This window comes from Mycobacterium sp. NPDC050441 (assembly GCF_040655355.1).
GTDB lineage: Bacteria > Actinomycetota > Actinomycetes > Mycobacteriales > Mycobacteriaceae > Mycobacterium.
The window spans coordinates 1-111890 of sequence record NZ_JBFAJS010000010.1 but is presented as its reverse complement, the minus strand read 5'-3'; the positions used below and the strand labels follow the sequence as shown (position 1 = coordinate 111890).

The window sequence follows — 111890 nt, the reverse complement described above, 5'->3', positions numbered from 1 at the left end:
CGGTGGCCGCCATGGGCACACTGTTGGGCTTGCCGCCCAGACGTCGTACCCGGATCACGGTGGTAGGCCCGCCGGCCGCCAGTGCGCCCGACGGGGTGCGGCCGCTCGCGCAGGCGACCAGCGCCCGGGCCAGGGGAGTGGGGCCTGCGGTGCGTACCGCGGCGTCGTCGGCCAGCAGCTCGATCAGTAGCCGGACCGCGTCGAGGGCGTTGGCGCTGCGGACGAACCGCGGGAAGGCGGCGTGCACCGCGGTGAACATCTCCAGGACCAGGTCATGGCGGGCGCGCAGGTGGGCCCGTTCATGGGTGAGGATTGCGGCGATCTCGTTGTCGGACAACGTGGTCAACGTTCCCTCGCTCACCACGACGCGACTGCGGACACCGGGCAGGCAATAGGCGAGCGGCTGCGCGACCTCGAGGATGCGCAGCCCGTCACCGGCGAGCGGGCGGTGCGCCGTACAGAGATGGGCCGGCACCGCGTCGCGGGACTTGCTGAGCAGGTCGACCATCATGCGGTGATGGGCGCGCCGCCGCCGGGTGGCTACCGCCACCTGGATCACGGCCAGACAGAGCCGCCCCCCGATGAACAGGGTGAGAGTGAACACCACGACCAGCAGCACCCACAGCGGCCAACCGAGGGCCTCGATCTCGCTGGTGATGGTCGCGGTCGGTCGGCCGTCCGGCCCCGGTACGAACAGCCGGCTCGCGATCGCGATACCGGCCGAGAAAGCCGAGAGCACAGCGGCCAGTGCGACCGACTGCCACAGCACGATTGCCGCGCGCGGGGCGCGCAGGGGCCACGCCGCACGCGCCAGCACTGCCGGTACTGGCCCAACCAGGGCCAGCGCGACGAGGGTGAAGGCCAGCGCGGACACGCCGTAAGTCTCTCTCAGGCAGGGCCCGAATTGCCAGCCGGTGGGGGCAGCTGGTGTTTGTTCTCCAGTTCAGCGAGTGCCCGGCGTAACGCCCGGGCCTCATCGACGCCGACTCTCTCGACGAAATGGACCAGCGCGGCCTCGCGGCTGCCGGAGTCCGCGGCCTGGTCGAGGGCGTCGACCATCAAGCCGGCGACGAGCTCGTCGCGACCATTTGTGGGCGCATAGCGGTGCGCGCGGTCATCGCGGTGCTGTACGACCAGGTTCTTCTTCGCCAGTCGTTGCAGCACGGTCATGATCGTGGTGTAGGCCAAGTCGCGGCGGGCGGCCAGCGCCTCATGGACTTGGCGCACTGTTTGGGGTTCGGGTGCGGACCACAAGTGGTCCATCACCTCGCGCTCAAGCTCCCCGAGACGCGTCATTTTGGCCATGTTCCGTTCACTCTCCTGAGCAGTAAAGCCAGCGTACTACGGGTTTACTACCGCGCGTCGTATGCCGTTGTGACCAGCCTCCGGACAGCTGTCTACATCGGGTTAGGGCAAGGTCAGCGCCCTTTGTCGGGCGTCTTGTGAATCCAGTCACAGGGGATGGCTCTCGTGCTTCACGTGACTATAGTAAGGCTAACCTAAGTCAAACTGGAGCTTTCGGAGGTGACATGACGGTCTTGATCGAAGATCCGCTGATCGCGGGTATGGCTATCGAGCGGACGCTGCCGTTGCATGAGTCGAGTCGGCGTTTACGCGAGCTGTATCCGGAGTGTCCGCGGGTCTACGGCGTGGCCGTTGTGCGCGACCTGTCGCGCCGGCGATGGTGGCCGCTCGCGGAGGCGTTGTCCGCGGATCGGCTGAGGGGGATGTTCGACGCCGCGATGGCCGAGACCGGGAACCGGGCCGCCGTCGCGCAGCAGTTGGCCGCCACGTTCACCCACGTGGTGATCGGTCGGGTGGTGCCGCTGCTGGTGCTGGAAGGGCGGGCCTGGGACACCGGCCTGGAAAACCTGTGGGTCCATGTCGACTCCGAGGGAGCGATCGACTGGGTCGGCGTCGTCGACCCGACCCTGCGCGGACTGCCCGGGGATCCCTACTTCTCTGGCCGCAGCGCCCACTTCGCCAGCGCCTCCCACAACGGGATGGTCCCGCTGCCCAGTGAGGCCGCGCTGACCACCTGGGTGGCCCATCGCAGCCATCGGGCGCTTGAGCCGTTGTTCGCCCGGTTGGTGGAGATCAGTGATCGCGCGATTTCGGCCGCAGCGATGTGGCACATGGTGGGCGCGGCCGTGGTCGGCGCAGCCACCCAGGTGCCTCTGTTGGCCGGGTCGAGTGAGGTTGTGAGCATGCGGCGCGGCCAGGCGGTGCTCGATGCCCTGGTCGGCTTCGGTTTGCCGGTCCGCGGCTGCGGCCGGGCAGGGAAGGTCTTGCTTAATTAGGATAGCCTTGCCTAGTATGTAGATACGAGACCAACGGACCGTGCCGGAGTCCTGAGGGCTGCAGAGACCCCCGGTCCGCTCGAGGGCGGGTCCCGCGTTTGATACGCGGGACCCGCCCGAATCTTTGTGGCAATGCGGCGTGTAGACACGAGGACTGTGACCATTGATTCCCCTGAAGGCCTGGGCAAAGGCTTCGACACGGAACTGGGCCTGACCTATCTCGAGCTCACGCCCGACGGCGGCCGCGCACAGCTCACGATTCACGACAAGCTTCTGCAGCCGTGGGGCATCGTGCACGGCGGCGTCTACTGCTCGATCGTCGAGAGCCTGGCCAGTGTGTCGGGCCACGTGTGGCTGTCGGAGAACGGTGGCGGCACGGTGGTCGGGGTCAACAACAACACCGATTTCCTGCGTGCCATCGGATCCGGCACTGTCACAGCGGTTTCCACACCGATCCACCGGGGACGCCGCCAGCAGCTGTGGCTGATCACCATCACCGATGAGAATGACAAGCTCGTGGCGCGCGGTCAGGTGCGACTGCAGAACATCTCCGAATAAGGTGAGCCCGCCAGTCGGGCAGGGACGGTGAGCGCTGCCGAAACCTGCTCGCCGTGGCAATATCGCGCACTATGCGTTTGACCCCGCATGAGCAGGACCGTCTGCTCATCTCGTATGCCGCAGACCTGGCGCGGCGCAGACAGGCTCGCGGCTTGCTGCTCAACCATCCCGAGGCTGTCGCGGTGATCACCGATCACCTGCTGGAAGGCGCGCGTGACGGTCGGACGGTTGCCGAGTTGATGGCGAGCGGACGCGATGTGCTGACCCGCGGGGAGGTCATGGAGGGGGTGCCCGAGATGCTGCACGACGTGCAGGTCGAAGCGACTTTTCCCGATGGCACCAAGCTGGTCACTGTCCATCACCCGATTGCCTGAGCGATGATCCCCGGCGAAATCGTGTTCGGCGACGGCAGCATCGTGCTCAATGCCGGTGCGCCGCGCTTGATCCTGGATGTCATCAACACCGGTGACCGGCCGGTCCAGGTCGGCAGCCATGTGCACCTGCCGCAGGCCAACGCCGCTCTGGACTTCGACCGGGCGGCCGCCCGCGGGCACCGTCTGGACGTCCCGGCGGGTACCGCGGTTCGCTTCGAACCCGGTGTGGCCCAGCGGGTTTCCCTGGTGCCGCTGGGCGGTGCCCGCGAGGTATACGGAATCAGTCTCGACGCGCCCGGCCGATTGGATGCCCAATGACCGAACTGACCCGTGCGCGCTACGCGGCGCTGTTCGGCCCCACCGCCGGTGACCGGATCCGGTTGGCCGACACCGACCTGTTCATCGAGATCACCGAGGACCGCAGCGGCGGACCCCGGCACGCCGGTGACGAGGCGGTCTTCGGCGGTGGCAAGGTACTGCGCGAGTCGATGGGCCAGTCGAGGGCGACCAGGGCCGACGGCGCACCGGACACCGTCATCACCGGTGCGGTGATCATCGACCACTGGGGAATCATCAAGGCCGACATCGGGATCCGCGATGGACGCATCGTGGGGATCGGTAAGGCCGGCAACCCCGACATCATGACCGGGGTACACCCTGCCCTGGTCGTCGGTCCGTCGACCGAGATCATCGCCGGCAACGGTCGCATCCTGACCGCAGGCGCGATCGACTGTCACGTGCACCTGATCTGTCCGCAGATCATGGAAGAGGCCCTCGGCGGCGGGATCACCACGATCGTGGCCGGCGGTACCGGTCCGGCAGAGGGCAGCAAGGCCACCACGGTCACCCCCGGCTCCTGGCACCTGGCCAGGATGCTGGAAGCGCTGGATTCCTGGCCGCTGAACGTCGCGCTGCTGGGCAAGGGCAATACTGTCAGCGCCGAAGCGATGTGGGAGCAGTTGCGCGGTGGCGCAGCGGGATTCAAGCTGCACGAGGACTGGGGCACCACGCCGGCGGCCATCGATGCCTGTCTGACGGTCGCCGAAGCCGCCGGGGTGCAGGTCAATGTCCATACCGACACCCTCAACGAGGCCGGTTTCGTCGAGGACACGCTGGCCGCGATCAAGGGCCGCGGCATCCACGCGTATCACACCGAAGGTGCCGGTGGCGGGCACGCGCCCGACATCATCACCGTCGCCTCGCACCCGAATGTGCTGCCCAGTTCCACGAATCCGACGCGTCCGCACACGGTCAACACCCTCGACGAGCACCTCGACATGTTGATGGTGTGCCACCACCTCAACCCGGCCGTTCCCGAGGATCTGGCGTTCGCCGAGAGCCGGATCCGGCCGTCGACGATCGCCGCCGAGGATCTGTTGCACGACATCGGGGCCATCTCGATGATCGGCAGTGACTCGCAGGCGATGGGCCGGATCGGCGAGGTGGTGTTGCGGACCTGGCAGACCGCACACGTGATGAAGCGCAGGCGCGGCGCGCTGGAAGGCGACGGTGCGGCGGACAACAACCGCGTCCGCCGCTACGTCGCGAAATACACCATCTGCCCGGCCATCGCGCACGGTCTCGACGATGAGATCGGTTCGGTCGAGGTCGGCAAGCTCGCCGATCTGGTGCTGTGGGAACCGGCGTTCTTCGGGGTGCGACCGCATGCGGTGCTCAAGGGCGGCATGATCACCTGGGCGGCGATGGGTGATGCCAACGCCTCGATCCCCACCCCGCAGCCGGTGTTGCCGCGGCCGATGTTCGGGGCGGCTCCCGCCGCGGCGGCCGCCACGTCGGTGCATTTCGTGACTCCGCAGGCGATCGAGGACGGTCTGGCAGGTCGTCTCGACATTCGTCGAAAGCTGGCTGCGGTCAAGAACGTTCGGCAGGTCGGGAAGGCCCAGATGCCACTCAATGACGCGATGCCGCGCATTGAGGTCGATCCGGACACGTTCACCGTCCGGGTCGACGGGCAGGTGTGGCAGGAACAGCCCGCGGTGGAACTGCCCATGGCGCAGCGGTATTTCCTGTTCTGATGAGCAGCTTCTAGATGACCAGCCTGGCAACACTTCTGACCCTGGCCGATTCGCGGTTGCCGACGGGCGGGCACGTGCATTCTGGGGGCGTCGAGGAGGCGGTGACCAGCGGTCTGCTCACGGACGTCGACACGTTGCGCGCCTATCTGGTCCGGCGCATCCGTACCAGCGGGTTGGTCGCTGCCTCGGTGGCGGTGGCGGTACACACCGGGGCCCTGGATCCCGGGGCCGCCGATGCCGAGACCGATGCCCGCACACCGGCTCCGGCGTCGCGTGACGCCTCGCGTGCCCAGGGCCGCGGATTGGTCCGGTTGGCCAGGCGGGTCTGGCCGCTGCAATCGTGGGATGTGCTCGGTTCGCGGCCGCACCTGCCGGTCGCGGCCGGTGCGGTCGGGGCGGCGGCCGGGCTGGATCCGGATGAGACGGCACTGTCGGTGGTCTACACCACCATGACGGGTTCGGCCACTGCCGCGCAGCGGTTGCTTGCGTTGGACCCCGCCGATGTCGCAGCCCTGACCTTCGAGCTGTCCGGGTTGTGTGACGAGGTGGCGGCCGAGGCGGTCACCGGGTTGGCCGACCTGTCCGACCCGTTGCTCGATGTCCTGGCACAGCGTCACACCGAACGTGACCGGCCGCTGTTCGTCTCCTGACCCCTGTATGTCACAGCACTCGAAAGGCCCACCATGCCACCGCATTTCCTCGACGGCGAACCGCACACCCACGTGGACCGGCCCAAGCGGGTACGTCGCCCGGGTGAGCCGCTGCGCATCGGGGTCGGCGGTCCGGTCGGATCGGGCAAGACCGCCCTGGTGGCGGCACTGTGCCGGCAGCTGCGCGATGAGTTGTCCCTGGCGGTGTTGACAAACGACATCTACACCACCGAGGACGCCGACTTCCTGCGCCGGCATGCGGTACTGCCCGACGAGCGGATCGCCGCGGTGCAGACCGGGGGATGTCCGCACACTGCGATCCGCGATGACATCACCGCGAACCTGGATGCGATCGACGATCTGATCGAGGCCAACCCGGCACTGGATCTGATCCTCGTCGAATCCGGCGGCGACAACCTCACGGCGACGTTCTCGTCGGGGCTGGTCGATGTGCAGATCTTCGTCGTCGACGTGGCTGGGGGAGACAAGGTGCCGCGCAAGGGCGGCCCCGGTGTCACGTACTCGGACCTGTTGGTGGTCAACAAGACTGATCTGGCACCGCTGGTGGGGGCCGATCTGGAGGTGATGCGCCGCGATGCGGCGAAGGTCCGCGCACACCGGCCGACGGCTCTGGTTTCGCTGACCGAGGATCCGACAGCGGGCCCGGTACTGACCTGGGTGCGTGAACAGTTGAAGGTCGCACAGGCACCGTCGTCGTGATGCATTCCGACGTCGTGATCGTGGCCTCGCCGGGACGGTTGCCCCGGATCGAGGCGCGCGGCGGTCTGGCCGGACGGTGCACCGAGCCCGACACGGTGCACCTGGTCTCCACGGCTGCCACCCCGCTCGGCGGCGACACCATGAGCGTCCGGATAGTGGTGGAAGCCGATGCCCAGCTGCGGATTCGCACCGCCGCGGCGACAGTGGTGCTGCCCGGCGCGGCCACGCTACAGTCTGCGGCGCACTGGGACCTCGAGATCGCCGGGCAGTTGGATCTCGATCCGCAGCCGACCGTCGTGGCCGGGGGTTCGTCGCATCGCACCACCACGCGACTGCGGCTGGCCGAGTCCGCCCGAGCGCGGATCCGGGAGCGGGTGCAGATCGGCAGATCCGGCGAGCGAGAAGGTTTCTGGTCGTCAGCGATGCATGCCGACGCCGGTTCGGCGCCGTTGTTGCGTCACCGGATCGAACTCGGCTGCGGGGCAGTGGCCGATGACGTACTGGCCGCCCCTCGGGCCTGCATCAGCGAATTGCGCTATCCGGCACCCGTATTCGAGGCGCCCGGAACCGTGCTGGCGCTGGCCGCCGGCGGCAGCCTGGCCACTTGGCAAGGTGACCGGCTGCCCCCTGACGTACCAGGGCTCTAGGACGCCGCTTTCTCGGTTTCCTGCACCGAGGCAGCGATCTCTTCGAGCTCCTCGATCCTGGTGCGGGCGTAGGCCTGCTGTTCGGTGATGGTGAGCTGACCGCGCTTGGTGCTCAGGAAGGTCACACCCCACGACAGCACCGTCACCAGACGGCTCTTGAACCCGACGATGTACACGAGGTGCAGCACCAGCCAGCACACCCAGGCGAAGAACCCGGAGAACTCGACCGGGCCGACCTTGGCCACCGCCGAGAACCGCGACACCGTCGCCATCGAGCCCTTGTCGAAGTACTCGAAGGGGGCCCGGATCTTCGGGCTGGTTCCGGCGACCTCGCGCTTGATCAGCTTGGCGGCGTAACGGCCGCCCTGGATCGCCCCCTGGGCGACACCCGGCACGCCCTCCATCGCGGCCATGTCGCCGACCACGAACACGTTGGGATGGCCCGGAAGCGTCAGGTCCGCCCCTACCTTGACCCGGCCGGCCCGGTCGAGTTCCACGCCCGACTGCTCGGACAGATCCTTGCCGAGCGGGCTGGCCGAGACACCGGCCGACCACACCTTGCAAGCCGATTCGATACGCCGCAGCGTGCCGTCGGAGTCTTTGACCGTCAACCCGTTGCGGTCGACGTCGGTCACCATGGCGCCGAGCTGAACTTCGACCCCCATCTTCTCCAGCCGCTCCTGGGCCCGCTTGCCCAGCTTCGGCCCCATGGGAGGCAGTACTGCCGGTGCCGCGTCGAGCAGGATCACCCGGGCCTCGGTGGGATCGATGTGACGGAAGCTGCCGCGCAGGGTCTGATCGGCCAATTCGGCGATCTGCCCGGCCATTTCAACACCCGTCGGACCGGCGCCCACCACGGTGAAGGTGAGGAGCTTGGCCCGGCGCACGGGGTCGCTGGAACGCTCGGCCTGCTCGAACGCACCGAGGATGCGGCCACGGAGTTCGAGCGCATCGTCGATCGACTTCATGCCGGGAGCGAACTCGGCGAAATGGTCGTTGCCGAAGTAGGACTGTCCGGCGCCTGCGGCGATGATGAGGCTGTCGTACGGAGTGGAATAGGTGTGTCCGAGCAGCACCGAATCCACGGTCTGGTTCTCCAGATCGATGTGCGTGACATCGCCCAGCAGCACCTGAGCGTTCTTCTGCTTACGCAGGATCACGCGGGTGGCGGGCGCGATCTCACCTTCGGAGATGATTCCGGTGGCCACCTGATACAGCAGCGGCTGGAACAGGTGGTGTGTGGTGCGGGCGATCAGCTTGACGTCGACGTCGGCACGTTTGAGGGTCTTGGCTGCGGTCAGACCGCCGAAGCCCGATCCGATGATGACTACCTTATGCCGATCCGATGCCGTAGCTCCGGGATGGCTCATTGCTGCTCCTCGCGAACGTGTTTGCCACTCGTATAACCACTAGGTTAGACGGCGCCATTCCGATCAGTGCGGTGAGATGGCTAACCAAACCGAATGTTTACCCGGATATCAGTGGTTTCAACTCCTCGGCCACCGCGGTGATGCCGCCGGGCACGTAACCGCCCATGGTCACCGGACTGAGGATGACCCCGTCGACCCCGGTGTCGAAGAGCTTGGTCTTGAGCTGTTCGGCGATCTGCTCGGCGCTACCGAACACCGCACGTTGCCGGAAGTCGGGCGGGATGGCATCGGCGGTGAACTGCTCGCCGATCAGGGCGATCACGAGCATGCTGGTCTCCAGCGTCGCCGGGTCCCGGTCGATCTGCTCGCACTGCTGCCGGACCACGTCGAGCTTGCGGGGCAACTCGTCGAAGTTCGCGATGATGTTGAGGTGGTCGAAGTGCCGGGCCGCCAGCGGGATGGTCTTCTTCTCACCGCTGCCGCCGATCATCAGCGGAATGTGGTCGCGGAAGCGCGGTTCGGCGAAGGCATCCTGGGTGCGGTAGTAGTTGCCGTCGAGGCTGACGCGTTCGCCCGCGAGCATCGGCACGATGATCTGCAGTGCCTCGTCGAGCTTCTTGAATCGGTCGGTGAAGGTGCCGAATTCGAAGCCAAGGCTGTCGTGTTCCAGCTCGAACCAGCCGGTGCCGATGCCGAGGATCGCGCGGCCCTGGCTGATCACGTCGAGCGTGGTGATGGCCTTGCTCAACAGCGTCGGGTTCCGGTAGGTGTTGCCGGTGACCAGGGTGCCGAGCTGCACCTTCTGCGTGGCGGCGGCCAGCGCACCCAGTGCGGTGTAGGCCTCCAGCATCGGCTGGTCGGGGGTGCCCAGGCCGGGCAATTGGTAGAAGTGGTCCATCACGAAGACGGAGTCGAAGCCGGCGGCCTCGCCTTCCTGCGCCTGGGCAATGACGGTCGGGAAGAGTTCGGAAACGCCGGTGCCGTAGGAGAAATTGGGGATCTGGAGTCCGAGTCGGATTGTCACCACTCCGACCCTAGCGCGCTAACCCAGAGTTGCCATTGAACCGCGGCTGACGTGCATCGTCTGCCCGGTGATGTGGCGTGCTGCCGGCGTACTCAAAAACACTGCGAGACGGGCGAACTCGTCGGCGACCGACGGCGGCGTGCTGCCGAGGCCGTCGTAGCCGGGTTCGGCGGACAGGCCGGGGGCGATGGCGTTGACGGTGATTCCGCGGGTGCCGAAGTACGCGGCCTGGCCGGCAGTCCAGTCGCCGAGGGCGGCTTTGACAGCGGCTTCGATGCTGCCTTCACGCGGGCTCGCGGGCACCACGTTGACGATCGAACCGCCCGAGCGCAGCTGGTCGCCGACGATCTGCACGGTCAGCGCGGCCGAGACCACGGTGGCGTCCAGCGCGTTGCGCCAGGCGCTGGCCTGATCGGCCAGCGTGAAGGTGCGGGGGTCCTTGGCCTCGAACAGCGGGGCCGGGACGTTGACCAGGGTGTCCAGGTAGTGGGGGAACTGCGCGCGGGCGTTCTCGACACTGGCGGGATCGGTGTTGTCGAACACGATCGAGGAGATGTCGAGCTGCTTGGCCGCCAACTCTAGATCTTCGCGGCGGGCGCCGGCGATGATCACGTTGTGGCCGGCTTCGAGGAAACCTGCCGCAATCGCGCGGCCGAGTTCGGTGTCGCCGCCGGTGACCAGCACCTCCGCCATGATGTACCTCCATGTACCTGGGGTCGCCGCGCCGGGCGGGGGCGACCAACGGCCAATGTTACTGGACAGTAGCTAGGTCAGGAAACTCGGCGCGCCCATTGTCGGCTCGCATAAGGTGGCCGAGATGATCCGACCCAGCGCTGCGACCTGCGTCGACGTGGTCGGCACGGGTGTGTCGTGACGAATTCGCCACGGCTTCCACGCTGGATATATGTCCCTGCCGCGGTGGGTGCGATATTCGTCGTGCTGCCCCTGGTGGCGATGGTGGCAAAGGTGGACTGGCCGCAGTTCGGGTCCCTGATCTCCAGCCCTTCGTCGACGGCTGCGCTGAAGCTCAGCCTGGAGACATCGCTGGCCAGCACGGTGTTGTGTGTGCTGTTCGGGGTGCCGTTGGCGTTGGTGCTGGCCCGCACCGGCGGTTCGGTCACCCGAATCGTGCGGCCGTTGATCCTGTTGCCGCTGGTGCTGCCGCCGGTGGTGGGCGGTATCGCGTTGCTGTACGCATTCGGTCGGCTGGGGTTGGTCGGCCGGTACCTGGAGGCCGCCGGGGTGCACATCGCGTTCACCACGGTCGCGGTGGTGCTGGCGCAGACCTTCGTCTCCCTGCCATTCCTGGTCATTGCGCTGGAAGGCGCCGCGCGCACCGCCGGTGCCGATTTCGAGGTCGTGGCGGCGACGCTGGGTGCGTCGCCGGGAACCGTGTGGTGGCGGGTGACCCTGCCACTGTTGGGGCCGGGCCTGATCTCGGGAGCGGTCCTGGCCTTCGCGCGTTCCCTGGGCGAGTTCGGTGCCACGTTGACGTTCGCGGGGTCGCGCCAGGGAGTGACCCGCACCTTGCCGCTGGAGATCTATCTGCAGCGCGAGAGCGACGCCGACGCCGCCGTGGCGTTGTCGGTGTTGCTGGTGGCGGTAGCGGCCGTGGTGGTCATCGGGCTCGGCAGTCGCCGGCTGCGGGCGGGTGGTTGGACATGACGCTGCACGCGCGAATTGTCGTCGAAAACCGTGGCCTGGACCTGGAATTCGGTGTGGCGGCAGGGGAGGTGCTCACGGTACTGGGCCCCAACGGCGCGGGTAAGTCGACCACATTGCACGCGATCGCCGGACTGGTCGGCCTGGATGTCGGGAGGGTGCAGGTGGGGGACCGGGTGCTGACCGACACGGCCGCAGGTGTGCACGTGCCAACGCATGACCGTCGGGTCGGCTTGTTGCTGCAGGATTCACTGCTGTTTCCGCACCTGAGCGTGCTGGCCAATGTGGCATTCGGTGCACGCAGTGGGCACCGGACCGGACGCCGCACTGCCTATGAGAGCGCTCGCCGGTGGTTGGCCGAGGTCGACGCCACGGATCTGGCCGATCGGCGGCCCCGCCGACTGTCGGGCGGTCAGGCGCAACGGGTGGCTCTGGCCCGGGCGCTGGCCGCCGATCCCGAGGTTCTGCTGCTCGACGAACCGTTGGCGGGGTTGGACGTCGCGGTGGCGGCCTCGATGCGCAAGGTGTTGCGCCGCGTGCTCGCCGTTGGTGGCAGGTGTGCGGTGCTGATCACCCACGACCTGCTCGATGTCCTGACGCTGGCCGACCGGGTGATCGTGGTCGAGGGTGGGCGCATGGTCGAAAGTGGTTCTGTCGCAGAAGTATTGGCTTCGCCCAAGAGTCATTTCGCCGCGAGGTTCGCCGGCGTCAATCTGATCGGAGGCACGGCCGCCACCGATGGCGTGCTGACGACCGCGTGGCAGACGAACTGGTACGGCACGCCGGCGACCGACGTGCAGCCCGGCGTGCAGGCCGTCGCCCTGTTCTCGCCGGCGTCGGTCTCGGTATACCGCGACGAGCCGCACGGCAGTCCGCGCAACACCGTCGCGGTGACGGTCGCCGAGCTCGACAGCCGGGGGCCCGGCATCCGGGTGCGGGCCGATGAGCAGCCCGACGGTGCGCCCGGCCTGGCCGCTGACATCACTGCGGAGTCGGCCGCCGAGCTGCGGCTGGCCCCGGGTGACACGGTCTATTTCTCGGTGAAGGCGCAGGAGGTTGCCGTCCACCCGGCGGGACACCGGAAGTGACTCCCGGTCCGCCACGTAACGCGCGCGTGCGCAGGTCCGAATCACCTGTTGAGGGTCCGGCGCGACGAGTGTCGGGGGGCGGGTTGCCAGCTCCGGCGTGGCGCCCGACACACCCGTGTGTCAGCAATCGACCTCTATTGCATCTACCTGGCTATTTGCTGTGAATAGCAATCTCACTTTTGAGCACTCTAAGAGCAACTCACACTTGCGTCACGGCCGTAACACGGTAGTTTCATCCCCATGGACGAGTCGGATGCGATGTCACATCGGCGCAGAGGTCTGTCGAAGAAGCTGGCACTGGTTGCGATGACCGGCGCGACCGCCGCGGCCGTCGCGCTGCCGGCGGTGGCGTATGCGGATCCCGTGCCGGCGCCCCCGGCGCCGGCGCCCGCTCCAGCTGTGCCAGGTGCGCCCGCCCCGGCCCCCGCGGCTCCGGCTCCCGGTGCACCTGCGCCCGCTCCGGCTCCCGGAGCTCCCGCGCCGGCTCCCGGTGCACCTGCCGATCCCAACGCTCCGGCTCCGGCTCCGGCCGCACCTGCTCCCGCGGATCCGAACGCTGCGCCTCCCGCGCCTGCGGATCCGAACGCTCCCGCTCCCGCTCCCGCCGCCCCGGAACCCGGCCGCGTGGACAACGCCGCGGGCGGCTTCAGCTACGTCATACCCGGCGGTTGGAAAGTGTCCGACGCGACCCAGTTGTCCTACGGCCAGGCGTTGTTGACCAAGATCCCGCCGGAGGGCACGCCCGAGCCTCCGAATGACACCAGCGTGCTGCTCGGGCGCCTGGACCTGAAGCTGTTCGCGGGCGCCGAGGCCGACAATGCCAAGGCAGCTGTCCGGCTGGCCTCCGACATGGGCGAGTTCTTCATGCCCTTCCCCGGAACCCGGGTGAATCAGGAGACCGTTCCGCTCGACGCCAACGGGCTCAGCGGCGTCGCCTCGTACTACGAGGTGAAGTTCACCGATACCAACAAGCCCAACGGCCAGATCTGGGCCGGTGTGGTCGGTGCACCGCCGGCCCCTGGAACCCCGCGGGGGCAGCGTGCTCCGGAACGCTGGTTCGTGGTCTGGCTGGGTTCGGCGAGCCATCCGGTCGACAAGGCCGCCGCTGCGACATTGGCCAACTCGATCCGGCCGTGGACGCCGCCGGCGTCGGCCGCTCCCGACCCCAATGCACCGCCACCGCCGGCCGACCCGGCGCATCCGGGTGTCGGGGTGCCGGTGCCGGTCACCAACGCTCCGCCGGAGATGCAGCCCCCGGCCTGATGCCGGGCGCGCACTATTCACGAAAATCCCGCAGGCGAACGCTGATCGTTCCCAATTAGCCAACCGAATTGTTACGTTCGGGAGGTACATCTGGGGTGGTGGCTCAGCGAGCCCGCTGGGCATAGCCAGTGACAGGCAGGAGATCTGCAATGGATGTAATGGCGGCAACCGAAATCCTGGCTCGTTCCTCCACGCTGACCAGCGTCGGCTGGATCGGCTACATCATCATCGGTGCGATCGCCGGTTGGATCGCCGGCAAGATCGTCAAGGGCGGTGGTTCCGGCATTCTGATGAACATCGTCATCGGCGTGGTCGGTGCGCTCATCGGCGGATTCCTGCTCAGCTTCTTCCTCAACACAGGAGGCGGCGGCTGGTGGTTCACCCTCTTCACCGCCATCCTCGGATCGGTGATCCTGCTCTGGCTTGTCGGATTGGTGCGCAAGGGCAGCTGATTCGGCGCCGGTGATGGACACGGGGGCCATGACGGCCTGGCAGGTCGTCACCCCCGGTCCGGTGAGTTCGCGTCCGCTGCAACGGGTGACCGTGTCCACGCCGCAGCCCGGCCCTGACGAACTGCTCGTCAAGGTCTTGGCCTGCGGGGTGTGTCGTACCGATCTGCATGTGGCCGAAGGGGATCTGGCCGTGCACCGGCCGCGGGTGATCCCGGGGCACGAGGTCGTCGGTGAGGTCGTCGCGGTCGGTGCCGAGACCGGTGGCGGGTTCGCCCCCGGCGATCGGGTGGGTGTGGCGTGGCTGCGGCACACCTGCGGGCAGTGTGTCTATTGCCTACGGGGGCGGGAGAATCTCTGTCCGTCCTCGCTCTATACCGGCTGGGATGCCGACGGCGGCTATGCGGAATTCACCACCGTCCCCGCGGCATTCGCGTTGCGATTGCCGACCGGGTACTCCGATGTCGAGCTGGCGCCGCTGTTGTGCGCGGGCATCATCGGCTATCGCTCCCTGCTGCGCACCGACTTACCGCCGGGTGGACGGCTGGGACTCTACGGCTTCGGCGGCAGCGCGCATCTGACGGCGCAGGTGGCGTTGGCGCGGGGGGCTCGCGTGCATGTGATGACCCGTGGCGAGCGTGCCCGCGAACTCGCGTTGGCGCTGGGTGCGTCCTCGGTGCAGGGCAGTGCCGACATGCCGCCCGAACCTTTGGATGCCGCAATCCTGTTCGCCCCCGTGGGGGATCTGGTGCTGTCCGCGCTGGCGGCCCTGGACCGCGGCGGTGTCCTGGCGATCGCGGGCATCCACCTCAGCGACATCCCGACCTTGAACTATCAACGGCACCTGTTCCAGGAACGGGAGATCCGCTCGGTGACCGCCAACACCCGCGCCGATGCCCGTGATTTCCTGGCGTTCGCCGGCGCGCACCGGATGGCGGTCAGCACCCCCGAGTACGCCCTGGATCGTGCCGATGAGGCACTGGCGGATCTGAGTGCCGGCCGCATCGCGGGTGCGGCGGTGCTGCGGGTGTAGCGGCGGCCTCAGAGCGCGGCGAGTGCGGCGCCCAGCCGGCCGTCGAGGTCGCCGTGACCGAAGGCGTACAGAGGGCCGAGTCCGTCGTTGATCACCCGGGTGAGGCGGGCCATCCCGCGTGCGTTGACCGGCAGCGGTGAATGCAGCCGCAGGGTGATGGCGTCGATCGTCGCCTCAGCTTCGGCAATGTTGTTGCGGTGCAACGGTATTCGTGATGACCACACGATGGTGTCATGGGCGCTCTCGTGTACGCAGCGGCGTAGCACGCGGGCGATGGCAACGCGCTCGGAGATCGATGTGAGCCGTGCGGCGCGGGCCGCGATGGCGCTGCCAGGGGGTGTCGGCGTGCCGACGGCCAGCATGCCGTCGAGGCGGCCGGATCGAATCCGTGCGGTCAGGCGGGCTCGGATGGACGGGCGGCGGGGGACGGGTGCACGACGGGTTGTGAGCGCTGGTGTCGCAGAAATTCGGTTGTCGTTCATGGCGATACCTCGTAGTTTCCGTGGTGCCCGAGTCCGGAGATCGTGACTATTCATGACCGTACGCCGGTCATGAATGACTAGTCAAACCAATTTAACGGTCACGGCGGTACGCTTGGTGTCATGACGACGAGGTGGGCCGGCGACACCGAGACCAAACCCGCGCCCGGGCCGCTGGCCCGGATTCAGGCCTTGGTCAACACGATCGAACTGCCTGCCGGAACGGATCGCCTTGCGCATCCCGACGACGCGGCACCGTGGCTGACCGCCAACGGGTTGCTCGCTGACGGTGCCAGCCCGACGGAGGGCGAGCTCGACCTGGTGCGCAAGGTGCGCGAGGCGTTGCGTGCACTGCTGATCCACCACACCGGCGGCCCGGCACCACAGGCCGATCACCTGGCGGCACTGAAGGCACTCACCGATACCTCGACCGTGAAGGTCGACCTGGCGCCCGACGGGCAGGTGCAGTTGTCAGCCGCAGGCGAGGACGTGGGCGAGCGCCTGCTCGAGCTGTTGCTGGTGATGCGAGACGCGCAGCGGGACGGTACCTGGGGCCGTCTGAAGGCATGTGCGAACGACGAATGCACGTGGGCGTTCTACGACCGGTCCCGCAACCACGGTGGTACCTGGTGCGATATGGCCAGCTGCGGGAACATGCTGAAGAACCGTGAATTCAGGGCGCGGAGACGCGCCGGCAGTTAGGTCGACAGGTGCCACACGAGGGCGGCCGCCAGTGCGCCGATCCCGTTGAGTGACCAGTGCAGGGCGATCGGCGCGATCAGGCTGCCGCTGCGCCGACGCAGCCAGGTGAACACGAAGCCGGCGGCACCGGTGGCCAGCACCGCCATCACCACACCGGCGATCGTGCCGAAGATCCCACTGCCGAACAGCCGGGTGAACCCGACGTTCCCGCTTGTCAGCCCGAATGAACTCGCGATGTGCCACAGGCCGAACAACAGCGAACCGCCCGCGGCGACACCGCGGAAACCCCAGGCCCGGTCGAGGGCCCCGTGCAGGACGCCGCGGAACGCCAATTCCTCGGGAATCACGGTCTGCAGCGGGATGATGACCATCGACGCGATCAGCGCGCCGGAGATCGTCGCGTAGTGATCGTTCATGAACATCGGGCGCGTCCATGGCAGCATCGCGCCGATCGCGATCACCGAGACCACCAGGGCGACGGCGCCCAGGGCGTACCCGGCACCCGAGCGCCAGTGCTCGCGGCCAAGTCCGAGTTCCGTCCACCCCAGCCCGCGGGCCCGGACCAGGATCAACAAGCCGATCGCAGCCGCCGGGACGGTGGCGATACTCGCCCAGGGCGTCGTGAAATGGGCGATCAGGTTGGTCAGCGCCAAGATGACGACGACGATCCCGATGTCGGCATAGATACGGAAATGGTGCAATGCAGAGAGCTGGGCCATCAGCGGATGCGGGTGCGCGGCCACGGCGCTCTGATCAGACATAACTTGGCAATCGTACCGGCGTGGCGCAATTACCCAGGTCACACTGCGTTGATCACACCGCTTCCCAGGTCCAGTCGGAGATCGCCGGGTCATCCTCGCCGTGCTCGCGGGTGTAGCTGCGGGCGGCCAGTCGGGCGTCGACCATCTCCTGCCGCAGCCCGGCAGCCCTGACCGCGAGGCCGTCGACCCGGTCGATCACGTCCATGACGAGGTGGAACCGGTCGAGGTCGTTGAGCATCACCATGTCGAACGGCGTCGTCGTCGTGCCCCGCTCCTTGAACCCGCGTACGTGGAGCTGGTCGTGGTTGGTGTGCCGGTAGGCCAGCCGGTGAATCAGCCACGGGTAGCCGTGATAGGCGAAGATGATCGGCTTGTCCGTGGTGAAGATCGAATCGAACTCGCGATCGGACAATCCGTGGGGATGTTCGGACTCGGGCTGCAGACGCATGATGTCGACGACGTTGACCACCCGGACCTTCACCTCGGGGAGTCGGCGGCGCAGGATGTCGGCGGCGGCCAGGGTCTCCAGCGTCGGGATGTCGCCGGCGCAGGCAAGTACGACATCGGGCTCACCGGTCGTATTGCTCGCCCATTCCCAGATCCCCAGCCCGCGGGTGCAGTGCGCGACGGCCTCGTCCATCGTCAGGTACGTCAACGCCGGTTGCTTGCCCGCCACGATGACGTTCACGTACTGGCGGCTGCGCAGGCAGTGGTCGGCCACCGAGAGCAGGGTGTTGGCATCCGGCGGCAGGTAGACGCGCACGACCTCGGGACGCTTGTTGGCGACGTGGTCGATGAAACCCGGGTCCTGGTGCGACGCGCCGTTGTGGTCCTGTCGCCACACATGGGAGGTCAGCAGATAGTTCAGCGACGCGATCGGCCGGCGCCACGGCAGCTGCGAACTGCTGAACAGCCACTTGGCGTGCTGATTGAGCATGGAATCGACGATGTGGACGAAGGCCTCGTAGCAGTTGAACAGCCCGTGCCTCCCGGTGAGGAGGTAGCCTTCCAGCCAGCCCTGGCACAGGTGTTCGGACAGCACTTCCATCACCCGTCCGTCGGGGGCCAGGTTCTCGTCGACGGGCAGTATCTCGGCCTGCCATGCCTTGTCGGTCCTCTCGAACACCGTGGCCAGGCGGTTGGAGGCGGTCTCGTCGGGACCCATCAGCCGGAAGCGGTCCGGGTTACCGGCGATGACATCACGCAGGAATGTGCCGAGCACCCGGGTGGCTTCCGCGGTGTCCGTGGCGGGGCTCTCCACGGTGACGGCGTAGTCGGCGAAGTCCGGCAGGTCGAGGTCACGCAGCAGCAGGCCGCCGTTGGCGTGCGGGTTGGCGCTCATCCGCCGGGTGCCCGAGGGCGCGAGGGCCCGAAGATCGGGCCGCAGCGCGCCGGTGGCGTCGAACAAGTCCTCGGGCCGGTAGCTGTGCAGCCACGTCTCGAGCTGGGCCAGGTGCGACGGGTTGGCCCGGGTCTCCGACAGCGGCACCTGGTGGGAGCGCCAGGTGCCCTCGACCAGTTTGCCGTCCACTTCGTGCGGGCCGGTCCAGCCCTTGGGGGTGCGGAGGATGATCATCGGCCACAGCGGACGGCCCGGCTCACCGTCGAGGCGGGCTGCGCGCTGGATCGCCGCGATCTGGTCGAACGCCTCGTCCATGGCTGCGGCCAACTGCTGGTGCACGTTGGCCGGGTCGTCCCCGGCCACGGTGATGGGCCGATAGCCGTAGCCGTACATGAGCGATTCGAGTTCTTCGGCCGGAATGCGGGACAGCACTGTGGGATTGGCGATCTTGTAGCCGTTGAGATGCAGGATCGGCAGCACCGCGCCGTCGACGACCGGGTTGAGGAACTTGTTCGAATGCCAGCTGGCGGCCAGCGGGCCGGTTTCGGCCTCGCCGTCGCCGACCACGCAGGCCACCACCAGGTCCGGATTGTCGAATGCGGCGCCATAGGCGTGCACCAGGGCGTATCCGAGTTCACCACCCTCATGGATGGAGCCGGGTGTCTCGGCGGCCACGTGACTGGGTATCCCGCCGGGAAACGAGAACTGGCGGAACAGTTTCCGCAGACCGTCGGTGTCCTGCCCGATAGCGGAGTAGACCTCGCTGTAGGTGCCTTCCAGATAGGCGTTGGCCACCAGACCCGGACCGCCGTGGCCGGGCCCGGTGACGTAGACGATGTTCGCGTCGCGCTCGCGGATGATCCGGTTGAGATGGGCGTACAGCAGGTTCAAGCCCGGGGTGGTACCCCAGTGGCCCAGAAGTCGTGGCTTGACGTGTTCCGCGGCCAGGGGCTCATCCAGTAGCGGATTGTCCAGTAGATAGATCTGGCCGACGGACAGGTAGTTGGCCGCCCGCCAGTACGCGTTGAGCTGTTCGAGTTCTGTGTCGGTCAGTGCCGGTGATCCAGTCGCGTCGCTCATATCCCCATAGTGGCGGGTGTCGGTGAATGGTGCCCGCGATCCGGGTACCCGCTTTCGTACCGGTCGACCAACGCCACGCGAAATATGCCGCCTCAGGCCGTCCTACCAGATTCTCAAGTCCATCTACCGCGTCGGCTAGGTTCGTGGGCATGACCGTCCCCAGGGCACTCGACCCACGCACCCCGGTACTGATCGGCTACGGCCAGGTCAACCAGCGGGAGGAGAATCCGGACGTCGAGCCGGTCGATCTCATGGTTGCGGCCGCCCGGGAGGCCGCCGATCCGCGGGTGCTGGAGGTTGTCGACTCGGTACGGATCGTGAATCTGCTGTCCTGGCACTACCGGGATCCGGGGTTGCTGTTGGCGCAGCGCCTCCGGGCCGACAAGGCGGCGACGCGTTATACCGGGGTGGGCGGCAACGTCCCGCAGTCGTTGGTGAACGAGGCCTGCCTGGATCTGCAGGGCGGACGGGCCGAGGTGGTGCTGATCGCGGGCGCCGAGACGTGGCGAACCCGCAGCCGGCTGCGCGCGGCGGGCGTCAAGCCGGACTGGACGCGCCAGGACGAGTCGGTGCCGGAGGCGCCGGGCGCGCATGACGGTGTGCCGATGGCCGGTGAGGCCGAGATCCGGATCAATCTGGACCGCCCGGCCTACGTGTACCCGATGTTCGAGCAGGCGCTGCGCATCGCGGCCGGCGAGACCAGCGATGAACACCGCAGGCGGATCGGCGAGCTGTGGTCACAGTTCAGTGCGGTGGCGGCAGACAACCCGCACGCCTGGAGCCAGGAGGCGGTGCCCGCCGAGCAGATCTGGCAGCCGGGCCCGGACAACCGGATGATCAGCTGGCCCTACACCAAGTTGATGAACTCGAACAACATGGTCAACCAGGGTGCAGTGCTGATCCTGACCACCGTCGAGAAGGCGACATATCTCCAGATCCCCACCGACCGTTGGGTTTTCCCGTACGCGGGGACGGATTCGCACGACACCTACGCGATCGGCGAGCGCGCCGAGTTCTACCGGTCACCGGCGATCCGGATCGCTGGACGCCGGGTTCTCGAGCTGGCGGGAGTGGGCGTCGACGAGGTCGATTTCGTCGACGTGTACTCCTGCTTCCCGTCAGCGGTGCAGGTGGCGGCGGCCGAAATCGGTCTGCCACTGGCCGACCCGGCCCGGCCGCTGACAGTCACCGGCGGGCTGACCTTCGCCGGTGGGCCGTGGAACAACTACGTGTCTCATTCGATCGCCACCATGGCCGAGCGGTTGGTGGCCAATCCCGGGACCCGGGGGCTGATCACCGCCAACGGTGGCTACCTCACCAAGCACAGTTTCGGGGTGTACGGCACCGAGCCGCCGGCCCACGAATTCCGTTGGCAGGACGTGCAATCCGAGGTCGACGCCGAGCCCACCCGTCAACTGCAGGTGGACTTCACCGGCACCGGGACGGTGGAAACCTGGACCACTCCCGTCGGTCGCGACGGCGCCGCGGAGCGGGCCTTCCTGGCGGTGCGCACCCCGGACGACGGACGCACACTGGCCCGGATCGTCGACGAGTCACAGGCGGCGGCGACCATGTCCTCCGACATTGCCGGGGCGAAGGTGCAGGTTCACGCCGACGGCAGTGCGACCCTGCTCTGAGCGGCCAGCGCCAGCACCTCGTCAGTCGTCGGTGGGCTGGGCGGATGGTGTGACAGGCACCAGGGCGTCTGGATCTTGTGAAAGGCATTGCCTTCCAACGCCAGATAGAACTGGCCTGAACGCAGCTTGCTGATGTCCGGCACGTGGCCGCCCTTCACACGGGCCATCTCCCGGGCCACCGCGATCTGGGCGGGGGAGTTCAGCAGACCGTAGAACTGCGTGGTGGCATTGCCCGGGATGTGGTTGTGCAGACCGCGCGGGGATTGCGTGGCGAACACCAACCCGAGCCCGTACTTTCGGGCCTGCGAGGACAGCGCCAGGGTGCTGTGTGTACTCGCGGTCGTGTGACTGGACGGTGCGAAGTTCTGCGCCTCGTCCATCACCAGCAGCCCGCCCAACGGCCGGTCACCGGCCGGGTTCCGCTTGATCCAGGCGAACAGCGCCATCTGCAACTGATTGACGAACCCTTCGCGCTGCTGGTCACTGGTCAGGCCGACCATGCTGATCACCGACACCCGCGCCCGGTAGCCCGGCGACGGCGTCAACAGCACCCCGGGGTCGGCGGCGGTCCCGGTGCCACCGAACAACGGATCGTTGACGGTCGCCGCGCGCAGGTTCTGGGCCAGCTCCGCAGCCAGCTTGTTCGCCCCGCCCAATGCGCTGACCTCGGTGGGCAGATCGGCGAGCAGGTCGATGAAGCCGTCCAGGCTGATCGAGGGCCTCGCCCCGTAGAACCGCAGCGCCTCCCGCAGCACCGCGCGGGACCGCTCGGCCTTGGCCGTGTTCCCGGCGATCAGGGCGCGCGGTTCGAGTGCGGCGACGGCAGATTCGACGGCGTCGGAGAACTCGTCGTCGTCATCGATGACACTGGCGAAATCCGGTAGCGGCTGGAACGACAACGGGCGCCCCGTCGATCGGCGCGGAGTCCACACCACCACCTCGGCGTTGTCGAAATACGCGTCGGCGCGCTCGTCGTCCGCGGGGTTCCATCCCGGCGGATTCTCGGGCCAGCGGGCACCGAGGCGGGACAGGTCGTTGTTGGGGTCGAGCACGATCGACGAGACGCCGCGCAGCGCGCACTCTTCGATCAGCCGCCTGATCAGCACGGTCTTACCCGAGCCTGAGCCGGCGAAGATCGCGGTGTGTTTGCGCAGTGCGGCCAGGTCGACCGAGACCGACCGTCCGCCGGGGCTGTCCAGGCCCAGGGTGATCGCGGTGGGCGAGTGTTCGATGACGGGCGCGGGCGGCTGCACACGGATGGGTCCGGTCGCGAGCTCGGCGTCCACATCAATCTGGGCCGGCGGCGGAGGATCGCCCGCGATGTCCCCGAGGGCGCCACGCAGCCAGCCGATCCCGTGGGCGGGACGGCGCCGGCGAAGCCACTCGGGCAGGTCGGGGTGGTTGTCGTCGATGAGGTCGCGCAGCGCCGTCATCGTGCGCACGTCGTCTTCGCTCATCGGCAGCACGCGGCCACCGGCCGCCTCGAACTCGGCGATCATCACGGTGGTTTTGGCGCCCTTGGGCCACGCGGTGTTGCGCAGCAGGAACAGCTGGCGCCGGTCCGGGTTGAAACCCGTCGCCTCCCAAGCTTTTCGGATCCTGTTCTGCACCGCGACGGCGTTACCGGATGAGATGGCGCGGAACGCCCAGTGCCGCTCGTCGTCGGTGGCGGCGTCGAGGGTCTGGCGGAGCCGACCGTGCAGCACCACCCGCTGACCCGGGGGCGGATCGGGGCGGAATGCCTGTCCGGCCTCGCCGAGTTCGGTGATCCACGCATCCAGCGCCGCCGAAAGCAGGCCGGGCATGGTGGTGTCCTCGCCGTCGGGGTCGAGCGCGGCAACCGTCACCGCGCGGCGCCGGTAATCGGCGAAGCGCCGGTCCAGTTCGCCGGTGTCCCCGATCGCGGTGGCGCCCGTGGCGGCGTCGTGCGAGTCGGTCACCTCTGCGGTGAGTTGGGAGAGTTCTTCGATGGTGTCGCGTTCGAGGCAGCGGCGGACATGGGTGTCGGCGCGCTTGAGCAGCTGACGCGGCGTGTACTGGGTGGCTTCGTCGAACGCCGAGGGCAGGATCGGCCAACTCGCGTATGGCGCCGTGAATCCGATCGCGGCGTAGCTTGCGGTGAACCGGCGTTCCAGGATGGCTCGGCCGACGTCGGGCGTCGGCAGGCCCTGCAGCAACGCGGTGGTGCGGAACCTGTCCTGCACGGTGGCGGTGGCGCGGTCCTGGATCGCCTCCCAAGCCGCGGGAAGGCAGGCCACCACACCGACGGTCCGGCGCATGGTCTGGCGGATCGACATCAGGCCGTGTGCGATGTGCTCGAGGTCGCGGTTGCCAGGGCCGGCCCCAGCGGTATCGGTGCGATCCGCCGACTGGGCCAGCAGCGTGTCGATCTGGTCGAGCGCGAGGACCGAGGGCCCGGCCAGGGCGATCAGCCGGGAGATGTCGCGGACCGATTCCTGCGCGGTGAGCGTCGGCGCGGGCAGGCCCCACGATTCTCGTTCGCCGCTGCCGGTCAGGAATGCCTCGCCGATGTCCTGCAGCTCGAGATCACCGGAGCCCAGCAGGACGAGCGCGCGCAGGGTGTGGTGTGCGCGTTTGACGGTGTGGCGGTGGACCTTGTGCAGCGCGTTGACGAAGTCGCTGAGGATCTCGGGCGTCAGGTCGTCGTCGCCGATCACGGCCCGGCGGCTGGCACGGGAGATGTGGGCGACCGAGGACAGCTCCCACAGCAGGTCTTTGAGTTGGGTTTCGCGCTCGCTGCCGGGCCGGCCCAGGCTTTCCAGGATGCCCGCGCGGGCGGACTGCCAGAAGCTCGCCGCGTCGAGCAGTTCGACAAGGAAGAAGTAACCGCCGCCGGTTTGCACCTGTTCGCGGACCTGACCGAGGAGGTGGGTCTTGCCCGATCCGGCCGGGCCGCGCACCACTACGCCCAGCGGGCTGGAGTCGGTTTCCCGTTCGGCATCGCCGAAGGCGGCCATCACATCGGCCATCGGCCGGTCATGCATCCCGCGTACGTGCAGCGCGCCTTGTGAATGCCACAGATCGTCGGCGGTCGGCGCCCAGGTCAGGCGAAGCGCGCTGAGCGCTTCGCGGTGCTGTAACTCCATCAGGACTCGATCGCGATCAGGTGTTTGTTCTGGTTGCCGATCTCCACCGCGGCGTCGCGGTCGGCGGGGGTGAGCACCTTTTGGTTCTCCTCGGGGATCAGGCTGACGCCGGGTTGCTGGTAGAGGCTGATCAGTGCGGCGTCGACGGTGGGGCGGGGCAGGCCGGGGACCGCCTGGCGCAGCCGCAGCAGACTGACCCAGCCGCCGGGCCGGGTGGTCAGCCCGGCGTAGGCGGTGCGCAACTGGGCTTCGGGGGCTTGGTCGGGGGCTTGGTCGGACGGCACATCGGCAGGCAGGAACACGTCGGCGGGAACGAGGTCGGCGTGTTCGAAGTACCGGTGCAGCGCACCCAGCAGTGTGTACAGGGCCTTGCCCTGCCCGGTGGACCGGGGCGGTGCGTCCGCACCGATCAGGGACCGGCACAGCGCCCATCCTGCGTCGGTGAGTTCGTGAACGAGTGGCCGGGTGCCGGTGGTCTCGATCAGGCCCAACCGGTTGAGTCGGTCGCGCTTCGGTTTGTCGAGTTTGGGTCCGAGCCGCTCCAGCTCAGCGTTGGGCACCGGGCGGGACTCGGCCATCAGTACCAGCAGGACTGCCTGCTCGGTGCCGGTCAGCTCGTCGGGCGCGACATTCACCGGATGCTCACCTTCCTGCCGTCGTGGATAGCGCACGCGGGCGGGGTGATACCTGCACGTGTCTCATGCACGTTAGCGTGTACCCCGGACCGCAGGAGAATGTTGTTGTGCTGCACGGTATTCGCCCGCCCGGCAGGTGCGGCGCCCGCAGCTACCCGGTGGACAGCGGCTGTGACGGGTCGGCGATGCGGTCCGGGTCGACCGGGGTGCCCGATCGGATCAGGTCCTTGACGTCGTCGAGAACGTCCCACACGTTGACGTTCATCCCCGCCAGAACACGGTTGTCGGCGTCGAGCCAGAAGGCCACGAACTCGCGCCCAGCAACGTCACCGCGGAACACCACCCGCTGATATTGGGGGGCGTGGCCCACATATTCCATGCCGAGGTCGTATTGATCGGTGAAGAAATAGGGCAGTTCGGCGTATTCGGCGCTGTGTCCCAACATGCCCGCGACCGCCACCGCGGGCTGCTTGAGCGCGTTGGCCCAGTGCTCGGTGCGGATCCGGACCCCGAACAGCGGATGCTGCGCGGCGGCGATGTCGCCCACCACATAGATGTCGGGATCGCTGCTGCGCAACGAAGCGTCGACGAGCACTCCGCCGTTTTCGGTGGCCAGCCCGGCGTTTTCGGCGAGTTCGAGGTTCGGTGCGGCGCCCACGGCGATCAGCACCGCATCGGCGGCGACGGTGGAGCCATCCCCGAGTCGCAGCCCGGTGGCGGTGCCGTTGTCGGTGGTGATCTCCTGTACCGACTGGTCCAGTCGCAGGTCGACCCCGTGCTCACGGTGCAGTTGCGCGAACACCTCACCGACCTCGGCGCCCAGGGCGGCCAGCAGGGGCAGGCGGGCGGACTCGACGACCGTCACGTTCACGTCGCGGCCACGCGCACCGGCGGCGACCTCCAGCCCGATCCATCCGGCGCCGACGATGGCCAGGGTCGAACCCGGTGTCAGCACCGCGCTGAGGGCCGCGGCGTCGTCGATGGTGCGCAGATAGTGCACGCCCGCGGCGTCGGCTCCCGGGATCGGTGGCCGGCGCGAGGCGGAGCCGGTGGCCAGCAGCAGCTTGTCGTAGCCGACGGTGGTGCCGTCGGGCAGGGTGAGCTCGTGGTCGGCGGCGTTGACGGCGGACACCTCGGTTCCCAGCCGCAGGTCGATGTTGTGGTCGCGGTACCAGGCCGCCGGATCGACGGTGAAATCGTCGAGTTTCTTCTTGCCGGCCAGATACTCCTTGGACAGCGGCGGACGCTCGTAGGGCAAATGGTCCTCGGCGGCGAACAGTACGACGTGGCCGTCAAAGTCGTTGTCCCGCAGTGCTTCAGCGGCCTTGGCGCCGGCCAGGCCACCGCCGACTATCGCAATTGTGGACGACGTTGTCATGTCGATCAAGCCTACTCGCCCGCGACCATCAGCCTCAGCTTTCGGGCGTTGCGTACCGCGTGACCACCGAGATCATTGTTGAAGTACACGACGACGCGGTGGTTGTCGCGGTCCCACCCGCGGACGCGCTGTGCCCACCGGTGCAGCTCGTCGTCGGAGTAGGAACCGGCATACATGCGGTCGTGGTCGTCGCCCGGGCCGTGCATGCGAACGTAGACCAGGTCGCTGGTGGTCACCGGACGGCAGGTCAACCCGGGACCGCTCATCACGACATAGGCGGCGTCGAAGCGCTCCAACAGCCGGTACACCGAGGGCTTGTGCCACGACGGGTGCCGCAGTTCCATCGCCACCCGGACCTGGTGGGGGAGCTGCCCCAGGAAATCGGCAAGTAGGGCATCGTCGCGCTCGAGGGCGGGGTGCAGCTGGACCAGCAGAGCCTCGTTGTGGGGGTCCATCAGTTGCCAGTACTGCTCGAACCGTGGGGTCCAGGTCTGCGGTGACCGCAGCCGGCGAAAGTGGGTCAGCCCGCGGTGCGCCTTGATCGACATGGTGAAACCGGGCGGCAGCTGTCGGCGCCAACTCGTGAACGTGGCGGCAGTGGGCCACCGGTAGAAGCTGCCGTTGAGTTCCACGGTGTCGAACTCATCGACATAGTGGCCCAGCCTCGCGTTCGCCGGGGTGCCCCGCGGATAGAGCACCCCGGTCCAGTGGTCGTACGACCAGCCCGAGGTGCCGATCCTGATCATCTGCCATCGCTAGGGGACGTCGGTGTAGTGCAGGGTGTAGCCCTCGGCCGAGAAGGTGAAACCTCGGCCCGTCACCTCCCGCACACATGACACCCCGGACTGCTCCTGGACGTTGCAGCGGAACCCCGCCACCGCGAGCACCTTGCCGAACGGCAGAACGACCGCGGCCGATTGCGCGAAATCCGGCTGTGCCAGGTTGGCGAAATGCGCGTCGGTATCCCGGTCGAGAACCAGCGCATTCGGTGCCGCGGTTCCGCCGGTCGCATCGGGCACGGTCTCGGGGGCACCCGTCACGCTCATCGCCGACGTGCCGCCCGCCGGTTGGCACCCGGCACGGTCGCGGGGCAGGATCGCGCACTGCCAGCGCCCGCTCGGGGTGCTGAAGTAATAGGCCTTGCGACCGTTGACCTCGATGGCGTACTCGGCCGCGTTGACCAGGTTTGCGGTACCGAACTGCGGCGGCGGCGCGGTGCTGCTCGTGGGTGGGGGCCCGGCGGCATCGTCGGTGTTGACGACGGTTCCCGGCGCGCATCCGGTGAGCGCAGCGGCAGCGGCGGCGGCGATGACGAGGCAAGCCTTCACGTGGCAAGACCCTAGTCAAACGTCACGGCGGCCGGAACGGTAGCGTCGACTTTCCGTGACCGCCGACGCGCGCCCGGCCGATGTCCGGGTCACCTCAGCCCTGCTGACCGCCGGCGTGGTGGCCGGCCTGTTGCTCACCGCAGTTTCGTACACCCTGGCGTTCACCCGTCCCGGCTTCGACCTGACCCGGCACGCCAATTCGATGCTGGTCCTTGGGGATTGGGGCTGGATCCAATCGGTCGACTTCGTCGTCTGCGGCTTGCTGCTGATCGCGTTCGGTGCCGGGGTCTGGCGGGTGGCCGCCGGTGTCCGATCGGGCCGCATCGCGGCGGTGTGTGTGGCGCTGTACGGCCTGCTGGCCGGTGTCGTGGTGGGGCTGAATCCGACCGATCCGGGGTTCGGGTTTCCGCCCGGCGCGTCGCAGGGCTATCCCGGTGTCGAGGAGGTGAGCACCTCGGCGAAGATTCACGGGGTGGCCGGCGGGCTGGGCTTCCTGGCCATGACGTGCGGATGTTTCGTGCTGGCAAGGTATTTCGTGCGCATAGGGGATCGGACCTGGGCGGTCCTGTCGGTGGGGGTCGGCGTCGCGGTGCTGGCGGTGTGTGTCTACCTGGGTGCCAATGCCGGCGCGCAGACCGAGACCTTCAATTATGTGCCGGCCTGGGTGGTCGGAACGTTGTTGTGGCTGTACATCGCGGGCCTGGCTGCGCGGCTGCTGCGCTCACATCGCGACGCACACGTCGGCGCCCAGTAGCAGCACCGGCCACAGCAGTGTCACCTGGCCGAAGGCCACCAGATCGGCGCCGGCCGGAAATTTGGTCAGCAGGCTCGACTCGATCAGCTGCACCTGTTCGGGATGGAAGAACGTCCAGACCAGTCCGATCACCAGATAGGGCAGGGTCAGCCACATCAAGGTCTCGAGCATCTGCTCGACGCTGACCTTGTGGCCCAGGATCCGGTGGATCCGGTTCATCAGATCAGCGCCTTGTCGGCCGCCATCCGCCGGCGCACGTCGGCGAGCAGCAGGTAACTGCCGCCCTGGCGGATGAACACCGGCAGGAACCGGTTGCCGAATGCCACGGCCAGAAACAGCCATTCGAACAATCGCTGCCGGCCCCGGCCCCAACCGAACCCGACGGCGTCCCGGAACACCGGCGCCAGGAATCCGGCGGTCAGGAATTTCAACAGCGGCCGGAACGGTATCCGCAGCAGGGGGTTGATCATCCGCAGGTCCACCAGGTCGTGCAGATACCGCCGGACGACGTCGTCCATCTGTACCCGCCCGCACGCGGTGTCCCAGTACGTGTCGAAATCGGGCCGCGTCGGCGGCCACTGCTGCTCGCTGACCTGCAGGGTGGTGCCCAGCGTGGCGGCGGATTGGTAGAACTGCTCGGCCTGGGCGTCGGTCATCGGGCCGCGCAGCAGTTGATAGACATCCTCGAGCCCGACGAACAGGCAGGCGGCCACCCACATCTGCAGATCGCGGTCGAAGGCGTTGTACTGCACGGGACTTGCCGGCCCGGATCGGACCTGCCGGTGCGCCACATCGACGGCATCGCGGAACGCCGCCCGGTCCTCGGGGTTGCCGAGGATCGCCACCGCCAGATAGCTCAAGGTGGTGCGGGCGCGTTTCCACGGATGCTTGAGCAGATTGCCGGAGTCCACCGTGCTCTCCACGACGCCGTAGCCGACGCCGGGCGCGGACAGCTGCATGATCACGTTGGCCGCGCCCGCGGCGAAACCCCAGAGGTCCATCGCATCGGCGATGGTGACGTCGTCGTCGGACCAGCGCGAGGTGCGCCGGGTCATCGAAATCCGGTTGGCTGGGGTGGAATTCATGTGCGGCCTCCCCGTCAGCTCATGCACACGTTGGTGAACAGCAGGACCGGCCAGGACACGATGGAGCCCAGGAAGGACACCGCGGCGTCGGCACCGTGCATTCCGGCCAGGTGGCTGGTGTGGGTGAGCGACCAGATCAGGCCGATGAGCAGATAGGGGACCGCGAGGATGATGGCGGTTCCGATCCACTCGGCGATGGTCATCTGGAAGCCGAGAATCTTGCGTACTGCAGTCAACATGTGAAGTGCGCCCCCGTCGTTGTCAGGCGGGTTCTATGTTAATGCTGATTCTGATCGGCGTCCCGGAAACTATTTGGGCGGCAGGCTCTTGGCATAGTCGATACCGCGGGCGACCCACGATTGGAGCTGGCGTTTGGTCTTGATGCCCGGGCCGCCGATCCGCAGCCATCCCCGCATCTCCCGGCCACCCATCACCATCGGCTCGACATGGTCACGCTGCAGCAGCTTCTCGCCGTCGTCCCGCGCGACCCGCACCATCAGGCCGCCCTCGCGGCTGGCCGCGACGGCCATGTTGCCGTTGATCAGGAACGCCAATCCGCCGAACATGCGCTTCTCGTCGAGACCGCTTTCGGTTGCGGTCAATTCGCGGATGCGGTCGGCCAGGTCCGGATCGAAGGCCATCAGTCGAGATCGATGCGGAGGGTGAGCAGGTCGCTGCCCATGGCCCGGACCACCGCGCTGTTGAGCGTCGGCAGCTCTTTCAGCCGGGCGACCGGGTCATCGTCGGGCAGCAGGTGCGCCGTCCCGGTCCGCCACTGCCCGTTGATCCGGAGCCGCACAGCGGGGTTGGCCTTGATGTTGAGCACATAGTGGGATCGGTCGCCGTGCTCGGAGACCATCCAGAATTGATCGCCGATCACCCGGCCGCCGACGGCGGTGTGCCGTGGCTGGCCGGATTTGCGGCCGACGGTCTCCAGCATGGTGACGGGCAGCTGGCGCCCGACCGGGTTGACGATGCGGCGTTGGGCGCCATGCACGATGCGTCGCTTGAGATCACGAAGATCTACCATGACGCCACCTTACCGACCGTCAGTCGGAATCCTTCGACTCGAGCTCGGCGTGGAAGGAGGCTTCGCGAGCCAGGTGTTCCGGACGACGCCGCAGTACCAGCCAGGCGATTCCCAGTACCAGGAACCACACCGGCGTCACCAGTTCAGCCTGCAGGGTGTCCTCCTTCAACGCGAACGCCACGATCAGGAAGGCGAAGAAGGCCAGGACGACGTAACACATCACCACGCCGCCGGGCATCTTGAACTTCGATGCCTCGTGGAGTTCCGGCCGGCGCTTGCGGTACACGAGATAGCTGACCAGGATCATCGTCCAGACGAAGATGAAGCACAGTGACGAGATGGTCGTGACCAGGGTGAAGGCCGCGACGATCGAGTCGCCCGCGACAACCATGACCACACCCGACAGCAGGAACACCCCGGACAGGAACAACGCGTTGGCGGGCACGCGCCGGGAGGTGAGCTTGCCGAACAGGCTCGGCGCGTCACCCTCGGTGGCCAGGCCGTAGACCATCCGGGACGTCGAATAGATACCGGAGTTGGCTGACGACGTCGCCGAGGTCAGCACCACGAAGTTGACCACCGATGCCGCGATTCCAAGGCCCGCGAGGCTGAACATGGCCACGAACGGGCTGAGTTTCGGATCGATCTCGCGCCACGGCGTGACCGCGATGATGATGGTCAGGGCGGCGACGTAGAAGAGCATGACGCGGACCGGGATCGAGTTGATCGCCTTGGGCAGGTTGCGCTCGGGGTCCTTGGCCTCGGCTGCGGTGGTGCCCACCAGTTCGATCCCGACGAACGCGAACGTCGCGATCTGGAATCCGGCCACGAATCCCATTGGGCCGGTGGGGAAGAACCCGCCGTCGTTCCACAGGTTGGCGAAGGAAGCCTGGGCGCCGGTGGGCGCTTCGAAACTGGTGAAGATCATGACGAGGCCGATGACGATCAATGTCACGATCGCGACGATCTTGATCAGGGCGAACCAGAACTCGGTCTCACCGAAGGCCCGGACGGTGGGCAGGTTCAGCCCGATGAGCACCACGACCGTCGCGAGCGCCGGTATCCACAGCGGCAGGTTCGGCCACCAGAAGGCTACGTACCCGGCGATCACCACCACGTCGGCGACGCCCGTGACGATCCAGCAGAACCAGTACGTCCAGCCGGTGAAGAACCCCGCCCACGGGCCGAGGAGGTCGGCCGCGAAATCGGCGAAGGACTTGTAATGCAGGTTGGACAGCAGCAATTCGCCCATCGCTCGCATGACGAAGAACAGCATGAAGCCGATGATCATGTAGACGAACAGCACTGATGGGCCGGCCAGCGAGATGGTCTTGCCGGAGCCCATGAACAGGCCCGTTCCGATCGCTCCGCCGATTGCGATCAGCTGGATGTGCCGATTGGAGAGTTGGCGGGAGAGGTGCTGTGGTTCGCCGGACGAGGGCGATTCCGCTGAATCAGCGGACAGGTCACTGGATTGGGACATGACAACCTCGAGGATCTCAGGCGCTATGGAGAGCGCGGGCTGCGGGCGCCTCCCCGCTCTGTCCTTTTGAACCTGAGAGTTTTCACGAACCGCCGCTATCGGCGCTTCACCTGCCCCTTCGGTGAGCCGGTCCTGGTGTGGCCGACTGCTTTCCAGAGGTGCCTAGTCGCGGCGATACGGGGGCCTGAGAGATTCCTGGGGAGGATTTGCTCCTGCGGCGCCCGCCGGCTGGATACGGCGGGACTCTCCCGCCGCGACTCAATGGCGTCTTAAGTTGTGAGCCACCCCGAACCCCCGGAATGTGCCGCGCGTCACGTTAGCAGCCGGGTGCGGATTGCGCACCCCCATGGTCAGCACTCCCCGCCGAGCGACCGTGTCGGTACGGACACATGCTGTCCTCGGCGTACAAACACGGCCGCTCACGACGGTTAGGCGGCTGCCGTTGCGACCCCCGCGACCCCCGCGACCGGTTCCAGCGCCGCCACGATGATGTCGGCGACGTCGGTCATCGGCTTGACCTCCAGCGCGTCGAGCACCTCGGCGGGCACGTCGTCCAGGTCGGGCTCGTTGCGCGCCGGGATGAAGACCGTCTTCAGTCCGGCGCGTTGTGCCGCCAGCAGCTTCTGCTTGACCCCGCCGATCGGCAGCACCCGGCCGTTCAGCGTGACCTCACCGGTCATGCCGACATCGCCGCGCACCTGCCGCCCGGTGGCCATCGACACCAGTGCGGTCACCATGGTGACGCCGGCCGAGGGACCGTCCTTGGGCACCGCGCCCGCGGGCACGTGGACGTGGATCTGGCGGTCCAGCGTCTTCGGGTCGACGCCCAATTGCTCGGCGTGGGCCCGCACGTAGGACAGCGCGATCTGTGCCGACTCCTTCATCACGTCACCAAGTTGGCCGGTCAGCTTCAGGCCCGGTTCGCCGTCGTTCCCGTTGGCCTCGATGAAGAGCACATCACCGCCCAGGCCGGTGACGGCCAGGCCGGTCGCCACGCCCGGCACCGCGGTGCGCTCGTCGGATTCCGGGGTGAACCGTGGACGGCCCAGGTACTCAACGAGATCCGGCTCATCGACCACGATCGGGGCCTCGGTCGAGTCCAGTTTCGTCGTGACCTTGCGCAGTGCCTTGGCCAGCAACCGCTCGAACTGCCGAACGCCGGGCTCGCGGGTGTAGTCCGCAGCGATCTTGCGCAACGCCGCGTCCGTCACCGCCACCTCGGAATCGGTGAGCGCCGCACGCTCGGCCTGCCGGGGCAGCAGGTAGTCCCGCGCGATGGCGACCTTGTCGTCCTCGGTGTAACCGTCGATCTGCACCAGTTCCATCCGGTCCAGCAGTGCGGACGGGATGTTCTCGATGACGTTGGCCGTCGCCAGGAACACCACGTCGGACAGGTCCAGATCCAGGTCCAGGTAGTGGTCGCGGAACGTGTGGTTCTGCGCCGGGTCCAGCACCTCCAGTAGTGCGGCCGACGGGTCGCCGCGGTAGTCCGAGCCCACCTTGTCGATCTCGTCCAGCAGCACAACGGGATTCATCGAACCCGCCTCGCCGATGGCTCGCACCACGCGACCCGGCAGCGCGCCGACGTAGGTACGGCGGTGACCACGGATCTCCGCCTCGTCACGCACACCGCCCAGGGCGACGCGCACGAACTTGCGGCCCAGCGCGCGGGCCACGGACTCACCCAGCGAGGTCTTGCCGACCCCGGGCGGACCGGCCAGCACCATCACGGCACCGGAACCACGCCCGCCGACGACGGCCATGCCGCGCTGGGCGCGACGGGCCCGCACGGCCAGGTATTCGACGATGCGGTCCTTGACGTCGTCCAGTCCGTGGTGGTCGGCGTCGAGAATCTCGCGGGCCCCTTTGAGATCGGTCGAATCCTCGGTGCGCTCGTTCCACGGCAGGTCCAGCACGGTGTCCAGCCAGGTGCGGATCCAGCCACCCTCGGGGCTCTGCTCGCTGGACCGCTCCAGCTTGCCGACCTCGCGCAGCGCGGCCTCGCGCACCTTCTCCGGCAGATCGGCGGCCTCGACCCGGGCCCGGTAGTCATCGGACCCCTCAGGCTCGCCTTCGCCCAGTTCCTTGCGGATGGCTGCCAACTGCTGGCGCAGCAGGAATTCCTTCTGCTGTTTGTCCATTCCCGACCGGACGTCCTCGGCGATCTTGTCGTTGACCTCGACCTCGGCCAGTTGCTCGCCGGTCCATTGGATGAGGTTGCTCAGGCGCGCCGCGGTGTCCTCGGTTTCCAGGAGTTCGCGCTTCTGCACGTCGGTCAGGTACGAGGCGTAGCCGGCCGTGTCGGCCAGGGCGGACGGGTCCGTGATCTTGTTGACCACGTCGACGATCTGCCAGGCCTCGCGCCGCTGGAGCATGGCCAGCAGCAGCTTCTTGTATTCGGCGGCCAGCGCCTTGGTTTCGTCGGTCGTGGAATCGACTGCCTCGGCCGCTTCTTCCACCTCGACCCACAGGGCCGCGCCCGGTCCGGTGGTTCCGGAGCCGATGTGAGCGCGGCGCTCACCGCGGACGACGGCCGCTTCCGCGCCGCCGGGCATGCGTCCGACCTGCACGATCGAGGCGATCACGCCGTGGGTGGGGTAGCGGTCGTCCAGGCGAGGGGCGATCAGCAGCTTGCCGGATTCGCTGGCCTGGGCGGCATCGACCGCCGCGCGGGCAGCGTCGTCGAGTTCGACGGGCACCACCATTCCGGGCAGCACGATCGGCTCGCTCAAGAACAGGACGGGCACTGCGTTTGATTCGGACATCAAACCTCCAAAGTTCAGTCTGATGCGCTCAACCTTGGTGGCGTCAGGTTTGTTCCCGCCACGTCCGGTGTCAGGGTTCGCCGTGAGTGAACGGAAGCTAGGCGGCGCGCTTGTTGACCACGACGTGGACCTCGCGGGTGAGAACCCGCAGGCCTCCGGCTAGCGGGGGTGCGGTGGAGCGGTAGGTCGCGCCAGTGGGGGTGATGTGTTCCGTGGTGTGGCGGCCTGATTCGTCGGTGCGGGTGCGGACTTGCCAGCCGGGGTGTTCCTTGACGTAGTTGCAGTGTTCGCACAATCCCTGGCCGTTGGCCGCGGAGGTCGGTCCGTTCCGGTGATGTGGCTGCACATGGTCGATGTGTCGGATGGGGGCGTTGCAGTAGGGGGTGCGACAGGTTCGGTCGCGGGTGGCGATGAACCGGGCGAGGCCTTTCGGGAATCGTCGGGATCGGGATTCCATGGCGACCAGGGTGCCGGTGCCAGGGGTGGCGTAGAGGCGTCGCAGGGTGGCCCAGGAGTTGTCGTCGACCAGTGCATCGCGGATCATGCGCCGTGCTGCCGCTGCCGGAATGGGTCCGTGGCCCTGCAGGTGGGCGGGTTGGGTACTGCCGGCGAGCAAGGTGTCGTCGGAGAGCACGAGGTTGACCGCGACGGGGACCGGTGTGGTGGTATCGCGGCCGGTGACGCGGGTGACCAGGGTGTCGGCCATGGTCTGGCCGCGGTTGCGTCCGTCGGCGCAGCGGTCGGCCGCTTCGGTGAGCGTGTAGCGCACTGACGCTGCGTCGGTCGCGGGCAGCAGGGCGGTGACGATGGCCATGTTGTCAGCGGCCGGCCGGAACGTGACGGTGCGATCCTCGGGCGCCCTGGTTGCCCGGTCGATGACGGATATCGGATCAACTTGGTAGGCAATGGGTTTGGCGTCGCTGCGGATGTGGGTGTCGCCGAGGCCGATCAGGCTGGCGGGGTCGGCGCAGAGTTCGTGGTCGAGGCGGCGCCGGTCGGCGGGGGACAGGCAGGCGGCCTCCCGGACGATCAGTCGAGCCCGGGCTTCGGTGAGGACGCCGGTTTCGAGGGCGGCCAGAGTGTGGGGCAGGTCGAGCACGAGGATGCGGGCGTCGGAGAGGTGTTGACGGCCGTTGGCGGGAGAGTCCATGCGAGCCAGTCCGATTTCGGTGCCGAGCCCGCGGCCACGCCGTGCGACGGGGACCCTGGTAGCGGCTTCGGCGGAGTGTCGGGCCGACTCCATGGCGACGGTCGCGCGAGCTTGTCCGGCTGCCGCGGCGGCTTTGAGTCGTTCGAGTTCGGCGATGCGGTCCCGCAGTGCCGCTTCGTCTGCATCGGAATCAACCTTCGCGAGTGATTCGAACATGTGTGCGATATTACTCTGCTGCACCGACACTGTTTCCCAGGTCACGCCCCTGGAATGTTTTCAGAGCTGCCGCCGTCGTAGGAGATGTAAATGAAGGAGAAGAGATCATGAGTAAGGCAGTGCAGTTCGACCAGTACGGAGGAATCGACGTGCTGCAGGTGCGTGACGTGCCGCGGCCGGTCCCGGCTGCGGGCGAGGTGCTCGTGAAGGTCCGTGCCGCCGGTATCAACCCCGGCGAGGCCATGATTCGTCGTGGCGAGCTGGAGGACCGGTTCCCTGCGACATTTCCATCGGGCGAGGGCAGCGACCTTGCCGGTGTGGTCGCCGAGATCGGACCGGGAGTGACCGAGTTCGAGGTCGGTGACGAGGTGCTCGGATTCACGAACCAGCGTGCAAGCCACGCCGAGTACGTAGCCGTGCCGGCTGCTCAGTTGGTTCCCAAACCGTCCGGCCTTCGGTGGGAGGTCGCCGGATCGCTGTATGTAGTAGGTGCCACTGCCTACGCGGCGGTGCGTGCGGTGCGGCTACAACCCGGGGACACCGTGGCGATCGCCGGCGCCGCCGGTGGTGTCGGCACCATTGCGGTGCAGCTCGCCAGGCGCGCCGGCGCCACCGTGCTCGGCATCGCCGGGTCCGCGAACGATGAGTGGCTGACAACGCACGGCGCCGTTCCGGTCAATTACGGCGACGATCTGGCCGCGCGGCTCCGCGCCGCATCCCCGTCGGGTCGCGTCGATGCCTTCCTGGATTTCTTCGGCGGCGGATATGTGAAGCTGGCGGTCGAGGAGTTGGGCGTCGCGCCCGAGCGAGTGGACACCATCATCGATTTCGGTGCCATCGAGGAGTTCGGTGTCCAGAGTGCCGGCAATGCGGAGGGGGCCGATATCGCGGTCATCGCCGAACTGGCGGACCTCGCCGCCAACGGGGAACTCGACGTGCCGATCGCCGGGGTGTTCGCCCTCGACGATGTCAGGGCCGCGTACGCCGAGCTGGAAAAGCGCCATACCAGAGGGAAATTGGTGCTGCAGCCGTGACGGATCCCATCACCGGCACTGTCGTCGCCGTTACCGGGGCCAGCAGCGGCATCGGTGAGGCGACTGCGCGCCTGCTGGCATCGAGGGGTGCCAAGTTGGTACTGGGCGCACGACGAACCGACCGTCTGGATCGGATCGCCGCCGAACTCGGGTCCGCAGGGTCAAGCGTGGTCGCCCTGACTGTCGACGTAACCCGTCCCGCCGATCTCGAAATGCTCGTCGACGCGGCGACGCGTGAGTTCGGTGGGCTGGATGTTCTGGTGAGCAACGCGGGGATCAGCAAGATCGGGCCGTTGTCCGACGGTGACGTCGACGGCTGGTCGACGATGATCGACGTCAACCTGCGCGGTGTGTTGCACGGAATCGCCGCGGCAGCACCGGTGTTCCGGCGTCAGGGTCATGGTCATTTCGTCACCACGGTGTCGACCGCCGGATTGAAGATCGTGCCGGGCATGGGTGTCTACGCGGGCACCAAGAATGCGGTGCGCACCGTCATGGAGGCACTGCGGCAGGAATCCACCGACGGCGTCATCCGGACCACGTCCATCTCACCCGGATTCGTCCGCACCGAGCTCGACGGTTCGATCGACGATCCGGTGTTGCGCGCCCGGATACGGTCAGACATGGACGAATTCGGTCTGCCAGCGGAGGCGGTGGCGCGCGCCGTTGCCTTCGCGATCGAGCAGCCGCGCGATGTCGAGATCGGCGAGATCGTCCTCCGGCCGACCGTGCAGGGCTGAGGTGACGGACCCGGCATCCCGTAGCGCGTAGCATCCAACCATGAACAGGGGATACGTTGTGACGTTCGCGGTCGGTGTGATCGTGGCGCTGTTCGGCCTCATCTGGGCGCTGCAGGGATTCGGTGTGTTGCAGGGCAGTCCGATGAGCAACACCGTCACCTGGTCGGTCATCGGCCCGATCACCGCGGTTATCGGCGTCGTGATTGCGGCTTTCAGCTGGCGCAAACTCAAGTCACGGTGAAGCTCACCGAATGCCAACCGGTGGCGCCGTCGGGCACGGTAGGGGCCTCGTCTGACGTCTGCACCGCTCCGGTGTTGTCGGTGGCCCGCACCGTGACGGTGTGGCTGCCCGGGCCGCTCGCCTGCCAGGGCAGGCTCCACAGCCGCCACGTCTGGTCGGAGTAAGCGGCGCCCAGCTGGGCGGGTTGCCATGGGCCGTCGTCGATTCGGACCTCGACACCCTTTACACCGCGGTTCTGCGCCCAGGCCACACCACCGAATGTCGTCGGCCCCGCCGCCACCTGTTGTCCCCGCTTGGGTACGTCGATGCGCGACTCGGTCTTGATCGGGCCGCGCGGCGCCCAGCCCTGTCTGGTCCAGTACGCCTCGGCCCGGTCGAATCGGGTCAATTCCAGGTCGGTCACCCATTTGGTGGCCGACACGTAGCCGTAGAGTCCGGCCACCACCAACCTGGCCGGGTAGCCGTGCTCAACGGGAAGCGGCTGGCCGTTGAGGCCGATGGCCAATATCGCGTCGCGGCCGTCGGTGACGGCGTCGACCGGGGTGCCGACGGTGAATCCGTCCACCGACGTCGACAGCAACATGTCCGCGCCGGGGTCCACCCCCGCTGCCCGCAGCAGATCGGTGAGTCGATACCCGGTCCACATCCCGTTCGAGATCAAGTCGCCACCAACCGGATTCGATACACAGGTCAGTGTCACGGCTGTCTCGACGGCTTCGAACTGGGCCAGATCGTCGAAACTGTAGGTGATCTCGCGGTCGACCATGCCGTGAATGCGCAGCCGCCAGGCGTCGCGGCTCAGCTGCGGAACGCTGAGCGCGGTGTCCACCCGGTAGAAGTCGGCGCCATCGGTGATGAAACTCGGCAGCGCAACGTTTTTCGGCTGGACGTCGGGCGGCGGCGGGGGAGCCGGCACGCGCGGTCGAGGCAGCACGGAGGTGTCGCGTTCGGCCGCGACCGAACTCGTCACCCGGCTGACGACGACACCCAGAAGTCCGGTTGCCGCTCCGAAACCGAGCAGGCCGGCGGTGACCAACCACGTCCTTCTGGAGGTGTCGAGCTGCTCGGCATCGTCGTCCGCAGTGGTCCAGAGACGCTGCACGAGCAGGCGCAGCACCGCCACGCCACATGCGGTGCCCACGACCGTGGGAACGATGTCGACCGCCGTCGCACCGGGCCGCGAGAGCACGGCCGCGCAGGCGATCAGTCCGGCGACGACGAAGATCGCGCTGCCGATCGGACGGTGCCGAGTTTCATACGTCGCGGCGATGGCGGCGGTGGTCGCGATCACCGCCAGCACGACGACGGCGAGGAACAGCTTGTCCAGGCTGCCCAGGGCCTGAATCACCCATTCCTTGACCGGACCCGGTGTCAGGTCCACGACCGCCGATCCGACGGCGTTGCGTGGATCGGCCGGTGCCCCAAACGGAATGCTGACGAGCTGAGCGATGCCGAGCGAGACCGCGGCGGCAGCAACTCCGCCGAGCATCCGTGCGTTCGGCGAGGAACTCGACGGGGACGACGAGGACTGAGCCATCATCACCAACCTACTACCGCAGACAAGACAGGGAGCCTGCCGTTGGGGTGACGACAGGCTCCCCGGGTGGGTGGATCTCTAGGTGGCGGCCTGTGCGCCGAGCACCCGCTGGATGTCGGGCTTCATCTGCTGCAGCTGCTGTCCCCAGTAGCCCCAGGCGTGGGTGCCGTTGGCCGGGAAGTTGAACACCCCGTTGGTGCCGCCGGCGGCGATGTAGTTGTCCCGGAAGGTGACGTTCGTGCGCAGCGTCAGCCCTTCGAGGAACTGGGCCGCCATCAGGTTGCCGCCATTGGTGCCGGTGTCGAGGTCCGACGGGGTACCGGTGCCGCAGTAGATCCAGATGCGGGTGTTGTTGGCGACCAACTGGTTGATGTTGACCATCGGGTCATTGCGCTTCCAGGCCGGGTCGGTCGACGGGCCCCACATGCTCTCGGCGTTGTATCCGCCGGCGTCGTTCATCGCCAGGCCGATCAGCATCGGCCACCAGCCCTCGGACGGGTTCAGGAAGCCCGAAAGCGTTCCGGCATAGATGAACTGCTGTGGGTGATGGATCGCGTAGGTCAGCGCCGCGCTGCCCGCCATCGAGATGCCGACGACGGCGTTGCCGGTCTGCGAGACGCCGCGGTTGGCGGCCAGCCAGGTCGGCAGCTCGCTCGTCAGGAACGTCTCCCACTTGTAGGTGTAGTCCTGGCCGTTGCCCTTCGACGGCTGGTACCAGTCGGTGTAGAAGCTGGACTGTCCGCCGACCGGCATGACCACCGACAGGCCGGAATCGTTGTACCACTCGAACGCCGGGGTGTTGATGTCCCAGCCGTTGAAGTCGTCCTGGGCGCGCAGGCCGTCGAGCAGGTAGACCGCGTGCGGACCGCCGCCCTGGAACTGGACGCGGATGTTGCGGTTCATCGACGGCGAGAACACGTCGAGGTATTCGACCGGCAGGCCCGGCCGGGAGAAAGCGCCAGCTGTCGCCGAACCTCCTGCGAGACCGATCAGCGCGGGCAGGGTGGCGGCTGCCATTGCCCCAGCCGCCAGTCGGCGCGTCCACGCTCCGCGAATCTTGTTGAGGAACTTCATAACGGCAACCAACCGTCCTTTCTGCACGTGTTCCAAGCAGTTTGCCGCTTGCCTCGGTAGTGAAACACGTGCCACATCAGTCACACGCGCAACAACACCGCGCGCACAGATCGCGGTTTACTAACGGTTGGAACTCGGCGCCGAGACCCTTGTGTCAGCGTCCCGCCGCGCCGAGCGCCTGCTTGACGTTGGCCCGGCGCTCCTCGATCGCCCGACCGATGTCCTGCAGCAGTACCGGCTTTCGCGATACCAGGTCCTCGATGCAGTCGCGGTCGAACTGCGCGACGGTGACCTCGCTCAGTGCGTATGCCGTGGTGGTGACCGGTTCTCGGGTCAGAGCGGTTTGACCGAGAAAATCGCCCTGCTCCAAGGTGAGCACCGGTACGAACAGATCGTCGGCACCGGCGACGGCCAGCTGCACGGTGCCGGCGACGACGAACGTCATCCTCTTGGGTACCTGTCCGACGACCTGGATGACCTCGTCGGTGCCGTAACGGGTGAGCCGGGTGTGCGCCAGCAGCTCGCGCTGGTCCTCCGGGCTCAGGCGCAGTGTCGGCGCGATGAGACGAAGTGTCTCTTCGACGCGTTCGGTGGTTGCGAACTCGTCCTCGGCCTCATCCAGATGCAGACCTGCGCGTCGCGAGGAGTACCACGTCCAGCGCAGGAACGTGGATCTGGCGGCGAAATCGTCGGCGGGCGAGTGCAGTGGGATGAGGGTCTTGTACCGCATCGAGCCGGCCGCAACCGTGGACACCGTGCCGTCGCGACGTAGCTGGGGCAGTCGACGGGCCACCTCGTTGAGTACGCGGCAGACCTCGTCGGGGGCATCGTCGACGGCGAACACGGTGATCACCGTGATGGTGTGTGCGCCGAGGGGACGGCTCAGGTTGGCGAACGATCCGCCGGCCAGCACGGAGTTCGGGATCACCTGCAGGCCGCTTCCGGTGTCGATATGGGTCGCGCGCCAGTTCACCTCCACGACCCGCCCCCGCGCCGACGGCGCATCGACCCAGTCACCGAGTTGGAACGGCTGCTCGAACAGCACCAGAAGACCGGAGATGATCTGGCCGACCGAGTTCTGCAGGGCAAGTCCGAGCACGATCGAGGACACGCCGAGTGCGGTGAACAGGCCACCGACGTTGGCGCCCCAGATGTAGGCGAAGATCAGACCGATGCCGACGGCGATCAGTGCGAACCGGGCGACGTCCAGGAAGATCGACGGAATTCGTTTGCGCCAGCTGCCTTCCGGGGCGCTCTGGAACAGTGTCGCGTTGAGCCCGGACAGCAACAGGACCAGGACGACGAAGCCGAACACCGTCGCCACGATCCGCACCGGCGTGGTTTCTCCGGAGATCTGCATCGCCTGGATCAGCAGGATCAGCAGTGCGCCCAGCGGCAGGATGTAGGTGCGGACCAGGTGCACCGGGCCGGCCAGAAAACTGCCGCGTCGGCGTAGCGTGCTGTGCAGTTCGGTGAGCAGCACCAGGCAGACCGGAAAACCGACCGCGACACCGACGGCCCAGTAGAACCAGGGAGCGTCGAGCACGCTGCTCATCGTCGATCCCGCAGTTGCCAGATCGGCTCGTCGGCCCCGTCGACGTGCACCGTGCCGGCCGACTGGAGGTCGCGGGTATCGCCCATGGCCTCGAACACCCGCTCGGTGACGTACACGCCCGGTTCTGGTGAGCCCCGTTGCACCCGGTAGGCGAGGTTGACCGCTGAACCCCACATGTCGTAGGCCAGGTTGGAGCGTCCGACCAAGCCGCTGCTCACCGCACCGGTGTCGATTCCGGCTCGCAGTTCCAGTGCCGTTCCGGCCTCGGCGTTGAACCGTTCGATGATGCGTTCCATTTCGAGCGCGAAGTCGACGGTCCGCCGCACGTTGTCGAGCCTCGGCACGCTCAAACCCGAGCTGGCCCAGTAGCCGTTGCGCAGGGTGCGAACCCGTTCGACGCCCAGATCATCTGCGGCGGCATCGAATTGGTGCACCAAGCGGTTGACGATGGCCAGCGCTTCCTCCGACGGCATTTCCGATGTCAGTTCGTCCAACCCGACCGTGTCGGCGAAGAGGACCGTCACGTTGTGATGGTCCTGCGCGATCGTCTCTTCGCCGTCCCGGTAGCGCTGCACCACCGACTCCGGCATGAGCGTGCGCAGCAGCCGGTCGTTCTCCCGGCGCTGCTCGGCGAGCAGATCCTCCTTGATCGCCAAGTTGCGGCTCATGTCGTTGAATGCTGTTGTCAGATCACCGAACTCGTCCCTCGATTGCACGGGAAGCGAGATGTCGTAATCACCGGCGCCGATCTGCCGGGCACCGGCTTCCAGCCGTCGCAGCGGTCGGACGAACAGCCGCGCCAGCATCATGGCGGCCAGGCACACGATGAAGGTGATGACGACGGTCGACAACACCAGAGTGCGGGTGAACGTCGCGACCGGGGCGAACGCCTCAGCGGTGTCGATCTTGGCGATGACCGACCAGTTCAGCCCGTGCAGATTGACCGGGGCGTAGGCCTGCAGCGTCTCGTTGCCCAGGTAGTCGTCCTCGATCACGGTGCCGCTCTGGCCGCGCAGGGCCAACCGGGTGGCCTCTGTCTCCACTGGCTGCACCAGTGTGGTTCCGTGTTGACTGAGCGATTTCGCCGCCACCGCCGGAGGCGTTCCGGCGTCGATCACGTCCCGCTCGAACTTCTCGGGATTCTGGAGAAACAGGCGTGAGTCCGACCGCATCAAACCGTCGGGACCGGCCACGAATGTCTCGCCCGTCGCACCCATTCCGGCGGTTTCCCACTGTTTGTCCGCCGTCATGATCCGGTTGATCTTGGAGATCGGGAACTGGAGTGCGAGCACCCCCTCAACCCGGCCGGGAGGGCCGACCGGAGCCATCATCCAGGCCGTGGGCTCGTCGGCCGGTTGGTAGTCACCGAAGTCGGTGACCCCGACGTAGTCGACGGCGTTCGACGCCAGGGTCTTTTCGTATGCGTCTCGCAGCAGGCTCTGCCGGTACGGGCCGGTGACGACGTTGGTGCCCAGGTCTACACCTTTGTAGGCGGTGTAGACGACATTGCCCGCAGTATCGAGCAGGAGCGCATCCTCGAACTGGAAGCGTTCGACGATCTCTCGGAAGTAGTCGTTGAACCTCGCGTTCGCGGCCGACCATGCGCTGCCGTCACGGGCATCGTCGACCTTGATCGCCTTTTCCGAGTCGTCAAACGGTGCCGTGTAGTACGCCTGCAGATACTTCTGCGCGTTGGAAGTGGGCAACAGCCGGGAGACGTCCACCGTGTCGCCGGTCTGCTGCTGTTCATCCGGCTTGAACTGGGTGTTGTAGTAGTCGACGATCGATTGCCACTGCTGGGGGTTGGTCGCCGAGGTGTTGAGCTGACCGAATCCACCGGAGAAGGCCTCCACGGCCTCGATGGTCGTCGTCCCTCGGGTGTAGACGATGAGTGAATCCTCGAGGTCGGCGAACTTCGATTCCAACTGCCGGGTCTGCGATTCCCGCACCTCGGTGAGCCGGTCGAATACCGACTGACGAAGCGATGACCTCCCGGACTGGTATCCGATGGCGCCGACGACGGCAGCCGACAGAATGCTGGTCACCAGCAGCATGACCAGCAACTTTGACTGAATGCTGATCCGGGACAACACGCGCCGATGCGCATTCCTGCTGGGAGCGACGCGCTCGACGTCGGCTGTTGTAGTCATTGAATCCCGAAGATTAGCTTGTCACGATGTATTGCGTGAGGCTGCGCGACAAAGTTCGGTCATGAGCGACCCGTTCGACTTGCAGAGATTCGTCGACGCCCAGGCCGGCGCGTACGCCGACGTTCGCACAGAGTTGCGGGCCGGCCGCAAGCGCAGCCACTGGATCTGGTTCATCTTCCCGCAGCTGCGGGGGCTCGGTCGTAGCTCGACCGCCGACCACTACGGCATCGCGTCTCGCCAGGAGGCCGCCGCCTACCTGGCCCACGACGTTCTCGGTCCGCGGTTGCGAGAGTGCGCTCGGCTGGTTGAGCAGGTCGACGGGCGGTCGGCAGAGCAGATCTTCGGCCGGCCGGACTGCCTCAAGGTCCGCTCGTCCATGACGCTGTTCGCCGCGGTCGCCGCCGATCCGGCCCAGCGGGCGGATTTCCGGGCCGTGTTGGACAAGTACTATGGCGGCCTCGGTGATCCGCTGACTCTCGATATGCTCAGTGCGGCTGGATGATCAGCCATCCGTGCGGGGGAACCTCGGTGCGGGTGACGTCGTCTTGCGGTGGGGCGCCCGAACCCGCGATCACCCGGCCCGACGTCACCCCGAGGTCCGGTAGCGACACGGGCAACGGTGCATCGTCGATGTTGAGTGCGACGATCAGGGCCTCGGAGCCGGAGCCGGTCCGATAGACGTAGCCGGTGTTGGTCAGCAGCAAGGGTGCGGTCCGCGCCGTGTGCAGCCACGGATGGCGCCGCCGTAATCCGATCAGATACCGGTGCAACCGCAGTGAATCGGAATCATCTGGGGGAGTGGAAAATTCGGGTCGCACGACGTCGTCGCCACCGCGGCGTTCCTCTTTGATTCCGCGGTAGGCCGACTCGTCGCCGGCATAGATGCTCGGGGTTCCACCGCTGGTCAGCAACAACACCAGTGCGTGCTCGAGGTGCGCGGAATTCTGCAACTGGCTGGCGATCCGGGTCACGTCATGATTGCCCACAAAGGTCAGCGGTACGAAGGTGCCGAGAAAGTCGTTGTGCCGCTTCAGTGCCCAGTCCAGTTCGTGGAAGTTGCCGTCGTTCAGGCTGCTCCAGATCGCCTTCCACAGCTCGTACTGGGTCACCGAGTCGAAGGTGGAGGCGCGGACGGTCGTGGCGTAGTCGCCGTGGATCACCTCGCCGACGAACCAGGCTTCGGGGAACTCGCTGCGCACCGACGGCAACACCTGTGCCCAGAACCGGTCGGGTACCGCGTACGCGGCGTCGAGGCGCCAGCCGTCGGCGCCGCGGCTCAACCAGTGCCGCATCACCGCGGCGGTGTGGTCCACCACTGCGGGTTCGTCGTGGTTGAGCGCGATCAGCTCGTCGTGGCCTTCGAACGTGTCGAATCGAGATGTCTTGCCGCGGCGGCGAAACCAACGGGACGCGGGGTGATCCGGCCCACCGTCGAGCGCCTGCCGGTACTGGCCGAATTCGGTGCCCACGTGGTTGAACACACCGTCGAGCAGGATGCGCAGCCCGCGTTGTCGGGCCTCGGCCACCAGATGGTCGAAGTCGTTTTCGTCGCCGAGGCGCGGATCGATCCGGAAATGGTCGGTGGTGTCGTAGCCGTGGGTGCGCGACGAGAAGATCGGCCCGAGCGCGATGCCGGAGGCGCCGAGTTGCACTGCGTGATCCAGCCAGCCGATGATCCGGCGCAACCGGTGCTCGTCGGCCGACGGCGCCTGGTCCGCGGGAAACGCACCGACGAAACCCAGTGGATAGACCTGCCACCAGATGGCATGTGCGATCCACGCAGGCTCAGGCACGAAACTTCGCCGCGTACAGGTCTTTCATGGTCTCGGCCAGTTCGGTGGCCGGGCCGTCGACGTCGATGCCCGGGGCGACTGTCGTGATGGGCAGTGGCGCCACCGGGCCGGCCGGGACGCCCCATTCGGCGAGCCATCCGCTCAGCTGCGCCGAGGACGTGGCGTAGACGATCCGGCCCAGTCCGACCCAGGCGTGCGCGGCAGAGCACATCGGGCAGTGTTCACCGGACGTGTACACCGTGGCGCGGGCCCGCGCTTCGGGGCGCAGATGCTCGACGGCCCAACGGGCGATGGCGAATTCGGGATGCTGGGTGGCGTCCCCGTCCTTGACCCTGTTGCGGTCGGTGAACACCGTCGTCCCCGCCTCGTCGACCAGGATCGAACCGAAGGGCTCGTCACCGTTGTCAAATGCCTCGCGGGCCAACCCGACACATTTGCGCAGTTGACCGAGGTCGTTCTCGCTGATGGCCACGGAGCCGAGCCTACGCCCGTGCCGATATCGGGAGCCTCAGTCGCCGCCGCAACACGGATTTGCCACGTCGAGGCGGCAGGCGCAGGAGGCCTGCACCGGGACGTCGGCACGCGCCTGGGCCAATTCCAGCTGCCGGCCGATGATGGCGGCCTCGGCGTCGCGGCCCAATCGACGAAGACACTCGTGGTAGCCGTGCAGACTCCACACGTTGTTCGGATGGTGGCTGGACCGGTTGAGCGTCGGATCCAGACCCAGGTCGGCCGCGTAGACAAGGGCGGCCTCTTCGACGTGGCCCTGTTCGAGCAGCAGTGCGCCGTAGGCGTGCCGGGTCGGCTGCATCCAGCCCCACGGTTCGTCGTAGGGCAGGGCGTCGTCGAGTGCGATGGCCCGGCGCAGATAAGCGAAGGCGGAAGCGTAATCGCCCTCCCGGTAGGCGATCTCACCGCACAGCATCTGTTCGGCGATGGCCAGGATGTCCAGGCTGGTGTTGTTGAACAGGTAGCGCGTGTCGGGGATGTTCCGGTACGCCGCACGGAAGTTCTCCAGCTCACCGCGGGCCAGTTGCACCTGTCCTTTGGCCGCGTACGCGACGCCCCGGCCGTAGTGGATGGTCGCCGTCGTGGTGCAGTACAGGTCCGGATCGGCGGGCAGTGGCTCGGCGATCAGGTCGTCCCACCGGCCGAACCGCACCAGCACATGCGCCCGTAGTGGGACAAAGGCCTCCAACCAGTCCGCCATCGGTGGTGACGCGACCGAGAGCACCTCGGGGGTCAGTTGCGCGGCGAGTTCGGCTGCCGCGTCCAGCGCGATCTGTGAACTGCCTTCGAACATCGCCGAATACACCACGAAATGCAGGTCGTGCGCACGGTAGAGCGAATAGAAGTTCAGCGCGCCCTCACGTGCGACGAACTCTCGGTCGGCCTGTACCGCGGCGAGGTTGGCGATCACCGAACTGCGGTAGTCGCCGCACAGCACGTCGATGTGGCTGGCCATGTGTTGCAGATGCCCGGCGTCGGGCACCAATCCGCGCAACAGATCGGCGGCGGGCAGCGCGGCCTGTGGTGTCGTCGACATCTCCATCGCGTGGATGTACAGGTGCAGCACCCCTGGGTGTTGCCGTCCGGCGGCGGTGGCCAGCGCTGCGTCGAGGATCCGTTTCGCTTCCACCACACGAGATCCCGGTGCCGGCTCGCCGGTGCGGCCGTCCCACAATGCCCACGCGGTCACATTGAGGAGTGCATCGGCGGCCAGCGCCTGCACGTCGATGTCCTCGGGATGGGCCACGGCCAGCGCCGCCATCGCATCGGCGTAGTCGGCGTGCCCGGCCGTCAGGGCCTCCGCGTCATCGGGGTCGGCGGTCGGAAATCGCTTCTGCAGGGCGGAGATCAGGTCGCGCTCGAGCGCGGATACCCGGCTGGTCGCAGCGCGCTCGAGTTCGGTCCGGGCCCGGTCCAGCGAGGTGCTCAGGTCGGTCGGGTCGAACGCGTCCCAGGCCTTGTTGTAATTCGGGCCGACCGCGTAGGCGATACCCCAGCGCGCGAGGGCGAAGTCCGGGTCGAGCTGCAGTGCACGCTCGAAGCACCGGATGGCCTCCTCATGGTTGAAGGCATATGACCAGACCATGCCGCGGTCGAACCAGACCTGCGCTGGAGGTGAGGGCGTGTCCGTCGGCCGGTGATAGGTCCCGAGCCGGTAATACGGTTCGGTCTCGGCGGGATCTGTCACGGTGCCGACGCTACCCGGGTGGCTCGACACCGGCGCGTCGAACATGTTCTAGTGCTGGGATGCCGGGTTACACCCATGTCGAGGGTCTCAGTTCTGCGGACGTGCAGCGTCTGCGGTCGGTGTGGGCACCGCTGGCCGGTTCGGTGCGCGCGCTCATCGATGCCGCCATCCGCTCGGAGGTGGACGCCGAGGAGGTCGCGGCGATACAGGCCCAGATCGACGACGCGACCGCGCGGTTGCGTGCCAAACAGATCGACGGTCCGTTCGGTGTGCGCTTCACCTCCGAAGGCGACCGGATGCCGTGGGGCAACCCGGCGATCGGCATCCGCAATCCGATCGCACCGCCCCTGGTGATCGTGAAAGACCCCGACGGCGGAGTGCGAACCGACTTCCACCTCGGCGCGCCGTATGAGGGGCCACCGGGTCACGTGCACGGCGGCATGGTGGCGATGGTGCTCGATCATGTGCTGGGGGAGGTGGCTGCCAGCGACTCCGATCGCCCGCGGTTCACCGGGACCCTGACCATCCGTTATCTGCGGGCCACCCCGCTGGGCGATCTGCACGCCGAGGGGCGGATCACCCGCACCGACGGGATCAAAGCCTTTGCCTCCGGCCATGTTTCCGATGCCCAAGGAATCACCGCCGAAGCCGAAGGGGTGTTCATCCTGCCGAAATGGGCACGCGGCTAGCGCGAGTCATCTGCCGGTTCCACGCGGTCGATCGCGATGTCCTGCAGGCTGCGGGTGATCGTGGTCAGTTCGCCGATCAGAATGCGCGCCGCGCCGTTGTCGGCGGACAGCGTCGACGCCACGTTGTGCACCCGCCGCAGCGCCGTCGACAGTTCGGCGGTGTCCAGGCTCCACGGCACCGCAGGGCTCGGTGGCGCTCCGCGCAGGGCCTCCACGTAGTCGTCCACCGCAGCGATGAACTCGCCGTGCAGGGCCGACGAGGGGTGCGTCGGCAGGCTGTTCTCCAGCGTGGTGCAGGCGCTGGTCACCGAATTCAGTGCGGTGCGGTAGGACCGCAGCCAGCGCCGCAGGATCGGCGGTTCCAGGCTGGTGGCGCCCCACGCGGCCTCGAATGCCGCGCGGGCCCGGAAGGCCCGTTGCCACGCCGCCGACAGGATCTCGGCCGGATGGTCGATCTCGTGCACGAATGCCTTGATCACCAGTGCGGCGTAGTCGATCTCGGTCATCAGCAGTTCCCCGGCGCGTTGGCGCAGCCGGATGAGGGCGTGGTCGGGCAGCGCCACGTGGGCCATCACGGCCATGGCGCCGCCGATCATCACGGCGAACAGTCGATCGGCGTTGCCCGACCACGGCGCGGACGCGCTCACCCCGACCGCGAACATGACGATGGCGCCCACCGTCGCGCCGACCGCGAGATAGCCGAACTGTGAGACGCCGTAGGCCAGTCCGACGAACACCAGCGCGCAGATCGCCGAACCGATCGGTCCGGGTTGCCACACCAACGTGAGGATCGAGGCGACGATGATGCCGACGCCGAGGCCGGCCATGCGTCCGGCGCACCGCGTATAGGTGTGCGCCGTTTCCGGGCGCATCACCACCACCGCGGTCAAGGGCATCCAGTAGCCGTGCTCCAGCCCGCCGTAGCGGGCCGCTGCCACCGCCAGCGCGGTGGTCACCGACAGCCGGATGGCGTGGCGCAGGATCGGCGAGGTCCAGGTCAGGTGTGACCGGACCACGGCGGGCGCCGAGGCCAGCGAACCGATCAGGTCGGGCCGGTGCAACTGGCCGAACCTCAGCACCGCGGCCTCGCGCAGCTGTTCGCAGAAGCGTTGTGCCAGCGCCGCTTCGGGGCCTGTCACGGCGGAAGCGGCGGTGTGAACACGCACCAGGGCGTGCTCGGCGTCGCGGCGTGCGGTGTGACCGTGGTCGGCGATCGCATCGAGCAGCACCGCCGCGGCGGTCATCAGTTGGGGTAGTCCGGTGTCACCCTGGTTCTTGTCGTCGGTCGAGCTGTCGAGGTCAGCGGTGGAGCGCAAGGAGGCCATGGTGCCGGCGAGGCGCTCCGGGAGGCGAAATCCGCCGTGGTAGGCACGTGGCCGCTGACTGACCTGGCTGTCGGCGAACACCTCACGCAGCCACGTGAGCGGGGCATCGTCGACAGTCGCGGTGCAATCGGCGGCGACATTGCGGGCGTCACCGGCCAACGACTGGTAGGCCCGGGTGAGTCCGTCGCGCTGGGCGCGCCAACGCCGCGGCGGCCACACGACGATGAGTGCGGCCTGGACCACTCCCGCGACGATGACCAGGGTTGGTGCCAGCAGTGACTGGCCCAGCGTCGGTGCCACCGGTGGTGCCAGGACCAGCAGTCCGCTGGCCGCCGAGGCCACCAGACCGGAGTTGGCACCCAGCGACCACTGCATTCCCGCGGCGAAGCACCACAGGGCAACCACCGCGATGAAGACGGGACTGTGTCCTCCGGCGAGGGTGCCCAGCAGCACCGCGATGGCCAATTCCACGGAGCCGGTGACCACGAGCGGCACCCGGCCGCCGGGGCTGCGCTGAAGCGCGATCGCGCCGGCGATCACGCCGCCGCCCAGCGTCCACATCGCCGTCGCGCCGGAGCCCCACGCCATGGCGACCGCAGTCACCGCCAGGACGCCGATGAGGCTTCGGGCCACCGCACCGGCGTCAGGGGTGTTGAGCCGGAGCGCGTCGGCTGCCTGCCCACCTGTGTGCACCACACCATTCTCACTCGCAACGGGCCGCCGGTGGCACAACTGCCCACGCGTGGCGCGGATCGGTGCGCCGGTAGGTTCTCCCTTCGTGGAGAAAGTCATCGTTCTGCTACGCGCCCCGCAGTCGGATCAGCAGTGGTGCCAGGGACTGCGCACGCGTGTCGCCGACCAACTGCTGGCGCTGGGGCTGCCGGGCCTGACGATCAATGTCCGTGACGACGCGGTGCGGGAGTCGTTGATGACGCTGACGACGTTGGACCCTCCGGTGGTTGCGGTGGTCAGTCTGTGGGTTCAGCAGTATTACGGCGAGCAGGTTTCGCTGGCGCTGGAAGTGCTTGCCGCCGAATGTGATTCGCTCGCCGCCTATCTGGTGACCGAATCCGTACCGATGCCCGTGCCGGCGACCGGGGTGGGCGAGCGGACCGATGGTCTGGCCAACATCGCGCTGCTGCGCCGTCCCGTCGACCTCGATGAGGCCACCTGGCTGCACCGCTGGCACGTCAACCACACCTCGGTGGCCATCGAAACCCAGGACACCTTCGGCTACACCCAGAACACCGTGGTGCGTGCGCTCACCGAGGACGCCCCGGCGATCGACGGCATCGTGGAGGAATTGTTCCGCCAGCAGGCGGTATCGGATGTGCATGCGTTCTTCGGCGCTGCCGACGACGAAGATCTGGCCGATCGCATGCGCCGGATGGTCGCCAGCACCGATGCGTTCGGCGCCAGCAGCAACATCGACACGGTGCCGACCAGCCGGTACGTCTACTCCAGCCCGCTGGTGGACCCGGGCGACAAGAGTGGAACGTGTTCTAGTTAGGCTGCAGCGGTCACGGCGCGAACGCGAGGAGCGAGAGATGACCCTGCTGATCGAGGACAACAATCGGGTTCGCACGCTGACCCTCAACCGCCCCGACGCGCTCAACGCGTTCAACGAGGCGCTGTACGACGAGACGACGGTCGCCCTGCGTGCGGCCGCTGAGGATCCCGACGTCGCAGTGGTGCTGCTGACGGGCGCCGGCCGGGCGTTCAGCGCGGGCAACGACCTCGTCGAGATGCAGGCCCGCATCACCAACCCCGTTTTCACCCCGGGCGAGCACGGCTTTTACGGGATGCTCGACGTGATCGCGGATTTTCCGAAGCCGTTGATCTGTGCCGTCAACGGTGTCGGCGTGGGTATCGGCGCCACCATCCTCGGATATGCCGACCTCGCCTTCATGTCGTCGGAGGCCCGGTTGAAGTGTCCGTTCACCAGCCTCGGAGTGGCGCCTGAGGCGGCCTCCTCGTATCTGATGCCACGACTGCTCGGCAGGCAGAACGCCGCCTGGCTGCTGATGTCCTCGGAGTGGGTGAGCGCGGCCGAGGCCCTCGAGATGGGTCTGGTGTGGAAGGTCTGCGAGCCTGACGAGCTGCTGACCGAGGCCAGGCGATACGCCGAAATCCTTGCGGCCAAGCCGATTTCCAGCTTGATCGCTGTCAAGCAGGCCATGATGGCACCGATCCGCGACCAGATCACGGCGGCCGTGGAGCGGGAGAAGGCATTGTTCGTCGAACTGGTGGGCGCGGCGGCCAACGTCGACGCGCTGGCTCAGTTCGCCGACCGCAAGCGCTAGCGGGTGGCCCGCGACGGGCACCCGTTGAACTGGGTGGGGCACCCCTCGGCCGCCTGATGGGCGGCGATGATGGCACGGATGGTGCGGCGGCACCGTCCGCAGTCGGCGCCGGCGCCACAGGCCTCGGCCACCGCCTTGGAGGTGGTGGCGCCGGACTCCACGATCTCGTTGACGACCTGACTGGTCGCCCCGGTGCACAGGCAGACGAACATCAGTCGTCCCGCTCGTCGACGTTCATGATGTACGCCAACTTGCCCACGAACAGGCTCGGATAGGCACCGAAACCGGCCGTGGCCATCCACTCGGCCGCCGCATCCGGATGATCGATCCACTGCCGGGCGCTGATCTCGTCGGAGACCTCCTGCAGGATCATCACTTCCTGGCCGTCGTCGAGCGCCTGATAGACCCAGATCTTGCGGATGCCGCCCTGCTCGAAGCGCTCGAGACCGTCGTGCACCTTGCGCATCAAGGTGGGTACGTCGTCGACGGTGGCCACCGCACCCACGATCACCCCGGCCACATGCCCCTGCGGGGACGGCTCGGTCAGGTCGATTTTCTCCACCACTTCGCCGCCGAATATCGGCGGAATATCTTCGACGCCGGAAATATCGAACCACTCGAAAATTGCCGGTGAACGCAGTACGTCGCGAATAGACCGGGCATGCCGAATGCCGATTGTCACCAATACCCGGCCGGGCTCCCAAATTGATTTGTAAAGCACCACATGATGTGCGCCGATCGACAACAGTCCTGAGCGGTGTTTCCTCATCCATTTCCACATTTCTTCGACATCGTCGACGCGGAAATCGCAGGAGAGAATGAGCGAGTGTAAATCGTACTCACTCATTTGTTGCCGACCTTTCTTTCGGGGTGGGATCGCAGATTAGCGCAGTCTAACCTTAGTTAGGACAGCCAGTCCACTCCTCGTGGCCACGCCTCGGGTCCGGTGGCCCGGGGGTTCGGCGGCGTCGCACGAACACGCCGAATTGGGGGTCAATCATTGCGTCACGCCATGCTTTCTGGACTAGATTGGATGTGCACAGCAAACGGCAACACTTGACCAGCCCTCAAGGTGCTTAGGAGCGACGATGCAAGGCGATCCCGATGTTCTGAAATTGCTCAACGAGCAATTGACGAGCGAACTCACTGCGATTAACCAATATTTCCTGCACTCGAAAATGCAGGATAATTGGGGATTTACCGAACTGGCCGAACACACCCGTTCCGAGTCTTTCGAAGAGATGCGGCACGCGGAGACCATCACCGACCGAATCCTGATCCTGGACGGTCTGCCCAACTATCAGCGGCTGTTTTCGCTGCGCGTAGGCCAGACGCTTCGGGAACAGTTCGAGGCCGATCTGGCGATCGAGTACGAGGTGGTCGCCCGCCTGAAGCCGGGCATCATCATGTGCCGCGAGAAGCAGGATGCCACCTCGGCGAACATCCTGGAAGGCATTCTGGCCGACGAGGAAGGTCACATCGACTACCTGGAAACCCAGTTGGAGTTGATGGAGAAGTTGGGCGACGCGCTCTACGCCGCGCAGTGCGTCTCCCGCCCGCCGCACTAGGTTCGGCGTTTCGGTTCAAGCCGCCCTGGGTAGCCGGTGAGCCGCCGGCTGTTCGGGGCGGCTTTGTTCGTGCTGTAACTTTCATAGCCTGTCTAACGATATCGCTGGTGAACCGGCAGACCGGCGAAAGGAAGTTATGACCAGCCCGACAACAACCGCCGAGCAGCCGACCGGCGGCCCGATCCTGAGCGTGCGCAGGCGCAACCTGGTGTTCGTCGCAGTCCTGCTCGGAATGCTGCTGGCCTCGCTCAACCAGACCATCGTCGCCACCGCGCTTCCCACGGTCGTGGCAGACCTCGGCGGTGCCGGTCATCAGGCGTGGGTGGTGACCAGCTACCTCCTGGCCTCCACCGTCGTCACCGCCGTCGTCGGGAAGGTCGGCGACATCTTCGGCCGGAAAGTGGTGTACCAGGCCGCGGTCCTGTGCTTTCTGGTCGGATCGGTTCTCAGCGGCCTGTCGGGATCGATGGCCATGTTGGTGGCAGCGCGGGCGCTGCAGGGGATCGGTGGCGGCGCCATCATGGTGACGTCCTCGGCGCTGATCGCCGAGGTCATCCCGCTACGAGACCGGGGGCGGTATCAGGGTGCGCTCGGCGCCGTATTCGGCGTGACCACCGTCGCCGGCCCGCTGTTGGGCGGTTTCGTCACCGATCACCTCGGCTGGAGGTGGGCCTTCTGGCTGAGCATCCCGGTCGGCGTCGTGGTCCTGGTCGTCTCGGCTGCCACGATCCCGGCAATGGTCTCCCGTGGCGCGCGCCCGGTGATCGACTACGCCGGAATCGTGTGGGTCGGACTCGGGGCGTCCGGTCTGACCCTGGCCACCAGCCTGGGCGGCGAACTGGCCTGGACCTCGCCGACCATCATCGGATTGGTCATCGGGTCCATCCTGGCGCTGGCGATGTTCGTCCGGGCGGAAACCAGGGCGGCCGAACCGATTCTGCCGATGCGCCTGTTCCGAAATCCCGTGTTCACGATGTGCTGCGTGCTGTCGCTGGTCGTCGGCTTCGCAATGCTGGGCGCCTTGACGTTCATGCCTACCTTCATGCAGTTCGTCGACGGCGTATCGCCGTCCGAATCCGGACTGCGCACCATGCCGATGGTCATCGGGCTGCTGATCACCTCAACCGTCAGCGGCAGCCTGGTGGGCCGCACCGGCCGGTACAAGATCTACCCGATCGCGGGCACGGCGATCATGCTCGTCGGCTTCGTGCTGCTGTCGCGCATGAACGCCGCGACACCGATCCCGCTGCAGTCGCTGTACCTCTTGATCCTTGGCGCCGGTATCGGCATGTGCATGCAGGTGCTCGTCCTCATCGTGCAGAACACCTCCGACTTCAGCGATCTGGGCGTGGCGACCTCTGGGGTGACGTTCTTCCGGACCATCGGCAGTTCCTTCGGTGCCGCGATCTTCGGGTCGTTGTTCGTCGGCTTCCTGTCGGATCGACTGCCCGGTGCGCTGGCGGACAGCGGTGCTCCGCCCGTGGCCGGTGCCTCACCCAAGGCGCTGCACGAACTACCGCCCGAGGTCGCCGCCCCGATTGTCAACGCCTATGCAGATGCGCTGGACCTGGTGTTCCTGTGTGCCGCGCCGGTGGCGCTGCTCGGCCTGATCGTGGCGCTGTTCCTCAAGGAGGTGCCGCTACTCGAGGCGGAGGCGACGATGGCGGCGGATCTCGGCGAAGGCTTCGGCATGCCGAGCTCGGAATCTGCCGACCAGGTGCTCGAGACCGTGGTCAGCCGGCTGATGCGCAGTTCACCCGAGATCCGGCTGCGAAACGTGGCCGGAGGGCCGGGGTGCGAGCTCGACGTCGCTGGGTTGTGGGCGCTGCTCAAGATCTACCGGCACGGCCAGATCTTCGGCTCGGCTCGCCTGACCGAGATCGCCGACCGCCTGGTCGTGCCTTTCGAAGTGCTGGAGCCGACCTTCAACCGGTTGGTGCAGGACGGCTACGTGTTGCGCACCGGGGACAACCTGTGGCTGACCCAGAGCGGGGCGCGGCAGGTCGACGGCGTCTCGGCCGCCCTGGTGGGGCGGATCGTCGACAAACTGGGTGATTCGTCGTCGTTCGAGGGCCGCCCGGACCGGGCCCAGGTGGAGGCCGCGCTCGAGCGCATCGCGCACCGGGTTGTGGTGCAACGCGACTGGGGAGACGACGACCGTGCCACGGAGCTGACCGGCTCGGGAACCAAAAACTAGAACTTGTTCCAGAACCGCCGGATCTTGCGTACGATTCGGCACATGAGCCGTATCGGAGAATTTCCCGACGACGACGTTGCCGGCTGGATCTTGAAGTCCCCCGAGATCGGTACCGCGATGGCCAACTTCACCAACGCGGTGTACACCAAGGGGCGGCTGCCACTGCGAGTGCGGGAGCTCGCCCGGATGGTGATCGCGCTCAACAACGAGTGCGTGGTGTGCCAGAACACCCGCGACTCCGACGGGGCTGCGGCGGGGGTGGACGAGGATCTCTACGATCACGCCGCCGAGTGGCGCACCTGGCCGGGTTACAGCGCACAGGAGCGGATCGCCGCCGAGTTCGCCGAGCGATTCGCCGCCGACCACACCGGACTGCGTGACGACGAGGACTTCTGGGACCGTGCCGGTGAGCAGTTCGATGCCGAACTGCTCACCGACCTGGCGCTGTCGTGTGCGATGTGGCTCGGAATGGGCCGGATGCTGCGGACCCTCGACATCGGCCAAACCTGCAAGATCACGCTGTAGCAGTCGCCGAACTGTCGGCACCGCCGACGCGGAGTCCCGCGCGCAGGGGCCCGGTTTGCGTAGGAATCGCGACGGCAATACCGGAGCCATGATCGGAAGCCTTCGTTCCATCGTGCTCGACTGCCGGGATCCTCGTGCGCTGGCCGCGTTCTACGCCGAGTTGCTCGGCGGTGACGTGGCCGCCCAGGACGACACGTGGGTGGTCGTCACCGACCCGTCCGGCCGGCGGCTCGCCTGCCAGTACTCACCGCAGCACGAGCCACCGGCATTTCCCGATCCGCGGGGGTCACAGCAGATGCACCTGGACATCCAGGTCGACGACCCGGATGCGGCCCAGCGTCAGGTGCTGGCGCTGGGTGCGACCCGCGTCGAGGATGCCGTCGGTGAGACCTTGTTCCGGGTGTTCCGTGATCCGGCCGGCCACCCGTTCTGCCTGGTGTGGGGTATCGCCTGAGCGGCTACGCCGTCAGACCAGCCCGGTGGCGTCGAACACCCACGACATGTCGGCGGTGGCGAAGTTCTCCAGCCAGTCCGGCGGGGCGTGGTTGGCCAGGGCGCCCATGTCCCAGTAGTCCTTCCACAGCGTCACCTTGCAGTTCTCGACCCGGTGCACGGTGACGAACTTCAGCACGGCGGATTCGCCGCTGACCCAATGCCATTCTTCGTGGTGTTCGTACATGGCATCGCGACCGTTCTCCACCAACAGTCCCGGGAAGTTCTCGTAGGAGGCCAGCGGTTCGAGACCGATCTTGAGTCGCTTGACGATGTCCTCGGGGCCCCTGGCGGCAGCGGCCGGTCCCACCGGCATGTCCAGGTAGATGCAGTCGTCCGACAGGTACGTCTTGAGGAGTTCCCAGTCGCGTTCCGACAGCGCTTTCCACATGCCGTGGACGGTTTCTTCAACGGATATGTCTTCAACGGGCACTGGTCAGCTCACTTTCCTCGGCGGAGATCGACGGGACGTGGCGTGCGGCGCGCAGGAACCGGCCGGTGCGCTGACGGCCCACCAGGTCGGTCAGCTCACCGTCGGCGAACACCGTGCGTCCGCCGACGAGCACCGCGGCGACCGTGTCGTCGTTGCGGTTCACCATGCGCGACAACCCGCCGTAGTGGTCGACGGTCTCCTCGGCGTAGGCGTCGAGGGAGTCGTCGAGGTGCGCCGGGTCGATGACCACGACATCGGCGCGGTCCCCGATGCGCAGATGGCCGGCGTCGATCCGGTACCAGTCGGCGAGTTCGCCGGTGAGCCGGTGCACGGCCTGCTCGATCGACATGAACGGCGTACCGGCCCGCTCGGCGTCGCGGACGTGCCGCAGCAGACGCAGTCCCATGTTGTAGAAGGCCATGTTCCGCAGGTGGGCGCCGGCATCGGAGAAGCCGAGCTGGATACCCGGATCGCGGGCCAGCTTCTTGAGTACTTCGGGACGGTGGTTGGAGATGGTGGTCCGCCAGCGGATCGCGGTGCCGTGCTCGAGCACCAGGTCCAGGAAGACATCGACCGGATGCAGCTCACCGCGCTCCTGCCCGACCTCGCCGAACGTCTTGCCGACCACGGATTCGTCGGGGCAGGCGACGATTTCGGCGTCGAAGAAGTCCCGGTGCCAGACCCGCACGCCGAACTTGCTGTCGTAGTCCTTGCGGAACTTGCGCCGGTAGGACTCGTCGCGCAGCAGTTCATTGCGCTCGACCTCGTCACGCAGATGCAGAGCCGCTGCGCCGGAACCGAATTCCTCGAACACCACCAGATCGATACCGTCGGCGTACACCTCGAAGGGCACCGGCAGATGCTGCCACCGGAAGTTCCCGCCGAGCGCGTTCGCCGCCTTGGCCAGCGGTCCCATCATCCAGATCGCATACGGGTTGGCCTTGATATCCGCGGCCGAGAGCAGGCTGGTCTTCAGCTGCTTGCGGAACAGCCCGAGGGACTGGGCCACCTGGGAGGCCAGGTTGAGCGGATTCTGGATGTCGGGGCCGGACTGCAGCACCCGGCCCGCACGCCGCAGCATCGACTTGAGCCGACGCAGCTCCCGGGCCTTGGCATAGGTGGACGGCAGGGTGCGGGACCGGCAGGTGTCGCCGTCGATCTTGTCGAAAAGCAGTTGCTGCGAGGACATTCCGACGAAGCCGGCGTCGAGGGCCCCTTTGAGCATCTGCTCCATGCGGGCCTGCTCTACGGCGGTCGGCCGTTCGTCCTTACGGGTGGCGCGGTCGAGTCCCATCACCGCGGTCCGCATATCGGAGTGGCCGATGAACGCGGCCAGATTGGGGCCCAGCGGCCGAGACTCCAGTGCGGACACGTATTCGTCGCAGTTCGTCCAGCTCTTGTTGTCGTCGACCGCGGCGATGACCTTGTCCCGGGGGATCGCCTCGACCCGGCCGAACAGGTCGCCCGCGTCGACACCGCCGACGTGGACGGTCGACAGTGAGCAGGAACCGAGCATCGCGGTGGTGACGCCATGGCGCAGTGATTCCGACAGTGACGGGCCGTTGAGCACTTCGACGTCGTAATGCGTGTGGATGTCCAACATTCCAGGCATGACCCACTTGTCGGTGGCGTCGATGACCTGCGGGCAGTCCGTCTCGTCGAGCCGGTCGGGGGAGATGGCAACCACGTGCCCGTCACGAATTCCGATGTTGCGCACCGCTGACGGGGCGCCGGTGCCGTCGAACCACCGGCCGTTGCGAATGATTGTGTGGAAGCTCACCCAGACATAGAACCGTCCCGGTAGCGGCAGTGTCAATGAAAATAGTGAACAGATTTGAAAAAATGTCTACTGTTTTCAGTGGAGGCGCAGTGACCTGGGGTTATAGCGGCGCCCAGGCATCGGGCCGGCGCCCGTCGAGGTCGGTGAACCCGTACTCGCGGGCCAGTGCGGCCGAGCTGACGGACCGCTGGTTCCAGCGGGCCCGGTCCGGGTCGTCGGCCACCGCGGCGACACCGCGCCCGACGAAGCGGGGGGACTCGGATTCGGCGAATCCCGGCGGCGCGGCCGGGTAGCCGTCGGTGCGGGCCAGGTCGAGTGCGCATCGCCAGTTGCCCTCGGTGACGCCGTAGTTGTCGAGCATCATCTCCGAGCGCAGCCATCCCGGGGTGACCGCGACGGCGGTGGCGCCGAACGCGGCGAGTTCGTGCCCGTGGCTGAACGCCAGTCGGTTCACCGCATTCTTGACCAGGTCGTAGAACACCGAGAGCCGCGGATTCTCCGCATTGAATTCGGTTGTTCCGTCGGTGATCTCGACCAACAGCCCGCCGGGGCGGTCGGCGAGCAGCGGCAGCAGGCAGTGCGAAGTGATGAGATGCGTGTCCAGTCCGAGACGCAGCATCCGTAACCCGTCGTCGAGGTCGTGCTGCCACATCGGTCGTCCCCAGGTGTCCGGCGGTCCCTTGAGTACCTCGGCTCCCCAGATGTCGTTGACGAGGATGTCGATGTGCCCGTAGTCGGCCTTGAGCCGCCCGGCCAGTTTGCGCACCTGCGTCACGTCGAGGTGGTCGACCTGGACGGCGACGCCGGATCCGCCCAGTTCCGTTACCAATTCGGCGGTTTCCTCGATGGTTTCGGGCCGGTCGTAGTCGGAGAGGCGGCTCCCGCATCTACTGCTGCGGCCGGTGCACACGACGGTCGCGCCGACCTCACCCAGCGCCGCGGCGATGCCCCGACCCGCGCCGCGGGTGGCCCCGGCAACCACGGCGATGTGTCCCCGCAGCGCCTCCGGGTCGGGTGTCCAGGCCATCCGATGAGTATCCCGCCGCGTGCAGTTCTATAGCTGCGGTTCGGAATTTCAGCGCATACTGGCGGAGGTGACTCCACTGCAGCGTTACATCGCCGAGGAGATCGCGACCGACCACCTCGACGGGCTGTTGTCGCGTCGTGAGGCACTGCGCCGGCTGGGACTGTTGGGAATAGGTGCCGCCGCGGCGGCCGCGCTGATCGCCGCGTGCGGTGAGGCGAAGGAGTCGGCCCCCACCGCAACACCCACCGCGCTACCGGAAACGGCACCGAAAGCGGCCTCGCCGCCGGGGACCGAAGGTGCGCTGCCCACCGGTGCGGTCAGTTGGGCGGGCCCGGGCGGGGAATTGTTGCAGGGTGCCTGGGCTGCCGCGCCGGGACCCAGGGGCGCGGTGTTGGTGATCCACGAGAACAAGGGGCTCACCGACCACATCCGTTCGGTGGCCGGGAGGTTCGCCGGTAGCGGGTATTCGGCGCTGGCGATCGACCTGCTCTCGGCGCAGGGCGGCACCGCGGCATTCGCCGACCCTGCGGACGCCACCGCCGCCTTGAGCCGGATCGAACCGCAGGAGTTCATCGCCGATCTGAAGTCCGGCATCGAAGAGGTGCAACGGCGCGTCCCGGGTCGCAAGGTCGCTGCTGTCGGTTTCTGCATGGGTGGCGGGCTGGTCTGGCGACTCCTGGTGGCGGGTACTCCCGCCCTGGCCGCCGCAGTACCGTTCTATGGCCCGGCTCCCGACAATCCGGATTTCAGTGGGTCCCGCAACGCCGCGGTGCTCGCGTTCTTCGGTGCGTTGGATCAGCGCGTGAACGCGGGAGAACCGTTGGTACGCGCGGCACTGGAGAAGGCCGGCATGGTGCACGAGCTGATCACCGAACCCGAGGCCAACCACGCCTTCTTCAACGACACCGGCGATCGTTACAACCCGGCGGCCGCGGCCGATGCCTGGCGCCGCATCCAGGATTGGTTCGCGACGCATCTCGCCTGATCACGGGCTTGTTCAGCGATTGTTCAGGTCTTGGTTGAAGCCCCGTTGTTGACCGCACACGCGGCCCGGTTCTCATCGTGACATGCGGGTAGTCCAGGTTGCCAACTTCTACGGCCCGCGATCAGGTGGTCTGCGCACCGCGGTCGACCGCCTCGGCGCGGAGTACTGCGCCCTGGGCCATGAGGTGTATCTCATCGTTCCGGGTGCCCACCCGCAACGGCATGTCCTTGCGAGCGGCGTCGTGCGAATTTCCTTGCCCGCCAGGCTCATCCCATTCACCGGCGGCTACCGCGCGGTGCTGCCGGGCCCGGTGACCGAGTTGTTGCAGCAACTCGGTCCCGACGCGATCGAGGTATCGGACCGGTTGACCCTGCGTTCGCTGGGGCCGTGGGGCCGCAGGCATGGCGTGGCCACCGTGATGATCTCCCACGAACGCCTGGACCGGTTGGTCGGTCAGGTGCTGCCTCGATCGGCGGCAGTCATGGTGGCGGACTTCGCCAACCGCCGCACCGCGGCGAATTACGACGCGGTGGTGTGCACGACGGGTTTCGCACGTGAGGAATTCGACCGGATCGGTGCGGACAACGTCGCGACGGTGCCGCTCGGCGTGGACCTCGAGCAGTTCCACCCGCGGCGCCGGTGTGCCGAGATGCGCAGCCGCTGGGCTGCGCCGCAACAGACCCTCCTGGTGCACTGCGGCCGGTTGTCAGTGGAGAAGCACGCCCACCGGAGTATCGATACCGTTGCCGCACTGCGTGATTCGGGTGTAGATGCCCAACTGGTGGTGGTCGGGGAGGGACCGTTGCGGGCTCGCCTCCAGAGACAGGCCAACGGGCTGCCGGTGGCCTTCACCGGGTACATCGGTTGCCGTGACACCGTGGCGACCATCCTGGCCTCGGCGGATGTCGCGCTGGCACCCGGCCCGCACGAGACCTTCGGCCTGGCCGCGCTGGAAGCGCTGGCGTGCGGAACACCGGCGGTGGTGTCACGGACCTCTGCCCTGGCCGAGATCCTCACCTGCGACAGCGGGGCCACTGCCGACAACGACGCCCACGCCATCGCACGGGCCGTCACCTCGGTGATCGGCCGGCCCGAACCGCTGCGGCGCAGCAGCGCCCGCCGGCGTGCCGAACAGTTCACCTGGCCGCGGTCGGCGGCCGGAATGCTCGACGCACTGGGAGCCGGGTAACAAGCCGGGTTTTGCGCACGCTGACGCCAGACCTGGTGTGCGGGCCCGCCCCGGCCCTATGTTCCGCGGGTCATATTTACGCGCACGCTGCCTGAAGGACGGTCGACCATGTCCGAAACCACCACCGCCCCAGAATCGTTGGACTACCCGCCGCCTACGGCCGGCCGAGCGCTTCGCGGCAACCTCGGAGTGGCCTCGATCGTCTTCATGGTGGTGGCCGCGGCCGCACCACTGGGTGTCATCGGCGGAGTGGTGCCGCTGGGCATCGCCTCGGGCAACGGAGCCGGATTCCCTGCCACGTTCATTGCCGCCACACTGGTGCTGTTGTTGTTCGCGGTCGGCTTCACCGCGATGACCCCGTACGTCGACGAGGCGGGTGCCTTCTTCTCCTATGTTCGTCAGTCCCTCGGACTGCCCGCCGGCATCGGTATCGCATTCGTGGCGCTGGTGAGTTATGTGGCGCTGGAGGCGGGCGTGTACGGACTGCTCGGTCCGGCGGGGGCGAGTGTCGTCGAGCTGGCGGGCGGGCCGACTCTGCCCTGGTGGGTGTTCGCCGCGGCGGCCTTTGCGGTCACGACCTACCTCGGGTATCGCAACATCGAGGTGTCCAGCCGCGTGCTCGGCGTGCTGCTGACCGCCGAGATCGCGATCGTCCTGGTGCTCGACCTGGTGATCGTGGCCAACGGCGGCGAGCACGGCCTGTCCTCGGGCATCGTGAATCCGAGTGCGATCTTCTCCGGTTCACTGGGCATCGGGTTGCTGTTCGCGATCATCAGCTACGTCGGATTCGAGGCGACCGCGATCTTCCGCGACGAGGCCCGCACCCCGGAGCGCACGATTCCGCGGGCCACCTACCTGGCGCTGATCCTCATCGGCGTGTTCTACGCGGTCACCAGCTGGGCCTTGATCTCGGGCTGGGGCGATGAGCAGGCCGTCGCGCGCGCCACCGACTCGGGCTCGACTTTCCTCGGTGACACTGCGCACCGCTACATCGGCGCGGCGGGCGCCGACATCATCACGGTGTTGTACTTCACCAGCTTGTTCGCCTGCATCCTGGCCTTCCACAACGTGGCCTCGCGCTACGTGTTCGCGCTGTCGCAGCGCGACGTGTTGCCCGCGCGGCTGAGCCGGCCGCACAACCGGCACGGCTCGCCGCACCGGGCCTCGCTGTGGATCTCCGGCGTGGTGGCGCTCAGTGTGCTGCTGGCGGTGGTGTTCGGGCTGGACCCGGCCGCCCAGTTCTACACCTGGTTCGCCGGGGCGACGACGGTCGGCGTGGTGCTCCTGATGATCGCCACCAGTGTCGCGGTTCTGGTCTATTTCGCCCGCGACCGGCATGGACATTCGCTGTGGCGGGTGCGGGTCGCACCAGCGCTGGGCCTGGCCGGTCTGCTCGGTGCACTGGTCCTGATCCTGACCAACCTCAACGACCTGGTGGGCGGTTCCAGCGTGTTGGCGTGGGCGATCCTCGGTGTTCTCGTCGCCGCGTTCGCGGCCGGTGTGGTTGTGGGTCGCCGGGTCGGCTGAATCGGGCACATCACACCCCGGCGGCGCCGATAATTGTCTGCGGTCTCAGGACGATTCCAAGGGGGTCCCGGATGTATCGACTTGCAGTGTTGGTCGTGTCGCTGTTCCTGCTCGCGGGCACGACTGTTGCCTGCGGGCAGGCCAATTCGCCGGCCGGCCACGGCCAGCATTCCGAGACGGTGACCACCAGCCCGGGCAAAGAAGCCCCGACCGGTCCCGTCATCGCGATCGAAGGTATGGGATTCAGCGCCCTGGGGCCCGTGGCCCCGGGGACCCAGATCACCATCGTGAATAACGACGAGGTCGAGCATTCGGTGACGTCGCGAACCAAGGGTGTGTTCGACGTCCATGTCGATGGCAAGGGACGGGCAACGCTGACCGCCCCGCAGGAACCGGGGGAGTACGCGTTCTACTGCCTCTATCACCCGGCGATGCTGGGCACCCTGACCGTCAAGTAGACGCTGCGCGGGTGGACCAGGCCACCGGCATGCGCTTGATGCCGTGGATGAACGGCGACAGGAGTCGGTCGGGTTCCTCGGTCACCACGATGTCGGGCAACTGGCGGTGCAGTTCCTCGAACGCCACGGTGATCTCACGGCGCGCCAGGTTGGCTCCGAGGCAGAAATGCGCCCCGCCGCCACCGAATCCGAGGTGGGGGTTGGGGTGACGGGTGACATCGAACATCCACGGATCGGCAAACTTTGACTCGTCCCGATTCGCGGATCCGTACCACAGTGTCACCTTTGCCCCGGCGGACAGCGATGTCCCGCCCAGCACCGTGTCCTGGGTGACCGTGCGGCGCATGTAGCTCACCGGCGACGCCCACCGCACGATCTCCTCCACCGCGGTGGGTGCCAGTTCGTCGTACCGCGACCACCACTTCTGACGCTGCTCGGGGTAGCGGGTCAGCGCGAGCACACCGTGGCTGATGGCATTGCGGGTGGTTTCGTTGCCCGCGACCACCAGCAGGATGAAGAACGAGGCCACCTCGGCCGAGGTCAGCCGTTCCCCGTCGACCTCGGCCTGAACCAGGCTGGTCGTCAGATCGTCGGTCGGCGTGGCACGCCGTTCGTCGGCGAGCGCGGTCGCATAGGCGCCGATGTCCATCGCGACTGTGACGAACTCGTCGAAATCGGTGGTCAGGTCGGGGTCGCCGAATCCCAGGATCACGTTGGTCCAGTGGAAGATCCGTTGGTGGTCGTGCTCGGGGATGCCCATCATGTCGCAGATGATCTGCAGCGGTAACGGTCCGGCGAGTTCGGTGACCAGCTCGGCGGTGCCGTCTGGATTCCTGGCCACCATGTCACTGACCAGACGCCGCGCCCGGTCACGCACGGAGTCCTCGATCAGCGCCACCACCCGCGGCGTGAACGCACTGCGCACGATGTTGCGAAGCCGCGTGTGCCGGGGATCGTCCAACGCGATCATCGAGCCGAAATACTCTGCCAATTCCGGGGTTTGATCGCCGACGGTGATTCCGGACGCGGAGCTGAAGATCTCCGGATGGCGGCTGGCGTGGAACACGTCGTCGTACCTGGTCACCGCCCAGTGCCCGGCGCTCTCCGGAGAGCCGTCGAGGACGCAGGCCCGGTGGAAGGAGATCGGGTCGTCCCGGCGCAGCGCGGCAAACGCCCCGTCCCGGACATCGTCGTTCTCACGCCAGAACTGCCACGACCCGAGATTGATCTCCGACCGTGGCACGCCGGGAGGAGCTGCTCCGTTGACCCGCGCTGTGATGCCCACCCCGCCAGGGTAGGGCCGGAACGGCCCGAAGTACGGGTAACGCTCGGATCGCTGGTGGCGATACCTCACTGGGGTGCACGTTTCGCCGCTCGCAGCCAGGTGAGTTGCAAGGCGTTGCGGCGCCGGGCCATTGGGGGATGGCCGGCGCCGGGGTCACGAGACTGTAGGAGGTTCAGGTATGAAACTGGCCAAGTTCGTGGCGGGTGCGCTGACAGCCGGCGCGTTCGCAATGGGCGTCACCGGGTTGGGGGTTCCAGTGGCGTCGGCGTCGCCCGCTGTGCCGGCTCCGCTCAAGCCGGGGCACGGTAACGACGACTGTTTCCCGTTCTGCAACGATGGGCCGCCGGGCCATGATCGTGACTTCGACAGTCGCGGGCGCGGGCCCGATCGCGGCCCTGATTTCGACCGTCGCGACCACTGGGACGACAAGGGTCCGTGGTGGGCGAACAACCGGCACGACTGGTGGGACGACCGCAGGGGCGCACCGCCGTGGGGCTGGGGTCCGCCGCCACCGTTCCAATGGCGGGGCGGGCCGCTGCCGCCGACCATCAATTACTGGGGCTACAACTTGAACCCAGTGTGGGACAACGGGTTCCGGCAGTGGGGCGTGTGGCTGTTCGGCGTCTGGGTCCCGATCCTCGGGGTCGGCTTCGGCTGATGCCCCATCGGTAGTGGTCAGCCGCTCTCACGGGTGGGGCCCTCGTCGCCGTCCTGATCGAAGTCATCCTGATCGTGACGGACGATGCGGACCCGCCCGTGTGGCAGGCATGCGGCGTAGCCGTGGTACTTGCCGTACAGCTCCCACGATGTCCGGCCCTCTTCGGGCCGGACATCGATCCGGTGGCCGTCGGAAAAGCTCAGGTGGAGGCTGCCGTTGTCCTCCCAGTCGGCATGCGTGCAGCGTTGACCGGCAAAATCGAACAGCGGCCGAACTTCGTTGCGCAGTGACCGCGGGTCCAGCGACACCACCTCGGAAGCGTCGGTACCGGTCGCCGGCAGCGTCAGTTCCAGCGGGACCGAGATGACCAGTTCGTTGTAGTCGTCGAGGTTGACCACCAGGCCATCACGAAACGCGATCCGCTGGACCAAGCACCCTTGAATCCATTGTTCGCTCATTGTCTTACTCTGAACCGACGGGCGACCGGGCACAAGAGGCGCTCGCGCGGTGTTGCGTGAAATATGGATGACATGGGATATGACCGATGAAGGTCCGGTTCGGTGTGGGCGTCGGCGCGGACACCGCCCCGGGCGAACTGGGCGGCATCGTCGATCACCTGGAGAATTCCGGTGTCGACTCACTGTGGTTCTCCGAACTGGTCTACACCCCGGCGGTCGATCCGTTCATCGGCATGGCCTACGCGCTGGCCCGTACCCAGCGGTTGAAGGTCGGGACCTCGGTGGCCATCCTGCCGGGGCGTCATCCGGTGCTGGTGGCCAAACAACTGGCCTCGCTGGCGGCGCTGGCACCCAAGCGGGTGTTGCCGGTATTCGGCCTGCATTCGGCCCTGCCGGCAGAGCGGGACATCTTCGTCGTCCCCGACCGCCGCCGGGCCGCCGTATTCGACGAATCGCTGCATCTGTTGCGATCCGCCCTGAACGGCCGTGACGTGTCGTTCGAGGGTGAGTACTTCACCGTCCGTTCGGCACAGGTGCAGCCGGTACCGGCCAAACCGATCGACATCTGGCTGGGCGGGTCGGCTCCGGCGGCGCTGACCCGCATCGGCAGACTCGGCGACGGATGGCTGGGCAGCTTCCTCACCCCGGACGAGGCGGGGGCAGCGCGCCGGCGCATCGAGGCCGAGGCGGTGGCCGCGGGCCGGACCATCGAGCCCGACCATTACGGCATCAGCCTCGCGGTGGGGGATGGCGCGCTCCCGGCTGATCTGCTCGCCGCGGTGCGTCGCCGCAGACCCGACGTCGACCCGACCGAACTGGTGGCCGCGGACTGGCCCGACCTGCACCGCCAGATCGACGGCTACCTGGCTGCCGGGCTGACCAAGTTCGTGATCAGGGCGGCAGGCCCCACCGATCGCGCTGTGTTCCTGGACCGGTTCACCGCCGAGTTGTTGCCCCGGCAGAACTGAGCCGGCGAATCTCCAACGTTGAACCTGGGAGTGTCGACTTCCGTGTCAGGGGGTATGCGCAGGCCGTGCGTGTGCTGCGCCCTGAGCGAAGGAGACTGCCATGAGGATGCGCCTCCCGAGGTTGCGCCAATCGGTGATAGCCGGCCTGGCCGGCGTGCTGTCGACGATTGCGATGGTGTTGGCGCTGGTCGCCGCACCGACCGCAGCCGCCGACGATCGGCTGCAATTCACCGGCACCACCTTGTCCGGCGCGCCCTTCAACGGTGCCGGCCTGGCCGGGCGGCCCGCGGTGCTGTGGTTCTGGACGCCGTGGTGCCCGTTCTGCAACGCCGAGGCGCCGTCGGTGAGCCAGGTTGCCGCAGCCAACCCGCAGGTCAGCTTCGTCGGTGTGGCGGCACACTCCGATGTCGGGGCCATGCAGGGGTTCGTCGACAAGTACCACCTCGATTTCCCCAACCTCAATGACGCCGACGGGTCGATCTGGGCCCGCTACAACGTCCCGTGGCAGCCGGCCTACGTCTTCTACCGCGCCGACGGGTCGTCCACGTTCGTCAACAATCCCACGTCGGCAATGCCGCAGCAGGAGCTGGCCGATCGGGTCGCGGCCCTGAAGAGCTAGTCACCGGGCGTGCCAGACAACTTGGTGGGGTTGGCGTTCGGCGCCGGACTCGTCGCGGCACTCAATCCCTGCGGTTTCGCGCTGCTGCCCGGGTACCTGGCGCTGGTCGTGCGGGGCACCACGCCGCGCGGGCCGCTCAGCGCGTTGGGGCGAGCGCTCGTGGCCACCATCGTGATGACCGCCGGATTCGTTGCGGTGTTCGGCACCTTCGGACTGCTGACCGTCGCCGCCGCAAACACCGTGCAGCGCTACCTTCCCTACGTCACGTTGGTCATCGGAATCATCCTGGTCGTGCTGGGGGTCTGGTTGCTGGCCGGCCGCCGGCTCGGGTTGCTGCTGCCCGACACAGTGGCAGGCCGTGCCGGCTGGGCACCCACTGCGCGGCTGGGCTCGATGGCCGGCTACGGCGTCGGATATGCGCTGGCATCACTGTCGTGCACCGTCGGCCCCTTCCTGGCGGTCACCGGTGCAACCCTGGAATCGAACACCGCGTTGCACCGGGTGGCGGTGTTCGGCGCGTACGCGGGGGGTTTCGCCCTCGTCGTCGGGGTGCTGGCAGTGGCCACCGCACTGGCCGGCACCGTCGTGATCGACCGGTTGCGCCGCGTCGTCCCCTACATCAGCCGGATCAGCGGAGCGCTGCTGATCGCCGTCGGGGCCTACGTCGCCTACTACGGCTGGTATGAGATCCAATTGTTCGGCCCCGCAGGAAATCCCGACGATCCGGTGATCGCCGCCGCCGGGCGCCTACAGGGCACCCTGGCGGGATGGGTGCACCGGCACGGCGCATGGCCGTGGCTGGCGGCGCTGGGCGCGCTGGTGGTGGCCGGTCTGATCGGGCGCTCGGTGATCCGGTCGTTGTCGGCTCAGCGGTCGAAGTCGGACTCGTCCTCCAGCGGCACCACGATCGCCTGATCGATCAGGTCGGCCTCGGTGGCATCGACGTCGGGCGAGATACGCACCCGACGCAGATCCGACAACGCGTCGTCCTCGTCGTCGACGCCGACCGGAATCAGCTGTTCGACGACATCGGCCTCGGCGGCGTCACCGTCGAATCCATCATCGTCGAAGCCGCTTTTGCTCACCTGCGTCATGATTGCCCCTCACCGACCAGTGCAGCCCGTCCATTCCCATTGTGCTACCCGCGAACTGACGATTCAACGTCGATACACACGTGCTGAGCGCGCCCGTGGACCGGCCGGGGTACCGCCGCGGGCACCGCGGCCTGGCCGGGTCGGGAGATTCATTGGTCGGCAACGGAACTGAGTGCGGCGCGAATGTCTTCGGGAACGGGTCGCTTCGACCAGTCACCGGTCGAGACGACGACGTAGACGTTGCTGCCGCTCACCCTGGGCCGCTCGTCACCGGAGGCGTCGGTGCCCAGCACAGTGAACCCCAGGGTGAAGCTGGTGGTGCCGATGCGCTCACACCGCACCGCGACGCGCACCGATTCCCGCCACCGGACCGGAGCCCGAAAATCGATCTCCGTGTGCACCACCTGCATGTCGATGCCGTCGGCGATCAGGTCGGCGTAGCTCACCCGCAGATGGTCGAACAGTCCGGTGCACGCCTCGTCGAACCAGGTGAGGTAGTGGCCGTTGAACACCACGCCCTGCTGGTCGATCTCGGCGTAACGCGGAACGATTCCGAAGCTGTACTGGGTCACGTGAGCACGGTAGCGGGGGCGCCGCAGCCCGGGCTTTCGCAGGCCCCGTCCGCGGGAGAGACTGGTGCCGTGAAGCTGGTGACCCTCGACGACATCGACGCCGCCGCCCGCCGGATCGCCTCCGACATCGTGCGGACCCCGCTGCTGGCCGCCGGGTGGGGAGATCCCGACCGCCCGTTGTGGCTCAAGCCCGAGAGTCTGCAACCGATCGGCGCCTTCAAGATCCGCGGTGCGTTCAACGCGCTGGGCCGGCTCGAACCCGGCGTACGGACCAGGGGAGTGGTGGCCTACTCCAGCGGCAATCACGCTCAGGCGGTGGCGTATGCGGCTGCCGCCTTTCGCGTGGCCGCCCACATCGTGATGCCCGAGGAGACGCCGACCGTGAAGGTGCAGGCCACCCGAGATCATGGGGCGCAGGTCGTGTTGTGTGGGGCCGGGCAGCGTGAATCGGTTGCCGCCGAACTCGTCGAGCGCACCGGTGGGGTGCTGGTGCCACCCTTCGACCATCCCGACGTGATCGCCGGCCAGGGCACCATCGGGCTGGAGATCGCGCAGGATCTGCCCGACGTTGCATCCGTCTTCATCCCCATCAGCGGCGGTGGTCTGGCCTCGGGTGTGGGCACCGCGATCCGGGCGATGTGTCCGGAGGCCGAGATATTCGGTGTCGAGCCGGAACTCGCCGCGGACACCGCTGAAAGCCTGGCTGTCGGCCACCTGGTGGACTGGCCTGTGGCGCAACGAAACCGGACCATCGCCGACGGCCTGCGCTCGACGCCGTCGGAGTTGACCTTCGCCCACCTGCGTCGGGTGCTCGACGGTGTCATCACGGTGACCGAAGGTGAGATTCGTTCAGCGGTACGTGAACTGGCGCACCGCGCACACCTGGTCGCCGAGCCCAGTGGGGCGGTAGCGCTGGCGGGCTATCGGAAGGCTGCCACGCCACCCGGGCCCGCCGTCGTGATCGTCTCCGGCGGCAACATAGAACCGCCGATGCTGGCCGAGATCCTGTCCGGCAGTCAGTGAACGCCTTCCATCAGCCGGCTGATCCGTGGTGACATCAGCAGCACCACGACACCGGTGAGGATCGCCACCATCCCGAGAATCCCGAAGTAGGCGAACTCGTTCGCGGGATCGTAGCGCTGCGCGAGCACCCCTGACATCGCCGTGCCGAGCCCAACGGACAAGAAGAACAGTGCCATCATCTGGGCCCGGAATGCTTCTGGCGCAAGCTTTGTCGTCACCGAGAGCCCGATCGGTGACAACAGCAGCTCGGACACCGCGAACACCACCATGATGGCGGCCACCAGCAATGCCGGCACCACCTTGCCGGTGGTCTGGGCCATCGGCAGGAACAGCAGGAACGCGGCGCCCATGCCGATCACCCCGTAGCCGAACTTGCGCGGTGTGGTCGGTGCCCGGTTGCCCAGCCGGGTCCACAGGATCGCGAACAGGGGCGAGAGCAGGATGATCCAGACGGGCTCGATCGACCCGATCCAACTCGACGGTGCGGTCCAACCGAAGACGGACCAATTGACCCGTTCATCGGAGTAGACGGCCAACACCGTGAAGGTTTGTTGGAACAGTGACCAGAACACCGCGTTGGCGATGAACAGCGGGATGAAGGCACGAACCCGGATCCGTTCGGTGTCGGACACCTTGGTGCTGGTCAGCATCACGACGAAGTACATGACCGAGGCCACGACGATCACGCCGGTGGTGAACTGCGACAGGTTGGCCAGCTTGATCAGGTGTACCGAGAACAGCACCGCCACGGCCACCGCCAGCGCCGCCACAACGCCGATGACCTTACCGATTGCCTGCGGCGGCAACGGATTCGCCACGACGCGTCCGTGACTCCCGAGATTGCGCCGGAACATCACATACTGCGCCAGCCCGAGTGCCATACCGATGGCCGCGAGGCCGAAGCCGTAGTGGAAGCCGATGCGTGTCTGCAACAACCCGGTGGCCAGCGGCCCGACGAAGGCGCCCAGATTGATACCGAGGTAGAAGAGGGTGAACCCCCCGTCGGCGCGCGGGTCGTCCAAGGCGTAGAGCGTGCCCAGCAGTGCGGACGCGTTGGCCTTGAGTGCTCCGGATCCGAGCGCCACCAGCGCCAGGCCGACACCGACACCGGCCAGACCGGGAACGACCGCCAGTGCGATATGGCCGGCCATTACGACCACGCCGCCGTAGAACACCGTCCGCTCCATACCGAGGAGGCGATCGGCGATCCACCCACCGAGCACGGTGGACAGGTACACCAGTCCGCCGTAGGCGCCGACGATGCCCGTGGCGGTGCTCTTGGGTAGCCCGAGTCCGCCGTCGGCGGTCACGTAGTACAGGTAGTAGCCGAGGATCGTGAGCATCCCGTAGAAGGAGAAGCGCTCCCACAGCTCCACGCCGAACAGGTTGGCCAGCCCGAGAGGATGGCCGAAGAACGTGCGGCGCCGCGATGAATCCTGCACTTCCTGCATGCGCCCCCACCTTGCCATGCGAACGGCCCCGGTCGGTCGAAATTGACGGCTTTGGCGGCAAACTCGGACTACGTTGTGTACTGGCGATTCTGCGGCACAGCACATTTCGGTGCGGGTCATGAATGGCGACCGAAGGTGCAGAGGATGGGCATGAAGCTGCCACCGGGTAATGTCACCGTGAAACGTTTGGACGACGGCCACACTTTTCGGGGGTGCATGTGGACGCGGTGCTCGGTGTTTCGTTGACACCGTCCACCGTCGGTCTGGTCCTGGTCGAGGGCTGCGAGGCTGACGGGGCGACCGTCGACCATGAATCCCTCGACATCCGCGGCCTTGCGCCCGCGCGGACCGATGACATCTGCGCCGATGTCGTGAAGGCGGCCCGGCGCGTCGAAAGGGTTGCGGCAGAACGCGGTCTGCGCCTGACGGCGATCGGTGTCACCTGGAGTTCCGGGGCGGCTGCCGAGGGTGCGGCGTTGTTGAAGAAGTTCGCCGATGCCGGGTTCGCCGACGTGGTTCCGGTGCGGCTGCCCCACGCGACCGATGCATTGGCGCGGCGTGTCGCCGGCATTGTCGGATTCGACACGACGGGCGTGTGCGTCCTGGAACCCGATGTCGTGCAGGCGATGACGGTGGGCGGCAACAATCCGGTACAGACCGCGGTCAGCCGTGGCATCGAGACCGTGGCCGGCCTGACCGCCTGGTTGTCCGACATCTTCGACGCGGCCGATCCGCGGCCCGATGCGCTGGTGGTCGTGGGATCCGCTGTCGACCTGGACTCGGTGCTACCGAAATTGGAGCAGGCGCTTGCGGTGCCGGTGTTCACACCTGCCGAGCCCGGATTGCCGTTGGCGCGGGGCGCGGCGCTGGCCGCGGTGCGACGGGGCCGGTGGGGGACCGACGACCGCGTGGCCTCGGCTGGGTGGCGCTGGCCCACTACACAATTGACGCCCCTGGCGATATTGGTCGGTGGAATCCTGGCCTTCGGGGTGTCGCTGGCGCTGGCCGTCGGTCAGCAGCTGCTGCCCGGTTCGGAGCCGACTCCACACCGCAGCACACGTCCCGTGGTGAGCACGTCGGGCGACTCGGCCTCCGTCCAACAGACCCCTGCGGTCCCGGTGCCGGCCGCCCCGACGGCCGAACCCCCTCCCGTACTCGAACCCGTGGTCCAGGATGCCGGACCGGACTACGCCCTCGATCAAAGCGTCACAGCCCCACCCGAGCACACCGCGGTACCGGGCGAGCAGCTCGCTCCTGCCGGGTCTGACCCGGCACCGGTGACATCCGAGCTGCCACCGGCATTGCCCGAGCACGTACCCGGTGCGCCGCCGCCCGAAGCGGCACAACAGCCACCGCCGGCAGGTCAGATGCCGCCGGGCGAGACTGCCGTATCGCAGGAACCGTCCCCGACATCGGAAGTGCCGCCGCCTCCGCCTCCTCCAGCCCCGGAGGTTGCGCCGCCTCCGCCTCCTCCAGCGCAAGAGGCGGCACCGATACAACAGACCGCTGCGCAGGCTCCGGCGGCCGAACCGCCGCCGGAAGCGGCGCCACCGGCACCTGAGGCGGTCCCGGCGGTGCCCGAGCCGCAGGTGCCGGTTCCGGCCGCACCCTGATCTCTGTGACGTTGCTGAGGCCTCCGCAACGGTGCCGATGCGTGCGGTGAAACGTTCTGAGTCGCCGGGCCGATGAGTTCACCATGGGCAACCCACCGTGCTACCGCCGACCTCGAATTGCCGCCGCCACGCTGCGCCTAAAAGGGGCAGTGCCGGCGCTCACCTACACTGGTGGAATGCTGAGCGCCCCCTCGTCGTCATTCGGAACCGTTCGAGCGTCGGTACTGAAAGTGTTTGCGGCGATTGGTGTCGCCACCTTGGCCGCCGCGAGCACGGTTAATGTCGCATCTGCCGCAGTGAGCACCCCTGCACCCGGTGCGACCATCGAGCCCGCCGCGGGTTCGGTGGTCGGTGTCGCCATGCCACTGACCGTGACCTTCGACAACCCGGTGACCGACCGGGATGCGGCGCAGAGCAGCCTGAAGATCAGCTCGCCGGAAACCCCGACCGGCACCTTCACCTGGCTCAGTGACGATGTGATGCAGTGGAAGCCCGATCAGCTGTGGCCGGCTCATTCGAAGATCTCGGTCACCGCCGGTGGTGCCAAGACCAGCTTCGAGACCGGGTCAGAGGTGCTCGGTGTGGCCGATATCGATGCGCACACCTTCACGGTCAGCATCGATGGCGCGGTGGCCCGTACGATGCCTGCCTCGATGGGTAAGTCCAAGCACCCGACTCCGGTCGGCACGTTCAGTGCATTGGCCAAAGAGCCTGTCGTGGTGATGGATTCACGCACCATTGGCATTCCGCTGAGTGACCCGGAGGGCTACAAGCTCACTGTTTACGACGCGGTCCGGGTCACCTGGGGCGGCGTCTACGTGCACGGTGCACCGTGGTCGGTGGGGTCACAGGGGTATTCCAACGTGAGTCACGGCTGCATCAACTTGAGTCCCGACAATGCCGATTGGTACTTCAACACGGTGCACCTGGGCGATCCTATTGTCGTGCAGGCGTAGCCGCGTGCAGGTTCTTCGACGTCGGTGAGGTGGAGACCGTCGCCGGGTCCGGATACGTCCGTAGTACCCGGTCGGCGGTTCCGGCGGTGGTGACCGTGAACCAGTAGTGCTCGTTCTTGTAGTGGTGTTGCCGATGGTTGCGCCAAATCGCACGGTAGGCACGGGTTTTCGGCTTGTAGTCGCTGTGCACCAGGTAGTGGCACCACTCGTAGGACAGTCCCAGCACTGTCAGCAGGCACAGGAACGTCAGCCCCAGGGCGGGACGAGGGAATGCCAGCAGGGCGACGGCCACTGCGACGGGCAGGATCCACAGCAGCGCCCGCCACGGTATGAAGATCAGCGGGATATCGCGCGGGTCTACGTGGTGCAGCCGGTGATCGCGAGCCAGCAGCGAATCCACGGTGATCGGGCCGAACCGCCTTGGCCGCCAGTGCAGTACGAAGACGTGGACGATCCACTCGAAGAACGGGAACACCAGAAGCATCACCACTGGCACCAGCACGTCGGTGAGTTGCCAGTCTCCGACGGCACACCGCGCGACGACGCTGACGATCAGCGCGGTGCCGATCATCCAGGGGGAGGGGTGCCGGATGAATTCCCGTGCCGCGTCACCCAAGGTGAAAGCGTTGCGCGTCATCGGGTTTCCTCCAATGCCTCGAGTGCGCCCATGAGCGCGTTGGTGGCCGGCTCCAGCAGGTCCTGAGCAGCGTGGCGGGCGGCGGCCGGGTCACCCGCTTCGATGGCCTGGACGATCCGCCGGTACGCGTCGGGACGGCCGACCTCAGCGGCCATCATGGTGGCCAACGCCGGAAGTGCGGGCTCGTAGGTTTGCCGAAGGGTGTTGTACATCAACCGGAACGCGATCGAATCCGCACCGTCGACGATCAGGTCCCAGAAGGTGAGCGCGTGGCGTTGTTGCTCCACCGGATCCGGTTCGGCCGCCAGTGCGTCGACCGTGCGCGAGAGTTGCGTGACCACCTCGGACGGCGCCCGCTCGGCGGCCAACTCGGCGACCTTGGGTCCGTTGTGCAGGCGGGTTTCCAGGATGCTGCGAACCACACTCACGTCGAGTTCGCCTGCGCGCAACAGGAGTCGGGGCAACAGGTCCAGGCCGGCGTGCCTGCGGAAGTCCCGCACCGTGGTCGAGTCGCCCTGTCGAACCTCGACCAAGCCGGCCTCGGTGAGCCGCTTGATCGCCTCACGTACGGCCGGGCGGGACACCCCGAGTACCTCGGCGAGGCGGCGTTCGCTGGGCAGGGGTTCGCCGGGCTGCATCTGACCGCTGAGTACCTCGGCGACGATCTGCTCGAAGACGTCCTCGGGCACGGATCGGCGGTTTACCGGTTGTAATGCCATATGGTCATGCTGCCCGGCTAGCGGTCAGAGGTCAAGTGGTCAGACCACTAGATTTCAACGCAGCGCGGCGGCGGTCTCGGCGTCGGCCGGCAGAAACGCCTCGATACTCAGTTCCGCGGCGGTCAGGTCCAGCGCGGTGCCGAACGTGGTGACGGTACTGAGGAAGGTCAGCACGGTGCCGTCGAGTGCGGTCAATTCCAGTGGGACGACGACTCCGCCGAGATCGCGGACCGGCTCCATCCCTCCCGGGTAGGACTCGATCTCGGTGAGAAGACCGGCCAGCTCGGCCGATCCGCTCACGGTGACCTCGCGACGCAGCCGGCTGATCAGGTGGTGGCGCCATTCTGCCAGGTTGCGGATCCGGGGTGCCATGCCCTCGGGGTGCAGGGTGATACGCAGCGCATTGGGCCGGGTCAGCAGGTGCGGTGCGACGCCGTCCAGCATCACCGCGGTACCCGCATTGGCCTGCAACAGGTTCCAGGTGCGGTCGACGACCACGCAGGGAAAGGGGTTGTAGGCGTCCAACACTCGGGTTACCCCGTCGCGCACGGCGGTCATCTCGGGATCCTCCAGTGTCCGCTCGGCGTAAACCGGTGCCAGCCCCGCGGCCAGGAGCAGTTGGTTCTGGTCCCGCAGCGGCACCTCCAGTGCCTCGGCGAGGCGCAGCACCATGGCCCGGCTCGGTACCGACCGCCCGGTCTCGATGAAGCTGAGGTGACGCGCCGAAACCTCGGCCTCGATGGCCAGGTCCAGCTGACTGATGCGGCGGCGCAATCGCCAGTCGCGCATGAGCGATCCGATGGGTGTCGCGGTTGCCGCAGTCGTCACCACCCGAGTCTCGCTCACGCAGAGGCCGATAACCACTACCTGAGGGGTAATTGCAGTGATTACCCACGCCGCGAGATGGTGAGAGCAGTCCCCATGAAGGAGGCAGTAATGAGCGAAAAAGCCCAGTCATGCCAAGCGATTCCGCGTTGGCTGCACGCCGTCATGGCGGCCGACCGGGCCGGGTCGGCCGCCTACATCGGAGCCGGTTTCTTCTTCGCGCCGGTGCTCACGGTGGTATCGCCATGGCCCACGCTGACAACGGCACTCTGGATTGCGATCGCGCTCGCGGGCTTGTGGCTCGGGCTTCTCGGTATTGCGATGGCAACCGGTCTGGCGATCGTGCTGCGGTCGAATACCGAGATCCCGGAGGACTACTGGCGATCGATCATCGACTATCCGACCGGCCGCGGTAATCCACCTGCCAATGTTTGATGCCGTTGAGCCAACCCGACCGGAGCCGTTCGGGCGCTGCCAGCGGCGTCAGGTCGGGCATCCCGTCGGCGATCGCGTTGAAGATCAGGTCGATCGTCATCCTGGCCAGGTTGGCGCCGATGCAGTAGTGCGCGCCCGTGCCGCCGAATCCCACGTGCGGGTTGGGATCCCGCAGGATGTTGAAGCTGTACGGGTCGTCGAACACGTCCTCGTCGAAGTTCGCCGAGCGGTAGAACATCACCACCCGTTGCCCCTTCTTGATCGGCACGCCGGCCAGTTCGGTGTCTTCCAGTGCGGTGCGCTGGAATGATGTGACGGGCGTGGCCCACCGGACGATCTCGTCAGCCGCGGTGCCCGGGCGCTCGCGTTTGAACAACTCCCACTGGTCGGGGTGATCGGCGAAGGCCATCATGCCCTGGGTGATCGAGTTCCGGGTCGTCTCGTTGCCGGCCACCGCGAGCAGGATGACGAAGAAGCCGAACTCGTCATCGGAGAGTTTGTGCCCCTCGACGTCAGCCTCCAGAAGCTTGGTGACCAGATCGTCGCCGGGGTTCTTCGTCCGCTCGGCCGCCATCTGCATCCCGTACATGATCAACTCGACGGAGGCGCTGATCGCATCGTTGGAGGCAAACTCGGGGTCCTGGTCGCCGACCATCTGATTGGACCAGTCGAACAACTTCATGCGGTCTTCCTGCGGCACGCCCATCAGCCCCGCGATCGCCTGAAGCGGCAGTTCGCACGAGACCTGCTCGACGAAATCCCCCGAGCCCTCGGCTGCGGCGGCCGCGACGATGGCCCGGGCGCGGTCGGCGAGGTCGGCGCGCAGGTGTTCGATCGCCCGGGGCGTGAAGGCCCGGGAGATGATCTTGCGCAGATGTGTGTGGTGCGGGGCGTCCATGTTGAGCATGACGAACTTGCCCTGTTCGATCTGCTGCTGGACGGTGCCGTCGCGATAGCGCGGGAGGGCCGTCTTCTCCTGGCTGGAGAAGACGTCGCTGCGCAGCGAGACCTCTTTGACGTCCTTGTGCTTCGTGACGACCCAGAACCCGCCGTCGTCGAACCCCCCCTGGCCCAGCGGCTGTTCGTTCCACCAGATCGGAGCCTGCTTGCGCATCTCCGCGAGTTCCTCGACAGGAAGTCGTTCGGCGTAGATGTCGGGATCGGTGAAGTCGAATCCGGGCGGGAGGTTGAGAGTCGGCATGGCGTTGGCGCTCCTCGCGACGACGTTGTGTAGTGGCGTAAAGCCATTGCTACACCACAGGTGGGGCCCCTTGGAGCGGGTTTCGGAAACTCCCACATCGTTGGTATTGGAACGTGTTCCGATCCTTGCGCTGTAACGATTGAACGAGCGCAACGATGCACTCAGCGTTACCATCTGTCCCTGGAGCAACAGCGGGAGGAAATCGAGATGCGCGTCGACATCCAGAGGATTGCGTCGGTGGTGGCGTGCGGTGTGTCGGGGCCCCTCATTGCGCTGTCCGTGGCCGCCGCGGCAGCTGCCGAACCGGCCACCCCGGTGGTCCCGCCCGCCCCGGTACCCGCTCCGGCATCCGGGCCGGCATCGGCACCTGGACCGGCGCCCGGGCCGATAGCTCAGGCCGCCGCCGGAGATCCGGGCGCCGTGCCGGTCGCCCCCCCGGTGGGAACCCCGCACCTGGCGAGCCCGGACGCCCTGCCGCCCGGGGCGACCATGGACCCCACCGGACAAGGAAATGAAACTCCCAACCTGAGCTATCTCAAGGATCTGTGGCACGCCGTGCAGAGCCAGGAGATCAGCGGCAAGGAAGCACTGGTCCTCGGGATCGCGCAACGCGGGATGAACACGCCGGTCCCGGGTCAGGCACCCGGTCCGAACGTCCCGACCTCGCCGGGCGAGCAGGGCACGCTGGGCGCACCGGTGCCACCGGGCACGCCGATGCCACCGGGCACGCCGATGCCACCGGGCACGCCGATGCCGCCGGGAGCGCCCGTGCCCGCCGCGCCGGGCGGTCCGCCGCCGGCGCCCCTGCCCTGAGGTCCGGACAAGCCGATCAGGCGGGCACGCTTGCGGCCGGAATCCGATCGATCCGAGCGGGGACATGCTTGTGCCACGGTGTGCCCGCGTACGCGTCGCGCCACTGTGACGAGGTGAGCTCATTGGGGGCGACTCCGGGGACAATCGACTGTCCTTGGCCGTCGGTGTAATCGAGGCCGTACCCGTTGGGCAGCGAGATGTGTCCGGGCAACATCGCGTCGCTGATCTCCACGGTGGCCTGCGCGCTTCCCGCCGCGGTGGTGATCGTGGCCCGGTCACCGTCGAGCAGGCCGATGGCCGCGGCGTCCTCGACACTGATCCGCAACGCGCCCTCGGTGTCGCGCTTGCGCCAGCCGGGGTCGCGGAAGATGTCGTTGGCGGTGTAGGCCCGCCGCTCGCCGGCCGAGAGCACCATCGGGAACTCCGCGGTGGTCAGCGCTGCCGGTGTGCTCGGCAAAGCCCTTACCGCGTCGAGCATTTCGGGCATGTCGAGCGCGATCTTGCGATCCGGGTGACTGATCAGGGCGAAATCGTCCTGATACTCGTGGGCGGTGAACGTCAGCCCGGACCGGCCGGCCAGGATGGCCTTGAACAACGCGTTGCCGTCAGCGTGGCCCGCGCGCCGAACCGCGTCGGGGTAGGTCATCGCCGTCTTCTGGGCCAGGCCCCACAGCGCCGCGGCACCGGCCAGGCCGTCAGGAAGCGTTGGTCCGAGCGTTTCGTAGAGCACGTACGGCAGTACCCGGCCCAATCCCGGGTTGGCGCCCACCGCCGCCAGGAACGCTGCGGCGTAGGCATCCAGTCCCTCCCTGGCGGCGCGGCGCAGGGGGTCCAGCTCGGCATCGTCGACGGCACCGATCGCACGGACCAGGCGGGACCAGATCTCCGGTTCGGGCAGGGTTCCGGGCAGCGGTTCGAACAGCGCGTGACGCAGGTGGAAGTCGTTGTGCGGGAATTCCAGATTGAAGAAGGTGGCCTCGGGCTTCTCGAACTGATTGGCCGCGGGCAGCACATAGTCGGCCAGCCGTGCCGTTTCGGTCATCGCGACGTCGATCACGACCAGCAGGTCCAGCGATTCGAGCGCGGCCCGCACGGCCGCGGAATCGGCGATCGAGTGCGCCGGGTTGCTGCTCTCGACGATCATGGCCCTGAAGCGGTCGGGGTGATCGGTGAGGATCTCCTGCGGCACCGCGTTGGACGGAACCAGGCCGGCGATCACGGGCGCGCCGGTCACCGGGCTGCGACCCACCCCGCCCGAGCCGAACAGCGGGGCGAACGACGAATGCAGGTGTTGCCCACCGCGTTTGCCGAAGTTTCCGGTGAGGATCCACAGCATCTTGTTGAGGTAGGAGCACAGGGTGCTGTTGGGGGCCTGCTGGATTCCGAGGTCCTCGAACACGGCCACGCTGCCGGCGGCGGCGATGCGCCGCACCGCCTGGCGCAGCAGGGTCTCGTCGACGCCGCACCGCTGGGCGTAGTCTGCGATCGGCACCTGCCGCAGCACGTCGCGAACCGGCTCGGCGCCGTTGACGTGAGCCTCCAGAAACGCGTCGTCGCACAGGTTTTCCTGCACCAGCACCGCAGCCATCGCGGCCAGGCACCAGGCATCGGTTCCCGGCTTCACCCGTAGGTGGAAGTCGGCGAGCTTGGCCGTGTCGGTGATCACCGGGTCGATCACGATCATCGCGCGGTCCGGGTCCTTGGCGATCTCGTTGAGCACCACCCGGGCGCGCGGGAAGCTCTGTGACATCCAGGGGTTCTTGCCCACGAACACCGAGACCTCGGCGTGGGCGAACTCGCCGCGGGTGTGTCCGCCATAGAGGTGGGCATCGACCCACGCCTCGCCGGTCTTCTCCTGCGCCAGGGCATTTGACCGGTACCGCGACCCGATCGCCTTGAGGAACGCGCCGCTGTACGCGCCGCCGAGATGGTTGCCCTGGCCGCCGCCGCCGTAGTAGAAGATCTTGTCCCCGCCGTGGTTGTCCCGGATGGTGAGGAACCCGGCGGCGATCTCGGAAATTGCGGTGTCCCAGTCGATCTCCTCGTAGCTGCCGTCGGGTCGGCGGCGCAGTGGCGAGGTCAGGCGGTTGGTGCTGCTCTGGTAATGGTCCAGCCGCAGTGCCTTGTTGCAGGTGTAGCCCTGCGAGGCGGGATGGTCCTTGTCGCCGCGGATCTTGGTGATGGACCGGCCTTCGGTCTGCACCACGATGCCGCAGTTGCACTCGCACAGGATGCAGGCGGTGGGTTGCCATTGATCGGCGGTCATGATGATGTTCCTTCCGGCAGGAGTGCGCGAAGTCGACGGTGGATCAGGTCGAGCGGTGTGACATCGCGGGTTGCCCGCGCCACCACCACCGCACCTTCGATCGCGGTCAGGATCAGCATCGCCAGCTCTTCGGCGCGCTCGGCGGACACTCCGTCGTCCTGCAGCCGGCGGGTGATCTGACCGGTCCAGCGAGTGAAGGCCACCCCGGCACGGTCGAGGACAGCGGACTCGGTGGCCCCGGGTTCGCCGGCCTCGACAGCGACCGCGACGATCGGGCACCCGGCCCGGAAGTCTGTGGCGGACAATCGTTTACGAAATCCGGCGATCATCGCGTCGAGGAGCGCCACGGTACTGTCCGCCTTTTCGATGCGGCCGGCCACCTGATCGCCCGCGTAATCGATTGCCTCGCAGAGGAGTTGGGTGCGACCGCCGGGGAAGTAGTGATACGCCGAGCCACGTGGGGCGCCGCTGTGGGCCAACACGTCGGCAATCGCGGTCGGGTGCGCGCCGCGCTCCCGGATCAGCAGTGCGGCCGAAGCCACCATGCGTTCACGAGGACTGGTCACGCTCCAACCCCTTCATCGGTTATGTATGCAACCATACATAACCGACGGGCACGGGTCTATCCCCGGCGTAAAGGTCTCGAAGCCCTCGGTCTAGGGGGCGGTCACCAGCCACAGCACGAGAAATGCGGACATGCCGGACAGGCACAGCAGATGGTCGCGACAGATGGAGCGGGCCAGGTGTGACTGCTCGGCTGGACTGCCGGTCCGGAGGCCCAGGGCGACTGCGTTGGGCACGGTCCGAACGAGGGCGAGAGCGATCGGGGCGCCCGCGAGCACCGCCAACACGCCGGTCAGCCAACCCGGGCCGGTGCTGTGGAATGCGTGAAAAGCCAACGCCGCCAGGAGAATCGCCATGACGGCGGCGATCAGCAGGCTCATGGGGCGGGACGTGGTGGTCGCGCGGCGGTAGTAGCCGGCGATGGACGCCAGCACGGGTTCCGGTATTTCAGACGACCTGCGATGGGCCAGCACCTGAACATCGAAGATCAGGTCCATCCACAGGACGGCGATCAGGAACCCGCTGCCGGCGGCCTCGATCACACGCCGGCAGCCTCGTTGAGTGCGTTGAGGGTGCCCGTCGCCTCCAGGTATTCCTGCACCCAGCGCTCGATCACCGCGGAGGTTTTCTCCACCTTGGTGAACTGGCCGACCACCTGGCCGACCGGGTTGAACGCGACGTCGACGCTCTCGTTGGGGTACTTGTGCGTGGCGGCCACGGCCATGCCGGACACCATGTACTGCAAGGGCATGCCGAGCGGCTTCGGATTGTCCGGGTTCTCCCAGGCGTCGGTCCAGTCGTTGCGGAGCATGCGGGCCGGCTTGCCGGTGAACGACCGGCTACGGACGGTGTCCCGGCTGGTCGCCTTGGCGTACGCGGCGTGCTGCACCTCGGTGTGCTCGGACTCCTCGACCATGACCCACTGGGATCCGGTCCAGGCGCCCTGTGCGCCGAGTGCCAGCGCCGCGGCGATCTGTTGACCGCTGCCGATGCCGCCGGCGGCCAGGACCGGAACCGGGGCAACTTCCTTGACCACCTGGGGCCACAGCACGATCGAGCCGACCTCGCCGCTGTGGCCGCCGGCCTCGCCGCCCTGGGCGATGATGATGTCGACGCCGGCGTCGGCGTGCTTGCGGGCCTGCGACGGCGATCCGCACAGTGCCGCGACCTTGCGGCCCTCGGCGTGGATGCGCTTGATCATTTCGGCCGGGGGCGTGCCCAGCGCGTTGGCGATCAATGTCATCTTCGGATGCTTCAGCGCGATCTCGACCTGAGGGGTCGCGGTGGCCTCGGTCCAGCCGAGCAGCTGCAGGGCGTCGTCGTCGCTGTGGTCGACCGGAACGCCGTGGTCGGCGAGGATCTTCTTGGCGAAGTCCAGGTGCTCCTGGGGCACCAGGGACTGCAGCATGCCCTTGAGGTCGTCGGCCGACATGTCGGCATCCATGCCCTCGTACTTGTTCGGGATCACGATGTCGACGCCGTACGGGTGGTCACCGATGTGCTCGTCGATCCAGTTGAGCTCGATCTCGAGCTGCTCGGGGGTGAACCCCACGGCGCCCAGCACGCCGAAACCACCGGCCTTGCTGACGGCGACCACGACGTCGCGACAGTGGGTAAATGCGAAGATCGGGACGTCGATCCCGAGCTCGTCGCAGAGTGCGGTGTGCATTCGGAGCTCCTTGTGATGGCGGTGCTGTTTGTGAGTCCCCGGCCGATGCGGCCCGGACAGAAGTGGAACGTGTTCTATTTTAGTACCACGACGGGTCTTTCAGGGGCTCGACCCGGCAGATTCAGGCGAGGTCGGCGACGAAAGACACTTCGTTGCCGTCCGGGTCGGCGACGTCGATCACGGCGACCATGTCGGCGATGACCTGCGGCTCTCCGACCGTCACGCCGTCGCCCCGCAGTCTGGCGACGGTGGCTTCGAGATCGTCGATCCCGAATCGCACGGCGGTCCGGCCTGCGCCGACGGGATCGGTGACGACCTGTAGCCAGGCGGTGGCGGTCAGCTGCCATTCAGCGACACCTGGAACCGGTTCCAGGTCGGGTTCCCGGTCGAGGAGTCGCGCATACCAGTGCTTGGCGGCCTCGAATCGTCCGGTGGCGATGACGGCGGCCATGTCCTTGATCGCGATGGTGCGTGCCGGTGGGGACATGCCTCATTTCTAGTCTCGACTGGCCGATTGTCGTGGGAGCTTGGTGTACTAGCCCCATGGGCCGCACGTTGTCGCCACCCGCGTCACTCGAGGAGATCGGGGACGGCCCGGGTGGAGCGCAGGTGGGGGCCTTCTTCGACTTGGACGGCACATTGGTGGACGGATTCACCGCCACGGCGCACGCCGGTCATCGCATTCGCCGGCGGCAGGCCGCCGCCGGCGAGATCCTCGGAATCGTCGAAGCCTCGGTGCGGTACCGGATCGGCCGGATGCCGTTCGAGCGGCTGCTGGTGCGGGCGGCCGGATACCTACGTGGCGAATCCCTGCTCGAGCTCGACGAGCTGGGCGAGTACCTGTTCGAGAGTCGCATCAACCAGCGGGTCTACCCGCACATGCGGGACATCGTGCGTCGTCACCAGGACCGCGGCCATACCGTCGTGATGAGTTCCTCGGCCCTCACCATCCACGCCGAGCCGGTTGCCCGCCACCTCGGGATCAGCCACGTGCTGTGCAATCACTTCCTGACCGACGGGCAGGGGCGGCTGACCGGGGGAATCGTCGAACCCATCATCTGGGGCGCGCGCAAAGCCGCCGCGGTGCAAGATTTCTGCCAGTCCAGACAGGTCGACCTGGCCCACAGCTATTTCTATGCCGATGGCGATGAGGACGGGGCGCTGATGCGGTTGGTGGGCCGGCCTCGGCCGGTGAACCCGCGGCCGGGCCTGGCCGCGGCGGCCACCGATCAGGATTGGCCGGTCCTCTCCGTGCCGCGTCCCGGCAGCCGGCGTCGGGGTGATCGCCGGCTGCGACCCGGTGCCTAGCTCAGCTTGTAGAGACCCTTGCCGGTGACGAGCGGCAGATCCAGGGTGGTGCGGATGCCCGGCTCGGCGGCCACCACATCCGGGATGGCGTTGACGATGCGGCCGGCCGCCGCCACGATCGCGGCGTGGTTGTGATCGCCTTTGCGGCTGGTGGGGCAGATGTCGACCACGTACGACGGCTCGCCGACGATCTCGACGCGGTAGGAGCCGCCGGGCTGTGCCGACTGCGCCCAGTCGGGCCGGAGGTCGTCGCGCAGTCGGGTGACGTGTTCGATGACGATCACCGGTTCGCCGGCCACCATGCCGCGGATCTCGAACCGCATCGCGGCCACCGTGCCCTTGGCGATGTGGCCGGCCGCGATGTCGAACGCCTCCGGTGCCGGCTCTTTCTCGCAGACCTCGGTGATGTCGTCGATCTCGACGCCCAGTCCGGCGGCCAACTGCCGGATCGAGGTTCCCCAGGCGATGCTCAGCACGCCGGGCTGGAACAGGATCGGGGTCTCGTCGAGTGGCTTGCCGAAACCCATCACGTCGAACATCACGGTGGTGCCGTCGTAGGTGGCGTAGTCGGCGATCTCCATGCACCGCACCTGCTCGATGCTCTGGCAGGTGCCGGCCAACGCGAACGGGATCAGGTCGTTGGCGAACCCGGGATCGACGCCGGTGATGAAGAGGCTGGCGTTGCCGGCCTTGGCGGCCTCCTCGATGCCGTCGATGTACTTGCGCGGCATCAGTTTCCACGGGAACTGCAGGACCACCGGTGCGGATCCGACGACGTTGATCCCGGCGGCCAGCAACCGCACCACGTCGGTGATGGCTTCCGGGCCGCGTGTGTCGCCCATCGCGCAGTAGACGGCGCAGTCCGGCTTGGCCGCGATCACCGCGTCGAGGTTGTCGACGGCCCTGACCCCGGTGGCGATGTCCAGTCCGGCAAGCTCTCCGGCGTCCTTGCCGACCTTGGACTCGGTCGACACACACAGGGTGGTGAGCTCGTAGGCGGGGTTGGTCAGCAGCCCCGTCAACGCCAGTCGACCGACGTTGCCGGTTCCGATGTGGGCGACCCGGATTGTCATTTACGTCTCCCGTTTCGTTTGTAACGTGCCGTTCCGGAAGTATGCCTAGCGGACAAGGAAATTGGAACAGGTTCTAATTTGTGACCGCAGGCGGTAGCCTCACCCGTCATGGGACGGGTAGACGGAAAAGTGGCACTCATCAGTGGCGGCGCGCGGGGGATGGGCGCCGAGCACGCCCGGGCGCTGATCGCCGAGGGCGCCAAGGTGGTGATCGGGGACATCCTCGACGACGAGGGCAAGAAGCTGGCCGCCGAGCTCGGCGAAGCGGTGCGCTACGTCCACCTCGACGTCACCGACGCCGACCAGTGGGACGCCGCGGTGCAGACCGCGATCTCGGAGTTCGGGGCACTCAATGTGCTGGTGAACAACGCCGGGATCGTCGCGCTCGGCCAGATCGGCAAATTCGATATGGCTCAGTGGCAGAAGGTGATCGACGTCAATCTGACCGGCACATTCCTGGGCATGCAGGCGTGTGTCAAGGCGATGAAAACCGCGGGCGGCGGCTCGATCATCAACGTCTCGTCCATCGAGGGGCTCCGCGGCGCGGCCATGGTGCACCCGTACGTCGCCTCCAAATGGGCCGTGCGCGGCCTGACCAAGTCCGCGGCGCTGGAGCTGGGGCCCAAGCAGATCCGGGTCAACTCGATCCACCCAGGATTCATCCGGACCCCGATGACCGAGCATTTCCCCGAGGACATGCTCACCATTCCGCTGGGCCGGCCCGGACAACCCGATGAGGTCTCCAGCTTCGTGGTTTTCCTGGCCAGCGATGAATCCCGCTACGCCACCGGCGCCGAGTTCGTCATGGACGGTGGCCTCGTCAACGACGTCCCGCACAAGCTCTGAGGGTGCACCGGCCGCGCGGGGCGGCACGCACCACGGCAGAATGACCCGGCACGGCATCGACTCCCCGACGCGGTGCCGTACCGGTCTTTGAGGAGCTGCCCATTTCCGCCCGGAATCGCCGCGCCGGCTTGAGTCTGGCGGGTTTGGTCGTCGTCGCACTACTGGTGTTGTCGCTGTGCGTGGCCGATTTCCCGCCGTTCGCCAAGCCGGAGCCGCCGTCGGGGCGGGTGGAGCTGGCCCAGGGCTGGCAGCTGGCCTCGGCGCGCACCGTGACGGCCGACGGTGCGGCGCTGTCCACGCCGGGCGAGGTGAACGCCGACTGGCACCCCGTCAAGCACATGCCGTCCACCGTCTTGGCCGCGCTGCAGGACGACGGCACCTACCCGGACCTGTATGTCGGGGACAACCTGACCGATGTGCCCGACGACCTGTACCGCCAGGATTGGTGGTACCGCACGACGTTCGCCGCACCGCAGGGAAGCTCCAGCTACCGGCTGGAGTTCCCCGGCATCAACTACCGCGCCGAGGTCTGGCTCAACGGCAAGCTGATCGCGGGCAATTCACTGCTGGTCGGCATGCATACGGTCCACGAGATCGACGCGACGCCGTGGATCAACCCCGGCGGTGCCAACACGCTGGCCGTCAAGGTGACACCCGAGCAGGCGCTGCAGGACATCGACGGGGTCGAGCTCGCGGACAGCTGGTGGGACTGGCTCAACTGGAACCGCATCGGCTACCAGGGCCCGGACAAGAACCCGCTGCGCGGCAATTCCTATGTGGCCGACCGCAATGCGGGCATCTTCAAACCCGTCTATCTGAGCTATTCCGGCCAGGTCGTGCTCAGCGACCCGCTGGTCACCTCGGAGCTGCCGTTGCCTGACACCTCTCACGCCCGGCTCACGGTCTACTCCGACATCCGCAACACCGCCGACGTTCCGATGCGCGGCGTGGTGCGGGCCCGGATCAGCCGACCCGGAAAGCCGACCATCTCGGTGGATCAGGCGGTCACCCTGGCGCCGGGGGAGAAGCGTGAAATCCGCTTCGATCCGGACACTTTCGCAGCGTTGCGGGTGGGCGACCCGGACCTGTGGTGGCCCTACACCATGGGCAAGCCTGACCTGTATGACCTGCGGCTGGAGTTTGTGCGGTACGGCCGACCCACCGACACGGTGGATTCGCGATTCGGCATCCGCACCGTGGCGCAGCACCGGGACAACGACGAGGAGTTTCCGGATCTGGGCCGCGGCGGCAGCTTCTACCTGACCGTCAACGGGCGCGACTTCCTGGTCCGGGGTGCGGCGTACACGCCAGATCTGCTGTTCGCCTACGACCCGAAGCGTGAGGACGCCATTCTCGGATACGTCCGGGACCTGGGACTGAACATGTTGCGCCTGGAGGGAAAGTTCCCGGGCGACAACATCATCGAGCGGGCCGATGAACTGGGCATTCCGCTGATGTACGGGTGGATGTGCTGCAACCAGTGGGAGAAGTGGTGGCAGTGGGACGACGAGGATCGGCGGGTGGCCGACGAGAGCATGCGCTCGCAGATCCTCTCCCTGCGCGGACACGCCTCGGCGTTCCTCTGGGCCAACGGCAGCGACGGCAAGCCCCCGGCGCCGGTGCTCGACGGCTACCGCCGCATCCTGGGTGAGCTGCACTGGCCCAACACCGTCGTCGACACGGTGTCGTCGCTGGCCCGCGACGCCGACGGCGAGCCCGACTGGGATGGCATCCACATGGCCGGCCCGTATACCTGGCGCCCGCCGAGCTACTGGTTCGACGGCCGCTATCAGGCCACCCGCGGCTCGAACGCCGAACAGGGCGACAACGAACACATCCCGCCGTTCGCCAGCCTGCAGAAGTTCATCCCGCCGGACAAACTGTGGCCGATCAACGAGGCCTGGTATTTCCACGCCGGGGCCAACCCGAGCAACGCCGCCCTGGAGAGCATCCGTACGGCGGTGGTCCAGCGGTACGGATCATCGAGCGGCGCTGAGGAATTCGCCCGCAAAGCCCAGCTTGCCCACTACGAGTCGACGCGCGCACAGTTCGAGGCGTTCGCCGCCGGTGGGTGGGACAACCACAAGATGACCATCTACTGGATGCTCAACAATCACTGGCCGTCGTTCTTCGGCCATCTTTTCGACTACTTCCTGCGGCCCGGCGGTGCGTACTTCGGAGCCAAGAAAGGGCTGCGTCCGCTGTCGGTGGTCTTCGACTCATACGCCACCGGCGACCACGACACGGCCGGCGTCAAGGTGGTCAATCAGTCACCGCAGGAGCGGACGGGTCTTCGGGTGCGGGTGCGCACCTACGACCTGACCGGCCGAATGCGCGACGACCGCAGTTCCGATGTGCCGGCCGTGCCGTCGAACGGTGTGGTGCCGGGGTTGACGCTGCCCCGGCTTGCCCTCGACTCGCCGGTGGTGTTCGTCCGCTGCGAACTGCTCGACGAGTCCGGCGCGGTCGTCGCCGACAACACGTATTGGCAGTCGCAGAAACTCGACGATGTCGGGCCCCCGGTCAACGACCAGGCCTTCGACCTGGTGCAGAGCAGCTGGGCCGACATGACCCCGCTCAACACCATGGCGCCGGCACCGCTGGAGGTGACCGCGTACCGGACCGACTCGGCCGACGGTGGTGCCAGCGTGAAGATTCATCTGCACAATCCGGGCCGTCACGTCGCGTTCTTCGAACGCGCCGAGATCACCACCACCCGCGATGGTGACGAGATCCTGCCGATCGAATACTCGGACAACTACGTCACGGTGTATCCGGGGGAGACGGTCGAGGTGACGGGCACCGTGACCGGATCGGAGCACGCCGCGAACTGGGTGCGGGTCGGCGGCTACAACAGCGCACCGACGGTGGTGCCGATCGACCAGCGGGCACGGCGATAGGATCGGCAGATGACCACAACCGATGAGCGCCATGAGGTCGGCCAGCTGGCCGAAAGCGGCGGATGGCTGCACCGTGACCTCGAGCGGGTGGACGTCTACCAGCGCGGGGCGAACCGGATCAGGGTCGTGTGGCAGGGCCCGAGCGTGATCAGCGGGGCGACGCTGTACCAGGACGACATCATGACCACCTACACCCGTGAACTGGCGACGGTGAACAACTGGCTCAAGCGCTGAGTCGGTAGCCGGGACGTCGGCCCCCCGAAATTCAGTCGCGGTGGTCGATGACGGTGTGGCACTGTCGGATTCTGTGATCGACAACCCGTCTCCGCGAACTTCGGCAACCACCCTCACACTGCACAGCGTCACCGACGCCGACTGGCCGGCCATGGCGCTGCTCGGCAACACCGCCTTCGCCGAAGTCGGCCACCTGGAATCGATGGAAGTGTGGCGGCAGCTGGTGGCCGCCGACGGCGGCGTGGTGATGCGTGACGGCGGCGCAACTGGGGACATCGTCGGACAGTCGATCTACCTCGATCTCAACCTCACCGTTCCGGGCGGCGCCGTGCTGCCCGCGGCGGGCATCAGCTACGTGGCCGTGGCACCCACGCATCGACGCCGCGGGATCCTGCGCTCGATGTACACCGAGTTGCACCAGCGGATCGCCGATGCGCGGTATCCGATCGCCGCGCTCACCGCCAGCGAGGGCGGGATATACGGCAGGTTCGGCTACGGCCCGGCCACCACCGTGGAACTGATGTCGATCGACCGCAGATTCGCGCAGTTCCACGCCTCCGTCCCCGATCCCGGCGGCGTCCGCCTGGTCAAACCTGCCGATCACGGCGACTCGTTCGCCGAGATCTACGATCGCTGGCGGCAGCAGACGCCGGGTGGGCTGGTATGTCCGACGGCGCTGTGGGACGACGCCCTGGCCGATCGGGAGAACACCCGCGAGGGCGGTTCTGAACGGTTCGCATTCCTGCATCCGGATGGCTTCGCGCTGTACCGCGTGCACGGCGAGGAGTCCCGGTCGATCCGGGTAAGCGAAGTCACCGCGGTCACGTCTGACGCCTACATCGCCCTGTGGCGGGCACTGCTGGGCATGGACCTCATCGAGAAGGTGAGCACCTGGACGCACCCGGGCGACGCCTTGCCCTACCTGCTGACCAATCCACGGCTGGCAAAAGTGACCTCGAGCAGTGATGACCTGTGGATCCGGATCATGAACATCCCGGTGGCTCTCGAGGCCCGGCGGTATCAGGCCGACCTCGACGCGGTACTGGAGGTCACCGACGATTTCCGCGGTGATGGCGGACGATTTGCCCTGCAGATTCGCGATGGCAGCGCACGGTGTGCGCCCACCGACGCGCCGGCTGACATCGAGCTCGACCTCGACGTGCTCGGAAGCCTCTATCTCGGCAGTCACCGTCCGGAACCCTTCGCGGCGGCAAACCGGTTGCGCAGCAAGGACTCAGAACTGGTGGCGCGGCTTGGTGCGGCCTTCGCCAGTGATGTTCCGGCGGTCCTCGGTTACAGCTTCTGAGCCGGGCCCTGCGCGCGCTGCGTAGTGTTCACGGGGTGAGCGCACGCGCAGGCATCGTCGTTACCGGAACCGAAGTACTCACCGGCAGGGTTCAGGACCGCAACGGTCCGTGGCTGGCCGACCAGCTCCTCGAGCTCGGCGTCGAACTCGCACACATCACCATCTGCGGTGACCGCCCCGGCGACATCGCGGCGCAACTACGGTTCCTGGCTGACGAGGGCGTGGATCTGATAGTGACGAGCGGCGGGCTCGGACCGACCGCCGACGATCTCACCGTGGCGACGGTCGCCGAGTTCTGCGGTCGTGAACTCGTGCTCGACGCGGCCATGGAGGAGCGGATCGCCGCCATCCTGCGCAAGCTGATCGGCGACCGGCCCGGCGTGGATTTCGATTCGGTGCGTGCCGCCAACCGCAAGCAGGCCATGGTGCCCGTCGGTGCGGAGGTCCTCACACCCGTCGGCACCGCACCCGGCGTGGTCGTTCCGGGCAGCCCGACGGTGGTGGTGCTGCCCGGACCGCCGCGGGAGTTGCAGCCGATGTGGCACACCGCTGTCGCGACCGAGGCTGTGCAACAAGCGATTTCGGGGAGGACCGAGTACCGGCAGGAAATGGTGCGGATGTTCGGCCTCGCCGAGTCCGGCCTGGCCGAGACCTTGCGCGACGCCGAGGGCGCTATCGCGGGCTTCGATGCACTCGAGATCACCACCTGCCTGCGCCGCGGCGAACTCGAGATCGTCACCCGCTACGAGCCCGACTCGGCCGGTGCCTACCACGATCTGCTCGCCCTGCTGCGTGACCGGCACGGTGCCGCGCTGTACTCCGAGGATGGCGCGACCGTGGATGAGCAGGTGGCCGGCCTGCTCGCCGGGCACCGGATCGGCACCGCGGAATCCTGCACTGCCGGACTCCTGGCCGCGCGGCTGGCCGATATCCCCGGCTGCTCGGACTACTTTGCCGGTGGCGTGGTCAGCTATTCGAACGAGGCCAAGGCCGAATTGCTGAACGTGGATCCGGTTCTGATCGCCGAGTACGGTGCGGTGTCCGAACCGGTGGTCGAATCCATGGTCAACGGCGCGCTGCACCATTTCGGTGCCGATACCGCGGTGGCAATCAGCGGCATCGCCGGTCCGGACGGCGGCACCCCGGAAAAGCCCGTCGGCACTGTGTGTTTCGCGGTCCGGGCCGGACCGGTGGCCGTCACCCGCACCCTCCGGCTCCCGGGCAACCGATCGGACATCCGCGAGCGCGCCACCACGGTCGCCATGCACCTGCTGCGTCGGGCGCTCACCGGGGTCGGCGACTGACCCCACACCCTCAGGTGTGTGCCACCACCGCAGCCGCCGAGGCGGCGGCACGCACGCCGCGACGTCGTCGCGGGGCACCGCGCGCCACCCGCGCCACGATCGACGGGTGCACCAGTCTGCCGGGTGGGTCGACCAGGTTCATCACCCGGAAGAACGCCTCGGTCACCACCGGATCATTCTCCGCAGCCGCGAGCACCTGCTGGGTGTACCAGTTGGACAACCGCATCGAGACCGGGCGGTCGCCGGGGATCTGCGGCAGGGCCAGATCGGCGCCGCACGCCATCTGCCATGCCGTGTTGACGCACCCGGCCGCGGCACGCAGGAACCTGCGTCCCAGATCATCGGCGCCCCGGGCCAGGCAGTCGCGCAGCGCCAGCGCCTCGAGCGCGGCCACCGACATCCCTTGTCCGTACACCGGATTGAAGCTGCAGATCGCGTCACCGAACACCAGGAGGCCCTCGGGGAAGCGGGGCATGCGTTCGTATCGTCTACGCACGCTCGCGGGGTAACGGAAGGTGGCCGCCGATTCCAGCGGTTGGGCGTCGCGCAGGGCCGCGATGGTCTCGGCAGGGAACAGTTCTTCCACGAAGTCGACCATCCCCGCCAGATCGGCCGGTGGCTCATGACCGTTCATGCCAGCCGTGGTGAGCAGCCAGGTGTTGTCCTCGTAGGCGAACAATGAACCGCCGTAAAGTCTTTCGGGGACAGCGCCGACGAGGGTGAGCCGATCGCGGGGCGACGCGCCGGCGAAGCGCAACAGTTGGCTGGAATAGGCCACCTTCACCTCGACCCGGTCTTCGGCCGGACGCCCGAATCCCGCGCCCTCCAGGAACGCCGGAGTCCGGCCGGCACGCCCCATGGCGTCGACGATCAGATCGGCAGCTATCGCCTGCCCGGTGCTGCCGCCCCGGGCGGCGACCAGGACGCCCGTCACACGCCGGGTGTCGGTCATCAGCAACTCGACCGCGTCATGCCCGTCGAGGATGTCGACGTTGGGAATCGCGCGCACCCGGTCCCGCACGTGAGCTTCCAGGAACGGTCTGCTGGCCAGATACGACGCGATAGGTCTGGACGGCTGCCGGTCGAGATTGAGTCGGTGGCCGCCAAATGTCAGCGAGATGAGAGACAGATTCGCCCCGTCGAGCACCGTCGCCCCGTCGGCGGCCAGGTCCTCGGGGAGCCCGGGAAACAGTTCGGCCAGCGCCTGTAGTCCGCCGCTGAGCAGTCCGTGGGCGTGCCGGCCCTGTGGGACGCCGCGCCGCTGGGCCGGACAGTCGGGCAGTACGTCGCGTTCCACGAGCGTGACCGTGTCGAAGAAATCAGCCAGCGCCCGGGCAGCCAGGAGTCCTCCCATGCTCGCGCCCAACACCACTGCGTGCGTGCCGATCGTTGCCATTGCCAACCTCCGGACCCGCTGGCACATCGCCAGTTGTTCGAAGTATCGGAGCGGGTCGGAGTCGGGCCTAGAGTAGTGCGCTACTCGAACGTCAGCGGGCCACCGGTATCGAGCGCCGCGCCTCGTCGACGCATACGGACCAGTCGGCCCCGTCGAGGGCCGTGACCGCACGCGCGCCGAAGGCGCTGGAGATCACGACATCGGGTTGCAGGCTCGCCAGCAGGTTCAGGCTGTCGGCCATGGCTGCGGCATCGCCGACGCCCGGGATCACGAAGGTCGACCATCGCCCGTCGGCAGCGACGAACATGGTGTCCCCGGTGAACAGATAGCGGCCCTGGGCGCCCTCCACCAGATAGCTCGTGCTGCCCGGAGAATGACCAGGGGTGGGGATCACCTCGACTCCACGGTCATCGACGTGCCGGGAAGAGAGCAGTACGTCGATCGGACTGTGCGGTTCGATCGTCTCGCGTTCGGCGGCAGGCGCATGCAGCCGGGAAGCGAACCGCTCGGCGACGCGGGCCAGCATCGGTCCGGCCTCGTCCTGGTGTGACAGGTAGTGGTCGCCGACTCCGCCGAGTGAGTTCAGCGTGGCGAAGTCGGCGTCACCGGCCGGGCAATAGAACAGTGCGTTGGGCCCGTTCGGCGTCCACAGGTAGGCGTGTGTGGTCAACCCGGGAAACGGTGTGTCGGTGCGTGTTTCCCAGAGGTCCGACCGAATCTGGGTCATCGAGGTTGTCATGACGACAGCCTCGACCCTCAACAATGGTTGAGGTCAACCTCGGCGAGTTCAGTCGGTTTTCGCCTGGTCCCACATCGAGATCATCGTGCCCATGATCTCCTCGGCACAGCCCAGTCCACCGAGGTGACTCTCGTAGGGCAACTCGGTCATCACCGCATGGGGCAACCGGGACACCACATGCTGGCCGTGCGCGAACGGAACGATGTGGTCATGGTCGCCGTGCCACCAGCGCACCGGAACATTGACCTCGTCGAGCCGGAAGCCCCAGTCACGCTCGAACACCACGATGTCGTAGAACGGGGCGGCCAACTGCTTACGGCTGCCGTTGAGCAGATCGTCGAGGAACATCGCCTTGAACTCGGGCCGGCCGAGCATGCGCCGGTCGCCCTCGGGGGAGATCCGCGCATAGATCTCCAGGGCCGGGGAGGCGACGGGCCGGATCAACCGGATCAGCCCGGACGCGGCCAACCGGATCGGGGCGCCGGCCACCTCCAGGATCGGTGCGACCACCGCGCCGAGCTGCATCAGCGGACTGCTGATCGCGTCGGGCCCGATCATCGGGGCCACGCCGCCGAGCACCCCGGCCGCCACCACCCGGTCGGGCATGGCGGCCGCGGTGGCCAGCGTGTAAGGACCGCCACCGGACAACCCGATGACGGCCATCTTGTCGATGCCGAGAGTGTCGGCGATGGTGCGCAGATCGTCACCGAAATCCAGCACCCTGTCGTACTGGTGCGGGGTGGACGAACCGATGCCGGGCCGGTCCACCCCGATCAACCGGATGTGGTTCCGCTCGGCGTGGATCCGGGCCTCGGTCGGGATCTGCCTGCGGGCGCCCGGGGTGCCGTGCAGCCAGAAGACCGCACGACCCTGCGGATCACCGAACTCGGCGAACCCGAGTTGGCGGCCGTCGCCCACGGCGACATTGCCCTCCAGTTTGGGGCGATCGATCGGGATGACCATCTGCGGGTTCCGTTACTCTGCGCCGGGCGCGACAGAGGCTTCATAGATCGACTGGATCGACTTGTCCAACGTGGCATTGAACTCGTCGTCGCTCTGCTGGGCCGACAGCCCCTCGGTGAGCGCCCGGCTGAAGCTGGCGATCACGCCGGTGTTCTCGGCGAGCTTCTTGTTGGCCTCGTCGCGCGAGTAGCCACCCGACAGCGCGACCACCCGCATCACCTGGGGATGCTCGACCAGCGACTGGTAGTGGTTGGCGACGGTCGGCAGGGTCAGCTTGAGCATGACCTTCTGGTCGGTGGGCAGCGCGTCCAGGTTCTTGGTGATCTCATCGCGGAGCAGATCCTCGGCCTCGGCCTTGTCGGAGATCGAGATGGTGACCTCGGGCTCGATGATCGGGATCAGGCCGTGCGAGAGCACCTGCTTGGCCACCTCGAACTGCTGGGCCACCACGGCGGCGATGCCGTCGGCGTTCGCCGCGCCGATCACCGAGCGCTCCTTGGTGCCGAAGATGCCGTTCTTCGCCGCACGGGCCAGCAGATCGTCGAGGCCGGGCATCGGCTTCATCACCTGCACGCCGTCGGCAACGTCGGCCAGACCCTTGTCGATCTTGAGAAGCGGCACCACGCCCTTGTCCTCCCAGAGGTAGGTCGCGGTGGACTTGCCCTCGATGGAGCGGTCCATGGTCTGCTCGAACAGGATCGCGGCCAGCACCCGGTCACCGTTGAACACCGGAGAGGTGATGATGCGTGAGCGCATCTGGTGGATGAGGTCGAACATCTCCTCTTCGGAGGAGTAGGCGCTCTCCTCGACACCGTAGAGACGCAGGGCCTTGGGCGTCGACCCACCGCTCTGGTCGAGCGCGGCGATGAAGCCCTTGCCCGTGGTCATCTTGTCGGCCTGCTGCTGGTTCACCATGAGGTTGTCCACTCCTTTGAAGACGGCGTCGTGATGTTGTCGTGCTGTGGAGGCGCTACCCGGTCGAACACCGCCGGTGGCGCACCGTTCGCCTCAGAGGATATGCGGGCTACGTCACGGTGTTGGCGGCCACCCATCGGGGCGGGATGCGGGTGGCCCACGGGGCCGCCCGTTCGAGCTGACCGGCCAGGCTGAGCAGGATCGACTCGTCGGGCGCCATCAGCTGTACCCCGATCGGCAAGCCGTCCCGCGTCTGGCCCAGTGGCAGGGAAATCGCCGCCCAGCCGGTCACATTGGCCAAGGCGGTCCATCCGGTGGTGGCGAACTCGACGTCGAAGAAGACCCGGGTGGTGCCCCGGGGCTGGTTCAGCCGCCCGTACGGCGGCGGGCCGGTCAGCAGCGTCGGTACCAGCAATACGTCGTGACCAGCCATTTCCCGGGCGAACCGACGGGTCTGGGCATGGATCGCCGAGATCGCGTTCGCGTACGCCACTCCCGTCGTGGTGAAGCCCTCGCGCATCATCACCCAGGTGCTCGGCTCGAATTCGTCCTCGCGGGGCGCCCGTCCCAGGTGGTCGGCAGCCAAGTGATGTAGTTCTGCGTTGCTGACGGTGTGCAGCACCGCGATGGCCTCGGCGACCGCGTCCGGGTCGATGGTCGGAGCGCCCGGAGTGAGCCGATGTCCGAGGCTCTCCAGCAGACGGCCGGTCGCCTCGACCGCTGCCACGACCTCGGGGTCGATCCGGTCGGTGGGAAACGGCGACGAGGTGGCGATCAGGATGCGTTGGGCCGACGGGGTCTGAGCGGCCGACTGGAGGAATGGGACGGCCGGGGCCGTGGCGGTGTAGGGGTCGCCCGGGGCGCTACCGGCGATGACGTCGAGCAGTGCCGCGCAATCGCGCACCGTGCGGGTGAGGGCGTGGCCGTTCACGAGGCCTTCGAGTCCGTGGCCACCGTCGGGGGCGAAGGACGACCGCCCGCGCCGCGGCTTGAGGCCGACGACGCCGCAGCATGAGGCCGGCACCCGGATGGAACCGGTGCCGTCGCCGCCCGAGGCCGCGGGCACCACACCGGCGGCCACGGCCGCTGCCGAACCGCCGCTGGATCCACCCGGGGTGACGATGGGGGACCACGGGTTCACCGTGGGCCCGAACAGCAACGGCTCGGTTGTGCAGTGGTTGCCCCACTCCGGGGTGTTGGTCTTGCCGAACACGACCAGGCCCGCGTCGAGGTAGCGGTCCACCGTCCACGCGGATTCTGTTGCGACATGGTCGCGCAACGCGCGTGACCCCATGGCCTCGCGGGCGCCGGCCAGTGCTGCACCGAGATCCTTGAGCAGGAACGGCACCCCGGCCAGCGGCCCGGCCTGCTCGTTGCGCAGCACTCCGGACTCGTCGAGGGCAGCGGCTTGTGCGCGGCCCCTGTCGAACAGGTCGGTGATCACGGCGTTGAGACCGCGGGTCGCCTCGACCCGGGTGATCGCTGCGTCGAGTAACTCGACCGCGGTCAGCTCACCGGCAGCGGCCAGCGCCGCCTGCCCGATCGCATCGGTGCGTGCAAGTTCGAATGCCGACGAGGAATCCATGCCACATCACTCCGGGAGGTCGCTGGTGGGGGTGTCCGGCGGTGCGGTGCTGCGGGTCACCTCGAGTGCGATGAGAACGTCGACCGCAGTGATGATCAGACCCGCGAAGTACATCCATTTGAGAGTCGGATCTGGTTGTGCAGCAAAGTAAATGATCAGGAAGATCGGTCCGACTATACCGAAGACGAACATCATGGCCTGGATGCGGACATACCGCCAGAATGTGGACATCGATCTCCCGCCGCATGGCCGATGAGCGGCCAGCTTAGCGCGGCTACCGCGGCGCCACGACTACCGGCGTGGACAGGATCTCGCGGTACTCGACCATCGGTTCGCGTTTGAGGACCGCACTTCCCGAGGTGACGAGCAACTCGGTCGGTGAGACCGCGTAGTTCACCTGGTAGTTGCGGGCGACGAACCTGCGGCCGGGCGTGACATCGGCCGACGCCGCCAGCGCGGCCCGGTCGGTCAGTCGCACGCCGTGGTATTCCAGCCGGCCCGTGCGGTCCAGGCAGATCACGACAAGTGAGCCTTCGGTGCGGCCGATGGCCCTGGCGGTCTGGGTATCGCGGCAGCGTGCCGGGGAGTCGACGAAACCGGACCCGTCGGATGCGAACGCAGCGGCCAGCGGAGCGGCGGCGCGCTCGGTGAAGACGGGCTGCTGCAGGCGGTTCGGTTTCACCTCATACGTTCTGGCGCCGACGGCGTAGACCGAATCCCTGGCGGAAAGCTTGGAAGCCAACGTGGTGATGATGACGAACGCGGTGAGCAAGGAGCTGACCACCGCTGCGGCCGCCACCCCGATCCCGACGGGAAGCCACTGTCGTTGCGGCGCCTTCCGGTGCCGTCCGCGGCGAACCGGCTGATACGGCGGATGCGGTGTGGAAACTGGGCAGGTGACCAAGCTTGCTCCCGGGAACGGCGGTGTGATGGGCGTGGCACAGGCGACGGGCGCTGACGCGAGCTCATATTCTGCACGACGAGACGGGGCGCTGTGGGTGACACCCGGGAATTTGCCGAAATCCGGTCGCGGTGTGGGCCGCTCGCGTTGCCGTGGCAATACCCCGCTGAAAGTAGCTCGGCAACAGTGCGATTCGCACTCGCATTCCGGCGAAGTGTCAGTACACCGCAGGCAGAAGTGATTTGGGTCGCCGGCTCGGGCGGCGGCTGGCAACGCCATTTCGGTCACCTGCTCGGCGAGGGTACTTCACGTCACGTCGATTCAAACCGGTAAGCCCTGCCGCCATCCTCGTTAGCGTCGAATGGCCGATATATGCAGCCGCTTTCGAGGGGAGTGTGGCCATGTCTTCTACTGGACTCACCATCAGTCCGTTGTCGGGATTCACCGGCGCCGTGATCGACGGGGCCGATCTATCGGCGCCGCTGCCGGACGAACAGGTAGCGACGATCCGCGAAGCCCTGCACCGCTGGAAGGTGGTGTTCTTCCGCGGGCAGGACCTCGACCACGCATCGCAGATCGCGTTCGGCGCCCAGTTCGGCGAGGTGACCCCCGGCCATCCTTACGAGGGCGACTCTGCCCCAGCCGGATTCCCGCAGATCCACACGGTGTCCCCGGCCGCCTACGACCACCGGTACGGCACGAAATATCGCAAGCGGCAAAGTCCGAACGGGCCCGGGTGGCATGCCGATGTCACGCCGTTGATCAACCCGCCGTCGCATTCGATACTGCGAGCGGAGCGTGTGCCCGGCTACGGCGGTGACACCCAGTTCACCAATGTGGCTGCCGTCTATGCGGGTCTGTCCCCGTCGGTGCAGGGCCTCGTCGACGAACTGCGTGCCGAGCACCGCTTCGGTTCGACGACACCGGCTGAACGCAGCACCGAGAAGATCGGTGATCTGGTGCGCAGCAATCCACTCGCGACCATCCACCCGGTGGTCCGGGTGCACCCGGAAACAGGGGAGAAGGTTCTCTACGTCAACCCGTCCTTCACCCGCGAGATCGTCAATCTCTCGCCCCGGGAGGGCAGGCACCTGCTGGATCTGTTGTTCGAGGAGATCGCGCGGCCCGAGTACTCGGTGCGGTTCAGGTGGGAGCCGGGCAGTGTGGCGTTCTGGGACAACCGGGCCGCGCTGCACCTGGCCCCGCGGGACTTCGAGCATGTCGAGGGCGATCGGGTGCTACACCGCATCACCCTGGTGGGTGACATTCCGGTGGGCCCCGATGGTGTTGCATCGGAGTCGATTTCGGGCGACTACTTCGGCGCCGCCTGAGATGTCCATCCTGTTGTCGCGGCCGACTGGCACCGCGGGTCCCGAGGCACCACGAGCTGATGCACCGATCGGGCTTGTCGATCCGCGGGCGGCGGTCCGTAGGGCACAGCGCAAGCCGGTGGTGCCGCGTTCGGTGCAGCGCCTGCTGGGCCCGGTCCTACTGGTCGGCCTGTGGCAACTGCTCTCCACCGTCGGCATCTTCGACGAGCACACCGTGCCACCGCCGACCCGGGTTCTCGGTACCGCATGGACGCTGATCGCCGACGGGACCTTTCAGGAACACCTGACCGCCAGCCTGCTGCGCGTCGGATACGGCCTGGCTTTCGGCATCGTGCTCGGCCTCGGGCTGGCGCTGATCTCCGGTCTGTCCCGGATCGGGGAGAACTTCGTCGACGCCAACATGGAAGTGCTGCGTGCGGTTCCGAACTTCGCACTGGTGCCACTGCTGATCGTGTGGTTCGGCATCAGCGAGGTGCCGAAGATCCTGCTGATCACGCTCGCCGTCGCCGTCGCGATCTACATCAATACCTTCAGCGCGATCCGCAGCGTCGATGCCACCCTGGTGGAGGCTGCCCGATCATTCGGTGCCGGCCGCGCCGAGATGATCTACCGGGTCATCATTCCCGGGTCGCTGCCGGGATTTCTGGTCGGCCTGCGACTGGCGCTGACGGCCTCCTGGTTGGCGTTGATCTTCGCCGAGACGATCAACGCCAAGAAGGGTCTGGGCCGGATGATGACCGACGCCCGCGAGTACTTCCAGATCGACATCGTCTTCGTGTTGATCGCGGTGTACGCGATTCTCGGACTGATCTCGATTCTGGTGGTCCGATTCCTCGAAGGCCGTTTGCTCACCTGGAGGCGGGCCTATGACGGTGGCTGACACACTGGCGACCACTGCCGGCGCGCCGTCGGTGGTGATTGCCCGCGACGTCCGGAAGCGGTTCGGGGACAACGTCATCATCGACGGACTCGATCTGGAGATCCGGGCCGGCGAGTTCGTTGCGCTGTTGGGTCGCAGCGGTTCCGGCAAGAGCACGTTTCTGCGGGCACTGGGCGCGCTCGACAGCGAGGTGGACGGCTACCTCCGGGTACCCGGGCGGCGGGCGATCGTGTTCCAGGATTCCCGGTTGCTGCCCTGGCAGCGGGTGCTGGCGAATGTGACGATCGGATTGCCCGCCGGCGGCGCGGTACGACAGCGCGCGCTGGCGGCGCTGGGCGAGGTCAATCTGGCGGACAAGGCAAAGGCGTGGCCGCGCACATTGTCCGGCGGAGAGGCGCAGCGCGTCGCGCTGGCCCGGGCCTTGGTGCGCGAGCCGCAGCTGCTGCTGCTCGACGAGCCGTTCGGCGCACTCGACGCGCTCACGCGGATCAGGATGCACGGCCTGCTGATGGATCTGTACCGCAGGCACACCCCGGCGGTTCTGTTGGTCACCCACGACGTCGATGAAGCGATCTTGCTCGCCGACCGGGTGATCGTGCTGACCGACGGCGTCATCTCTCTCGATGTCGACGTCACGGTGCCCAAACCTCGGGCACGTGACACCCACGAATTCACCACCCTGCGAAAGCGATTGCTCTCCGAACTCGGTGTGTCCGAAGACAAGGAATGATCAGATGCCCTCTGGTGGTGGAGTTCGATTGCGATCCGCCGTGTTGTTGTTGTTGTTGGCGCCCTTGCTGCTGAGCGCGTGCGGGTTGTCCGACGACGAGGCCGGCAAGGCCATCGACACGGTGAAGATCGCCGCCAAGACCGAGGTTCCGGCCGGCACCAAGCTCGTCGTCGCCGAGCAGAACGGGACACAGTCCCTGCCGTGGAATCTGGCAAATGCCGGCCAGGGAACACCCTATGAGGTGGATTTCGCCGATTTCAGCGGTGGAGCCGCGGTCATCGAGGCACTGCGCTCGGGCGCAGCTGACATCGGATCCATCGGCGAGGCACCGGTCCCCATCGCGGTGGACAGTGGTGTCACGGACCTGGTGACCATTGGGCTGCAGGCGAATCCGGGGACCAGTGGTGGCTACTACCTGGTGGCCCGCCCGGACAGCGGGGTCAAGACGATCGAGGATCTCCGTGGTAGGCGGGTGGCCTACCCACCGGGGTCGGGCCGTCACATGGTGACCGCAGGCCTTCTCAAGCGCCATGGCCTGGACCTGCGAAGCGACGTGCAGCCGGTGGAACTGGCTGGGGCGGAGGTGGTCCCGACGTTCGCTGCGGGCGCGGTCGATGCCGCAATCGTGTTGGGCAATCAGTATTACCAATTGGGTGAGCCACCGATCCTCGGTGATGGCACGGGCATCAACACCGGCATCCAGACACTGATCGTCCGAAGGGATGTACTCGATGATCCCGCCAAGGTGGCGGCAATCGGCGACTACGTCGGGCGGGCGGTCGCGGCGAACAACTGGAAGGACACGCACGCCGACCAGTGGATCGACCAGTACTACGTCAAGGTGCAGGGCATCACCTTCGACCAGGGCAGGAAGTTGTACGACGAGGACGGGATCGCCTCGTACTACCCGATCGACGAGCAGTCCACGGCGTTGTTTCAAACCGTTGCCGACGGCCTGCGCGAGACCGGAACCATCAAGGGCCGCGTCGAGGTGTTGCCCTTTGTGGACGGTCGCTACAACGACATCGTCACCGCGCAGAACGAGCTCGACGGCGTCACACCGAAATCGCTGAAGTCGTAACGGCTCCAGACACATAGACCGAGGGGAACACCGATGACACAATTGGCATCCGCACTGAGTATCCGGCCACAGTCCGGCTGGATCGGCGCCGAGATCCACGGAATCGACCTCACCGCACCGCTACTCGATGAACACGTCGCCGAAATCCGTGCCGCGCTGCTCAAATGGAAAGTGGTGTTCTTCCGCGATCAGTTCATCGGCCACGATGATCATCTTCGGTTGGCCCGGGCCTTCGGCTCTCCGACCCCGGCACATCCGCTGTTCGATTCCATCCCGGACCCGGATTACCCGACGATCTACCCGATCTTCGCCGACCGGTTCAAGTCCCGCTACGGCACCAGCCGCGGTTACGACAAGGCGAACTGGCATGCGGATGTCACCGCGGCGGTGAATCCGCCTGCCGCGTCGATACTTCGGGCCGAGGTCATCCCGCCCTACGGCGGGGACACCCAGTGGGCGAACACTGTCGCGGCGTACGGCGGATTGTCTGCGCCGTTGCAGAGGCTCGCCGACGTTCTGCGGGCGGTGCACCGGTTCGCGCCACCGGACGGCACGACGGCAACGGAGGACTATCAGCGCCGGGTGGACCGCCGTCCGCTGCTGACCGAGCATCCGGTGGTGCGGGTACATCCGGAGACCGGGGAGCGTGCGCTCTACGTCAACCCGGGATTCACCAGCCATATCGTTGACGTGTCGCCGCACGAGAGCCGCCGCCTGCTCGGTCTGTTCTACGACGAGTTGGTGCGACCGGAGTACACCGTGCGGTTCAAGTGGGAGCCGGGCAGCATCGCGTTCTGGGATAACCGCTCGACCGTCCATCTGGCACCGTCCGATCTCACCGGCGAGCACGACCGTCGGCTGTATCGGGTGACGCTGGTGGGGGATGTGCCGAAGGGGCCGGACGGCCGTCCCTCGTCGGCTTTGAACGGCGAGCCGTTCCGGGCTGCTTGAACGGCGAGCCGTTCCAGGCTGCCTGAGTCGGCGAGCCGTCAGGCCGGCACCACGACGGTGAGTTCATCGCCGTCGCGCTCCACATTCATCCCGGCGCGGCGGGCCACGGCCGCGACTCCGGCCGCGTTGCCGGGTTCGCTTCGGGAACTGACCAGTGCACGGGCCAGGTGGCCTTTGTGAGCCTTGTTGAAGTGGCTGACCACGGTCCGTTGCCCATCAGCGCGTTCGGCCAGGACCTGGACCCGCACCGCACCGGGGATCCGGCCCAGGCCTGCGTAGGAGCCGGATCGGAGATCGACGATCAGCTCGCCGGCCGAGAGGTCGGCCAGCACGGGCTCCAGCAGCGGGCGCCACCGTGTGGCCAGGCCGGGTTGCCCGGGCAGTTTGGACGAGGCTGACAACCGGTATGCGGGCACCGGATCGTCGGCACGGAGCAGACCAAACAGTGCGGATCCGACGGCAAGCCGACTGCGAGCCCGAGCGGCGGCCGCGCCGCGCAGCGATCCGACGTCGAGGGCGTCGTAGAGCACCCCGGTGTATCGCTCGATGGCGGGCATCGTGGGCGCCTGCCGGAGTGCCGCGTTGCGTTCGATCTCGGCGTCCTGGCTGGCGGAGATCGCCAGGGCCTTCCGGCAGGCCGGCGGGTCGGCAGCGAGCTCGATCAGTTCGTCGATCAGTGACTGGCGGAGCGGGGTGAGCTCAGGCGAGCTCAGATTGTCCAAACGCACCGGCGGGCCGTCCCCGCCGGTGCGTTTGGTCTCCGACGGTGGAAGCAGCACGAGCACATCCAGACGCTATCCGAATGTCCGCGGCCTGCTGACCACCGACCGGTGTGATGTCAGACGGCGATCGGCGCCGGCTCTTCGGGGGCTGGGGGCGCCGGCGGGGGCGGGACATCCAGCACGATCGGCGCCGGACCGTCCATCGGGGCCACCGGCGGCATCGCATCAGCCGGCGGCGGTGGTGCGAACGGGTCCATCGGCGCCGGGGCGGCCATCGGATCGATCGGCGGCGGTGGTGCGAAGGGGTCCATGGGCGCCGGGGCGGCCATCGGCTCGATCGGCGGGGGCGGAGGGGGTGCGAACGGGTCCATGGGCGCGTCCGCAGGCGCCTCCTGCGGCCCTTCTACGGCAACGGGCAGGTACATGTGGTGGCTGAACTGGCGCTGGTAGGCGCCGCCGCCACCGACCCGCACCCCGTGGCCGCCCTCTCCCGAGGACACCGGCGTGCCGTCCGGCAGGGTCACGGCGGTGTGGCCGCCGTTCCAGCCGATCACCAGGGCGCCGGGCTGTGTGCCGTACTTGAATCCACGGGCCAGGAGCGCACGCTCCTGGTTGCCGGTGTTGAACCGGTCGCCGTAGACCGGACGGCCGGTCGCCATATTGCTGACCCAGGAAGCCAGGCCGGAGCAGTCTGTGCCGGCCGGCGAGTCTCCACCCGAGATGTACGGCGTGCCCGAAACCTGCTGGACAAGCGCCATAAGCGTCGCGATAGCAAACATGCGGCGGGACGCTAGCAGAGCCGATTTTGAGCGGGCAAAATATGTGACTCCGTTCACAACAGGTGTTGCATATGGACTGCTTCACGTGTTTTGGCATTGAGTGTGGTTGTCTGCGCGTGTAATTCGGTTGCCAGTGACGGGTGCGTCACCGGCGTTGTATCGACGTATCGAACAATCACCAATAGTGCTGTGACACTGGGCTTGTGCTGCGATTCAGCGCCTTGTTTCTCGGCTGGTTGGGTCGATCGGAAACTCGAATTACATTGATGTTAAGGATATTTCGGAGCTCGCCCTACCGTGCGCCGGAACTCGGGGGCGTCGTCGGCATCGCCGACTGGGCCCAGTGAAGTCTTCTCCAGATATAAGGAGACGGCAGTCTGCGATGTTGGCAACGTCGCCTCCTTCTGGCGGTGGCTGGGCGCCCGCGATCCGGCGCGCTGATCCATGGTTCGGACGCGTACACCGGGGTCGGTGACGCTTTGACATGCAGCCAAATGACTGCATAATTGCTGGAGGCGGCCGATCGGCCGCCGACGGCGGGATGGCGACGGTGGACCAGGTCTTCAAAGCGCTGGCGGACCCGAGTCGGCGGCTGCTACTGGACAGCCTGAACGACAGCGACGGGCAGAGCCTGCGGCAGCTCTGTAGCGGCCTGTCGATGGCGCGGCAGTCGGTCAGCAAGCATCTGGCGGTGCTGGAGGCGGCCAACCTCGTCACCACGCTGCGTCGGGGCCGGGAGAAACTGCATTACCTCAACCCCGAACCGATCAACGCCATCGCCGACCGCTGGATCGACCGCTACGACTCCACGAGGAGAGAGGCCCTGCAAGACCTCAAGACGGTCTTGGAGAGCCCCGCCATGCCCGGCGAGTTCGTGTACACCACGTACATCCTCACCACCCCGGAAAGGCTGTGGCAGGCGATCACCAATCCGGCGTTCTCCAGCGGCTATATGGGACACGCCATCGAATCCGATTGGCAGAAGGGTTCGACCTACACCTGGATCGAAGGCGGGTTACGGATCGACGACCCCGAGCAGGTAGTGGTCGAGTCCGATCCCTATCAGCGGTTGGCCTTCACGTTCCACACGTTCACGCCCGAACTGCAACAGATCGCCCCGGACCTGAGCGAGGAGGACCTCGCCGAGGCGGCGGCCGAACCCCGGTCGCGGGTGTCGTTCGACATCGAACCGGTCGGGGCCCAGGTGAAGCTCACGGTGATCCACGAGGGTTTCGACCCGGCCGGCACCGTGCGAGAGATGATCTCGCACGGCTGGCCGGTCAAGCTGTCCAGCCTGAAGTCCGGACTGGAGCAGGCCGCCTAGACCAGCGCGTCCTGCGGATCGCGCTGGACGGGAGTGGGCCACGGCGCCGGCAGCGGACGCTGACGCACCTGCTGCGGCCACCAGAACCACTTGCCCATCAGCGCTGCGATCGAGGGGGTCATGAACGAGCGGATGACCAGGGTGTCGAACAGCAGACCCAGACCGATCGTGGTGCCGACCTGACCGATCACGGCCAGTTCGCTGACCGCCATCGACATCATGGTGAACGCGAACACCAGACCTGCCGAGGTGACAACGGACCCGGTACCGCCCATGGCGCGGATGATGCCGGTGTTCAACCCGGCATGTATCTCCTCTTTGAACCGGGAGACCAGCAGCAGGTTGTAGTCCGCACCCACCGCCAACAGCACTATGACCGCCATCGCCAGCACCATCCAGTGCAGCTCCAGCCCGATCAGGTGCTGCCAGATGAGCACCGACAGGCCGAATGAGGCGCCGAGGGACAGCACCACGGTGCCGACGATGACCGCGGCGGCCACCACGCTTCGCGTGAGGATCAGCATGATGATGAAAATCAGGCACAGCGCCGCGATTCCGGCGATCAGCAGGTCGTAGTTGGCGCCTTCCTGCATGTCCTTGAAGGTGGCCGCGGTGCCGCCGAGGTAGATCTTGGAGCCCTCCAGCGGGGTGCCCTTGATGGCCTCCTTGGCGGCCTGCTTGATCGCATCGATGTGGGAGATCCCTTCGGGGCTCATCGGATCGCCCTCATGGCTGATGATGAACCGCACCGCATGCCCGTCGGGGGACAGGAACATCTTCATGCCGCGCTTGAAGTCCGGATTGTCGAAGGTTTCCGGCGGCAGATAGAACGAGTCGTCGTTCTTGGAAGCGTCGAACGCCTGGCCCATGGCCGTCTGGTTCTCCATCATCGCTTCCATCTGATCCTGCAGACCGCCCATCGTGGCCTGCATGGTCAGCATCATGTTCTTCATGTTCTTCATGGTCTGGATCATCGGCGGCATGATCGTGACCAGCTGCGGCATGAGTTGGTCGAGACGGTCCATGTCCGGCATCAACTTCTGGATGTCGTCGGTCATGGTGTCGATGCCGTCAAGGGTGTCGAAGATCGAACGCATCGACCAGCACATCGGGATGTCGAAGCAGTGCGGTTCCCAGTACAGGTAGTTCCGGATCGGCCGGAAGAAGTCGTCGAAATCGGCTATGTGGTCCCGCATTTCGGCGACATCGACGACCATGCCGTGCATCTTGCCCACCATGCTGTGGGTGGTGTCCGACATTTCCTTGGTCAGCGCGAGCATCTTCTCCATCGTGTCGACCGTTTTTTGCATCTCGTCTGCCTGGACCAGCATGTCCTTCATGCGGTCCTGCATGTACTTCATGTTCATCATCTGCGTGGTGCCCTGCATGCTGATCTGGAACGGGATCGAGGTGTGCTCGATCGGCGTCCCCTGCGGGCGCGTGATGGCCTGGACCCGAGAAATGCCGGGCACCTGGAAGATTCGCTTGGCGATCCGGTCGATCACCAGGAAGTCCGCTGAGTTGCGCAGATCGTGATCGCTTTCGATCAGCAGCAATTCGGGGTTCATCCGGGCCTGCGAGAAGTGGCGGTCGGATGCCGCGTACCCGGTGTTGGCCGGCAGATCCGCCGGAAGGTACTTGCGGTCGTTGTAGTTGGTCTTGTACCCGGGCAGGGTCAGCAGGCCGATCAGCGACAGCGCAATGGTGGCGACCAGGATCGGCCCCGGCCAACGCACCACCGCGGCACCGATCTTGCGCCATCCGCGGGTGCGCATGGCCCGCTTGGGTTCCAGCGTCTTGCCGAACTTGGTGGCCACCGAGATGATCGCCGGCCCCAGAGTCAGGGCGGCGACCACGCCGGTGACCATGCCGATGGCCAACGGGATACCGAGTGACTGGAAGTACGGCAGGTTGGTGAAGTGCAGACACAGCGTGGCGCCGGCGATGGTCAGGCCTGAGCCCAGCACCACGTGCGCGGTGCCGTGGAACATCGTGTAATACGACTGTTCCCGGTCCTCGCCGACACTTCGGGCCTCTTGATATCGGCCGATCAGGAAGATCGCGTAGTCGGTGGACGCCGCGATGGCCAGCGTCACCAGCAGGTTGGTGGCGAACGTCGAGAGCCCGATGATGTTGTAGTAGCCCAGGGCGGCGACGACGCCGCGCGCCGCTGAGAGTGAGAGCACCACCATGACCAGGGTGAGGATCACCGTGATGACGGAGCGGTAGACCAGCAGCAGCATGATGATGATGACCGTGAAGGTCAGCCCCTCAATGATTTTCACGCTGCGGTCGCCGGCGATGTGCTGGTCGGCGGCCAGTGCGGCGGGGCCGGTCACATATGCCTTGACGCCGTCTGGGGCCTTTACGCTCTCGACGATCTGTTGGACGGCTTCGACGGACTCGTTGGCCAGCGCCTCGCCCTGGTTACCGGCGGTGTAGACCTGCACGTAGGAGGCCTTGCCGTCGGAGCTCTGGGCGCCCGACGCGGTCAGTGGGTCGCCCCAGAAATCCTGAACGTGCTCGACGTGCTTCTTGTCGGCCTCGAGCTTGGCGACGACCTCGTCGTAGAAATCGTGCGCTTTGATGTCCAGGGGCTCGTCGCCCTCGAGCACGACCATTACCGAGCTGTTGGACTTGAACTCCTGGAACACCTCGCCGACGCGCTTCATGGCGATCATCGATGACGCCTGGTCGGGGCTCATCGACACCGACCGCATCTTGCCCACCTCTTCGAGCTGGGGTACGGCGGTGTTCACGATGCCGATAAGGACGATCCAGCCGATGATGATCGGGATGGCCAGCCGCCGGATCCACTTGGCGATCCCACCGTGCTGGGCCGGCCTCGGCGCGGTGACCGGGAAGGCGTCGGTCGGGGCGTCGTGGGTGCTCATGCAGATTTCACCAAGCAGAAGGTCTGGGCGTTCACGCCGTTGGAGGTTCTCTCGTCCTTGAGTTCGTCATCGACGGTGATGCGGCAGCCGATCGTGTTGCCGTCGCCCTGCGCGACGATGTTGGGGAACACCGACGGTGCGGTGGACTCCAGGCGCAGCGTCCAGGGCAGGGTGACCCCGTCGATGCGCTGGGGCTGGGCGTCGAGATCGAGGTAGTTCACGTCCGCCGTCGCACCGGGGACGCCGTAGATCTCGTAGACCACGACCTTCGGGTCGAACGGCTTGGTGTCATCGACCTTCGCGCTGGAGAACCCGGAGCCGTCGCCTGCGCCGAAGAACGTGCGCACCCGCATCACCGTGAACCCGCCGACCACGACCACCACGACGATGATCAGGGGGATCCAGAACTTCTTAGCCAGGCCAGAAATCGAAAACTGTTTCCGGCGAGAGCTTTTCGTCGCGTTGGTCATCGTGAAATGGCACCGGTCCGTCGGTTGTGGGCAAATTGGGTATTGAGGCGGCGAGGCGACGTGGCCATGCCGACGGCATGGCAGTCGATGGGGGAGCACCCGTGCACCATGTTCACCTCGAGACGCCTCGCTGTCTAGCCGAATGGCTAACTAAAAACTTAGCGAGATATTAGCCTATTTAAATGAGTGGCAAAACGGTGACACAGGTGTGACGCCACGCCCGCGGTGCTGAGCTGCCGTCGGTGAACTCTCGACTTCGTCCACGCACGGGTAGCCAGAGGTCAGGCAGCTTTTTCGCCGCGTACCGGGGGCGCTGTGGGGTGAAGCAGGGCTACTGATTGTGATGGAGCTAACGGAAACGGACTGGGCCCCGTCGCCGTGTCGGCGGCGGCACCCAGCCCGCGTGGAGTTCCGTCAGTGCCAGTCCCAGACCGACATGTCGTTGGGTGGGTAGTTCTGGCAGACGTCGGTGGTGTTGGCTGCGACGCCCTTGTTGTTGAAGAACAG

Annotated in this window: 113 protein-coding genes and 1 riboswitch (1 of these 114 running past the window's edge); of the genes, 52 read left to right on the top strand and 61 right to left on the bottom strand. The window is 67.0% G+C overall.

The features are described 5' to 3' along the window. Together AB0I14_RS26610 and AB0I14_RS26605 are read right to left on the bottom strand one after the other, a co-directional pair. A protein-coding gene (locus tag AB0I14_RS26610; protein ID WP_358028203.1) for a M56 family metallopeptidase crosses the window boundary here: on the bottom strand, positions 1 to 874 show its 5' portion. Its footprint begins 98 nt before the window's first position; only the first 874 of its 972 coding nucleotides appear in the window; it begins with the start codon at positions 872 to 874; its stop codon lies off the left edge, out of view. A gap of 14 nt (positions 875 to 888) precedes the next feature. Continuing rightward, positions 889 to 1305, bottom strand: coding sequence for a BlaI/MecI/CopY family transcriptional regulator (locus AB0I14_RS26605; protein ID WP_358028201.1), 417 nt, complete (start codon positions 1303 to 1305; stop codon positions 889 to 891). Positions 1306 to 1529: 224 nt separating this feature from the next. On the opposite strand from AB0I14_RS26605, the gene AB0I14_RS26600 reads away from it, so the two are divergent. From AB0I14_RS26600 to AB0I14_RS26565, 8 genes are all read left to right on the top strand, one after another. After that, complete coding sequence (locus AB0I14_RS26600) at positions 1530 to 2300, top strand: iron reductase (protein ID WP_358028199.1); 771 nt, start codon at positions 1530 to 1532, stop codon at positions 2298 to 2300. Positions 2301 to 2456: 156 nt separating this feature from the next. Beyond that, positions 2457 to 2858 carry a PaaI family thioesterase gene (locus tag AB0I14_RS26595; RefSeq protein ID WP_358028196.1) on the top strand — a complete coding sequence of 134 codons (402 nt, stop codon included), beginning with the start codon at positions 2457 to 2459 and terminating at the stop codon, positions 2856 to 2858. 71 nt (positions 2859 to 2929) lie between these two features. Next, the gene (locus tag AB0I14_RS26590) at positions 2930 to 3232 is read left to right on the top strand and encodes an urease subunit gamma (protein WP_358028194.1); all 303 of its coding nucleotides are present in this window, start codon (positions 2930 to 2932) and stop codon (positions 3230 to 3232) included. A 3-nt stretch (positions 3233 to 3235) separates the two neighbouring features. After that, complete coding sequence (locus AB0I14_RS26585; RefSeq protein WP_358028192.1) at positions 3236 to 3550, top strand: urease subunit beta; 315 nt, start codon at positions 3236 to 3238, stop codon at positions 3548 to 3550. Further along, positions 3547 to 5268 (top strand): urease subunit alpha, encoded by a 1722-nt coding sequence (locus AB0I14_RS26580; RefSeq protein ID WP_358028189.1) that lies wholly within the window; start codon positions 3547 to 3549, stop codon positions 5266 to 5268. Before AB0I14_RS26585 ends, AB0I14_RS26580 begins: the two co-directional genes overlap by 4 nt. A 14-nt stretch (positions 5269 to 5282) precedes the next feature. Next, positions 5283 to 5918 (top strand): urease accessory UreF family protein, encoded by a 636-nt coding sequence (locus AB0I14_RS26575; protein ID WP_358028187.1) that lies wholly within the window; start codon positions 5283 to 5285, stop codon positions 5916 to 5918. 33 nt (positions 5919 to 5951) lie between these two features. Further along, positions 5952 to 6638, top strand: a complete 687-nt coding sequence (ureG, locus tag AB0I14_RS26570; RefSeq protein WP_358028185.1) for an urease accessory protein UreG — start codon at positions 5952 to 5954, stop codon at positions 6636 to 6638. Beyond that, complete coding sequence (locus AB0I14_RS26565; protein ID WP_358028183.1) at positions 6638 to 7285, top strand: urease accessory protein UreD; 648 nt, start codon at positions 6638 to 6640, stop codon at positions 7283 to 7285. The genes ureG and AB0I14_RS26565 overlap by 1 nt, the downstream gene beginning before the upstream one ends. On the opposite strand, the gene AB0I14_RS26560 is transcribed toward AB0I14_RS26565, so the two are convergent. From AB0I14_RS26560 to AB0I14_RS26550, 3 genes are all read right to left on the bottom strand, one after another. Further along, a complete protein-coding gene (locus AB0I14_RS26560; RefSeq protein ID WP_358028181.1) occupies positions 7282 to 8655 on the bottom strand; it encodes an NAD(P)/FAD-dependent oxidoreductase in 1374 nt (457 codons plus the stop codon). The genes AB0I14_RS26565 and AB0I14_RS26560 overlap by 4 nt on opposite strands. A 97-nt stretch (positions 8656 to 8752) precedes the next feature. Continuing rightward, complete coding sequence (locus AB0I14_RS26555; RefSeq protein WP_358028179.1) at positions 8753 to 9679, bottom strand: LLM class F420-dependent oxidoreductase; 927 nt, start codon at positions 9677 to 9679, stop codon at positions 8753 to 8755. An 18-nt stretch (positions 9680 to 9697) separates the two neighbouring features. Next, complete coding sequence (locus tag AB0I14_RS26550) at positions 9698 to 10372, bottom strand: SDR family oxidoreductase (RefSeq protein ID WP_358028177.1); 675 nt, start codon at positions 10370 to 10372, stop codon at positions 9698 to 9700. 177 nt (positions 10373 to 10549) lie between these two features. On the opposite strand from AB0I14_RS26550, the gene AB0I14_RS26545 reads away from it, so the two are divergent. The 5 genes from AB0I14_RS26545 to AB0I14_RS26525 all read left to right on the top strand — a co-directional run bounded on the left by AB0I14_RS26545 (position 10550) and on the right by AB0I14_RS26525 (position 15174). After that, the gene (locus AB0I14_RS26545; protein ID WP_358028174.1) at positions 10550 to 11344 is read left to right on the top strand and encodes an ABC transporter permease; all 795 of its coding nucleotides are present in this window, start codon (positions 10550 to 10552) and stop codon (positions 11342 to 11344) included. Continuing rightward, the gene (locus AB0I14_RS26540; protein WP_358028172.1) at positions 11341 to 12429 is read left to right on the top strand and encodes an ATP-binding cassette domain-containing protein; all 1089 of its coding nucleotides are present in this window, start codon (positions 11341 to 11343) and stop codon (positions 12427 to 12429) included. Before AB0I14_RS26545 ends, AB0I14_RS26540 begins: the two co-directional genes overlap by 4 nt. A gap of 240 nt (positions 12430 to 12669) precedes the next feature. Further along, entirely contained in the window at positions 12670 to 13692 is a 1023-nt protein-coding gene (locus AB0I14_RS26535) for an alanine and proline-rich secreted protein Apa (RefSeq protein WP_358028170.1), read from the top strand. 149 nt (positions 13693 to 13841) lie between these two features. After that, positions 13842 to 14144 carry a GlsB/YeaQ/YmgE family stress response membrane protein gene (locus AB0I14_RS26530; RefSeq protein ID WP_358028167.1) on the top strand — a complete coding sequence of 101 codons (303 nt, stop codon included), beginning with the start codon at positions 13842 to 13844 and terminating at the stop codon, positions 14142 to 14144. A gap of 13 nt (positions 14145 to 14157) precedes the next feature. Next, positions 14158 to 15174 (top strand): zinc-binding alcohol dehydrogenase family protein, encoded by a 1017-nt coding sequence (locus AB0I14_RS26525; RefSeq protein ID WP_358028165.1) that lies wholly within the window; start codon positions 14158 to 14160, stop codon positions 15172 to 15174. Between the two features lie 8 nt (positions 15175 to 15182). Here the strand turns inward: AB0I14_RS26525 and AB0I14_RS26520 are convergent, their stop codons facing one another. Beyond that, positions 15183 to 15656, bottom strand: a complete 474-nt coding sequence (locus AB0I14_RS26520) for a hypothetical protein (protein WP_358028162.1) — start codon at positions 15654 to 15656, stop codon at positions 15183 to 15185. A gap of 120 nt (positions 15657 to 15776) precedes the next feature. Between AB0I14_RS26520 and AB0I14_RS26515 the strand changes: the two genes are divergently transcribed. Next, positions 15777 to 16355 carry a CGNR zinc finger domain-containing protein gene (locus tag AB0I14_RS26515; protein WP_358028160.1) on the top strand — a complete coding sequence of 193 codons (579 nt, stop codon included), beginning with the start codon at positions 15777 to 15779 and terminating at the stop codon, positions 16353 to 16355. Here AB0I14_RS26515 and AB0I14_RS26510 read toward each other — a convergent pair. Beyond that, positions 16352 to 17116, bottom strand: coding sequence for a CPBP family intramembrane glutamic endopeptidase (locus AB0I14_RS26510; RefSeq protein ID WP_358028157.1), 765 nt, complete (start codon positions 17114 to 17116; stop codon positions 16352 to 16354). The two genes, AB0I14_RS26515 and AB0I14_RS26510, sit on opposite strands and share 4 nt — an antisense overlap. 52 nt (positions 17117 to 17168) lie before the next feature. Then, a complete protein-coding gene (locus AB0I14_RS26505; RefSeq protein ID WP_358028154.1) occupies positions 17169 to 19538 on the bottom strand; it encodes a phosphoketolase family protein in 2370 nt (789 codons plus the stop codon). A 149-nt stretch (positions 19539 to 19687) separates the two neighbouring features. Between AB0I14_RS26505 and AB0I14_RS26500 the strand changes: the two genes are divergently transcribed. Beyond that, entirely contained in the window at positions 19688 to 21175 is a 1488-nt protein-coding gene (locus AB0I14_RS26500) for an acetyl-CoA acetyltransferase (protein WP_358028151.1), read from the top strand. Here the strand turns inward: AB0I14_RS26500 and AB0I14_RS26495 are convergent. The 5 genes from AB0I14_RS26495 to AB0I14_RS26475 all read right to left on the bottom strand — a co-directional run bounded on the left by AB0I14_RS26495 (position 21145) and on the right by AB0I14_RS26475 (position 27623). Next, positions 21145 to 24282 (bottom strand): DUF87 domain-containing protein, encoded by a 3138-nt coding sequence (locus tag AB0I14_RS26495; RefSeq protein WP_358028149.1) that lies wholly within the window; start codon positions 24280 to 24282, stop codon positions 21145 to 21147. The two genes, AB0I14_RS26500 and AB0I14_RS26495, sit on opposite strands and share 31 nt — an antisense overlap. Further along, entirely contained in the window at positions 24282 to 24917 is a 636-nt protein-coding gene (locus tag AB0I14_RS26490; RefSeq protein ID WP_358028146.1) for a hypothetical protein, read from the bottom strand. The genes AB0I14_RS26495 and AB0I14_RS26490 overlap by 1 nt, the downstream gene beginning before the upstream one ends. Positions 24918 to 25068: 151 nt before the next feature. Then, complete coding sequence (locus AB0I14_RS26485) at positions 25069 to 26295, bottom strand: FAD-dependent oxidoreductase (protein ID WP_358028143.1); 1227 nt, start codon at positions 26293 to 26295, stop codon at positions 25069 to 25071. Between the two features lie 11 nt (positions 26296 to 26306). Continuing rightward, positions 26307 to 27041, bottom strand: a complete 735-nt coding sequence (locus AB0I14_RS26480; protein WP_358028140.1) for a DUF72 domain-containing protein — start codon at positions 27039 to 27041, stop codon at positions 26307 to 26309. A gap of 9 nt (positions 27042 to 27050) precedes the next feature. Further along, complete coding sequence (locus AB0I14_RS26475) at positions 27051 to 27623, bottom strand: hypothetical protein (RefSeq protein WP_358028138.1); 573 nt, start codon at positions 27621 to 27623, stop codon at positions 27051 to 27053. Between the two features lie 55 nt (positions 27624 to 27678). On the opposite strand from AB0I14_RS26475, the gene AB0I14_RS26470 reads away from it, so the two are divergent. Next, complete coding sequence (locus tag AB0I14_RS26470; protein WP_358028135.1) at positions 27679 to 28377, top strand: DUF998 domain-containing protein; 699 nt, start codon at positions 27679 to 27681, stop codon at positions 28375 to 28377. Here the strand turns inward: AB0I14_RS26470 and AB0I14_RS26465 are convergent. From AB0I14_RS26465 to AB0I14_RS26430, 8 genes are all read right to left on the bottom strand, one after another. Then, the gene (locus tag AB0I14_RS26465) at positions 28345 to 28596 is read right to left on the bottom strand and encodes a hypothetical protein (protein ID WP_358028133.1); all 252 of its coding nucleotides are present in this window, start codon (positions 28594 to 28596) and stop codon (positions 28345 to 28347) included. The two genes, AB0I14_RS26470 and AB0I14_RS26465, sit on opposite strands and share 33 nt — an antisense overlap. Next, positions 28596 to 29462, bottom strand: a complete 867-nt coding sequence (locus AB0I14_RS26460) for an oxygenase MpaB family protein (RefSeq protein WP_358028131.1) — start codon at positions 29460 to 29462, stop codon at positions 28596 to 28598. The genes AB0I14_RS26465 and AB0I14_RS26460 overlap by 1 nt, the downstream gene beginning before the upstream one ends. A gap of 14 nt (positions 29463 to 29476) precedes the next feature. Continuing rightward, positions 29477 to 29701 carry a hypothetical protein gene (locus AB0I14_RS26455; protein WP_209916169.1) on the bottom strand — a complete coding sequence of 75 codons (225 nt, stop codon included), beginning with the start codon at positions 29699 to 29701 and terminating at the stop codon, positions 29477 to 29479. A gap of 69 nt (positions 29702 to 29770) precedes the next feature. Then, positions 29771 to 30103, bottom strand: a complete 333-nt coding sequence (locus AB0I14_RS26450) for a TfoX/Sxy family protein (RefSeq protein ID WP_358028127.1) — start codon at positions 30101 to 30103, stop codon at positions 29771 to 29773. Beyond that, the gene (locus tag AB0I14_RS26445) at positions 30103 to 30492 is read right to left on the bottom strand and encodes a nitroreductase/quinone reductase family protein (RefSeq protein WP_358028124.1); all 390 of its coding nucleotides are present in this window, start codon (positions 30490 to 30492) and stop codon (positions 30103 to 30105) included. The genes AB0I14_RS26450 and AB0I14_RS26445 overlap by 1 nt, the downstream gene beginning before the upstream one ends. A gap of 19 nt (positions 30493 to 30511) precedes the next feature. Further along, a complete protein-coding gene (gene cycA / locus AB0I14_RS26440; protein ID WP_358028122.1) occupies positions 30512 to 31975 on the bottom strand; it encodes a D-serine/D-alanine/glycine transporter in 1464 nt (487 codons plus the stop codon). A 162-nt stretch (positions 31976 to 32137) separates the two neighbouring features. Further along, positions 32138 to 32236, bottom strand: a riboswitch (glycine riboswitch). Positions 32237 to 32403: 167 nt separating this feature from the next. Then, on the bottom strand, positions 32404 to 34740 hold the full coding sequence (gene lon / locus AB0I14_RS26435) for an endopeptidase La (RefSeq protein ID WP_358028119.1): 2337 nt from the start codon (positions 34738 to 34740) through the stop codon (positions 32404 to 32406). Positions 34741 to 34837: 97 nt separating this feature from the next. Further along, positions 34838 to 36106 (bottom strand): HNH endonuclease, encoded by a 1269-nt coding sequence (locus tag AB0I14_RS26430; protein ID WP_358028116.1) that lies wholly within the window; start codon positions 36104 to 36106, stop codon positions 34838 to 34840. A 107-nt stretch (positions 36107 to 36213) separates the two neighbouring features. Here AB0I14_RS26430 and AB0I14_RS26425 point away from each other — a divergent pair, with 107 nt between their 5' ends. From AB0I14_RS26425 to AB0I14_RS26415, 3 genes are read left to right on the top strand one after another with little or no spacing between them, the layout of a single operon-like run. Further along, a complete protein-coding gene (locus tag AB0I14_RS26425; RefSeq protein ID WP_358028113.1) occupies positions 36214 to 37140 on the top strand; it encodes an NADP-dependent oxidoreductase in 927 nt (308 codons plus the stop codon). Next, positions 37137 to 37880: an SDR family oxidoreductase gene (locus AB0I14_RS26420; RefSeq protein WP_358028110.1), complete on the top strand. Its 744-nt coding sequence runs from the start codon at positions 37137 to 37139 to the stop codon at positions 37878 to 37880. The genes AB0I14_RS26425 and AB0I14_RS26420 overlap by 4 nt, the downstream gene beginning before the upstream one ends. Before the next feature lie 40 nt (positions 37881 to 37920). Further along, the gene (locus tag AB0I14_RS26415; RefSeq protein WP_358028108.1) at positions 37921 to 38121 is read left to right on the top strand and encodes a hypothetical protein; all 201 of its coding nucleotides are present in this window, start codon (positions 37921 to 37923) and stop codon (positions 38119 to 38121) included. Here the strand turns inward: AB0I14_RS26415 and AB0I14_RS26410 are convergent. The 4 genes from AB0I14_RS26410 to AB0I14_RS26395 form a co-directional block, all read right to left on the bottom strand. Beyond that, positions 38108 to 39658, bottom strand: a complete 1551-nt coding sequence (locus AB0I14_RS26410; protein WP_358028105.1) for a molybdopterin-dependent oxidoreductase — start codon at positions 39656 to 39658, stop codon at positions 38108 to 38110. The genes AB0I14_RS26415 and AB0I14_RS26410 overlap by 14 nt on opposite strands. A gap of 78 nt (positions 39659 to 39736) precedes the next feature. After that, positions 39737 to 40732, bottom strand: coding sequence for an alpha/beta hydrolase family protein (locus AB0I14_RS26405; RefSeq protein WP_358028102.1), 996 nt, complete (start codon positions 40730 to 40732; stop codon positions 39737 to 39739). Positions 40733 to 40886: 154 nt separating this feature from the next. Next, on the bottom strand, positions 40887 to 42287 hold the full coding sequence (locus AB0I14_RS26400; protein ID WP_358028099.1) for a mechanosensitive ion channel family protein: 1401 nt from the start codon (positions 42285 to 42287) through the stop codon (positions 40887 to 40889). Continuing rightward, positions 42284 to 44437, bottom strand: a complete 2154-nt coding sequence (locus AB0I14_RS26395; protein WP_358028096.1) for an adenylate/guanylate cyclase domain-containing protein — start codon at positions 44435 to 44437, stop codon at positions 42284 to 42286. The genes AB0I14_RS26400 and AB0I14_RS26395 overlap by 4 nt, the downstream gene beginning before the upstream one ends. A 61-nt stretch (positions 44438 to 44498) precedes the next feature. On the opposite strand from AB0I14_RS26395, the gene AB0I14_RS26390 reads away from it, so the two are divergent. Continuing rightward, complete coding sequence (locus tag AB0I14_RS26390) at positions 44499 to 44939, top strand: DUF1810 domain-containing protein (RefSeq protein WP_358028094.1); 441 nt, start codon at positions 44499 to 44501, stop codon at positions 44937 to 44939. Here AB0I14_RS26390 and AB0I14_RS26385 read toward each other — a convergent pair. From AB0I14_RS26385 to AB0I14_RS26375, 3 genes are read right to left on the bottom strand one after another with little or no spacing between them, the layout of a single operon-like run. Next, positions 44923 to 46230 (bottom strand): alpha-amylase family protein, encoded by a 1308-nt coding sequence (locus AB0I14_RS26385; protein WP_358028091.1) that lies wholly within the window; start codon positions 46228 to 46230, stop codon positions 44923 to 44925. The genes AB0I14_RS26390 and AB0I14_RS26385 overlap by 17 nt on opposite strands. Further along, a complete protein-coding gene (locus tag AB0I14_RS26380) occupies positions 46223 to 46702 on the bottom strand; it encodes a nucleoside deaminase (protein WP_358028088.1) in 480 nt (159 codons plus the stop codon). The genes AB0I14_RS26385 and AB0I14_RS26380 overlap by 8 nt, the downstream gene beginning before the upstream one ends. Positions 46703 to 46738: 36 nt before the next feature. Continuing rightward, the gene (locus tag AB0I14_RS26375; RefSeq protein WP_358028085.1) at positions 46739 to 48472 is read right to left on the bottom strand and encodes a tetratricopeptide repeat protein; all 1734 of its coding nucleotides are present in this window, start codon (positions 48470 to 48472) and stop codon (positions 46739 to 46741) included. A gap of 14 nt (positions 48473 to 48486) precedes the next feature. Between AB0I14_RS26375 and AB0I14_RS26370 the strand changes: the two genes are divergently transcribed. Further along, complete coding sequence (locus AB0I14_RS26370; RefSeq protein WP_358028082.1) at positions 48487 to 49116, top strand: PaaI family thioesterase; 630 nt, start codon at positions 48487 to 48489, stop codon at positions 49114 to 49116. Here the strand turns inward: AB0I14_RS26370 and AB0I14_RS26365 are convergent. Then, positions 49113 to 51134: an FUSC family protein gene (locus AB0I14_RS26365; RefSeq protein ID WP_358028079.1), complete on the bottom strand. Its 2022-nt coding sequence runs from the start codon at positions 51132 to 51134 to the stop codon at positions 49113 to 49115. The two genes, AB0I14_RS26370 and AB0I14_RS26365, sit on opposite strands and share 4 nt — an antisense overlap. An 85-nt stretch (positions 51135 to 51219) precedes the next feature. Here AB0I14_RS26365 and AB0I14_RS26360 point away from each other — a divergent pair, with 85 nt between their 5' ends. Both AB0I14_RS26360 and AB0I14_RS26355 read left to right on the top strand, forming a co-directional pair. Continuing rightward, on the top strand, positions 51220 to 51951 hold the full coding sequence (locus AB0I14_RS26360; protein ID WP_358028077.1) for a hypothetical protein: 732 nt from the start codon (positions 51220 to 51222) through the stop codon (positions 51949 to 51951). A gap of 37 nt (positions 51952 to 51988) precedes the next feature. After that, positions 51989 to 52744, top strand: a complete 756-nt coding sequence (locus tag AB0I14_RS26355; protein ID WP_358028075.1) for an enoyl-CoA hydratase/isomerase family protein — start codon at positions 51989 to 51991, stop codon at positions 52742 to 52744. Here AB0I14_RS26355 and AB0I14_RS26350 read toward each other — a convergent pair. Continuing rightward, positions 52741 to 52956, bottom strand: coding sequence for a (2Fe-2S)-binding protein (locus tag AB0I14_RS26350; protein WP_358028072.1), 216 nt, complete (start codon positions 52954 to 52956; stop codon positions 52741 to 52743). The two genes, AB0I14_RS26355 and AB0I14_RS26350, sit on opposite strands and share 4 nt — an antisense overlap. Next, positions 52956 to 53591 (bottom strand): fatty-acid--CoA ligase, encoded by a 636-nt coding sequence (locus AB0I14_RS26345; RefSeq protein ID WP_358028070.1) that lies wholly within the window; start codon positions 53589 to 53591, stop codon positions 52956 to 52958. Before AB0I14_RS26345 ends, AB0I14_RS26350 begins: the two co-directional genes overlap by 1 nt. 241 nt (positions 53592 to 53832) lie before the next feature. Here AB0I14_RS26345 and bfr point away from each other — a divergent pair, with 241 nt between their 5' ends. The 4 genes from bfr (at position 53833) to AB0I14_RS26325 (ending at position 57488) form a co-directional block, all read left to right on the top strand. Then, positions 53833 to 54312, top strand: a complete 480-nt coding sequence (gene bfr / locus AB0I14_RS26340) for a bacterioferritin (protein WP_077740833.1) — start codon at positions 53833 to 53835, stop codon at positions 54310 to 54312. A 100-nt stretch (positions 54313 to 54412) separates the two neighbouring features. Next, the gene (locus AB0I14_RS26335; protein ID WP_358028492.1) at positions 54413 to 56509 is read left to right on the top strand and encodes an MDR family MFS transporter; all 2097 of its coding nucleotides are present in this window, start codon (positions 54413 to 54415) and stop codon (positions 56507 to 56509) included. A 42-nt stretch (positions 56510 to 56551) separates the two neighbouring features. Then, a complete protein-coding gene (locus AB0I14_RS26330) occupies positions 56552 to 57034 on the top strand; it encodes a carboxymuconolactone decarboxylase family protein (RefSeq protein WP_358028066.1) in 483 nt (160 codons plus the stop codon). Positions 57035 to 57122: 88 nt separating this feature from the next. Beyond that, positions 57123 to 57488 carry a VOC family protein gene (locus tag AB0I14_RS26325; RefSeq protein ID WP_358028063.1) on the top strand — a complete coding sequence of 122 codons (366 nt, stop codon included), beginning with the start codon at positions 57123 to 57125 and terminating at the stop codon, positions 57486 to 57488. A 12-nt stretch (positions 57489 to 57500) separates the two neighbouring features. Here AB0I14_RS26325 and AB0I14_RS26320 read toward each other — a convergent pair whose 3' ends face one another. The 3 genes from AB0I14_RS26320 to AB0I14_RS26310 all read right to left on the bottom strand — a co-directional run bounded on the left by AB0I14_RS26320 (position 57501) and on the right by AB0I14_RS26310 (position 60766). Continuing rightward, positions 57501 to 57917 carry a nuclear transport factor 2 family protein gene (locus tag AB0I14_RS26320; RefSeq protein WP_358028061.1) on the bottom strand — a complete coding sequence of 139 codons (417 nt, stop codon included), beginning with the start codon at positions 57915 to 57917 and terminating at the stop codon, positions 57501 to 57503. Between the two features lie 31 nt (positions 57918 to 57948). Next, complete coding sequence (locus AB0I14_RS26315; protein ID WP_358028058.1) at positions 57949 to 59739, bottom strand: amidohydrolase family protein; 1791 nt, start codon at positions 59737 to 59739, stop codon at positions 57949 to 57951. A gap of 100 nt (positions 59740 to 59839) precedes the next feature. Next, a complete protein-coding gene (locus AB0I14_RS26310; protein WP_358028056.1) occupies positions 59840 to 60766 on the bottom strand; it encodes an SDR family oxidoreductase in 927 nt (308 codons plus the stop codon). Positions 60767 to 60833: 67 nt separating this feature from the next. Here AB0I14_RS26310 and AB0I14_RS26305 point away from each other — a divergent pair, with 67 nt between their 5' ends. The 4 genes from AB0I14_RS26305 to AB0I14_RS26290 all read left to right on the top strand — a co-directional run bounded on the left by AB0I14_RS26305 (position 60834) and on the right by AB0I14_RS26290 (position 64925). Next, a complete protein-coding gene (locus AB0I14_RS26305) occupies positions 60834 to 61751 on the top strand; it encodes a dienelactone hydrolase family protein (protein WP_358028054.1) in 918 nt (305 codons plus the stop codon). An 82-nt stretch (positions 61752 to 61833) separates the two neighbouring features. Continuing rightward, positions 61834 to 62940 (top strand): glycosyltransferase, encoded by a 1107-nt coding sequence (locus AB0I14_RS26300; protein WP_358028052.1) that lies wholly within the window; start codon positions 61834 to 61836, stop codon positions 62938 to 62940. A 108-nt stretch (positions 62941 to 63048) separates the two neighbouring features. Beyond that, on the top strand, positions 63049 to 64467 hold the full coding sequence (locus AB0I14_RS26295; RefSeq protein ID WP_358028048.1) for an APC family permease: 1419 nt from the start codon (positions 63049 to 63051) through the stop codon (positions 64465 to 64467). 71 nt (positions 64468 to 64538) lie between these two features. Further along, positions 64539 to 64925, top strand: a complete 387-nt coding sequence (locus AB0I14_RS26290; protein WP_358028046.1) for a cupredoxin domain-containing protein — start codon at positions 64539 to 64541, stop codon at positions 64923 to 64925. Here the strand turns inward: AB0I14_RS26290 and AB0I14_RS26285 are convergent. After that, positions 64918 to 66210, bottom strand: coding sequence for a cytochrome P450 (locus AB0I14_RS26285; RefSeq protein WP_358028044.1), 1293 nt, complete (start codon positions 66208 to 66210; stop codon positions 64918 to 64920). The genes AB0I14_RS26290 and AB0I14_RS26285 overlap by 8 nt on opposite strands. Before the next feature lie 178 nt (positions 66211 to 66388). Here AB0I14_RS26285 and AB0I14_RS26280 point away from each other — a divergent pair, with 178 nt between their 5' ends. Next, positions 66389 to 66868: a hypothetical protein gene (locus AB0I14_RS26280; RefSeq protein WP_358028041.1), complete on the top strand. Its 480-nt coding sequence runs from the start codon at positions 66389 to 66391 to the stop codon at positions 66866 to 66868. A gap of 17 nt (positions 66869 to 66885) precedes the next feature. Here AB0I14_RS26280 and AB0I14_RS26275 read toward each other — a convergent pair whose 3' ends face one another. Further along, positions 66886 to 67326 (bottom strand): DUF6188 family protein, encoded by a 441-nt coding sequence (locus AB0I14_RS26275; protein WP_358028039.1) that lies wholly within the window; start codon positions 67324 to 67326, stop codon positions 66886 to 66888. 86 nt (positions 67327 to 67412) lie between these two features. Between AB0I14_RS26275 and AB0I14_RS26270 the strand changes: the two genes are divergently transcribed. From AB0I14_RS26270 to AB0I14_RS26260, 3 genes are all read left to right on the top strand, one after another. Continuing rightward, the gene (locus tag AB0I14_RS26270) at positions 67413 to 68294 is read left to right on the top strand and encodes a TIGR03854 family LLM class F420-dependent oxidoreductase (RefSeq protein ID WP_358028036.1); all 882 of its coding nucleotides are present in this window, start codon (positions 67413 to 67415) and stop codon (positions 68292 to 68294) included. Between the two features lie 100 nt (positions 68295 to 68394). Beyond that, on the top strand, positions 68395 to 68913 hold the full coding sequence (locus tag AB0I14_RS26265) for a protein disulfide oxidoreductase (RefSeq protein WP_358028034.1): 519 nt from the start codon (positions 68395 to 68397) through the stop codon (positions 68911 to 68913). A gap of 9 nt (positions 68914 to 68922) precedes the next feature. Further along, entirely contained in the window at positions 68923 to 69828 is a 906-nt protein-coding gene (locus AB0I14_RS26260) for a cytochrome c biogenesis CcdA family protein (protein ID WP_358028032.1), read from the top strand. Here the strand turns inward: AB0I14_RS26260 and AB0I14_RS26255 are convergent. Both AB0I14_RS26255 and AB0I14_RS26250 read right to left on the bottom strand, forming a co-directional pair. Further along, the gene (locus AB0I14_RS26255) at positions 69780 to 70007 is read right to left on the bottom strand and encodes a hypothetical protein (RefSeq protein WP_358028029.1); all 228 of its coding nucleotides are present in this window, start codon (positions 70005 to 70007) and stop codon (positions 69780 to 69782) included. The two genes, AB0I14_RS26260 and AB0I14_RS26255, sit on opposite strands and share 49 nt — an antisense overlap. Positions 70008 to 70156: 149 nt before the next feature. Then, positions 70157 to 70579 (bottom strand): thioesterase family protein, encoded by a 423-nt coding sequence (locus AB0I14_RS26250; RefSeq protein WP_358028027.1) that lies wholly within the window; start codon positions 70577 to 70579, stop codon positions 70157 to 70159. A 69-nt stretch (positions 70580 to 70648) separates the two neighbouring features. On the opposite strand from AB0I14_RS26250, the gene AB0I14_RS26245 reads away from it, so the two are divergent. Next, entirely contained in the window at positions 70649 to 71602 is a 954-nt protein-coding gene (locus AB0I14_RS26245) for a threonine/serine dehydratase (RefSeq protein ID WP_358028025.1), read from the top strand. On the opposite strand, the gene AB0I14_RS26240 is transcribed toward AB0I14_RS26245, so the two are convergent. After that, positions 71596 to 73053: an oligopeptide:H+ symporter gene (locus AB0I14_RS26240; RefSeq protein WP_358028022.1), complete on the bottom strand. Its 1458-nt coding sequence runs from the start codon at positions 73051 to 73053 to the stop codon at positions 71596 to 71598. The genes AB0I14_RS26245 and AB0I14_RS26240 overlap by 7 nt on opposite strands. 212 nt (positions 73054 to 73265) lie before the next feature. On the opposite strand from AB0I14_RS26240, the gene AB0I14_RS26235 reads away from it, so the two are divergent. After that, on the top strand, positions 73266 to 74666 hold the full coding sequence (locus AB0I14_RS26235) for a hypothetical protein (protein WP_358028020.1): 1401 nt from the start codon (positions 73266 to 73268) through the stop codon (positions 74664 to 74666). A 176-nt stretch (positions 74667 to 74842) separates the two neighbouring features. Then, positions 74843 to 75622, top strand: coding sequence for a L,D-transpeptidase (locus tag AB0I14_RS26230; RefSeq protein ID WP_358028018.1), 780 nt, complete (start codon positions 74843 to 74845; stop codon positions 75620 to 75622). On the opposite strand, the gene AB0I14_RS26225 is transcribed toward AB0I14_RS26230, so the two are convergent. Genes AB0I14_RS26225 through AB0I14_RS26215 form a run of 3 tightly spaced genes read right to left on the bottom strand, consistent with a single transcriptional unit; the run spans position 75603 to position 77767 of the window. Further along, the gene (locus AB0I14_RS26225; RefSeq protein ID WP_358028016.1) at positions 75603 to 76259 is read right to left on the bottom strand and encodes a sterol desaturase family protein; all 657 of its coding nucleotides are present in this window, start codon (positions 76257 to 76259) and stop codon (positions 75603 to 75605) included. The two genes, AB0I14_RS26230 and AB0I14_RS26225, sit on opposite strands and share 20 nt — an antisense overlap. After that, entirely contained in the window at positions 76256 to 76978 is a 723-nt protein-coding gene (locus AB0I14_RS26220; protein WP_358028013.1) for a FadR/GntR family transcriptional regulator, read from the bottom strand. The genes AB0I14_RS26225 and AB0I14_RS26220 overlap by 4 nt, the downstream gene beginning before the upstream one ends. A 54-nt stretch (positions 76979 to 77032) precedes the next feature. Then, positions 77033 to 77767: a helix-turn-helix transcriptional regulator gene (locus AB0I14_RS26215; RefSeq protein WP_358028490.1), complete on the bottom strand. Its 735-nt coding sequence runs from the start codon at positions 77765 to 77767 to the stop codon at positions 77033 to 77035. 147 nt (positions 77768 to 77914) lie between these two features. Here AB0I14_RS26215 and AB0I14_RS26210 point away from each other — a divergent pair, with 147 nt between their 5' ends. Next, the gene (locus tag AB0I14_RS26210; RefSeq protein ID WP_358028011.1) at positions 77915 to 78238 is read left to right on the top strand and encodes a hypothetical protein; all 324 of its coding nucleotides are present in this window, start codon (positions 77915 to 77917) and stop codon (positions 78236 to 78238) included. Here AB0I14_RS26210 and AB0I14_RS26205 read toward each other — a convergent pair. After that, positions 78192 to 79439 carry a cytochrome P450 gene (locus AB0I14_RS26205; protein WP_358028008.1) on the bottom strand — a complete coding sequence of 416 codons (1248 nt, stop codon included), beginning with the start codon at positions 79437 to 79439 and terminating at the stop codon, positions 78192 to 78194. The two genes, AB0I14_RS26210 and AB0I14_RS26205, sit on opposite strands and share 47 nt — an antisense overlap. 207 nt (positions 79440 to 79646) lie before the next feature. Here AB0I14_RS26205 and AB0I14_RS26200 point away from each other — a divergent pair, with 207 nt between their 5' ends. Then, positions 79647 to 80252, top strand: a complete 606-nt coding sequence (locus AB0I14_RS26200; protein ID WP_358028005.1) for a hypothetical protein — start codon at positions 79647 to 79649, stop codon at positions 80250 to 80252. Between the two features lie 16 nt (positions 80253 to 80268). Here AB0I14_RS26200 and AB0I14_RS26195 read toward each other — a convergent pair whose 3' ends face one another. From AB0I14_RS26195 to AB0I14_RS26175, 5 genes are all read right to left on the bottom strand, one after another. Then, positions 80269 to 82518 carry a molybdopterin-dependent oxidoreductase gene (locus tag AB0I14_RS26195; RefSeq protein ID WP_358028002.1) on the bottom strand — a complete coding sequence of 750 codons (2250 nt, stop codon included), beginning with the start codon at positions 82516 to 82518 and terminating at the stop codon, positions 80269 to 80271. After that, positions 82515 to 83084: a TetR/AcrR family transcriptional regulator gene (locus AB0I14_RS26190; RefSeq protein WP_358027999.1), complete on the bottom strand. Its 570-nt coding sequence runs from the start codon at positions 83082 to 83084 to the stop codon at positions 82515 to 82517. The genes AB0I14_RS26195 and AB0I14_RS26190 overlap by 4 nt, the downstream gene beginning before the upstream one ends. 90 nt (positions 83085 to 83174) lie before the next feature. Further along, the gene (locus tag AB0I14_RS26185; protein WP_358027996.1) at positions 83175 to 83624 is read right to left on the bottom strand and encodes a hypothetical protein; all 450 of its coding nucleotides are present in this window, start codon (positions 83622 to 83624) and stop codon (positions 83175 to 83177) included. After that, complete coding sequence (locus AB0I14_RS26180) at positions 83621 to 84751, bottom strand: nitronate monooxygenase family protein (RefSeq protein ID WP_358027993.1); 1131 nt, start codon at positions 84749 to 84751, stop codon at positions 83621 to 83623. Before AB0I14_RS26180 ends, AB0I14_RS26185 begins: the two co-directional genes overlap by 4 nt. Positions 84752 to 84872: 121 nt before the next feature. Beyond that, on the bottom strand, positions 84873 to 85238 hold the full coding sequence (locus tag AB0I14_RS26175; protein WP_358027990.1) for a VOC family protein: 366 nt from the start codon (positions 85236 to 85238) through the stop codon (positions 84873 to 84875). A 56-nt stretch (positions 85239 to 85294) separates the two neighbouring features. Here AB0I14_RS26175 and AB0I14_RS26170 point away from each other — a divergent pair, with 56 nt between their 5' ends. Further along, positions 85295 to 86059: an HAD-IB family hydrolase gene (locus AB0I14_RS26170; RefSeq protein ID WP_358027987.1), complete on the top strand. Its 765-nt coding sequence runs from the start codon at positions 85295 to 85297 to the stop codon at positions 86057 to 86059. On the opposite strand, the gene AB0I14_RS26165 is transcribed toward AB0I14_RS26170, so the two are convergent. Next, positions 86056 to 87132, bottom strand: a complete 1077-nt coding sequence (locus tag AB0I14_RS26165; RefSeq protein ID WP_358027983.1) for a diacylglycerol kinase — start codon at positions 87130 to 87132, stop codon at positions 86056 to 86058. The genes AB0I14_RS26170 and AB0I14_RS26165 overlap by 4 nt on opposite strands. A gap of 108 nt (positions 87133 to 87240) precedes the next feature. On the opposite strand from AB0I14_RS26165, the gene AB0I14_RS26160 reads away from it, so the two are divergent. The 5 genes from AB0I14_RS26160 (at position 87241) to AB0I14_RS26140 (ending at position 93722) form a co-directional block, all read left to right on the top strand. Beyond that, the gene (locus AB0I14_RS26160; RefSeq protein ID WP_358027980.1) at positions 87241 to 87978 is read left to right on the top strand and encodes a glucose 1-dehydrogenase; all 738 of its coding nucleotides are present in this window, start codon (positions 87241 to 87243) and stop codon (positions 87976 to 87978) included. 173 nt (positions 87979 to 88151) lie between these two features. Continuing rightward, positions 88152 to 90878, top strand: coding sequence for a glycoside hydrolase (locus AB0I14_RS26155; RefSeq protein WP_358028488.1), 2727 nt, complete (start codon positions 88152 to 88154; stop codon positions 90876 to 90878). A 9-nt stretch (positions 90879 to 90887) separates the two neighbouring features. Continuing rightward, on the top strand, positions 90888 to 91112 hold the full coding sequence (locus AB0I14_RS26150; protein WP_358027977.1) for a hypothetical protein: 225 nt from the start codon (positions 90888 to 90890) through the stop codon (positions 91110 to 91112). A gap of 73 nt (positions 91113 to 91185) precedes the next feature. Continuing rightward, on the top strand, positions 91186 to 92418 hold the full coding sequence (locus tag AB0I14_RS26145) for an enhanced intracellular survival protein Eis (protein ID WP_358027975.1): 1233 nt from the start codon (positions 91186 to 91188) through the stop codon (positions 92416 to 92418). Positions 92419 to 92453: 35 nt separating this feature from the next. Continuing rightward, the gene (locus AB0I14_RS26140) at positions 92454 to 93722 is read left to right on the top strand and encodes a competence/damage-inducible protein A (RefSeq protein ID WP_358027972.1); all 1269 of its coding nucleotides are present in this window, start codon (positions 92454 to 92456) and stop codon (positions 93720 to 93722) included. A gap of 10 nt (positions 93723 to 93732) precedes the next feature. On the opposite strand, the gene AB0I14_RS26135 is transcribed toward AB0I14_RS26140, so the two are convergent. The 7 genes from AB0I14_RS26135 to AB0I14_RS26105 form a co-directional block, all read right to left on the bottom strand. Then, positions 93733 to 95118: a 2-polyprenyl-6-methoxyphenol hydroxylase-like oxidoreductase gene (locus AB0I14_RS26135; RefSeq protein ID WP_358027970.1), complete on the bottom strand. Its 1386-nt coding sequence runs from the start codon at positions 95116 to 95118 to the stop codon at positions 93733 to 93735. Positions 95119 to 95209: 91 nt separating this feature from the next. After that, positions 95210 to 95857 (bottom strand): MBL fold metallo-hydrolase, encoded by a 648-nt coding sequence (locus AB0I14_RS26130; RefSeq protein ID WP_358027967.1) that lies wholly within the window; start codon positions 95855 to 95857, stop codon positions 95210 to 95212. A gap of 48 nt (positions 95858 to 95905) precedes the next feature. Then, positions 95906 to 96820, bottom strand: a complete 915-nt coding sequence (locus tag AB0I14_RS26125; protein WP_358027963.1) for an alpha/beta hydrolase — start codon at positions 96818 to 96820, stop codon at positions 95906 to 95908. A 12-nt stretch (positions 96821 to 96832) separates the two neighbouring features. After that, complete coding sequence (locus AB0I14_RS26120) at positions 96833 to 97735, bottom strand: fructose bisphosphate aldolase (RefSeq protein WP_358027960.1); 903 nt, start codon at positions 97733 to 97735, stop codon at positions 96833 to 96835. A gap of 109 nt (positions 97736 to 97844) precedes the next feature. After that, a complete protein-coding gene (locus AB0I14_RS26115) occupies positions 97845 to 99320 on the bottom strand; it encodes an amidase (protein ID WP_358027957.1) in 1476 nt (491 codons plus the stop codon). A 6-nt stretch (positions 99321 to 99326) separates the two neighbouring features. Continuing rightward, positions 99327 to 99551, bottom strand: coding sequence for a hypothetical protein (locus tag AB0I14_RS26110; RefSeq protein ID WP_358027955.1), 225 nt, complete (start codon positions 99549 to 99551; stop codon positions 99327 to 99329). 43 nt (positions 99552 to 99594) lie between these two features. Continuing rightward, entirely contained in the window at positions 99595 to 100224 is a 630-nt protein-coding gene (locus AB0I14_RS26105) for a hypothetical protein (protein WP_358027952.1), read from the bottom strand. Between the two features lie 398 nt (positions 100225 to 100622). On the opposite strand from AB0I14_RS26105, the gene AB0I14_RS26100 reads away from it, so the two are divergent. The 5 genes from AB0I14_RS26100 to AB0I14_RS26080 are packed head-to-tail and all read left to right on the top strand — an operon-like array spanning position 100623 to position 105194. Next, positions 100623 to 101552 carry a TauD/TfdA family dioxygenase gene (locus tag AB0I14_RS26100; RefSeq protein ID WP_358027949.1) on the top strand — a complete coding sequence of 310 codons (930 nt, stop codon included), beginning with the start codon at positions 100623 to 100625 and terminating at the stop codon, positions 101550 to 101552. Between the two features lies 1 nt (position 101553). Continuing rightward, the gene (locus tag AB0I14_RS26095; protein WP_358027946.1) at positions 101554 to 102432 is read left to right on the top strand and encodes an ABC transporter permease; all 879 of its coding nucleotides are present in this window, start codon (positions 101554 to 101556) and stop codon (positions 102430 to 102432) included. Continuing rightward, entirely contained in the window at positions 102419 to 103162 is a 744-nt protein-coding gene (locus tag AB0I14_RS26090; RefSeq protein WP_358027943.1) for an ABC transporter ATP-binding protein, read from the top strand. Before AB0I14_RS26095 ends, AB0I14_RS26090 begins: the two co-directional genes overlap by 14 nt. Positions 103163 to 103190: 28 nt before the next feature. Next, positions 103191 to 104243 carry a PhnD/SsuA/transferrin family substrate-binding protein gene (locus AB0I14_RS26085; protein WP_358027940.1) on the top strand — a complete coding sequence of 351 codons (1053 nt, stop codon included), beginning with the start codon at positions 103191 to 103193 and terminating at the stop codon, positions 104241 to 104243. Positions 104244 to 104276: 33 nt separating this feature from the next. Beyond that, positions 104277 to 105194, top strand: coding sequence for a TauD/TfdA family dioxygenase (locus AB0I14_RS26080; RefSeq protein WP_358027938.1), 918 nt, complete (start codon positions 104277 to 104279; stop codon positions 105192 to 105194). A gap of 38 nt (positions 105195 to 105232) precedes the next feature. Here the strand turns inward: AB0I14_RS26080 and yaaA are convergent, their stop codons facing one another. Both yaaA and AB0I14_RS26070 read right to left on the bottom strand, forming a co-directional pair. Next, positions 105233 to 105979, bottom strand: a complete 747-nt coding sequence (gene yaaA, locus AB0I14_RS26075) for a peroxide stress protein YaaA (RefSeq protein ID WP_358027935.1) — start codon at positions 105977 to 105979, stop codon at positions 105233 to 105235. A gap of 53 nt (positions 105980 to 106032) precedes the next feature. After that, the gene (locus AB0I14_RS26070) at positions 106033 to 106695 is read right to left on the bottom strand and encodes a peptidoglycan endopeptidase (RefSeq protein WP_358027931.1); all 663 of its coding nucleotides are present in this window, start codon (positions 106693 to 106695) and stop codon (positions 106033 to 106035) included. A gap of 550 nt (positions 106696 to 107245) precedes the next feature. Here AB0I14_RS26070 and AB0I14_RS26065 point away from each other — a divergent pair. Next, positions 107246 to 108019: a metalloregulator ArsR/SmtB family transcription factor gene (locus AB0I14_RS26065; RefSeq protein ID WP_358027928.1), complete on the top strand. Its 774-nt coding sequence runs from the start codon at positions 107246 to 107248 to the stop codon at positions 108017 to 108019. Here the strand turns inward: AB0I14_RS26065 and AB0I14_RS26060 are convergent. From AB0I14_RS26060 to AB0I14_RS26050, 3 genes are all read right to left on the bottom strand, one after another. Further along, a complete protein-coding gene (locus AB0I14_RS26060; RefSeq protein ID WP_358027925.1) occupies positions 108016 to 110913 on the bottom strand; it encodes an MMPL family transporter in 2898 nt (965 codons plus the stop codon). The two genes, AB0I14_RS26065 and AB0I14_RS26060, sit on opposite strands and share 4 nt — an antisense overlap. Next, complete coding sequence (locus AB0I14_RS26055; protein ID WP_358027922.1) at positions 110910 to 111383, bottom strand: MmpS family transport accessory protein; 474 nt, start codon at positions 111381 to 111383, stop codon at positions 110910 to 110912. Before AB0I14_RS26055 ends, AB0I14_RS26060 begins: the two co-directional genes overlap by 4 nt. Positions 111384 to 111797: 414 nt before the next feature. Then, on the bottom strand, positions 111798 to 111890 hold a 93-nt coding region (locus AB0I14_RS26050), incomplete at its 5' end, for a DUF5078 domain-containing protein (RefSeq protein ID WP_358028485.1).

Excerpts from the sequence above, each read along its gene's own strand:
- AB0I14_RS26220 (WP_358028013.1), bottom strand. The coding sequence starts at position 76,978 with ATGGCATTACAACCGGTAAACCGCCGATCCGTGCCCGAGGACGTCTTC.
- AB0I14_RS26480 (WP_358028140.1), bottom strand. The coding sequence starts at position 27,041 with ATGATCAGGATCGGCACCTCGGGCTGGTCGTACGACCACTGGACCGGG.
- AB0I14_RS26225 (WP_358028016.1), bottom strand. The coding sequence starts at position 76,259 with ATGACGCGCAACGCTTTCACCTTGGGTGACGCGGCACGGGAATTCATC.
- AB0I14_RS26390 (WP_358028094.1), top strand. The coding sequence starts at position 44,499 with ATGAGCGACCCGTTCGACTTGCAGAGATTCGTCGACGCCCAGGCCGGC.
- AB0I14_RS26330 (WP_358028066.1), top strand. The coding sequence starts at position 56,552 with ATGAGCCGTATCGGAGAATTTCCCGACGACGACGTTGCCGGCTGGATC.
- AB0I14_RS26460 (WP_358028131.1), bottom strand. The coding sequence starts at position 29,462 with ATGAATTCCACCCCAGCCAACCGGATTTCGATGACCCGGCGCACCTCG.
- AB0I14_RS26400 (WP_358028099.1), bottom strand. The coding sequence starts at position 42,287 with ATGAGCAGCGTGCTCGACGCTCCCTGGTTCTACTGGGCCGTCGGTGTC.
- AB0I14_RS26165 (WP_358027983.1), bottom strand. The coding sequence starts at position 87,132 with ATGACAATCCGGGTCGCCCACATCGGAACCGGCAACGTCGGTCGACTG.
- AB0I14_RS26465 (WP_358028133.1), bottom strand. The coding sequence starts at position 28,596 with ATGAACCGGATCCACCGGATCCTGGGCCACAAGGTCAGCGTCGAGCAG.
- AB0I14_RS26210 (WP_358028011.1), top strand. The coding sequence starts at position 77,915 with ATGAGCGAAAAAGCCCAGTCATGCCAAGCGATTCCGCGTTGGCTGCAC.
- AB0I14_RS26580 (WP_358028189.1), top strand. The coding sequence starts at position 3,547 with ATGACCGAACTGACCCGTGCGCGCTACGCGGCGCTGTTCGGCCCCACC.
- AB0I14_RS26310 (WP_358028056.1), bottom strand. The coding sequence starts at position 60,766 with ATGGCCTGGACACCCGACCCGGAGGCGCTGCGGGGACACATCGCCGTG.
- AB0I14_RS26110 (WP_358027955.1), bottom strand. The coding sequence starts at position 99,551 with ATGTCCACATTCTGGCGGTATGTCCGCATCCAGGCCATGATGTTCGTC.
- AB0I14_RS26090 (WP_358027943.1), top strand. The coding sequence starts at position 102,419 with ATGACGGTGGCTGACACACTGGCGACCACTGCCGGCGCGCCGTCGGTG.
- AB0I14_RS26500 (WP_358028151.1), top strand. The coding sequence starts at position 19,688 with ATGACCGTCCCCAGGGCACTCGACCCACGCACCCCGGTACTGATCGGC.
- AB0I14_RS26230 (WP_358028018.1), top strand. The coding sequence starts at position 74,843 with ATGCTGAGCGCCCCCTCGTCGTCATTCGGAACCGTTCGAGCGTCGGTA.
- AB0I14_RS26160 (WP_358027980.1), top strand. The coding sequence starts at position 87,241 with ATGGGACGGGTAGACGGAAAAGTGGCACTCATCAGTGGCGGCGCGCGG.
- AB0I14_RS26520 (WP_358028162.1), bottom strand. The coding sequence starts at position 15,656 with ATGAACGACAACCGAATTTCTGCGACACCAGCGCTCACAACCCGTCGT.
- AB0I14_RS26130 (WP_358027967.1), bottom strand. The coding sequence starts at position 95,857 with ATGACAACCTCGATGACCCAGATTCGGTCGGACCTCTGGGAAACACGC.
- AB0I14_RS26180 (WP_358027993.1), bottom strand. The coding sequence starts at position 84,751 with ATGCACACCGCACTCTGCGACGAGCTCGGGATCGACGTCCCGATCTTC.
- AB0I14_RS26585 (WP_358028192.1), top strand. The coding sequence starts at position 3,236 with ATGATCCCCGGCGAAATCGTGTTCGGCGACGGCAGCATCGTGCTCAAT.
- AB0I14_RS26205 (WP_358028008.1), bottom strand. The coding sequence starts at position 79,439 with ATGCCGACTCTCAACCTCCCGCCCGGATTCGACTTCACCGATCCCGAC.
- AB0I14_RS26275 (WP_358028039.1), bottom strand. The coding sequence starts at position 67,326 with ATGAGCGAACAATGGATTCAAGGGTGCTTGGTCCAGCGGATCGCGTTT.
- ureG (WP_358028185.1), top strand. The coding sequence starts at position 5,952 with ATGCCACCGCATTTCCTCGACGGCGAACCGCACACCCACGTGGACCGG.
- AB0I14_RS26495 (WP_358028149.1), bottom strand. The coding sequence starts at position 24,282 with ATGGAGTTACAGCACCGCGAAGCGCTCAGCGCGCTTCGCCTGACCTGG.
- AB0I14_RS26175 (WP_358027990.1), bottom strand. The coding sequence starts at position 85,238 with ATGTCCCCACCGGCACGCACCATCGCGATCAAGGACATGGCCGCCGTC.
- AB0I14_RS26525 (WP_358028165.1), top strand. The coding sequence starts at position 14,158 with ATGGACACGGGGGCCATGACGGCCTGGCAGGTCGTCACCCCCGGTCCG.
- AB0I14_RS26135 (WP_358027970.1), bottom strand. The coding sequence starts at position 95,118 with ATGGCAACGATCGGCACGCACGCAGTGGTGTTGGGCGCGAGCATGGGA.
- AB0I14_RS26280 (WP_358028041.1), top strand. The coding sequence starts at position 66,389 with ATGAAACTGGCCAAGTTCGTGGCGGGTGCGCTGACAGCCGGCGCGTTC.
- AB0I14_RS26415 (WP_358028108.1), top strand. The coding sequence starts at position 37,921 with ATGAACAGGGGATACGTTGTGACGTTCGCGGTCGGTGTGATCGTGGCG.
- AB0I14_RS26450 (WP_358028127.1), bottom strand. The coding sequence starts at position 30,103 with ATGGCCTTCGATCCGGACCTGGCCGACCGCATCCGCGAATTGACCGCA.
- AB0I14_RS26530 (WP_358028167.1), top strand. The coding sequence starts at position 13,842 with ATGGATGTAATGGCGGCAACCGAAATCCTGGCTCGTTCCTCCACGCTG.
- AB0I14_RS26150 (WP_358027977.1), top strand. The coding sequence starts at position 90,888 with ATGACCACAACCGATGAGCGCCATGAGGTCGGCCAGCTGGCCGAAAGC.
- AB0I14_RS26115 (WP_358027957.1), bottom strand. The coding sequence starts at position 99,320 with ATGGATTCCTCGTCGGCATTCGAACTTGCACGCACCGATGCGATCGGG.
- AB0I14_RS26055 (WP_358027922.1), bottom strand. The coding sequence starts at position 111,383 with ATGACCAACGCGACGAAAAGCTCTCGCCGGAAACAGTTTTCGATTTCT.
- AB0I14_RS26060 (WP_358027925.1), bottom strand. The coding sequence starts at position 110,913 with ATGAGCACCCACGACGCCCCGACCGACGCCTTCCCGGTCACCGCGCCG.
- AB0I14_RS26120 (WP_358027960.1), bottom strand. The coding sequence starts at position 97,735 with ATGGTGAACCAGCAGCAGGCCGACAAGATGACCACGGGCAAGGGCTTC.
- AB0I14_RS26095 (WP_358027946.1), top strand. The coding sequence starts at position 101,554 with ATGTCCATCCTGTTGTCGCGGCCGACTGGCACCGCGGGTCCCGAGGCA.
- AB0I14_RS26510 (WP_358028157.1), bottom strand. The coding sequence starts at position 17,116 with ATGTCTGATCAGAGCGCCGTGGCCGCGCACCCGCATCCGCTGATGGCC.
- AB0I14_RS26445 (WP_358028124.1), bottom strand. The coding sequence starts at position 30,492 with ATGGTAGATCTTCGTGATCTCAAGCGACGCATCGTGCATGGCGCCCAA.
- AB0I14_RS26320 (WP_358028061.1), bottom strand. The coding sequence starts at position 57,917 with ATGTGGAAAGCGCTGTCGGAACGCGACTGGGAACTCCTCAAGACGTAC.
- AB0I14_RS26485 (WP_358028143.1), bottom strand. The coding sequence starts at position 26,295 with ATGACAACGTCGTCCACAATTGCGATAGTCGGCGGTGGCCTGGCCGGC.
- AB0I14_RS26370 (WP_358028082.1), top strand. The coding sequence starts at position 48,487 with ATGCCGGGTTACACCCATGTCGAGGGTCTCAGTTCTGCGGACGTGCAG.
- AB0I14_RS26515 (WP_358028160.1), top strand. The coding sequence starts at position 15,777 with ATGACGACGAGGTGGGCCGGCGACACCGAGACCAAACCCGCGCCCGGG.
- AB0I14_RS26255 (WP_358028029.1), bottom strand. The coding sequence starts at position 70,007 with ATGACGCAGGTGAGCAAAAGCGGCTTCGACGATGATGGATTCGACGGT.
- AB0I14_RS26350 (WP_358028072.1), bottom strand. The coding sequence starts at position 52,956 with ATGTTCGTCTGCCTGTGCACCGGGGCGACCAGTCAGGTCGTCAACGAG.
- AB0I14_RS26560 (WP_358028181.1), bottom strand. The coding sequence starts at position 8,655 with ATGAGCCATCCCGGAGCTACGGCATCGGATCGGCATAAGGTAGTCATC.
- AB0I14_RS26590 (WP_358028194.1), top strand. The coding sequence starts at position 2,930 with ATGCGTTTGACCCCGCATGAGCAGGACCGTCTGCTCATCTCGTATGCC.
- AB0I14_RS26395 (WP_358028096.1), bottom strand. The coding sequence starts at position 44,437 with ATGACTACAACAGCCGACGTCGAGCGCGTCGCTCCCAGCAGGAATGCG.
- AB0I14_RS26195 (WP_358028002.1), bottom strand. The coding sequence starts at position 82,518 with ATGACCGCCGATCAATGGCAACCCACCGCCTGCATCCTGTGCGAGTGC.
- AB0I14_RS26375 (WP_358028085.1), bottom strand. The coding sequence starts at position 48,472 with ATGTTCGACGCGCCGGTGTCGAGCCACCCGGGTAGCGTCGGCACCGTG.
- cycA (WP_358028122.1), bottom strand. The coding sequence starts at position 31,975 with ATGTCCCAATCCAGTGACCTGTCCGCTGATTCAGCGGAATCGCCCTCG.
- AB0I14_RS26600 (WP_358028199.1), top strand. The coding sequence starts at position 1,530 with ATGACGGTCTTGATCGAAGATCCGCTGATCGCGGGTATGGCTATCGAG.
- AB0I14_RS26200 (WP_358028005.1), top strand. The coding sequence starts at position 79,647 with ATGCGCGTCGACATCCAGAGGATTGCGTCGGTGGTGGCGTGCGGTGTG.
- AB0I14_RS26540 (WP_358028172.1), top strand. The coding sequence starts at position 11,341 with ATGACGCTGCACGCGCGAATTGTCGTCGAAAACCGTGGCCTGGACCTG.
- AB0I14_RS26215 (WP_358028490.1), bottom strand. The coding sequence starts at position 77,767 with ATGCGCGACTGGCGATTGCGCCGCCGCATCAGTCAGCTGGACCTGGCC.
- AB0I14_RS26070 (WP_358027931.1), bottom strand. The coding sequence starts at position 106,695 with ATGTTTGCTATCGCGACGCTTATGGCGCTTGTCCAGCAGGTTTCGGGC.
- AB0I14_RS26265 (WP_358028034.1), top strand. The coding sequence starts at position 68,395 with ATGAGGATGCGCCTCCCGAGGTTGCGCCAATCGGTGATAGCCGGCCTG.
- AB0I14_RS26410 (WP_358028105.1), bottom strand. The coding sequence starts at position 39,658 with ATGGCTCAGTCCTCGTCGTCCCCGTCGAGTTCCTCGCCGAACGCACGG.
- AB0I14_RS26430 (WP_358028116.1), bottom strand. The coding sequence starts at position 36,106 with ATGTTCGAATCACTCGCGAAGGTTGATTCCGATGCAGACGAAGCGGCA.
- AB0I14_RS26170 (WP_358027987.1), top strand. The coding sequence starts at position 85,295 with ATGGGCCGCACGTTGTCGCCACCCGCGTCACTCGAGGAGATCGGGGAC.
- AB0I14_RS26295 (WP_358028048.1), top strand. The coding sequence starts at position 63,049 with ATGTCCGAAACCACCACCGCCCCAGAATCGTTGGACTACCCGCCGCCT.
- lon (WP_358028119.1), bottom strand. The coding sequence starts at position 34,740 with ATGTCCGAATCAAACGCAGTGCCCGTCCTGTTCTTGAGCGAGCCGATC.
- AB0I14_RS26605 (WP_358028201.1), bottom strand. The coding sequence starts at position 1,305 with ATGGCCAAAATGACGCGTCTCGGGGAGCTTGAGCGCGAGGTGATGGAC.
- AB0I14_RS26300 (WP_358028052.1), top strand. The coding sequence starts at position 61,834 with ATGCGGGTAGTCCAGGTTGCCAACTTCTACGGCCCGCGATCAGGTGGT.
- bfr (WP_077740833.1), top strand. The coding sequence starts at position 53,833 with ATGCAAGGCGATCCCGATGTTCTGAAATTGCTCAACGAGCAATTGACG.
- AB0I14_RS26405 (WP_358028102.1), bottom strand. The coding sequence starts at position 40,732 with ATGAAGTTCCTCAACAAGATTCGCGGAGCGTGGACGCGCCGACTGGCG.
- AB0I14_RS26125 (WP_358027963.1), bottom strand. The coding sequence starts at position 96,820 with ATGGTCATCCCGATCGATCGCCCCAAACTGGAGGGCAATGTCGCCGTG.
- AB0I14_RS26290 (WP_358028046.1), top strand. The coding sequence starts at position 64,539 with ATGTATCGACTTGCAGTGTTGGTCGTGTCGCTGTTCCTGCTCGCGGGC.
- AB0I14_RS26080 (WP_358027938.1), top strand. The coding sequence starts at position 104,277 with ATGACACAATTGGCATCCGCACTGAGTATCCGGCCACAGTCCGGCTGG.
- AB0I14_RS26270 (WP_358028036.1), top strand. The coding sequence starts at position 67,413 with ATGAAGGTCCGGTTCGGTGTGGGCGTCGGCGCGGACACCGCCCCGGGC.
- AB0I14_RS26455 (WP_209916169.1), bottom strand. The coding sequence starts at position 29,701 with ATGTTGACTGCAGTACGCAAGATTCTCGGCTTCCAGATGACCATCGCC.
- AB0I14_RS26550 (WP_358028177.1), bottom strand. The coding sequence starts at position 10,372 with ATGGCGGAGGTGCTGGTCACCGGCGGCGACACCGAACTCGGCCGCGCG.
- AB0I14_RS26565 (WP_358028183.1), top strand. The coding sequence starts at position 6,638 with ATGCATTCCGACGTCGTGATCGTGGCCTCGCCGGGACGGTTGCCCCGG.
- AB0I14_RS26355 (WP_358028075.1), top strand. The coding sequence starts at position 51,989 with ATGACCCTGCTGATCGAGGACAACAATCGGGTTCGCACGCTGACCCTC.
- AB0I14_RS26100 (WP_358027949.1), top strand. The coding sequence starts at position 100,623 with ATGTCTTCTACTGGACTCACCATCAGTCCGTTGTCGGGATTCACCGGC.
- AB0I14_RS26325 (WP_358028063.1), top strand. The coding sequence starts at position 57,123 with ATGATCGGAAGCCTTCGTTCCATCGTGCTCGACTGCCGGGATCCTCGT.
- AB0I14_RS26345 (WP_358028070.1), bottom strand. The coding sequence starts at position 53,591 with ATGAGTGAGTACGATTTACACTCGCTCATTCTCTCCTGCGATTTCCGC.
- AB0I14_RS26425 (WP_358028113.1), top strand. The coding sequence starts at position 36,214 with ATGAGTAAGGCAGTGCAGTTCGACCAGTACGGAGGAATCGACGTGCTG.
- AB0I14_RS26505 (WP_358028154.1), bottom strand. The coding sequence starts at position 19,538 with ATGAGCGACGCGACTGGATCACCGGCACTGACCGACACAGAACTCGAA.
- AB0I14_RS26575 (WP_358028187.1), top strand. The coding sequence starts at position 5,283 with ATGACCAGCCTGGCAACACTTCTGACCCTGGCCGATTCGCGGTTGCCG.
- AB0I14_RS26240 (WP_358028022.1), bottom strand. The coding sequence starts at position 73,053 with ATGCAGGAAGTGCAGGATTCATCGCGGCGCCGCACGTTCTTCGGCCAT.
- AB0I14_RS26535 (WP_358028170.1), top strand. The coding sequence starts at position 12,670 with ATGGACGAGTCGGATGCGATGTCACATCGGCGCAGAGGTCTGTCGAAG.